This is a genomic window from Amycolatopsis thermoflava N1165 (assembly GCF_000473265.1).
Taxonomy (GTDB): Bacteria; Actinomycetota; Actinomycetes; order Mycobacteriales; family Pseudonocardiaceae; genus Amycolatopsis_E; species Amycolatopsis_E thermoflava.
The window spans coordinates 7463983-7573646 of sequence record NZ_KI421511.1 but is presented as its reverse complement, the minus strand read 5'-3'; the positions used below and the strand labels follow the sequence as shown (position 1 = coordinate 7573646).

Sequence of the window (109664 nt, the reverse complement as noted above, 5' to 3'; positions counted from 1 at the left end):
AGCATGGCGCGGGACTTCCACCCCATCAGCCGCATGAGATCGCCCTCGTTGCCGCCGTTGGCGAGCCAGGTGTGGGCGAACAGGTGACGGAAGAGGTGCGGATTGAAGTTCTTGATCTCCGCCTGCTCGGCGCGGCGTTCGAGCATCTGCCGGATGCCCGATGTGGTGAGTGGCCCCTTGTCGCCGAGCCAGAGCGCGGTGTGTCGCTCCGCGCCCGGACGCTTCCTCCGGGCACGCATGTAGCGTCGCAGCGCTTCGGAGGTCTTGGCGCCAAACGGAAGCGTGAGGGTGCCGCCACCCTTCAACACGACTTCCACGGTGTCGTAGTCAAAGTTGACGTCGTCGAGGTTGATACCGGCCATTCCCGACACACGCACGCCAGTGTCGGCGAACAGTCGGATGATCGCGGTGTCGCGCAGCTCGACGAAGGTACGCCCCTTGCAGGTTGCCAGCAGCGCGCGCACGTCGTCGTCGGGCCGGACCGGGATCTTGGGCAGCGGCGCGCTCGGCGGGCTCATCTTGTCGAACGGGTTGCGCGTGATTTCCTCTTCGCGCTCCAGCCATGCCCAGAACTGCTGGGCGCTGCGGTACTGCGCATTGGCGTAGGTCGCCTTGACCTGCTCGCCCTCGCGGTTGTTCCGGCGCGTGTTTCGCTCCAGCAGGGCAACGAAGTACCGCTCCAGCACCGGTTTGCCCACCGGCTCGTCGGGCGCGTTGTCCTCCAGCCAGGCGAACAGGTAGCGGAGGTGGCGCAGGTAGAGGTCCACCGTCGTGGCGGCCTTCTTCCCGGCCTTCAGGTGGGTCTCGAAGTCGGGCACCAGCTCGCGCAACTCGTCGAGCGTGAGCCCGTCATCGGCGACGGTCGAGGTGGTCATGACGCGGGATGCTACCCCGTCACTCTCTTGCTCTGGTAGCGCTGTGGCTGTACCCTCAACCACGTTTCCCCAGGTAGTGCCCCCGGCAGGACTCGAACCTGCGACCTAGAGATTAGAAGGCTCTTGCTCTATCCGGCTGAGCTACGAGGGCCTGGCGCCGACGACCACAGGCCGTCCTGACCTGCAGTTTAGTCACCGTCACTTCCCCTATCGCCGGACGGCGGGGGAACGTTTCAGCCTCTGCCGATGAACGGCATCTTCGTCGCTGTGACGGTCATGAACTGCACGTTCGCGGTGAGCGGGAGCCCTGCCATGTACCGCACGGCTTCCGCGACGTGTCTCACGTCGAAGGTGGGTTCGGGCAGCTCACGGCCGTCCGCCTGGCGTGCGCCCTTGGCGATTCCCGCCGTCATCTCCGTCGCCGCGTTCCCGATGTCGATTTGGCCACACGCGATGTCGTACGGACGGCCGTCCAGCGACAGCGACTTCGTCAGCCCGGTGATGGCGTGCTTCGTCGCGGTGTAGGCGGCGCTGCCGGGGCGCGGGGCGTGCGCCGAGATGGAGCCGTTGTTGATGATGCGGCCACCGCGCGGGTCCTGGCGCTTCATGATCCGGAACGCCTCCCGCGCGCACAGGAACGCGCCGGTCAGGTTCACCGCCACCGTCTGCTGCCACGCCTCGACCGGGATCTCGTCCGGGTCGCCCGCGGGGCCGAAGGTGCCCGCGTTGTTGAACAACACGTCCACCCGGCCCCAGCGGTCCGCGACCGCCTCGAACAGGGCGCTGACCTGGGCGGGGTCGGCGACGTCGGCCGGGTGCACAAGGGCGTCCGGCGCACCCGCGGCCGTCTCCGAGAGCGCGTCGGCTCTGCGGCCGGCCAGCGCGACGCGGTAGCCGGCGCCCAGCAGCGCCTGCGCCACATGCCGTCCGATGCCCGAACCGGCGCCCGTCACGACGGCGACCCCACCCATGCGCACCTCCCGCTCGACCCCGGCCCCGCGACCGGCCCGCTAGACAGTCAACACGACCTTGCCACGTCCGTGCCCGGTCTCGATCTCCCGGTGCGCGTCGGCCGCCTCGTCCAGGCGGTACGTCCGGCGCACCAGGAAGCTCAGCTCGCCCCGGTCGTACAGGCGGGCGAGCTCGGCCAGCCGGTCCGCCGACCGCTGCCCGCGCACCAGCTGCACCCCGAGCGACTCCGCCCGATCGTGGTCCACCAGGGTCACCACGCGACGCCGCTCCTTCACCAGAGCGAGTGAAAGATCAAGCGCGGCACCACCCGCGCCGTCCAGGACCGCGTGCACCCCGCCGGGTGAAAGCGCTCGCAACCGGTCCTCCAGGCCGTCGCCGTAGAGGACCGGAGTCGCGCCGAGCGAGCGCACGTAGTCCTGGTTCGCCTCGCTCGCGGTGCCGATCACGGACGCACCCCACAGCCGCGCGAGCTGGACCGCCGCCGTGCCGACCGAGCCCGCCGCGGCGTGCACCAGGACCGTGTCCCCCGGCCCGACGCCGAGCTGCCGCAACGCCAGGTACGCCGTCTGCGTCCCGGCGGTGAACCCGCCCGCGACGGTCCACGGCATGCCCGCCGGCTTGGCGGTGACCTGGTCCTGCCCCACCACCACGTACTCGGCGTAGCAGCCCAGCACGTTGAAGCCGAGCACCTCGTCGCCGACCGACCACGCGGCCCCGTCCCCGGCCTGGTCCACCACGCCGGCGAACTCGTTGCCGGGTATCCGCGGCCACGTCAGCCCCGTCGCGTACGGCGGCTCCCAGCCGGCCCGGACCGCCGCGTCGAACGGCTGCACACCCGCCGCCCGCACGCGAACCCGGACCTGTCCCGGACCCGCCTGCGGGTCCGGGACATCCATGGCGCGCAGAACCTCCGGGCCACCTGGCTCGGTGAACGCCGCTGCCTTCATGAGGTGCCTCCTCGATCTCGACCTGCGAGATCAACGGTGACACCTCCAGTTAACTGGAGGTCAACCTCAGAAGTTGATCATGTGACCGGCGAGACCGTGGATGGCCTCCTTGACCGCCTCGCCGAGGGTCGGGTGCGCGTGCACGTTGCGGGCCACCTCGTGCACCGTCAGGTCCCACTGCTGCGCCAGCGTCAGCTCGGGCAGCAGCTCGGTGACGTCCGGGCCGATCAGGTGCGCGCCGAGCAGCTCGCCGTACTTGGCGTCGGACAGGATCTTCACGAAGCCGCCCGCGTCGGCGAGGCCGTGGGCCTTGCCGTTGGCGGTGAACGGGAACTTGGCGACCTGCACGTCGTAGCCCTGCTCGCGCGCCTGCGCCTCGGTCAGGCCGAAGCTCGCGACCTGCGGCTGGCAGTACGTCGCGCGCGGGATCATCGTGTAGTCGAGCTCCATGGTCTCCGCGCCGCCGATCGTCTCGGCCGCCACGATGCCCATCGACTCGGCCGCGTGGGCCAGCATCAGCTTGGCGGTGACGTCGCCGATCGCGAAGATGTGCGGCACGTTCGTGCGGCAGCGGCCGTCGACGGCGATGGCGCCGCGCTCGGTCAGCTCGACGCCGGTGTTCTCCAGCCCGTAGCCCTCGACGCGCGGCTGGAAGCCGATCGCCTGCAGGACCTTGTCGGCCTCCAGGGTCTGCTGGTTGCCGCCGCTGGACACGGTGACCTTGACCTTGGCGCCGCTGTCGTCGATGCTCTCGACCTTCGTGCCGGTCAGGACCTTGATGCCGAGCTTCTTGTAGCGCTTGGCCAGCTCCTTGGACACGTCGGCGTCCTCGAGCGGCACCATGCGGTCCAGGAACTCGACGATCGTCACGTCGACGCCGTAGTTGTGCATGACGTAGGCGAACTCGACGCCGATCGCGCCCGCGCCCGCGATGATGATGCTGCCCGGCAGGTCGCGGGAGAGGATCTGCTCCTCGTAGGTCACCACGCGCTCGGACAGCTGGGTGCCCGGCAGCAGCTTGGTGGTGGCGCCGGCGGCGATGATGCAGTGGTCGAAGGTGACGGTCTCGACGCCGTTCTCACCGGTGACCTCGATGGTGTGCGCGTCGGTGAACTTGCCGCGCCCGGTGAACTCCTGGATGTTGTTCTTCTTCATCAGGAAGTGCACGCCCTTGACCCGGCCGTCGGCGACCGAGCGGCTGCGGTCGAACGCGGCGCCGTAGTCGAAGGTGATCGGCCCGTCCGAGCTGATCCCGAAGGTCTTGGCCTCCTTGGTGACCAGGTGGGCGAGCTCCGCGTTGCGCAGCAGCGCCTTCGACGGGATGCACCCGACGTTCAGGCACACGCCGCCCCAGTACTTCTCCTCGACGATCGCCGTCTTCAGGCCGAGCTGCGAAGCCCGGATCGCCGCGACATACCCGCCGGGCCCGGCACCCAGCACCACAACGTCGAAATGCGCACTCATACCCGCCACCCTATGCCCTCGCGGGCGAGCCGGTCGTGGGTGCTCGGACCCACGACCGGCCCCTGATCAGGCGCGCTCGAGGACCACGACGGGGATCTCGCGGTCCGTCTTCTTCTGGTACTCGTCGTAGTCCGGCCACACCTTCGCCATCTTCGCCCAGAGCGTCTCGCGCTCCGCGCCGGTGGCTGTGCGGGCCTTCGCGGTGAACTTGTCGGCCTTGACCTGCACCTTGACCTCGGGATTGGCCTGCAGGTTGAGGTACCAGCCGGGGTGCTGGGGAGCGCCGCCCTTGGAGGCGACGATCACGTAGGCGCCCTCGTGCTCCTGGTAGATCAGGGCGAACTTGCGCTCCTGGCCGGACTTGCGGCCGGTGGTCGTCAGGATCAGGATCGGGGCGCCCTTCTCCCAGTCGTGACCGACTTCACCATTGGTCTCCTCGTACCGGCGGACGTGTTCGTCACCGAAGAGCATGCGGGGTCCTTTCGTCGTGCAGATGTGTCTTGGCAACCGCAACGCGGCGGGGCGCGCACGTATTTCCGCGATCACCCTCGGTCATCCCCACTCGCTCGGGTGGTCCTGACCAGGCAAAAGCCGGAAACCGACCTAGAATTCGGCCCAACGCCGACCGCGGGAGGAATGATGAGCGACCGGCCGCACGTGACGCTCGAGGACGTGGCGAGGACCGCCGAGGTCTCGCTCGCGACAGCGTCCCGTGCGCTCAACGGCACGACCAGAGTGCGCGACGACCTGCGGGAGCGGGTGCTGTCGGCCGCCGCGGAGCTGGCGTACACGCCGAACGCGCACGCGCAGGCGCTCGCCGGCGGGTCGCGCCGGACGGTGGGGGTGATCTGCCACGACATCAGCGACCCGTACTTCGCGGCGATCACCCGTGGGGTGATGCGGGTGGCCGACAGCCACGGGCTGCTCGTGATGCTCGCCGGCACGTTCGCCGACCCGGACCGGGAGCTGGCGTGCGTGTCGACGCTGCGGGCGCAGCGGGCGTCGGCGATCCTGCTGACCGGTTCGGCGTTCGAGGACCGGGCGTGGGAGCGGCGGATGGCGGCCGAGCTGGAGCCGTACCGGCGCGGCGGCGGGCGGGTGGCCGTCGTGACGCGGCACCGGTCGCTCAAGGCGGACACCATCGCTCCCGACAACCGAGGTGGTGCGCGGGCCCTGGTGGAGGCGATGCACCGGCTGGGCCACCGGCGGTTCGCGGTGGTGACCGGGCCGACGCGCCTGACCACAGTGGCCGATCGGGTGGCCGGGTTCCGGGAGGGGCTGGCCAGGCTGGGGATCGAACTGTCCGAACGGGACGTGTTCGCCGGTTCGTTCGACCGGGACGGCGGTTACGAGGCGACGGAGGCCCTGCTGGCGGCCAAGCACAAGGCGACGTGCGTGCTGACGGCGTCGGACGTGATGGCCGTGGGGGCGGTGAGCGCGCTGCGCGCCGCGGGGTTGTCGGTGCCGGAGGACGTGTCGGTCACGGGGTTCGACGACGTGCCGCTGGTGCGGGATTTCGGGCTGACCACGGTGGGGTTGCCGCTGGAGCGCATCGGGGCGGAGGCGCTGGAGCTGGCCCTCGACGACGGTGGCGGTGCTGGTGGTGGCGGGGCGCGGGCGCGCGTTCGGCGGGTTTCGGGTGAGGTGCTGCTGCGCGGGAGCACGGCGAAGCCCCGCCGCCGGCGACGGGGTTGACCTCTGCATGGCTCGGCTCTCCTAACTGGGTTGGCCACTGCACGGCTCGGCCCTGCTGGTGGGATTGACCACTGCATGGCTCAGCCCTTCGGGTGGTCACAGCGGGCGGCGAGGGAGCAGGTGGTGGCCGCGCGAGGGTGGCAGATGGTGACGGCACGAAAGAACCGGTGGTAGCCGCACGAGAGGGACGGTCGCGAAGGCACGAGGGGACCAACCACTCACCGTCCCGCGAGGGGACCAACCGCGGCCACACGGCAGGACCGCTCGCAGCGGCTCGAAGTGACCACTCACCGCAGCTCGGGCTGGTCAGCCAGCACCGCGGGACAGGCCAGCAGCCGCCGCACAACCGGGCCAGTCGACGCCACACGACACGCCCAGGCACCACCCGCTCGGCAAGGCCAACCGTCGCCGCACAACAACGCCAGTCGACACCGCACAACCGGGCCAGTCGACGCCACACGACACGCCCAGGCACCACCCGCTCGGCAGGGCCAACCGTCGCCGCCCAACAACGCCGGTCGACACCGCACAACCGGGCCAGTCGACGCCACACGACACGCCCAGGCACCACCCGCTCGGCAAGGCCAACCGTCGCCGCCCAACAACGCCAGTCGACACCGCACAACCGGGCCAGTCGACGCCGCAGGAACGGGCTCGCCAGCGCTGCCTGACTAGGCCGGTCGACACCGCACGACAAGGCCAGTGGCGATCGTGCGAAAGGACCAACCACGGTCCGACCAGGGCCCGATCGCAGCGTCCAACCGAGACACCCAGCGTCCACCCGAGTCGAGCAACCGCATCCACCCGCGACGCCCAGGGCATTCCCCACGACGCCCACCCGCATCCAGCCGAGTCGCCGAACCCCGCCGCCGGCGACGGGGTTGACCTCCGCGTGGCTCGGGTCTCCGGGTGGTCACGGTGGCGGCAAGAGCCGGCGGCAACCCGCGAAGGCTCCGCCGACGTCCAACCCGGACAGCCGACCGAGCCCCTCAATAGCAGCTCGACACCACCGGCAGGCACACGTACGTGTCACCCCAGTGCCCCTGCCCCGTGATGTTCGTGGCGTAGCGGACCAGCGGCGCGAGCCGGGCGACGCCCGCTGCCAGTGCCTCCTGGTTCCGCTGCAGCATCCCGGTCAGCTGGTCGAGCGAGGCCAACACCGGGCGCAGCGCGGCATCGTTGTCCGCCACCAGGCCCTGCACCTGCCGGGACAACGACCGCGCCCCCGTCAGGAGCGCCGAGATGGCCGACGCCCTGGCCGCCACTTCGGCCAGCACCAGGTTCCCGTCCGCCATCAACCGCACCACCTGGGCGTCGCGGTCGGCCAAGGTTCGCGACAGCGCCGCCGTGTTCCCCAGCAGCCGCGACAACTCCGCATCCCGCGAAGCGATCGTTGTTGACAGCTGGGACAGGCCGTCCAGTGCGCCGCGCACGGAGGAGCCGCCTGGCAGCGCCGCCGACAGCGCGTCGAACGACCGGGCCAGCCGGTCCGTGTCCAGCCCGCCGACGGTCTTCGACAGGTCCCGGAACGCGTCCAGCACGTCGTACGGCGCGATCGTCCGCGAGCGCGGGATCACCTCGTCGAGTGGTTGCGAACCCTGTGGATCCAGCGCGAGGTACTTCTGCCCCAGCAACGTCTTGATCTTGATCGCCGCCGTCGTGCGGTCGCCCAGCCAGGTGTCCGACACCTTGAACCGGACCCGCACCGACGCACCGTCCAGGCCGACGTCCACCACCTTGCCGACCTTCACGCCGGCCACCCGCACCTCGTCGTCCACGGCGAGGCCGCCCGCTTCGCTGAACTCCGCCTCGTACGACACGCCCGCGCCGATCAGCGGCAACGAATCCGCGTGCACCGCCGCGACGAACGCCAACGCCAGCACCACGAGACCGGCAATTCCGATACCGGCAGGATCCCGATCACGCATTTCCGGCCCCTTCCGCCGGGTTACGCTCTTAACACGTGCCTCCGATCGAATGACGTATTCGCCGACATGTCGGAAAAGAACAACTCCCCTGGGTGACCCGTGCCAGCATGTCGCCCATGACGGACTCCCAGCCCCGGTGGCGGAGACTCGAACCGGACGCGCGCAGGGAGCAGATCTTCACCTGCGCCGCCCGGCTGTTCGGCGAGCGCCCGTACGCCGAGGTGTCCACATCGGACATCGCAGCGGCAGCGGGCGTCGCCCGCGGGCTGATCAACCACTACTTCGGCACCAAGCGTGAGCTCTACCTGGCGGTGCTGCGCCGCGCGGTGACGATCCCGACCACGGCGATGGACATCGTCACCGACGGGCCGATCGAAGAAAAAGCACGCGTCGCGGTCGACTGGTTCCTCACCCTCGTCACCAAGCAGGGCAAGACCTGGCTCGTCGCCACCGCACCCGAGGGCCTCGGCAGCGATCCGGAGGTCGAGGCGATCCTCGTCGAGGCCGAACGCCGCTCGGCCGCGCGCGTGCTGGACGCGCTGGGCGTGAAGGTCGACGCCGCGAACGCCGAGGTCTGCAACGCGCTCGTCCGCGCCTACGGCGGCATGGTCAAGGCCGCCGGCCGCGAGTGGCTGCTGCGCAGCGAACTCGACCGCGACCAGGTCCACACGCTGCTGTCCCGCTCGCTGGTGACGCTGATCGAGGACGTGTTCCCCGCCGTCACCGATAGGTGAGCAGGCGGGCGGCCCGGCCCTCGAAGTGCGCGTGCTCGTTGAACGACACGAGCGTGACCCCGCCGCGCCCGGTCACCAGCTTCGTGATCCCGCAGTTCACGGTGACCCGGTTGAGCTGCAGCAACCCCATCGCGGGGTCGCCGAGCAGATGCCCGGCGAGCGTGCCGATCACCCCGCCGCTGGTGAAGACCACCGCGCTCTCGCCCTTGCGCAGCACCGCGACCAGGTCGGCCAGCGCGCCGCGCACCCGCTCGGCGAACTGCGGCCAGGTCTCCGCGCACGGCCCGTCGTCACCGGCCCGCACCCACGCGGCCAGTGAGGCGTCCAGCACTTCCTGGTACCCGCGCGGGTCGTTCGCGTCCTGCAGTGCGCCGCCGCCGTGCCGGGCGACGATGTCGACGTGGTCGTACTCGTTCCAGCGCGGATCCTCCTTGGCCGTGGCGCCCGCCCCCAGCCAGTCCAGGACGATCTCCGCGGTGGCGCGCTGACGGGCCATCGACCCGGTCCGGCCCTCGGTGAAGCGGATCTTGCGCCGCAGCAGCTCGGCGCCGACCACGGCGCCCTGCTCGATCCCGGTGCTGGACAGCTGGTCGTAGTCGGCCGCGCCGAAGGAGGCCTGACCGTGCCGGATCAGGTGGATGGCGCCCATCGGCCGTCCTTTCGCTCGCCGTCCCCCGCCCGCAGCCTAGCCAGCGGTGTTCAGGAGACGGTTGGGCGTGCCCGAGGTTGCACCGCTGATCTTGCCCGGGGTGGCTGAGGCGATCAGGGCGTCGGCGACCTGCGCGGGTGTGGCGTCCGGGTGTCCGGCCAGGTAGAGGGCGGCGGCGCCGGCCACGTGCGGGGTGGCCATCGAGGTGCCGCTGATCGTGTTGGTGGCGGTGTCGCCGGTGCCCCACGACGACGTGATGCTCACGCCCGGCGCGTAGAGGTCGACGACGCTGCCGTAGTTGGAGAAGCTCGCCTGCCGGTCGGTCCGGTCGCTGGCCGCGACGGTGATCGCCTCGGTGACGCGTGCCGGGGAGTCGTTGCCGGCGTCGGCGCCCTCGTTGCCCGCGGCGATCGCGAAGGTGACGCCCTTGGCGATCGCGCCGCGGACGGCGTCGTCGAGGACGGTGTCGGCGCTGCCGCCCAGGCTCATGTTGGCCACGGACGGGCCGCTCGCGTTCTGCGCCACCCAGTCGATCCCGGCGACGACCTGGTCGGTGGTGCCGCTGCCCTGTGCGTCGAGCACGCGCACCGGGACGATCCGCACGCCCTTGGCGACGCCGTACTCGGCGCCGCCGATGGTGCCCGCGACGTGGGTGCCGTGGCCGTGCTCGTCGGTGGCGTCGTCGTCGTTGTCGATGAAGTCCTTGCCGCCCGTGACGCGGCCGCCGAAGGTCTCGTGGCTCGCCCGCACGCCGGTGTCGATCACGTAGGCGGTGACGTTGTCCGCCGCGGTGTCGTAGCGGTAGGACGAGTCGAGCGGGAGGTTCGCCTGGTCGATGCGGTCCAGGCCCCAGGACGGCGGGTTCTGCTGCACGTCGGCGATGCGCAGGACGTGGTTCTGCACGACGTAGGCGACGTCGGGGTTGGCGGCGAGGCGCTTGGCCTCGGTTTCGCCTGCGCTGACGGCGAAGCCCTTCAGCGCGGCGCTGAAGGTCCGGGTGGCCGAGCCGCCGTAGCGGCTGGTCAGGTCATCGGCCCGGGAGGTGGCGCCCGGTTTGAGGACCACCAGGTAGCTGTCCGCGACCGAGCCGGGGGTGCCCGCCTCGAGGATCCGTCCTTCCCTGGCTTGGGCGGGCCCGGCCCAGACCGTCGTGACGACGACTGCCGCCGCGAGTAGGGACCACATCGCGCGCTTCCGCATGAGCCGCCGTCTCCTCTCCCCGACCGGGTGGTGCGATCTCATGCAATCCCGGGGGCCAGAGCGGGGGCAATGATTCACAGTTACCAGTACTCACCCGATAGGGTCATTCGTTAACCACCCAATGGGATGACGCCCTGATCATCATTCTCGGACGAGTAGAGGTCACACACTGCTACCATCAGCGGTGGCGAAGTCGATTTCCAGGTGGTAGCAGGTGTCCACGTCCGAGCGCGCGGTGCCGAGCCCGTTCGCCAGCAAACTCCGGTCCGCGATCGCCCGCAGTGGGCTGAGTCTCGATCGCATCCAGGCCCGCTTGCAGGCCAGCGGCGTGCCGATCAGCGTCACGGCCCTGAGCTACTGGCAGTCCGGCAAGCGGCAGCCCGAGCGGCAGAGCTCGATCTCGGCGGTGCGGGTGCTCGAGGACGTCCTCGGCCTGCAGCGCGGCGAGCTGCTGTCCCTGCTCCCGCCGCCGCGTCCGCGCGGGCTGCCGTCCCGCAGGCAGGCGGACGGTGTCGTGAAGTTCCCGATGGAGGCGCTGCGGATCCTGCTGGAGCGGGTCGGCGCGCCGCACGCGCTGGAGCAGCAGCACCGGCTGAACCTGGTCAACCTGCACGACCGGTGCGAGATCGCGGCCGGGGGTCGCCAGCGGTCGCTGACCACGCGCTCGGTGTTCCAGGCCACCGCCGACCGGCAGGACCGCTGGATCCTGGTGTACGACCACGGCGGCGCGCCCGCGCCCACGCTGCACCAGCTGCGCAACTGCCGCAGCGGACGGGTCGAGATCGACCCGGAGCACGGCCTGACCGTCGCGGAACTGCTGTTCGACCGCCCGATCCACCGGGGCGAGACCTGCCTGATCGAGTACACGCTCACCAACAGCGGGCCGCCGTACCCGGACTGCGAGAACACCTACTACCGCGAGTTCCGCCGCCCCATCCGCGAGTACCTCCTGGAGATCCGCTTCGACGAGGCCGAGGCGCTGCGCAAGTGCTGGCAGTACGCGCGCCGGGGCTCGGCGGAGACCGAGGAGCGGCGGGAGCTGCACCTGGACACGGCCGGCGGGGTGCACGCCGTGGCGCTCGACTACGGGCCAGGGGTGTTCGGCATCTCCTGGGAGTGACCGGGCCGGCCCCGGCTGGATCTCACCCGCCACGGACGAAGAGCCGCACGGGGTGGACGCGCGACGGTGGGACCCCACGAGCCGGGAGGTCTGCCATGAGCGCGCCGGAAGCCACCACCACCGCGACCGGACTCGACGAGATGGGTCCCGTCGACTATCTGGTGATCGAGATGCCCGCGGACCGGATGACCGGGCGCGGACTCGACCTGCTCCTCGACCTGGTCGACCGCGGGATCATCCGCGTGATCGACCTGGAGATCGTCAGCACGGGGCCGGACGGGAGCATCGCCCGGCTCGCGCTCGACGACCTCGACGGCGAGCCGTCCGTGGAGCTGTCGGTGTTCGCCGGCGCGCGGTCCGGCCTGCTGGACGACGAGGACGTCGAGGCCGCAGGCGGGGTCCTCGAACCGGGCACGGTGGGGGTGGTCCTGCTGTACGAAAACCTGTGGGCCGCGCCGCTCGCACGGGAGCTGCGGCGCAACGGCGCGCAGCTGGTCGCAGGCGGGCGCGTCCCGGTGCAGGCGCTACTCGCCGCCCTCGACGCCGCCGAAGCCTGATCCACCACCGAGGACTACAGGAGGTCCACCATGCCCGGTCTGCTGCGGGGGATCGCCCGCACCGCCATCGTCGCCGGCACTGCCAAGGGTGTCGCGAACCGCGTCACGCGCAGGCAGGAAGGCCGGTGGGCTCGGCAGGACGCGGAGCGCGCCGCGGAGACGGCACCACCCGCGCCCAGCCAAACCGACGTGCTGTCCCAGCTGCGCGAGCTGGGACAGCTGCGTGACCAGGGGGTGCTCACCGAGGCGGAGTTCCAGTCGCAGAAGGCTCGCCTGCTCGGCTGATCAGACGCTGCCGAGGCGCCTGCTGTGCCAGTGGTCGGCGATCTTGACCACGACCAGCGCCAGCATCGACAGCACCGTCAGCGGGATCGCCTTCAGCAACGCGAACACGATCATCGCCAGCGACGACGCCGCGGTGAGGCCGACCAGCGCGACCCGCCACACGCGCGCCCCGCCCCGCGCGGTCCGGCGGAGGAACCGCCTGCCCCCGGGGCGGGCGGGTGGCGGGCGGTCCTGGGGTTCGACCGCGGCCAGGAACGACCCGTCGAGCACGACCTTCCGCCGTTCCGGCGACGGCACCTGCCGCGGATCTTCGCGGCGCGGTTGTACGGTGGGCACGTTGATGCCTTCCTCTCCGGGAGGGACGGTCGACGCCGCGCGGCTCCCTGTGGCAGCAGGGGGCCGCGCTCCATGTCGCGGCAGGGCGCGACCTCACTCATCGTGCAGAAACGAGTCGCCACCGTCACGAGATCGTCGGGTTTGAGCGCCCACCGGCCGGTCAGCGTCGCCGAACGGCCCGTCTCGGTAGCCCGACGGCACTCGTTCAGGTGAAGGCCGCGAGGACAGCGGCGCCCGCCGCGAGCACGGCGAGCAGGATCAGGGCCGTGCTGTACCCGCCGACCCGCTCGGCGAGCACGATCGCCCCGCCCGGCGCGATGGCCGTCGCCGCGGTGATCGGGGCGGTGAACATCCCGTTGAGCGCCCCGAAGCGGGCCGTCGTCCACCGGTCGGCGACGGCCGTGGCCTGCACGAGCGTGTAGGCGCCGCGGGCCATCCCGAGCACCACCGCGACCGCCAGCAACGCGCCCGCGGGCCCGGGCAGCAGAGCCAGCAGGACCAGCGCGGCGCAGCTCGCGGCGAGGACGCCGACCGTGCGGGACGCGGGCGCGCTGGTGCGCGGCACGGCGGCGAAGACGAGCCGCCCGAGGACCTGCCCGGCGCCGACGAGCCCCAGCGCGACCGACGCGACCGCGTGGCTCAGACCACGCTCGACGAACAGCGGCACGACCACGATCGCGGAGGCGTACAACCCGAGAGCGGCCAGGGTCATCGCGGTCTGCAGCAACCGGAACCGGGCGGAGCGGGTCACCTGCCGCACCGGGGTGGCGGCCGGTCGCGTGCGGTGGTCCGGCCAGGCCGGCGTGAGCAGCAGCCAGTGCACGGGCAGGTTGACGAGCAGGAAGACCGCGGCGTAGACGAGGTAGCTCGCGCGCCAGCCGACCTGGTCGACCAGCAGCGCGGTGAGCGGCGCGAACACGGTGCTCGCCAGGCCGCCGACGAGCGTCACGACGGTCAGCGGACGCGCGCGGCGCTCGCCGTACCAGCAGGTGATCGCCGCGAACACCGGCGGGTACAGCTGCATCGCCTGTGCGACGCCGACGACCACCCAGGCGAGGAAGAACAGCGGCCTGCTCGGTGCCGTGGCGACCAGCACGAGCGCCACCGCCGCGAGCGCCGACCCCGCGGTCATCACCGGCCGCGGGCCGTACCGGTCGAGCAGGCGGCCGACCGGGATACCAGCGACCGCCGCGACCAGCAGGCCGGCCGAGAAGGCGAGCGTGATCGTGCCCGGTGTCCACCCGGTGGTGCCCGCGATCTGCGCGGTGGCCACCGGGAGCGCGTAGTACAGCGCGCCCCAGCTGACCACCTGGGTCCCGCACATCCCGATCAGGGCTCGGCGGAGGCGGATCTCCTCCACGGCGCGTCAGCTCAGTTTGTTGCGGAGGACCTTCCCGGTGGCGTTGCGTGGCAGCTCCGGCACGAACTCGACGTCGCGCGGCACCTTGTAGCGGGCGAGGTTGCCCTTGACGTAGTCGCGGACGGCGTCGGCGTCGAGCTTGGAGTCCTTCTTCGTGACCACGATCGCCTTGAGGCGCTGGCCGAAGTCGGCGTCCGGCACGCCGATCACGGCGGCTTCGAGCACGTCCGGGTGCTCCACGAGCAGGTTCTCCACCTCGACCGGGAACACGTTCTCGCCGCCGGAGACGATCATCTCGTCGTCGCGGCCGTCGATGAACAGCAGGCCGTCCTCGTCGAAGTGGCCGACGTCGCCGGTGGAGAGCAGGCCGTCGATGATCTCCTTGTGGCGGCCGTCGGTGTAGCCCTCGAAGGACAGGCCGCTGCCGACGAAGACACGCCCGGTGACGTGCGGCTCGGTGATGCGGTTGCCCTGCTCGTCGTACAGCTGGACCTTGCAGGTCACCGGCGGGCGGCCGACGGTGCCGGGGGCCTTGCGCCAGTCCTCGGGGGTGGCGACGGTGGCGACCGCGACCTCGGTGGACCCGTACAGGTTGTAGATCACGTCGCCGAACGCCTCGGTGGCGCGGTTGCCGAGGTCGGGGGACAACGCGGAGCCCGCGACGAAGATGATCCGCAGCGACGACGTGTCGTACTTGCCGAGGACGTCCGGCCCGAGGTCGACGATGCGCTGCAGCATGGTCGGGACGAGGACCAGCGCGGTGCACCCGTGGTCGGCGACGCCCTTCAGGGTGGCTTCGGGGTCGAACCGGCGGCGCAGCACGACCTTGCAGCCGAGCGCGAACGACAGGATGAACTGCGAGATGCCGGTGCCGTGGAAGATGGGCGCGCCGAGGAACGTGGCCTCGCCGGCGCGCAGCGGGATGCGGTCGAGGAACTGGACGGTGGCCAGCACGGAGGTCCGTTCGCGCGGCGCGCCCTTCGGGGTGCCGGTGGTGCCGCTGGTGAGCAGGACGAACCCGCCACGCTGGGGCGGCGCCGGCAGGGGGCGGTCGTCGGTGCTGGCGATCAGCTCGTCGAGGACGGGGATGCGGTCCGCCGGGTCGGGTTCGTCCACCCAGGCCAGGTAGCGGTCGACGGTGTCCGGGATGCCGGACAGGAGGTCGGTGAACTCCTGGTCGTAGACGAGCACCTGCACCTTCTCCCGCGCCGCGACGTCGGTGAGCTGCGGTTTCGCGAAGCCGGTGTTCATCAACAGCAGGCGCGCGCCGACCTTGCCCGCCGCGATCATGACCGTGACCAGGCCGCGGTGGTCCCGGCACAGCGCCGCGATGACGGTGCCCGGGCGGACGCCGCGTTCTTCCCAGGCGCGGGCCAGCGCGTTGGAGCGCAGGTCGAGCTCGCGGAAGGTGAGCGGCCCCAGCTCGTCGACCAGCCCGATGGCGTTCGGATCGCGCCGGGCGGACGTCTGCGCCGCGGCGGCGAACGGACCCACCTTGCGGGTCGCGATCACGCTGCGCAGGCCCTCGTCCAGCCGGGGAAACGGGACGAGCCCGGCGCGCCACATGACCTCCAGGCCGCGGGCGGTCTCCGCCACCTTGCCGGGGAGCACGGACAAGCGGGGCGGAATACGCATGGACAGCACCTCCATTGGGCCGACCGTACTGGGAGTATGTGTGGTTACTGGACAGTAGCCGAAAGACGAGGGGGCGCGCCAGCGGTCGGGGTGAGTGGGGCGAAGGGGACAAATCGGGCGAGGTTGGGGTGGGGGGTGGTTGGGTGGTGGAGCGGTGCGCGGGGCGGAGCGCGGAGCGCGGGGCGCGGTGCGCGGGGCGGAGCGGAGCCGGCGCGGCGGAGCGGAGCGGGCGCGGCGGAGCGGAGCGGGCGCGGCGGAGCGGAGCGGGCGCGGCGGAGCGGAGCGGGGGCGCGGCAGCGCGGCCCGCGGGGGCGCGGCAGCGCGGGAGCGGCAACGCCGAGCGGGTGCCGCGGAGCTCGGTAGCGCGGAGCGAGTGAGCGCGGGGAGCGGCGCGAGTGAGCGCGGCGCGGGGCGGAGCGCGGAGCGAGTGAGCGCGCGGGCAGCGCGCGAGCGCGCAGCGGGCGCGCTGGCACCGGCGTCGGGCACGGGTAGCGGGCAGCGCGTAGAGGCACCGAGGGTGCGACAACGCGAGGGTGCGGCAGGGCAAGGGTGCCGCAGCGCGCGGTAAACGTACGGGGTGCATCAGCGCCGGGCGGCGCGGCAGCCGAAGCGCGGCCTCCGGCGAGCGCGCGCGGCGAGCGCGCGGAGCGCGCAGCGCATGCCCTGAACCCCAACCAAGCTGGGTGGTCATCCCGGAGCCTGCCCGTCCGGCGAGGACATCCCTTGATCTCTGCACCGCCGCCCGGACACGGCGACGCGCGCCGAAACTGTCGTACCCCCAGCGCACAATGAACAGGTGCAGGTCATCGTCACGCGGGAGGAGGACGGCGGCTTCCTCGTATCCACCCCGCACCAGCAACAGCGCCTGCCCGGGCACCACCTGGCGGAACACCTCGAAACACTGGAGCGCACCGAAGCCCCGCGCTGGGTCTTCCCCTCGGTCCCGCAGCTCTACCCCCTCCTGCTGCGCTCGAACCTCCGCCTGCGGCGCTGCCACGACCTCGCCCTCACCGAAGGTCTCCTGCTCGCGGCAGAAGGCAAAGCCGGCCAGCCCAAGGCGCTGCCGGCCGCGTGGGCCCGGCTCCACGGTCAGGAACCCCCACCGGACGCGCCCAGCCACGCGGACTCCCAGCCCGCTCTCTTCGAGACCCGCGGCTCCGGCCTCCCGCCCGGAACCAGCGTCGCCGAGGCGGCTGCCGCCGTGCTCGAGAACCAGGAGCGCCGCATGAGGCACGTCGAGCACCCGGAGCGCTTCCGGTTGCTCGTCGCCGCCGAATCGGCCAGCGCGCTCGTCGCCGAGGAGATGCGGGCCGACGGGTTGCCGTGGCGCGCCGACGTGCACGACGCGCTCCTGACCGAACTGCTCGGGCCCCGCGTGCCTGCCGGTCAGCGGCCCAAGAAACTGGTCGAGCTGGCGGCGCGCATCACCGAGGCCTTCGGCGGCAAACGGGTGAACCCGGACAGCCCGCAGACCATCGTGCGCGCGTTCGGCCGCGAGGGCATCTCCATCCCGTCCGCCAGGGCGCACGTCCTGCGCGACGTCGACCACCCGGCCGTCCCCCTGCTCATCGAGTACCGCGAACTCTCCCGCCTGCACTCCGCGAACGGCTGGGTGTGGCTGGACGAATGGGTCGCCGACGGGCGGTTCCGGCCCGAGTGGGTCGTCGGGGGCGTGGTGTCCGGCCGGTGGGCCAGCAGCGGCGGCGGCGCGCTCCAGATCCCCAAGACCCTGCGCGTGTGCGTGCAAGCCGACCCCGGCTGGAAACTCGTGGTGGCCGACGCCGCCCAGCTCGAACCCCGCGTGCTGGCCGCCCTGTCCGGCGACCGCCGCCTTGCCGAAGCCTCCGCCTCCACCGACCTGTACGCCCGCCTGTCCGAAGCCATGTTCGCCGGCACGATGACCCCCGAAGCCGGACGGCCCCGCGCGAAGATCGCCATGCTGTCCGCGATGTACGGCGGCACGGCCGGCGAAGCCGCGTCGCTGCTCGCCCTGCTGCGGCAACGCTTCCCGGACGCGGTGTCCTATGTGGAGCGTGCCGCGCAGGCCGGGGAACGTGGCGAGCGCGTCCGCTCCCGGCTCGGGCGCGTCTCCCCCGCGCCGAGCGAAGCGTGGCGCGCCCTCACCGGCGGCGCGAACGAGGACGAGACCCGCGCCCGCCAGGCGGCCCGCAACTGGGGCCGCTTCACCCGCAACTTCGTCGTGCAGGCCAGCGCGGCCGACTTCACCGCGGTGCTGCTCGCCACCCTGCGCCGCAAGCTGCCCGAGCCCGCCCACCTGGTGTTCTTCCAGCACGACGAGGTCATCGTGCACTCGCCCGAGGAACTCGCACCCGCCGTCGAAGCCGCGATCGGCGAGTCCGTGCCCGAGGCCGCCGCGCTCACGTTCGGCGCCGCCTGCCCCGTGCACTTCCCCATGCAACCGGTCACCGTCGACACCTACGCCGACGCCAAATAGCTAAGCGGCGGCCTTGTCCAGCGCCCGGATCACCCGCTTCAACGACACCGGGTGCGCCGTGCCGAGGGTCTGCGCGAAGAAACTCACCCGCAGCTCCTCGATCATCCACCGCACCTCGAGCAGCTCCGGCCCCGGCGACACACCCGGCGGGAGCGCGGCGACCGCCGCCTCGTACTCGCCCGTCACCCACTCGACGTCACGCAGCAGTTCGACGTCCTTCGCGCCAGTCGACGGCAGCTTCTCCACCCGCCGCCCGATCCCGCGCAGGTACCGCACCAGGTGCGGCAGCCGGTCGAACCCGGTCGCGGTGACAAACCCGGGGTACACCAGCCGCGACAGCTGCTGCCGCATGTCCGCCAGCGACTCCGCAGGCCCGCGCGCGCCCTCCAGGGCGACCTCGGCCTCGTTAGCGGCCTTCAGGATCTTCTCGACCTCGGTGAGCACGTCCAGCACCGTCGGATTCAGCGCACCGCGCACCTTCTCCAGCAGCACCGCGAACCCGGCCTCGTCCCACACCGGGCCGCCGTTGTCGGCCATCAGCTTGTCCACCGCGCAGTCGACGCAGTCCTCCAGCAGCGCCGCGACACTGCCGTGCGGGTTGCGGCTCAGCGTCAGCTTCGCCTGGTTGGTCAACGCCCTGTTGATGAACTTCATCGGCGAGGGCATGTTGAGCCGCAACAACTTCCGCGTGCCCTGCCACATCCGCTGCCGCTGCTGCACCGGCGTGTCCAGCATGCGCACGGCCACCGTGTCGCCCTCGTCGACCAGCGCCGGGTACGCCTTCACCTGGTGCCCGCGCCGCTTCCCGGCGAACACCCGCGGCAGCTCACCGAACGCGGGCGTGGTCAGGCCGGACCGCTCGATGCTGTCCGCGGCCGCCGAGATCGTCGCCCGCACCTCGCCGCTCAGCTCCTCCTTGAGGACGGCCAGGTCCTTGCCCTCGGCGAGCTTGCGGCGCTTGTCGTTGACCACCCGGAACGTCATCCGCAGGTGGTGCGGCACCGCGTCGAGCTGCCACGCGTCCGGCGGCACCGCGACCCCGCGCAGGGCCTCCAGTTCGCGGGCCAGCACGTCGAGCAGCGGGCCGTCCTCGGGACCGACCCGGGCGAGGACCGCGGCAGCGGTGTCCGGGGCGGGCACGAAGTTGCGCCGCAACTGCTTCGGCAGCGACTTGATCAGCGCCGTGACCAGCTCCTCGCGCAACCCGGGCACCTGCCAGTCGAACCCGTCGGGCGTGACCTGGTTGAGCACCGCGACCGGGATGTGCACGGTGACGCCGTCGGCGTCCGCGCCCGGCTCGAACTGGTAGGTCAGCGGGAACCGCAGCGAGCCCTGCGTCCAGGTGTCCGGGTAGTCCGATTCGGACACCTGCTGCGCGGCCTCGTTGAGCAGCATGGCCTTTTCGAAGTTCAGCAGGTCCGGCTGGGCGCCGCGGACCTTCTTCCACCAGCTGTCGAAGTGCCGCGCGGACACGACCTCCGCGGGGACCCGCCGGTCGTAGAACTCGAACAGGGTTTCGTCGTCCACCAGCAGGTCGCGGCGCCGGGCCCGGTTCTCCAGGTCCTCGACCTCGTCCAGCAGCGCGCGGTTCTCCTTGAAGAACTTGTGGCCGGTGTCCCAGTCGCCCTCCACGAGCGCGTGGCGGATGAACAGCTCACGCGAGGTTTCCGGGTCGATGCGCCCGTAGTCCACCTTGCGGCCGACGACCAGCGGCACCCCGTACAGTGTCACCCGCTCCGATGCCACCACCGCGCCGCGCTTGCGTTCCCAGTGCGGCTCCGAGTAGGTGCGCTTGACGACGTGCTGCGCCAGCGGCTCGATCCACTCCGGCTCGATGCGCGCGTTGACCCGGCCCCACAGCTTCGACGTCTCGACCAGCTCCGCCGACATCACCCAGCGCGGCTGCTTCTTGAACAGCGCCGAGCCGGGGAAGATCGCGAACCGGGTGCCGCGCGCGCCGAGGTAGTCGCCCTTCTCCGGGTCCTTGAGGCCGATGTGCGACAGCAGCCCGGCGATCAGCGCGGTGTGCACGCGCTGCGCGTCCGCGGGCTCGGAGATCAGCGTGACGCCCAGCGGCTTGGCGAGCTGCCGCAGCTGGCTGTAGATGTCCTGCCACTCCCGCACGCGCAGGTAGTTCAGGTATTCCGCCTTGCAGCGCTTGCGGAACTGGCTGTTGGACAGCGTCTTCTGCAGCTCCCGCAGGTACTCCCACAGGTTCAGGTAGGCCACGAAGTCCGAGGACTTGTCGGCGAACCGGGCGTGCTGCTGGGCCGCGGCCTCCTGCTTGTCCGCGGGCCGCTCGCGTGGGTCCTGGATGGACAGCGCGGCGGCGATGATCATGACCTCGCGGACGCAGCCGGTGCGCGCGCCCTCCAGCACCATCCGGCCCAGCCGCGGGTCGACGGGCAGCTGCGCGAGCTGACGGCCGATCTCGGTGAGCCGGCGCTCCTTCGTGGACTCCTCCAGCGCGCCGAGTTCCTGCAGCAGCTGGACACCGGCGGTGATCTGGCGGCGGTCCGGCGGGTCGACGAACGGGAACGCGGCCAGGTCGCCGAGGCCGAGCGAGGTCATCTGCAGGATGACCGACGCGAGGTTGGTGCGCAGGATCTCCGGGTCGGTGAACTCCGGCCGGGACAGGAAATCCTCTTCGCTGTAGAGCCGGATGCAGATACCGTCGGAGGTGCGGCCGCAGCGGCCCTTGCGCTGGTTGGCCGAGGCCTGCGAGACCGGCTCGATCGGCAGCCGCTGCACCTTGGTGCGGTGGCTGTAGCGGGAGATGCGCGCGGTGCCCGGGTCGATGACGTACTTGATGCCGGGCACGGTCAGCGACGTCTCGGCGACGTTGGTGGCGAGCACGATCCGGCGGCCGGTGTGGCGGCTGAACACGCGGTGCTGGTCCGCCGCGGACAGGCGCGCATACAGCGGCAGCACCTCGGTATTGCGCAGGTCCATCTTGTTCAGCGCGTCGGCGGTGTCGCGGATCTCCCGCTCGCCGGAGAGGAACACGAGGATGTCGCCGGGGCCTTCGGCGCACAGCTCCTCGACCGCGTCGGCGATGGCGGTGACCTGGTCGCGGTCCTCGGACGCCGGGTCGTCCGGGTCGACGATCGGGCGGTAGCGGACCTCGACCGGGTAGGTGCGGCCGGAGACCTCCACGATCGGCGCGTCGCCGAAGTGCTTGGAGAACCGCTCCGGGTCGATGGTCGCCGAGGTGATGATCACCTTGAGGTCGGGGCGCTTCGGCAGGAGCTGCTTGAGGTAGCCGAGGATGAAGTCGATGTTGAGGCTGCGTTCGTGGGCCTCGTCGATGATGAGCGTGTCGTAGCGGCGCAGCATCCGGTCGCTCTGGATCTCGGCGAGCAGGATGCCGTCGGTCATCAGCTTGACCATGGTGTCGTCGCCGCTGGAGTCGGTGAAGCGCACCTTGTAGCCGACCGTGCTGCCCAGCTCGGTCTTCAGCTCCTCGGCGATGCGCTCGGCGACCGTGCGCGCGGCCAGGCGGCGGGGCTGGGTGTGCCCGATCTGGCCGCGCACGCCCAGGCCGAGTTCGAGGCAGATCTTCGGCAGCTGCGTGGTCTTGCCCGACCCGGTCTCGCCCGCGACGATCACCACCTGGTGGTCGCGGATCGCGGCGGCGATGTCGTCCTTGCGCTGGGAGACCGGCAGCTCGTCCGGGTAGCGGATCTCCGGCGCGCGGCGGCGCTGCACGCGGGCCTCGGCGGCGTCGATGTCGGCGGCGATCTCCCGCGCGACGCGGTCCTTGTCGCGTGCCCGGCGGGCGCCGTCGAGCCGGCGGCGCAACCGGTGCTCGTCGCGCAGCATCAAGCCGGGCAGCCGGGCCCGGAGGTCTTCGAGGGGGGATCGCGTAGACATACGGCTTCCAGGATAGCTCCGCGCGATCCGGCTAGCCTGCGAATATGTCCGCACCGCACGTGGAGTGGCTGGACGAGCTGGGCCTGGGCGGGTTGCCGCGGCGGCAGCTGTCCGGCGGGTACCGGGGAGCCGTGTGGTCGCTGGACGACCGGTACGTGCTCAAAGTGGGCGGACGGCCCGCGGTCGAGGCCGCGGTGGCCCGGCTGGTGCCCGGGATCGCGCCCGAGGTGATCGCCGTCACGGAGGACGCGTCGGTGAGCGCGTTCGTGCCGGGCACCGGTGTCGAGGTCCTGCTGGCGGAGCTTCCCGGCACCGAAGCCCGCGAGGTGGGGCTCGCGGCCGGGCGGGCCCTCGCCCGGATCGGCGAGGTGCGGTTGGTGCGGCCGGGCTGGTTCCTCGACGGCTCGTTGCGGCTGGGCGAGATGCCGGGAGACCTGGCCGGGTTCGTGACCGCCTGCCTGGCACGGCGGCACCCTGGCTGGCCGCTCACCGACGCGGACCTGCGCGGGCTCCTGGCGCGGGCGCGGGAATGGGCACCGCTGGTGCCGCACGGCGAAGCGCGCCTGGTGCACTCCGACTTCAACCCGAAGAACCTGATCGCCGCCCGCGACGGCAACGGCTGGCGGGTGACCGTGCTGGACTGGGAGTTCGCGCACAGCGGCAGCCCGCTCACCGATCTGGGCAACGTCCTGCGCTTCGGCGACACCCCGTTCACGGACGGCGTGCTGGAGGGCTTCGGGCCGTGCCCCGCGGGCTGGCGGGAGGCCGCCCGAGCGCTGGACCTGTTCGCGCTCGCGGACTTCCTCACCCGCCCGCCCCGGGAACCGCTGGCGTCGCGGCTGCTCGGTGTGCTCAGGACCGCTGCAGCGACTCCGGGCCCAGCTCCCCGACCGAACGGTGCCCGGTCAGCCCCAGGGTGAGGTCGAGGTCCGCGAGCAGGCTGCGCAGCACGTGCCGCACGCCGTCCTCGCCCGCGTGGCCCAGCCCGTACACCCAGGGCCGCCCGACGAGAACCGCCTTCGCGCCCAGCGCCAGCGCCTTCAGGATGTCCGCGCCGGTCCGCACACCGGAGTCGAACAGCACCTCGATGCGGTCTCCGACGGCGCTCGCGATCGGCGGCAGCGCCTCCAGCGAGCCGATCGCGCCGTCGACCTGCCGTCCGCCGTGGTTGGACACCACGATGCCGTCCATCCCGGCGTCGACCGCGCGCCGCGCGTCGTCGGGGTGCTGGATGCCCTTGAGCACGATGGGGCCGTCCCAGTGCTCGCGCAGGAACGGCAGCTGGTTCCAGCTGTGGTCGGTGCCGGTGAACAGCGACACCCACCGCAGGATCGCCGACGGCATGTCGTCCTCCGGCGCCTTCTCCAGCAGCGCGCGGAAGGCCGGGTCGGACAGCGGCGTGGCCAGGCCCTCGCCCTTGAGGAAGGGCAGGTAGGCGGAGTCGAGGTCCCGCGGGCGCCAGGCCAGCGTCCAGGTGTCGAGCGTGACGACGAGCGTGGTGTAGCCGGCCTTCTTCGCGCGGGTCAGGATGCTCGCGGTGACATCCGAGTCGGACGGCCAGTACAGCTGGAACCAGCGCGGGCCGTCGCCGGAGGCTTCGGCGACCTCCTCGATCGTGTGCGACGCCGCGGTGGACAGGATCATCGGCAGGCCCAGCGCCGCCGCGGCCCGCGCCGTCGCCGGCTCGGCGTCCGGGTGCACGATCGACTGCACCCCGACCGGTGCGAGCAGCACCGGCGCCGGCAGCTCGGACCCGAGCACCGTGGCCGACGTGGTGCGCGCGGTGGCGTCGGTCAGCATGCGCGGCACCAGCTTCCAGCGGTCGAACGCCGCGCGGTTGGCGTCCATCGTCGCGCCCGAGCCCGCGCCGCCCGCCACGTAGCCGTAGGCCTCCGGGGTCATCACCTCGCGGGCCGACTCGACCAGCCGCACCGGATCCGTGGTGAACGGCGGCTTCGTCCCGCCGAGTCCGTGCAGGTAGATCTCGTTCTGGTAGCCACCGAACCGCTCGGCCACGCGCACCTCCTCGTCGACACGCCGGAGACCGCAGCGTACCGCCGGTACTTGATCACTTAACCTCACCGACGTGAAGGCGCGGGTGTGGGTGCCGCTGGTGGTGGCGGTCGTGGTGGCGGTTCTGGTGGTGGTGTGGCGGCCGGGTCTGGTGCCGCCGTCGAAGGCGAATCCGGCGACGGATCCAGGCGTGGCGCGGCAGCAGCTCGCCGAGCTGCAGGTCAAGCCGCGGGGCACGCTGAACGGCTATTCGCGGGAGAAGTACCCGCACTGGGACACCGTCGAGGGCGCCTGCAACACCCGCGAGGAGGTGCTCAAGCGCTCGGGCACGAACGTCGTCGTCGGCAAGGACTGCTCGCCCACCTCGGGCACCTGGGTCAGCCCCTACGACGGCGCGACCTGGACCAAGGCGTCCGATGTGGACATCGATCACATGGTGCCGCTCGCGCAGAGCTGGGTCAGCGGCGCGTCGGCGTGGACGCAGGACCGGCGCGAGGCCTTCGCGAACGACCTGGTGCGCCCGCAGTTGTGGGCGGTCACCGACAACGTCAACCAGTCGAAGAGCGACAAGGCGCCGGACGAGTGGCGGCCGCCGCTGGAGTCGTTCTGGTGCACCTACGCCACCGACTGGATCGAGGTCAAGCACTACTACCAGCTGAGCGTCACCACCGCGGAGCAGGCGGCGCTGACCGACATGCTGAACCGCTGTTGACCTTCGAGCCACTGGAAGCCACAGAATCGACGGCATGCTGACCATCAGCGCCTTCGCGCGGCTGGCCGGGCTCACCCCGAGCGCGTTGCGCTTCTACGACGACTGCGGCGTGCTCACGCCCGCGCGCGTGGACGAGGCCACCGGCTACCGCTACTACCGCGAGGACCAGGTCGAGCGGGCCGTGCGGCTGCGTGAACTGCGGGCGGCGGGCCTGCCACTGGCGCAGGTGACGACCGTGCTCGACGGACCGTCGACCGAGGCGCGGGCGGTGCTGGAGGCGCACCGGCGGCGGCTGCGGGAGGACTTCCGGGCCGCGTCGGCGGCGGTCGGGCGTCTGCTGCCGGGCCCGGTGCGGGTCGCCGGCCTCGACCTGGCGAGCGCGATCCGGCAGGTCGCCCCCGCCGCGGGCGCGCCGCTGGACTTCGTGCTGATCGAGGCCGACGGCGACGAGGTCCGCGTCGTCGCCACCGACCGCTACCGGCTCGCGTTGCGTGTACTGCAGCCCGTGCACGGCGGCACCGGCCGGTTCGTCGTGTCCGCCGGCGAGCTGGCCGCGCTCGGCCCGCGGCTGGCACGGCAGGACGAGGTCACCCTCGACGGCACGACGCTGCCGCTGCTGGACCAGGACTTCCCGGACTACCGCGCGGTGCTCGACGCGCTGCCCGTGCCGGCGCAGCGGGTCGTCGTGGACCGCGTCGCGCTCCGGGACGCGCTCCCCGCCGACGGCCCGGCCGAGCTGGTGCTCGGACCGGACCGGCTGGCCGTCGGCGGCACGGTGCTGCCCGCCGTCTGCGGTGACGAGCTGCGTATCGGCTTCGACCCCGCCGTCCTGGGCGCGGCGCTGGAGTCGGGCGTCGGGCCCGACGTGCTGCTGGAGTTCGCCGGGCCACTGCAGGTCGCCCGCGTCCGCTCGGCCGACCAGGGCTCGTTCACGACACTGGTGATGCCCGTCGCGCTCCGAACAGCCGCGCCAGGTTCGCCGACCGCAGCACCGCCAGCGGGCCGATGATCGCGAGCAGCAGCACGTAACCCGCCACGAACGGCGCGACGCGGGAGTCCAGCCCGGCCGCCGCCGCGAGCGTGGCCAGCACCAGCGAGAACTCGCCGCGGGTGAGCACGGTGAGCCCGATGTTCAGCCCGGCCTGGCCGTCGAACGAGTGCAGCTTCGCCGCGATCGCGCCCGCCGCGAGGTTCAACGCGAGCGTCAGCGCCACGGCGATCAGCACCGGCACCACGACCGTGCCGACCGCGCCCGGGTCGATGCTGAGCCCGAAGATGAAGAAGAACAACGCGCCGAACGCGTCCCGCAGCGGCAGGACCAGCTTGTGGATGCGGGGCGCGACCTTCGAGCCGCCGAGCATCATGCCGACCATGAACGCGCCGATCGCGTCGGAGACGCCCAGCTCCTCGGCGACCGCGGCGCCCAGCACGGCGACACCGACGAAGCACACGGTCAGCAGTTCGTCGTCGGCCGAGCCGAACAGCTTCGACACCAGCCGCCCGCCCCAGCGGGCCAGCGCGGCGAGCGCCAGCAGGAAGCCGAGCGCCTTGCCGAAGTCGGCGAGCGCGGGCCAGAACGAGTCGGCGCCGGAGAGCACCGGCTGCAGCAGCGCCAGGTACAGCGCGAGGAACAGGTCCTCGATCACGATGATGCCCATGATCAGGCGTGATTCCGGGTGCCGCGTGCGGCCGGTCTCGACGAGCAGTTTGGTCACGATCGCCGAGGACGAGATCCCGATCGCGCCCGCGATCACCAGCGCCTCGCTGGAGCCCCAGCCGAGCAGGAACCCGAACGCGAGCCCGCCGCCGATGTTGAGCGCGAGGTAGACCAGACCGGACACGGCCAGCTTGCGGCCGCCCTTGGCGAGGTCGTCGAGGGAGAACTCCAGGCCCAGGTAGAAGAGCAGGAACACCAGGCCGAGCCCGGCGAGCACGCTCAGCTCGCCCGGATCGTGCACCAGCGACAGTCCGGGGGTGTTGGGGCCGAAGATGAACCCGGCCAGCATGAACAGGGGGATCGTGGGCAGCCCGATGCGGGCGCCGGCTCTGGCCAGCACGCCTGCGGCGAGGAAGGCGCCGCCGACAGCGAGCAGGGCGTGTCCGGTTTGCATGTGGTGAAGTCCCTCCAGGGCATGGCGAAGCGCACCGCGGGTCGGCGCGGTGTGCGGATGGGGTCCGGGGCGTTACCTGGAGGGCGGCGCGCGAGCGCCGAGAGCGGTGCCCTGTTCGCGGGCGGGTGCGGGAGCGTCGGGCGAGGGCCGGACTTCCGCGTGGCCGAGCGGTGGTTCGACGCCGACGACCGGCGGTAGGTCCGCGACCGGCAGCGGGGTGGCCGTGACGTGCGGCAACGGCTCCGCCGCGAGGGCGGCGATACCGTCCGGCGCGGGCGGGTGCGGGTGGCTCTCCGGCGTCGTCGGCGTGACGAGGCTGAGCAGCAGCAGGGCCAGGACGAGCAGGCCGCGGACGGACCGGTGCCGGGATTCCGTTCCCAGCTTCCGCCCCACGGCACTCCCCTCGACATCGGTCCGGTTTGTCCAGTATACCAGACAGTTGAGTCCATTATGGACTGATCGGGTTCGGGTGTGCCGCACCACAGCGGGGAATGCGAACGCGATCTCCGGTGTTCGGTGTTGCCGGGTGGATCTGGTCGAGTGGAGGCGGAGTGAGCACGACAGCGGTCCCGGCAACGGCGACGACCAGACGGACACCCGGCACCCTGCGGTACGCGCTGATCCTCGGCGGGCTGTCGGCGTTCGCGCCGCTCTCGATCGACATGTACCTGCCCGCGCTCCCCCGGATGGCCGACGACCTGCACAGCTCGGCGCCGACGCTGCAGCTGACGCTGACCGCGTTCATCATCGCGCTGGCGCTGGGGCAGCTGATCGCCGGGCCGCTGTCGGACTCGCTGGGCCGCCGCCGTCCGCTGCTGGCCGGGCTCGTGCTGTACGCCGTCGCGTCGGTCCTGTGCGCGGTGAGCCCGACGGCGGAACTGCTGATCGCGGGCCGGTCGGTGCAGGCGCTCGGCGCGGCGGCCGGGATGGTGATCGCGCGGGCGAGCGTGCGCGACCTGTTCGCAGGCACCGCGATGACGAAGTTCTTCTCGATGTTGATGCTGGTCAGCGGGCTGGCCCCGATTCTGGCGCCGGTGATCGGCGGGCAGGTGCTGCGGCTGACGTCGTGGCGCGGGGTGTTCGTGGTGCTGGCCGTGTTCGGCGCGGTGCTGCTGGTGGCCGCGGCGCTGGCGATGCCCGAGACGTTGCCTGCCGACCGCCGCCGCCCGGCCCGGATCGGCTCGACGCTGCGCGGGTACGGCGTGCTGCTGCGGGACCGTTCGTTCGTCGGGTACGCGCTGTCGGCCGGGCTGATGTTCGCCGGGCTGTTCGCCTACATCTCGGCGTCGTCGTTCGTGCTGCAGGACGTGTACGGGCTGAGCCCGCAGGAGTACAGCCTGGTGTTCGGCGCGAACGGGCTGGGGATCGTGATCGCCGGGCAGGTCAACGGGCGGATCGTGGGCCGGGTGCGGGAGCGGACGCTGCTGACGGTCGGCCTCTCCGCCTCGGCGGTCGGCGGTGCCGGCGTGCTGGCGGCGGCGCTGGCCGGGCTGCCGCTGGGGGTGCTGCTGGCGCCGCTGCTGGTGATGGTGTCGAGCATCGGGCTGGTCATGCCGAACGCGTCGTCGCTGGCGCTGGCCGAGCACCCGCACAACGCCGGTGCGGCGTCCGCGCTGCTCGGGGTGATGCAGTTCGTGGTCGGCGGGTTGGCGACGCCGCTGGTGAGCATCGGCGGCGAGGCCAGCGCGGTGCCGATGGGCGTCGTGATGGCCGCGTTCGCCGTGGTGGCTCTCCTGGTTTTCGCGACGCTGACCCGGCAGCGGACCCGCTAGGGTCCGGCGATGCCCCACGTCTCACCCCGCACCCCGGCCTGGGCGGCGCGCCCCGCGCTGTTCCTCGTCGGCGTGCTGTTCGTCCCCCTCGGCGGGAGCCTCGTGCTCGACGGGCACGGCTTCGGGTTCGTGTTCGCGGCGATGGGCCTGCTGTTCCTGGTGACGTGGTGGTTCTTGCAGCCGGAGCAGCCCACCGCGCGGGCGCGGCGCCGGCAGCGGTGGGCGTGCTCGCTGAGCCTGGTGACCGCGGCGCTGGTGGTCACCGCGGCCGTGATGTTCCTCGGCACCGGCGCGCACCGGCCCACCTTCGCCGAACTGGCGCCCTCGATCGGCGTCGGCGTCCTCGCCGTCGCCGCGCTGGTCGCGCGCGTGGTGGTCGGCGTCAGCGGGCGACGGTCTTGACGATCCCGCCGTTGTCCGGGAAGTCGACCCCGCCACCGCACTCGAGCTTCGTGCCGTTCTTGAAATAGACGGTGATGGCGCCCTTGCACTCGAACGCCTTGAACGCGACCCAGGTGCGGGTGCCGGGCCGCAGGCACAGCGCGTCCTTGCCGAAGCGGCGGATGTAGCCGGAGTAGCCCTGGCCGCAGGTGGTGATGATGTCCGAGCCCGTCACGGGGGCCGGCGTGGCCGAGGCCGGCACGGGCAGGGCGGCCGCGGTCGCGGCGACGGCCGCGATCAGGAGGGTGCGCATGTCGTGGCCTTTCAGTAGCAGCGGGCGGAGGAGATCGCGTAGGTGTAGTTGTTCGACAGGTTCGACGTGACGTCGAAGGCGATCTCGTAGCCGATCGGCGGCTCGCCGAACACGTCGGTCCTGACGGTGTGCTCCTTGCCTGGCGCGATGACGCCCTTCCAGAGCTGCTTCTTACGCGTGACGTCGCGGATCACCAGCGCGAGGCCGCGGTAGTCGTGGTTGTGGACCTTGATGTGGATGACCTGGTCGGCGGCCACCCCGGCGGTGGTGGTGCGGCCGCCCATCAGCGAACCGCCCGCGCACACCTTCTCCGCCGCCGACGCCTGCGGCGCCACGAGCAGCGGGAGTGCCGCGGCGAGGGGCAGCGCGGCGGCGAGTGTCCTGATCGATTTCCGCATCCGGGATCTCCTTCGTCGGTGGACTGGCGCCGACGCTAGAGAGGTCTGGACCACCAGTGGAAGGCTCGTGACGGCCACACCGCGTCCGGTGGCCAAATCCGGACGTCCACGCAGGTCACGGCTTTGACCACCGGCGCGGGTAGCCGAATCAGCCCGCCACCCGGACGAAGAAGTACGCCGCGCGGGTGCCCGGCAGGAGCAGCCGGCCCGCGCTGTCGGTCATCTTGAAGTACACCTGGCAGTAGCCGGGCTCGTCCGGCGCGCGCACCTCGACCGACACGCGCGCGGACCGGCCGGGCGGCGTGTCCGGGACGGGCACCACCGCGGGTGTCTGGCAGCCGTCGCCGGGGCCGAAGCCGCCCTCGCGGCGCAGCGAGCGGTCGACCCACGGCACGGTCCCGGTGTTGCGGAACTCCCACGTCTTGACGAACCGCGCCCCGGTCGGCACCACGGTCCCGTCCGGGACGGTCACGTCGCCGGCGAACTCGGACTCGTCACCGGGGACCAGCGGCGACAGGGCGGCCGGAGCGGGCGCCGCGGGCTCCGGGTCGCGCAGCAGTGCGGCCCCGGCGACCACGCCGATCGCCAGCACGGCGGTCGCCACGGCCGCGACGACCACCGGACGCCTCCAGCGGCGCGGGGCGGGCGCCGGGTTCGCGACGCCGTCGCGGACCCGTTCCCAGTCGGCGCGCCAGCGGGCCCGGACCTCCTCCTCGTGCTCGCCGAGCACCCCGACGGCCAGCACGCGCACGAACTCCCAGGTGGTGTCCCATGACGGCAACCGCTGCCCCCGCGCGGCCGCCGAGAGGGCGGACTTCGACGCGAGCGCGCCGAGTTCGGTGCGCATGCGGTCGTAGGAGGGATCGCCCGCCGACCGCTTGAGGGCCCACAACCGGTGCGCGAACGCGGCCACCGGACCGCCCGCCGGGTCCGGACAGCTGGCGACGCGGCCCCGCCTGGCTGCTTCGTCGATCACGAGGACCGAGGGTATTTGGCGGGCACGCGCCCCGGCTGCACGCGAGGCGCAGGTTCAGCCGAGCAGGTGGCTTCCGCTCAGGTGCGCCAGCAGCTCGTCGCGGGGCGGACCGGGCGGCTTCGGCGGTCCGAGCGCGGCCAGGATCGCCGCGATGCGGTCGTGCAGGGCGGCGTCCTCGTCGAACGCCGCGACGCGGTCCAGCAACCCGATCCGCCGGACCGTCCGGCGCAGCACCCCATCGTCGTGCGGCGCGGCGGCCAGCGCGCCGGCGAACGAGAACAGCGGGTAGTGGCTGTCGGGACGCGTGGGGTCCACCGGTTCGCCCCGCCACCGCGCGGACCGGCCCGCGTCGATGCCGCACGCGAGCGCGTGCCGCTCACGGGACTCCGGGCCCGCCTTCGCGCGGAAGCACTCCGCGACGTCGCCGGGCGCCTCCGCGGCCGCGTCGGCCAGGGCGCGTGCGTGTGCGAGGGCGAACGACAACCCGTACGCGAAGGCGGGATCGGTGTGGCAGAAGGCGTCCCCGACCGCGAGGAGCGCTGCCGACCGGGTGTGGTCGACGTTGCGCAGGCCGCCCATCGGCATGACCCCGGTGATCGGCTCGGCGAAGTCCGGCGAGGTCATCACGTCCAGCGGCGTGATCCGGGCGCAGACCGCCTGCCAGACCTGCTCGAAGCGGAGCACGCGCAGGTCGCGGTCCTCGCTCGGGACCAGGATGATCACGGCGAACGTGCGGTTGTCGCCGCGGAAGGTGTTGAACCCCAGGTAGCCCAGGTCGCCGCGCGGGTTCAGCAGCGGCGCGTCCACGTATCCGGCGCCGGGCCGCAGCCGGAAGTACCGGCAGTAGTAGACGGCGCCGCAGTCGGTCGGCTCCCCCGCGGCCTCCGGCCAGCCCGGCGGCCGCCGGTAGCGGCCGAGCGCGTCCACGACCACGTCGCCGGGCACCGGCTGCCCGTCGGCCACCACCGAGCCGTCCTCGGACAGCCCGTCGACGTGCACGCCACCCCGCAGGTCGACGGCCGGTTCCGCGGCCACCGCACGACGCAGCGCCCACTCGATGAGGGGGCGGCGCGCCCACAGGTAGACCAGGTCCTCATCGCCCGGTTCACGGGGCCCGTGCAGCTTCTCCGTGAGGTCCTGTTCGCTCGCGCCGGCCTCCGCGAGCGAGGTGAGGACGTCCGGGGCGTGCTCGTCGAGCAGCTTCCGGCCACGGGGCAGGAAGGCGTGGGGCTGGAAGTAGTGCGGGATGCCGCGGCGCTCCAGCGCGAAGGCGCTTTCCGGCGGCGCGGCGGGATCCGGCGCGTCGCGCTCCAGGACGACCGCGTCGTGCCCCGCCCTGGCCACCGCCAGCGCTGACGCGAGTCCGGCCACGCCGCCGCCCGCCACGACGAACCGCATCGTCCGACGTTAGTTCTCCGCGGTGTCGCGGACAACGCGTTCCTCACCCGGGCGGCAGGCGGAACCAAGATCGCGTCCGCCACGTCCGACCCGCGCACAACCGACCTGGGAGGCAACGAATGCTGAAGAGAAGCGTGGCCGCACTGGCGGGCCTGGCGATCGCCGCGGGCTCGGTGCTGGTCACCGCACCCGCCGCGAACGCCACCCCGTCCTGCCGGGTGGGCGTGGTCAAGGAGACGGTGAAGATCCGCTCGGGCGCCGGCACGAGCTACACCGCGCTGGGGCAGGTGAGCAAGGGGGCGGAGATCTGCACCTGGGGCACCACCTCGGGCGGGAGCTACAGCGCGTGCGGCAGCTCCTCGTCCACGTGGGTGATCGTCCACTACAGCGGGCGGAACGCCTACATCGCGCGCACCTGCGTCAGCCTCTGACCTGCGGAGGCCGCCCGCACCGGGCGGCCTCACCCGGGCGCGGCCAGATCCCCTGGGGCAGGTGGTCCACCAGCCGGCAAGCCATCCCCTCACGCAGCGGTTCCGCCAGCCAACAAGACCTGCCGCACAAGCCGACCAACCGACCGCCACACGAGCCCTCACCCGAGCGCGACCAGATCCCCTCACACAGCTGCTCGACCAGCCGGCAATTGCCGCACAAGCCGACCAACCAACCGCCACACGAGCCCTCACCCAAGCGCGACCAGATCCGCCTCACGCAGCCGCTCCGCCGCCACACGGGCCTTCACCCGAGCAAGCCCGGTCCCCCTCACGCAGCTGCTCCACCAGCCCACGAGCTTCGCCGGACAAGCCGACCAACCGGCCGCCACGCGAGCCTTCACCCGAGCGCAGCCAGGTCCCCCTCACGCAGCTGCTCCGCCGTCACCGTCGCGTCGCCGTCCACCAGTGCTTTCAGCGCGTCGCCGTCGTCCCACATGTTCACGTTCATCGCGGCCGTCACCCGGCCGTCGCGCAGCCAGAAGGCGGTGAACTCGCGTTCGCCCAGGTCGCCGCGGACCACCAGTTCGTCCCGCTCCGGGTCGGCGATGCCGCGGTACTCGCAGCCGAGGTCGTACTGGTCCGTGAAGAAGTACGGGGTGCGCGTGTACTGCTCCTGCCCACCGGCCAGGTTCGCCGCCACGTGGGTGCCCTGGTTCTTCGCGTTCGCCCAGTGCTCGACGCGGATCCGGCGCCCGTACCGCGGGTGCCACTGCGCTGCGATGTCCCCCGCCGCGTACACGTCCGGCGCCGCCGTGCGCAGGGACGCGTCGACGGCCACCCCGCCCTCGTCGGCCAGGTCCAGCCCGGCCGCGTGCGCCAGGTCCACCCGCGGCTTCGCGCCGACGGCGACCAGCACCACGTCCGCGGGCAGCTCGCTCCCGTCGGCCAGCCGCACCCCGGCCACGCCGCCCGGCCCGCCGGTCACCTCCGTGATGCCGCTGCCCAGCCGCCACCGCACGCCGTGCTCGGTGTGCAGGTCGGCGAACACCTTGCTGATCTCCGGCCCCAGCACCCACAGCGGCCCCGGCAGCACGTCGACCATCGTCACGTCCGCGCCGTGGTGGCGCGCCGCCGCCGCGGCCTCCGTCCCGATCCAGCCCGTGCCGATCACCACCACGCGCGGCGACCCGGTGAACGCCGAGCGCAGGGCGAGCGCGTCGTCGAGGGTGCGCAGCGTGTACACGCCCGGCAGGTCCACCCCGCGCACCGGCAGCGTCCGCGGCTGCGACCCGGTCGCCAGCAGCAGCCGGTCGTAGGGGTGCCGTCCGCCGCGGGCGTCCAGCACCACCCGCGCGCCCAGTTCCACCCGCGTCGCGCTGGTGCCGGAGCGCAGGTCGATGCCGTGCTGCGCGTAGAAGTCCGCGTCCCGCACCCAGTCGGGCTCGTCGCCCTGGCCGAGCAGGACCTTCTTCGACAGCGGCGGCAGCTCGTAGGGCGGGTGCGCCTCCGCGCCGAGGACCACCACCTCGCCGTCGTAGCCGTTCTCCCGCAGGGCCGCCGCGGCCGACGCGCCCGCGAGGCCGGCGCCGACGATCACGATCCGCCTGGGCTCGGACATGGGCCACTCCTCATCCGTGTGATCTGTGCCACCTGACGCTACTGCGGACATTTTTTCCGCGCCACCGCGTCACGCCCGCCCCGCTCGGCCGTCCCACTGTCACCTGCAAGACCACCGAAGGAAGGCGACGGACGTGGCGGCTCGAGACGAATGGTCGATCAGCTGCCGGGACCTGGCCGGCAGGCGACGCGACCTGACTGTGTTCGTGAGCAGCGGGCGTGTGGTCCTGGTGGCGCCGCCGGGCGAAGCCGCGGTGCTCGAACCGCTCGACGTCGGCAGGCTGCGCGCCGCGCTGCGCGACGCCGTCGTCGTGGTCGGCGAGCGGTCCCAGTAGTCACTCCAGATCCGCGACGGCCGCGGCGACGTCGACCGGCGGCACCGGCTGCGCGCGCTCGCACACCGTGAAGGCGGCGGCGCAGAAGTCGTCGACGCGTTCGACCAGACCACCCCGGTCGGCTCCGATCTGCTGCAGCGTCACCTGCAGGTCGGTGCTGAACATGATCGGGTCGAGCACGTGCCAGCGGTAGAACCCGACGTACTTCGGGATCGGCCCGCGGCCGGGCACCTCCAGCGGCACGCCCGCGTACAGCCCGGCGTGCGGGCCCATCCCCCACGCCGAGCCGACGTAGTCCTCCAGCCCGGTCCCGCAGATCGTGGGGAACTCGCGGTCGCCGTCGCGGTAGACCTTCACCTCGCCCTCGCCGTACCACTGGCCGCCGTCGATCGGCCGCACCCCGCCGACCCAGCCGAGGAACCGGCCCGGTCCGCGCAGCCCCTCGGTCACCACGAAGTCCCGCTTCGACACCGTCGGGTTCTCCCGGCGGAAACCCACGTGCAGCCGCCCGGACGCGGATTCGCCGAGCGTGTAGTCGATCTGGAAGTACAGGACGATCGGGTCGGGGTTGCCGTTGACCAGGTCGACGTGGATGCGCTCGCCGAAGGCCATCGGCACGTAGCTGTTGAAACCGCGGGCCTCCGGCATGCTGGTCAGCGCGCTGGAGTAGGCGACGGGGCGGCCGTGCGGGGAGCCGAAGAAGTCCAGGCACGGCACCGACACGCTGGGGTAGGACAGGCCGCCGTAGCGGACTTCGAGGGTGACGGCGCGCATGCGGGCCGGCCGGTCGGGCGGGAACGTCATCCAGATGTGCCGGATGGTCCCCGGCCCGGCGAGATCGGCGAGGGTGACGCGCTCGCCGCCTTCGATCACCCGGCTGGGCGCGCCCTTGCGGCCGCCTCCGGCGCGGCCGCCGGCGCCGCGCTCCCCGGTGGGGTTCTCGAACGTGACCGCCCGCGAGTCGAGCACGGGCGTGACGCGAGTCAGATCCGTGACGTCGAACACCCTGTCAAGGTAGGCATGATCCGTACCGTTCGCCAGACTTGTAGGTTAGCCTAACCTCTATGGCCCAGACCGTGGATCTTGTCGCCGAGCCGACCACCAGCACCCGGCTGCACGGTGACGGCCTGACGTTGGGGTACGACGGCCGGGTCGTCGCCGAGGGCCTTTCGGTCACCATCCCGGACCAGTCGTTCACCGTCATCGTCGGGCCGAACGCGTGCGGCAAGTCCACACTCCTGCGGGCCCTGAGCAGGCTGCTCAAGCCGCGGCAGGGCATGGTCTACCTGGACGGCGAGGTCATCACGTCGCTGCCGGCCAAGCAGGTCGCGCGCAAGCTGGGTCTGCTCCCGCAGAGCTCGATCGCGCCGGACGGCATCACGGTCGCCGACCTGGTGTCCCGCGGCCGGTACCCACACCAGCGGCTGCTGCGCCAGTGGTCGCGCGAGGACGCCGAGGTGGTCGAGCGGTCGATGGCCGCGACCGGCGTGTCGGAACTGGCCGACCGCATGGTCGACGAGCTGTCCGGCGGGCAGCGGCAGCGCGTGTGGCTGGCGATGGCGCTCGCGCAGGAGACCGAGCTGCTCCTGCTGGACGAGCCGACCACGTTCCTGGACATCGCGCACCAGATGGACATCCTCGACCTGTGCGCGAAGCTGCACGCCGAGCAGGGCCGCACGCTGGTCGCGGTGCTGCACGACCTCAACCACGCGGCCCGCTACGCCACGCACCTGATCGCCATGCGCGGCGGCGAGGTACTCGCGACCGGCACGCCGGAGGAAGTCGTCACCGCCGAGCGCGTCGAGGAGATCTTCGACCTGCCGTGCTCGGTCATCCCCGACCCGGAGACCGGAACCCCGTTGGTCATCCCGAAGGCGCGCCGGTAGTTTCGGCTCTTGTGAGCCAGGACGTGTGGAGCGCGGTCGACGACTACGTCGACCGGACGCTCATCCCAGCCGACCAGGTGCTCGACGACGCGCGTGCGGCTGCGGCCGACGCCGGGCTGCCCCCGATCGCGGTGTCCCCGGCGCAGGGCAAGCTGCTGCACCTGCTGGCGCGGATGCACGGCGCCCGCTCGATCCTGGAGATCGGCACCCTCGGCGCGTACAGCACGATCTGGCTCGCGCGGGCGCTGCCGCCGGACGGCAGGCTGGTCACGCTGGAGGCGGACCGCAAGCACGCGCAGGTGGCGGAGAACAACCTGGACGCGGCCGGGTTCGGCGAGCTCGTCGAGGTCAAGGTCGGCAAGGCGCTGGACACGCTGCCCTCCGTCGAGGGCCCGTTCGACCTGATCTTCATCGACGCGGACAAGCCGAACAACCCGGAGTACTTCCGCTGGGCGCTGCGGTTGTCCCGGCCGGGCTCGGTGATCATCGTCGACAACGTGGTGCGGAACGGCGCGCTCGCCGACGCGGACAGCACGGACCCCGCGATCGTCGCGACCCGCGAGATGCACGAGCTGATCGCCGTCGAGCCGCGGGTCGAGGCCACCGTGGTGCAGACCGTCGGACAGAAGGGCTACGACGGGTTCACGCTCGCGCTGGTGACGGAGTGATCGACAAGGTCGCCTGGCTCCGGGTGGAGTCCGGCCGCGTGCTCGCGGCGCGCTCGCACGGCAAGTCGGCGTGGTACCTGCCCGGCGGCAAGCGCGAGCCCGGTGAGAGCGACGTGGCGACGCTGGTGCGCGAGGTCGCCGAGGAGCTGTCGGTGTCGATCGACCCGGCGACCGCGGTGCACACCGCGACGATCGAGGCGCCCGCCGACGGGCAGGCGCAGCTGCTGCGGATGACCTGCTACACCGCGGACTACCAGGGCACGATCACGCCGTCCGCCGAGATCGCGGAGGTGGCCTGGCTCGGTTACGCCGACCGCCACCGCGGCTCCCGGGCGTTCCAGCAGGTGTTCGAGGAGCTGCGCCGCCGCGGGGACCTCACCGCGTAGACAGCTCCGGCGACATCACCTCGCGCCAGATGTCCGACGGCAGGGTGGCGCCGGTCAGGGGCACGCCCTTCCAGTCCGCGCGCGGGCGTTCCTCGTCGCCGCCGACCCACACCAGGGTGGCCATCGACGTGCTCGCGCCTGCCATCCACGCGTCGGACGTGCCGTACTCGCCCGGCACGCCGCCGGCCGGCAGGGCGGCCTCGCGCGGCAGCGCGGGCACCGGCGTGGTGTCTTGGCGCCACACCACCTCGTCGCCGCGCCGCAGCTCGGCCACGAAGTGCGGCGCCACCCGCATCCCGCCGCTCGCGAAGGTCGCGAACACGCCGGCCAGGTCCAGCGGTCGCAACCGGTACGTGCCCTCGGCGATGCTCGACGCGATCCGCACCCCGTCGGGCGCGGTCAGGGTCCGGGCGCCGTCGAGGAATTCCGGAACGCCGGCGTCGTAGGCAGCCTGCCGGATCTTCGGACCGGTCACCACGGGCGGGTCGTCGGCGCGGGCGCGGAACTCGGCCAGCTGCACGACCGGCCGGAACGCCGAACCCGGGCGCCGCGGGGTGACGGCGTAGTCCGTCACGCCCCAGTTCCCGCCCGCGTACGCGGCGACCCCGCCGTCGCGCGGGCGCACGGACACCACGGCCGCCCGCAGCTCCGCGGGTTCGCCCGCGAGCCGGTCCCGCACCGCGCGCTCGGCGCGGCCCTGCGCGTCGCGGTCGAGCGTGGTGCGCACCGTCAGTCCCTCGCGGCGCAGCCGTTCCAACGGCCACCCCCGCGTCTCCAGCTCGGTGAGCACCTGCTGGCGGATGTGGTAGTCGCTGTAGGAGGTCCGCCCGGCCCGCGTCTCGTCCGGGTCGAGGACCTGCGGGTACGCCATGCCGGACCGGTCGGCCGGCGAGACGTAGCCGCGCTCGGCCAGCTTGTCCGCGGCGTACGTCCAGCGCCGCGCGGCCTGCTCGGGCCCGACCGTCGCCGGGTCGTGCCCGTAGGGCGCCTGCAGCATCCCGGCCAGGAACGCGGCCTCGCTCCACGAGATGTCCGCCAGCTGCTTGCCGAAGTACGCCTGCGCCGCGGCGGCCGGGCCGTGCGTGTTGCGGCCGAAGGAGATGATGTTGACGTAGCTTTCGAAGATCTGTTCCTTGCTCTGCCGGTCGGTGATCTTCGTGGCGAGCACCAGCTTGCGCGGGATCCGGTCGTACGGGGTGAAGGTGCGGTCGCCGTCCGGCGGCACGACCCGCATCAGCTCGGTGCCGTCGGCGTACTCGACCACCACGGTCTTGTCGAGCTCGGCCAGCACCTCCTGCGGGCTGCGCACGTCCCACACCAGGTAGCCGATCGCGAACGCGATCGCCGGCACCCCGATGACGAGCCCGGCCAGCACGTACGGGACCCGCCGGACCCGTCGCCACACCCGCCTGCGGTTGTTTTTCACACACCACAAACGCGGTCAGGAAGTTACTTCGTTGCGTCCCGCTGGTAGAACGGCAACGCGACGACCTCGACCGGCTCGATCCGGCCGCGGATGTCGACCGACAGCTGCGTGCCCGGCTCGCTCAGCGCGACCGGCACGTAGGCCATCGCCACCGGGTGGCCCAGCGTCGGCGACAAGGCGCCGCTGGTCACCTCGCCCACCGGCTCCTCGCCGGAGAGCACGCGGTACCCGTGCCGCGGCGCGCGCCGCCCGGTGCCACGCAGCCCGACCAGCACCTCGGACGGCTCCTGCCGCCCTGCCAGCGCCGCCTTGCCGACGAAGTCGGGCTTGTCCAGCTTGACCACACGGCCCAGGTTCGCCTCGAACGGCGACCGCTGCCGGGACAACTCGTTGCCGTACAACGGCATGCCCGCCTCCAGGCGCAGCGTGTCGCGGCAGGCGAGCCCGGCGGGCACCAGCCCGTGCGGCTGACCGGCCTCGGTGAGGATGTGCCACACCGACGCCGCTTCGTCCGCGGGGACGTACAGCTCGAAGCCGTCCTCGCCGGTGTAGCCGGTGCGCGCCAGCAGCACCTCGTGGCCCTTCACCGTGGCGGGCATGCTCGCGTAGTACTTCAGGTCGGCCAGGTCGGCGTCGGTGACCGCACCGACCACGTCCACCGCCTTCGGGCCCTGGACCGCGATCAACGCGAACTCCGCCGACCGGTCGGTGACCCGCGCGTCGAAGCGGGACGCGCGCTCGGTCAGCTCGGCGGCGACCGCCGGCGCGTTGCCCGCGTTGGCGACCACGAGGTACTTCTCGTCCTCGAGCCGGTACACCACGAGGTCGTCGATCACCCCGCCGTCGGCGTCGCAGATCATCGTGTAGCGGGCGCGGCCCGGCTTGACCGCGGACAGCCTGCCGACGAACGCGTGGTCGAGCGCGTCGGGGGCCTGCGGGCCGGTCACCTCGATCTCGCCCATGTGGGAGAGGTCGAACAGCCCGGCCGCCTCGCGCACCGCGCGGTGCTCGGCCAGCTCGCTGCCGTACCGCACCGGCATTTCCCAGCCCGCGAAGTCGGTGAACAGCGCGCCCAGTCCCTTGTGGACGGAATACAGTGCGGTGCGCATGGTCAGCTCCCGTAGGCTTCGATGGACGGGCACGAGCAGACGAGGTTGCGGTCGCCGTGGGCGCCGTCGATGCGCCGGACCGGGGACCAGTACTTGTTCTTCGGCGACATCCCGCCCGGGTAGACCGCGGTCTTGCGGTCGTACGGCAGGTCCCAGTCACCGGTGAGCATCTCCGCGGTGTGCGGCGCGTTGCGCAGCGGGCTCTGCTCGATGGCCCACCGGCCCTCGGCGACCTCCTCGATCTCCCGCCGGATGGCGATCATCGCGTCGCAGAACCGGTCCAGCTCGGCGACGTCCTCGCTCTCGGTCGGCTCGACCATCAGCGTCCCGGCGACCGGGAACGACATCGTCGGCGCGTGGAAGCCGTAGTCCACCAGGCGCTTGGCGACGTCGTCGACCGTCACGCCGGTGCGCTTGGTCAGCGCGCGCAGGTCGAGGATGCACTCGTGCGCCACCCGCCCGTTGCGCCCGGTGTAGAGCACCGGGTAGTGCGGGGACAGCCGCGCGGCGACGTAGTTCGCGGCGAGCACGGCGACCTTGGTGGCGCTGGTCAGCCCGGCCCCGCCCATCATCCGGATGTAGGCCCACGAGATCGGCAGGATCGACGCCGAGCCGAACGGCGCCGCCGAGATCGGGCCGACGCCGGTGTCCGGGCCCGCGCCGTCGGACAGCGGGTGGTTGGGCAGGTACGGCGCGAGGTGCGCGCGCACCGCGACCGGGCCGACGCCGGGGCCGCCACCGCCGTGCGGGATGCAGAACGTCTTGTGCAGGTTCAGGTGCGACACGTCGCCACCGAACTCGCCCGGCTTCGCCAGGCCCAGCAGCGCGTTGAGGTTCGCGCCGTCGACGTAGACCTGCCCGCCGGCTTCGTGCACGATGCGTGCGATCTCGCCGATGCCCTCCTCGTACACGCCGTGCGTGGACGGGTAGGTGACCATGATCGCGGACAGCGCGTCGCGGTGCTGCTCCGCCTTGGCACGCAGGTCGTCCAGGTCGACGTCGCCGTTGTCGTTGCAGGCCACCACGACCACGCGCATCCCGGCGAGCACGGCGGAGGCGGCGTTGGTGCCGTGCGCCGACGACGGGATCAGGCACACGTCGCGCTCCGGCTGCCCGTTGGCGCGGTGGTAGGCGCGGATGGCGAGCAGCCCGGCCAGCTCACCCTGGCTGCCGGCGTTGGGCTGCAGGGACACCTCGTCGTAGCCGGTGACCTCGGCGAGCCAGCCGCAGAGCTGGTCGATCAGCTCGCGGTAGCCCGCCGCGTCCTCGGCGGGCGCGAACGGGTGCAGGCCCGCGAACTCCGGCCAGCTGATCGGCTCCATCTCGGCGGTCGCGTTGAGCTTCATCGTGCACGAGCCGAGCGGGATCATGCCGCGGTCCAGCGCGTAGTCCTGATCGGACAGACGGCGCAGGTACCGCAGCATCGCGGTCTCCGAACGGTGGGTGTGGAACACCTCGTGCGTCAGGAACTCGCTGGTGCGGGCCAGCCCGGCGGGCAGCGCGGTGGCGCCGTCGGCGATGCCCGGCTCCGCGCCGAACGCCCGCAGCACGCGGTCCACGATGTCCACAGTGGTCACTTCGTCACAGGCGACCCGCACGTGGTCGTCGTCCACGCGGCCGAGGTTCACGCCCGACTCGCGCGCCGCGGCGACCACGGCGGCGGCCCGGCCCGGCACCCGCGCGAGCACGGTGTCGAAGAAGCTCTCGTGCACGACCTCCACGCCCGCGGACCGCAGCGCCCCGGCCAGCCCGGCGGCCAGGCCGTGAACGCGCTGCGCGATCTCCTTGAGGCCCTCCGGACCGTGGTAGACGGCGTACATCGCGGCCAGCACGGCGGGCAGCACCTGCGCGGTGCAGATGTTCGAGGTCGCCTTCTCGCGGCGGATGTGCTGCTCGCGGGTCTGCAGCGCAAGCCGGTACGCGGTGTTGCCGTCCGCGTCGACCGACACGCCGACCAGGCGGCCGGGCAGCGACCGCTCCAGGCCCTTGCGCACGGCGAGGTACCCGGCGTGCGGGCCCCCGTAGCCGAGCGGCACGCCGAAGCGCTGGGTGGTGCCTGCCGCGATGTCGGCGCCGAACTCGCCCGGCGCGGTGACCAGCGTCAGCGCCAGCAGGTCCGCGGCCACGGTGTAGAGCGCGCCGGCGTCCTTGGCGACCTTGCCGATCGCCTCGTAGAAGCCCTTGCCGCGCAGCACGCCGGACGCGCCCGGGTACTGCACGACGACGCCGAAGAAGTCCTCCGGCAGCCCGGTGCCCAGGTCCCGCACGTCGACCTCGATGCCGATCGCCTCGGCCCGCGTCCGCACCACCGCGATGGTCTGCGGCAGGCACTCGGCGTCCAGCACGACGCGCGACGACTTCGCCTTCGACGCGCGTCGCATGAGCAGGACGGCCTCGGCGACCGCGGTGGACTCGTCGAGGAGGGAGGCGTTGGCGATGTCCAGGCCGGCCAGGTTCGACACCATCGTCTGGAAGTTGAGCAGCGCCTCCAGCCGCCCCTGCGAGATCTCCGGCTGGTACGGCGTGTACGCGGTGTACCAGGCCGGGTTCTCCAGCACGTTGCGGCGGATGACCGGCGGGGTGACGGTGTCGCTGAAGCCGAGGCCGATCATCTGGGTCATCGGGCGGTTCTTCGCCGCCAGCGCCCGCAGCTCGGCGGTCGCCTCCTGCTCGGAGGCCGGGGGCAGGTCGAGCGCGCCCGCGGTGCGGATCGACGCCGGGACGGCGGCCTCGACCAGCGCGTCCAGGCTCCCGAACCCGCACTCGGCGAGCATCTTGGCCTGTTCGTGCTCGGAAGGTCCGATGTGGCGATCGGCGAAGGACATCGGGAGCTCCTCATCTACGGGTGCGGGAACTCCCCCTCTGTCATCGGCACCTGAGAGTTTCACCGCGCTCGCGGCTTTCACCTTGGGTGAGGCGCGATGCGCGCGCCTGCTTTCCAGAGTGGCCTGGCGCGGAGCGGTAACTGGTACCTGAGAGATTGGCGGGGAAGTTGCTCCTTCGGCGCCCCAGGGCTGACCTGGGGACTCTCCCGCTCCGGCTCGTGACGGCCTGCTGTTCAGTTGTCCGGCTTCAGTCTACAGCGGGGTAACGTACGCGCCCGAGATACCGCCGTCCACCAGGAACTGCGACGCCGTGATGAACGACGCATCGTCGCTGGCCAGGAAGGCCACGGCGGCGGCGATCTCCTCCGGCTCGGCGAAGCGGCCCAGCGGCACGTGCACCAGGCGGCGCGCGGCCCGCTCCGGGTCCTTGGCGAACAGCTCGCGCAGCAGCGGCGTGTTCACCGGTCCGGGGCACAGCGCGTTGACCCGGATGCCCTCGCGGGCGAACTGGACGCCCAGCTCGCGGGTCATCGCCAGCACGCCGCCCTTGGACGCGGTGTAGGAGATCTGCGAGGTCGCGGCGCCCATCACCGCCACGAAGGACGCGGTGTTGACGATCGAGCCCTTGCCCTGCCGCTGCATGTGCGGGATGGCGTGCTTGCAGCACAGGTAGATCGAGGTCAGGTTGACCTGCTGGACCTTCTGCCAGGCGTCGATGCCGGTGGTGAGGATCGAGTCGTCCTCCGGCGGGGAGATGCCGGCGTTGTTGAACGCCACGTCGAGGGAGCCGAACCGGTCGACCGTCGTGGCGAAGAGGGCCTCGACCTGCTCCTCGCTGGTCACGTCGGTGGGGACGAACTCGCCACCGACCTCCGCGGCCGCCTTCTTGCCCGCGTCGGCGTCGATGTCGGCGACCACCACCTTCGCGCCCTCGCTCGCCAGGCGGCGGGCGGTCGCCAGGCCGATCCCGCTGCCGCCGCCGGTGATCACGACGACCCGGCCGTCGAACCGCTGCATCCATGCCTCCGTGCTGATGAAGACGTTCTTGACGTCGGTGAACGCGTGCAGGGCGTCGGGCCCCAGCTCGCGGCCCAGACCGGACTGCTTGAAGCCGCCGAAGGGCGTCCAGTACCGCACCGACGAGTGCGAGTTGACCGACAGGTTGCCCGCCTCGACCGCGCGGGACACGCGCAGGGCCCGGCCCACGTCGCGGGTCCAGATCGAGCCGGACAGCCCGAAGGTGGTGTCGTTGGCGATGCGCACCGCGTCCGCCTCGTCACGGAACGGCACCACCGCGACGACCGGGCCGAAGACCTCCTCGGTCAGCAGGCGTTCGCCCGGCTTCGTCACGACCGTGGGCGGGAACCAGAAGCCCGGACCGTCGGGGGCGCTGCCGCGGATGGCGACCTCGGCGTCGTCGAGGTAGGAGGCGACCTTTTCGCGGTGCTCGGCGGAGATCAGCGGGCCCATCTCGGACTTCTCGTCGCCGGGGTCGCCGACGACGAGGTTCCGCACGGCGGGCTCCAGCAGCTCCAGGAACCGGTCGTGGACGCTGCGTTCGACGAGGATGCGGGAGCGAGCGCAGCAGTCCTGGCCCGCGTTGTCGAACACGCCGTAGGGCGCGGTCGCGGCGGCCTTCTCCAGGTCGGCGTCGGCGAAGACGATGTTCGCGCTCTTGCCGCCCAGCTCCAGCGTCAGGCGCTTGACCTGCTCGGCGCAGCCGGCCATGACCTGCTTGCCGACCGCGGTGGACCCGGTGAAGACGACCTTGCGCACGTCCGGGTGCGTGACGAACCGCTGCCCGACGACGGGGCCGGCACCGGGCACGACCTGGAAGACGCCTTCCGGGATCCCGGCCTCGCGGGCCAGCTCGGCGAGGCGGAGCGCGGTGAGCGGGGTCAGCTCGGCCGGTTTGAGCACGACGGTGTTGCCGGCGGCGAGGGCGGGCGCGAGTCCCCAGCCCGCGATCGGCATCGGGAAGTTCCACGGCACGATCAGGCCGACCACGCCCAGCGGCTCGTGGAAGGTCACGTCCAGCCCGCCCGCGACGGGGATCTGCTGCCCGAGCAGGCGTTCCGGCGCGCCGGCGTAGTAGTGCAGCACGTCGCGGACGTTGCCGGCCTCCCAGCGGGCGTTGCCGATGGTGTGACCGGAGTTGCGCACCTCCAGGCGCGCGAGGTTCTCCAGGTCGCCGTCGACGGCCTCCGCGAACCGGCGCAGCAGGCGGGCGCGGTCGCCGGGGGCGGTGTCCCGCCACGCGGGGAACGCCCTGCGAGCCTGCGCGATGGCCGCGTCGGCTTCCTCTTCGGTGGCCAGCGGGACGTCGGTGATGACGTCCTCGGTGGCCGGGTCGATCACCTGCACGCCGCCTCCACCAACGCCGCGAACAACCGGGTCTCCTGCGTGTCCTCTTCCGGGTGCCACTGCACGCCGACCACGAACCCCGCGCCCGGCAGCTCGACGGCTTCGATCGTGCCGTCCGCGGCGTGGCCCACGGCCCGCAGGCGGTCACCGAGCCGGTCGACGGCCTGGTGGTGGTAGCACTGGCACTTCGCATCCGCGCCGAGGATGCCCGCGATCCGGCTGCCTTCGGCGAGGGTGACGTGTGTCGGGCCGTAGACGCCCGGCGACGGCTGGTGCCCGGAGTGGCCGACGCGGTCCGGCAGGTGCTGGATCAGGCTGCCGCCGAGGGCGACGTTGAGGACCTGCATGCCGCGGCACACGCCGAGCACCGGCAGGCCGCGGTCGAGGGCGGCCCGCGCGAGGGCGAACTCGGCGGCGTCGCGTTCGGGACGGGTGACGGTCTTGTCCTCGGGATCTTGGCCGTAGCGGTGGGGTTCGACGTCGGCTCCGCCCGTCAGGACGAGGGCGTCCACAGCGGACAGTGCTTGGGTGCCCCCTGTCGGGAGCAGGACCGGGATACCACCGGCGTTGCTTGTCGCGTCCACATAGGAACGTGGGAGGAGTGCGGCGTCGGTGTGCCAGACGCCCCAGCTCGCCTTTTCCGTGTAGGTGGTCAGACCGATGATGGGCTTAGAGGCGTTCGAACCCACGCTGGCGCTCCCAGTCGGTGACGGCGGCATCGAAGGCGGCGAGCTCGACCCTGGCCGCGTTGAGGTAGTGCTCGACGACGTCCTCGCCGAACGCCTCGCGCGCGACCTTGCTGTCGGCCAGCAGCTCCGCCGCCTCCCGCAGCGTAGTCGGCACGGTCGGCTTGCCCGAGTGGTAGGCGTTGCCGGTGAACTCGTCCTCCAGCGGCAGCTCGTTCTCGATGCCGTGCAGGCCGGCGGCGATGATCGCGGCGACGGCGAGGTAGGGGTTGACGTCGCCGCCCGGCACCCGGTTCTCCACCCGCAGCGACTCGCCGTGGCCGACGACGCGCAGCGCGCAGGTGCGGTTGTCGGTGCCCCAGGCGACGGCGGTCGGCGCGAAACTGCCGGGGACGAAACGCTTGTAGGAGTTGATGTTCGGCGCGAGGAAGTAGGTCAGTTCACGCAGGCAGGCCAGCTGCCCGGCGATGAAGTGCCGCATCAGCGCGGGGTCCTGCGCGAACACCGGGGCGCCGTCCGTGCCGCGCAGGCTGAGGTGGATGTGGCAGGAGTTGCCCTCGCGCTCGTTGTACTTGGCCATGAAGGTGAGGCTGCGGTTCTCCTGCGCGGCGATCTCCTTCGCGCCGGTCTTGTAGATGCTGTGGTTGTCGCAGGTGCGCAGGGCCTCGTCGAAGCGAAACGCGATTTCGTGCTGGCCGGGGTTGCACTCGCCCTTGGCGGACTCGACGTACATGCCCGCGCCGGCCATGTCGTTGCGGATGCGGCGCAGCAACGGCTCCAGCCTGGCGGTGCCGAGCATCGAATAGTCCACATTGTACTGGTTGGCGGGTGTCAGGTCGCGGTAGCCGCCGCGCCAGGCCTGCTCGTAGGTGTCGTCGAAGACGATGAACTCCAGCTCGGTGCCGACGAACGCGGCGAGGTTGCGCTGGGCGAGCCGGTCGAGCTGGCGGCGCAGGACCTGCCGGGGCGAGGCGGTGACCTCGCCGCCCTCGACGCGCTCGACGTCGCACAGCACGAGGGCGGTCCCGTCGTGCCAGGGCACGCGGCGCAGCGTGGACAGGTCCGGGCGGAGGACGAAGTCGCCGTAACCGCTTTCCCAGCTCGAGATCGCGTAGCCGTCGACGGTGTTCATGTCCACGTCGACGGCGAGGAGGTAGTTGCAGGCTTCGGTGGCGTGGGTGACGACCTCGTTGAGGAAGTACGCGGCCGAGCAGCGTTTGCCCTGGAGGCGGCCCTGCATGTCGGTCATCGCGACGAGCACGGTGTCCACGGCGCCCTCCTCGGCCAGTTCGCGGAGCTGGTCGAGGGTGAGCATGCCCTTGTTCATGTGACAACCCTTGGGGTGGGCGTGGGATGCTGTCAAGCGGATCTTCGGCGGGCCACTGGGAGGGTGAGCGATGGCTGACGTGGTCGACGTGTGGATGCAGCAGCCGAATCAGCGGTTCATGGACCAGCCGTGGCTGGAGACGCTGGTGCGGTGGACGAACATGTCCCGCAGGACGCCCCAGCTGAGGGCGACGCTCGACGCGATGGACGAGGCCGGGGTGCGGGTCGGGCTGCTGTCGGCCTGGCACGGGCCGGGTGGCGCGCTGATCACGAACGACGAGGTGGCGGAGCTGGTGGCGGCGCACCCGGACCGGTTCGCGGGGGTCGCAACGGTGGACCTGACGGACCCGGTGCGGGCGGTGCGGGAGGTCAGGAGGTGCGTGCGGAACGGTTTCGTCGGCGTGCGGGTGGTGCCGTGGCTGTGGAACCTGCCACCGAACGACCGCCGCTACTACCCGGTTTACGTGGCCTGCGTGGAGGAGGACGTGCCGTTCTGCACGCAGATCGGCCACACCGGCCCGCGGTGCCCGTCCGAGCCGGGGCGGCCGATCCCGTACCTGGACGAGGTGCTGCTGGACTTCCCGGAGCTGGTCGTGGTGGGCGGCCACGTGGGCTACCCGTGGATGGCGGAGGTCCTGTCCCTGGCGACGAAGTACCCGAACTTCCACGTGGACACGTCGGCCTACGCGGTGCACCGGCTGCCCGCCGAGCTGGTCGAGTTCATGCGCGACCGCGGCCGGACGCGCGTCATGTTCGGCAGCAACTACCCGATGCTCACCCCGGCACAGGCCCTGAAGCAGCTGCCCGCGTTGGAGCTGGGGGTTTCCGCACGGGAGGCTTTTCTGGGTGGCAACGCGCGGAGGGTCTTCGCACTGCCGAACTGACGGCGGCGCGCTTCTCGGCGGCCCGGCGCTTCCGGCGACTGGGTCCTTCCGGCGGCCCGGGCTTTCGGCGGCTGGGCGCTTCCGGCGGCCCGGCGCTTCCGGCGGCAGGGTCCTTTCGGCGGCCCCGCGCTTTCGGCGGCCCGGCGCTTTCGGCGGCTGGGCGCTTTCGGCGGCTGGGCGCTTACGGCGGCTGGACCGGCGCCCTGCGCGGCCTGGGCTTCCGGCGGCAGGGGCCTTCGGCGGCTGGGCGCTTACGGCGACCCGGCGCCCTGCGCGGCCTGGGCTTCCGGTGCCGGACCAGCGGCGCCGCCACCACCCCCGATGCACCCCGCAGCTCCACTCCGCACCGCCACGGCTCGCCCACAGCGCCCCCTCGGCCCCACAGCTCCCCTTGAGCCCCCGGGCGCGTCCAGCTACCCCCATCCCGGCCCCACCCCGAAGCCACCCCTGTGCGCCTACGCCGGTCCCAGAGGCCCGCGGCGCGCCGCCACCCCCTCGGCCCACGGCTTCGCCCCCAACCAACTGCGCCGCCGCCCCCAGGCGCGCTCACCCACCCCATCCCCACTCCGGTGCCCACCCGGAATTAGCCGTATCGCGGCCACCCCCGTGCGCCCACGCCGGTCCTGCGGGCCCGCGCCGTGCGGCCACTACTCCCCCGGTAGTCACCCCAGGCGAGTCGCTCAGCTCGCTGCGGCCACCTCGGGTGCGGCCAGCAGCTGCCGGATCTCGCGGACTGCTGCGCGGCCCGCTCGGTTCGCGCCGATCGTGCTCGCGGACGGGCCGTAGCCGACCAGGTGCAGGCGGGGTTCGGCGGCCGCGCGGGTGCCTTCCATGCGGATGCCGCCGCCGGGTTCGCGCAGGTGCAGTGGCGCGAGGTGGTCCAGCGCGGCGCGGAAACCGGTCGCCCAGAGGATCGCGTCGACGTGCTGCTCGGTGCCGTCCGGCCACACAACGCCTGTCGGCGTCAGGTGGTCGAACATCGGCTTCCGGTCGAGGATCCCGCGGGCCTCGGCTTCGCGCACCTGCGGCGTGCGCATCAGGCCGGTCACGCTCACCACGCTCCCCGGGGGCAGCCCGGCCCGCACGCGGCGCTCGACCTGCGCCACGGCTTCGCGGCCCAGCTCGGGGCTGAATTCGACGTCCTTGAACACCGGCGGGCGCCGGGTGACCCAGGTGGTGCCGCTCGCGAACTCGGCGATCTCGATGAGCAGCTGCACGGCCGACGTGCCGCCCCCGACGACCAGGACGTGCTGCCCGCGGAACTCCTCCGCGCCGCGGTAGTCGGCGGTGTGCAACTGGCGGCCGGTGAACGTCTCCTGGCCGGGGTAGTGCGGCCAGAACGGGCGCGTCCAGGTGCCGGTCGCGTTGATCACGGCGCGGGCGGCCCAGCTGTCGCCACCGGCGCTCTCGACGAGGAGCCGCTCACCCACGTCCCGGACGGCGACCACCTCGACCGGGCGCCGCACCGGCAGCTCGAAGGCGCGCTCGTAGCGCGCGAAGTACTCCGCGACGACTTCCGACGCCTTCCGGTGCTCGTCCTGCTCGTCGAACGCCATGCCAGGCAGGTCGTGGAACTTGTGGACCTTGTCCAGCCGCAACGAGGGCCACCGATGCTGCCACGCCCCGCCCGGCGCGGAATCCCGATCGAGGACGACGAACTCCAGGCCGGACCGCCGGAGGAAGTAGGCGGCCGACAGGCCGGCCTGCCCCGCTCCGATCACCACGACATCGGTTTCGGTACGCACAAGAGGTACAACATCGCCCGCGGCGACCCACTTCCCCGCCGTGGCGCTCGGCACGTCGGGGTGAGGCGGGTCGGTGCGGGCGCGGCGGGCGGAGGCGGCGGCGCGCCGCGGCGCTGGGTGGGACGGCCGGGCGCCTGGCTGAAAGTGCGGGCGCGGCGGTGGGCGGGAGGACCGGCGCGGGGTGGAGGGCGCGGGGCGCACGACCGCACCATGCGGAGTGGGCAGAACTCCGCGGAGCGGCACCCCGGCGCGGAGCGGCGCGATGGCCAGCCCCCGGCGCGGAGCGGCGCGATGGCCAGCCCCCGGCGCGGAGCGGCGCGATGGCCAGCCCCCGGCGCGGGGCGGCGCGACAGGCAGCACCCGGCGCGCAGCGGGGCGACAGGTAACGCCCGGCCCTGAGCGATGGGCAGCGCCCGGCGCGGGGCGGCACGCTGGTCGCGATGCAGCGGGCGCGAGACCGGGTGATGCCACGCTTGGGCAGGCCTGTGCGCGAGCGGCCGCGTGGGCGCACCGTGGGGTGCGCGAACGGGCCGCGTACCAGCACGGTGGGGAGGCGCGCGAGCAGGCCGCCTGCCAGCGCGGTGCGAGTGCGCGCGAGCGGGCCGCGTGTCTCCGCAATGGGGACATGCGCGGGCGGGCCGCGAGCCAGCACGGCAGGGTTGCGCGCCAGCAGGCCGCGTGCCAGCCCGGTGGGGTGCGGCGAACCCGGGGGGCCGCGGCGATGCCCGGTGGTCGGGTGGGGGTGCGCCGAGCAGGTGGGCGCCCGCTCGGCGCTGGGCCTCAGCGGCGGCGGATCAGGCGGACAATGGCCACGATGCCGAGTACCGCGGCGACTCCGGCGAGCACCGGGGCCAGGCGCTTGCCGATGGAGCTGCCCGCGTACTCGAAGAGGTCGATCGCCTCGGCTTCCTGGGGCTGGGGCTTCACCGTCTCCAGCTTGGGCTTCTCCGGGGCCGGTTCGGTGGTCACCCCGGACTCGGCCGGCTTCTCCTCGGCGGGGGCCGCTGGGGTCTCCGCCGCGCCGAGGCGGTCGGCCAGGTTCGTCGCGAACTGGTCCAGGATCTTGCCGCCGACCTCCGAGATCATGCCCCGGCCGAACTGGGCCGGGCGCCCGGTCACGTTCAGGTCCGTCGCCACGGAACCCTTCGTCCCGCCGTTCTCCTCGGACAGCGTGACCGTGACGGTCGCCGCCGCGGTGCCTGCTCCTCGCGAGTCCTTGCCGGAGGCCTTGATCACGATCTTGCGGGCCTGCTCGTCGGTCTCCAGGAACTCGCCGGAGCCCTTGTACAGCAGGGAGATCGGCCCCAGCTTCACCTTGACCGTGCCGGTGAACGTCTCGCCCTCGACCTTCGTCAGGGTCGCACCCGGCATGCAGGGGGCAACGCGTTCCGGGTCGGTGACCGCCTTCCACACCTCGGCGGGCGGGGCCGGAACGGTGAATTCATGGTCGAGCCGCACGGGCCGACCTCCCTTCTCCAGAAAGCTTCAAGTCCCTCGCAGTCACCTTAGTGCCGGAAACGGCATGTGCGTGACTTCGCGGGACCCGGATCGGCGCGCCCCGCATGGGGGAACGGTGGTCGGATGATCACGTTGCTGCGTTCGGAGCCCGGGGCCCACGGGCGGGAGCACCACGCCGGCACGGCCAGCGCTCACCGATGAGAGCACTGCGCTCGCCCGGCCGGTGCCCGCGGCCGCCCACGTGCTGGGCGGCCGCGGGGGCCGGGGCTACACCGCGGCCAGGGCTGCCGAGACCGCGCGGCCCGTCAGCACCTTGGCCAGCTCCTGCCGGTACTCCACGTCCGCGTTGCCGTCCGCCGTGGGGCTGGTGCCCTCGGCGGCGTGGGCGGCCGCGGCGCGGATCGTGTCGTCGGACGCGGACTGGCCCACCAGGGCCTGCTCGACCGCGGTGGCCCGCACCGGCACCGACGCCATGTTCGTCAGCGCCACACGGGCCTCGGCGATCGTGTCGCCGTCGGTGCGGACCGTGGCCGCCACCGCGACCATCGACCACGCCTGGGCGACCCGGTTGAACTTCTCGTAGTGCGCCTTCCACCCGGTGTGCTTCGGCACGCGGATCTCGACCAGGATCTCGCCCGGCTCGAGCGCCGTGGTGAAGAAGTCCTGGAAGAACTCCGCCGCAGGCACCGTCCGCCTGCCGCTGCTGCTCGCGATCACCATCTCGGCGTCCAACGCCAGCGCGGGGGCCAGCAGGTCGCCTGCCGGGTCCGCGTGCGCGATCGAACCGCCGAACGTGCCGCGGTGCCGCACCTGCGGGTCGGCCACCGTGTCGGTCGCCTTGGCCAGCAGTGCGGCGTGCTCGGCGACCAGCTGGTCGCGCTGCACGTCGTAGTGCGTGGTCATGGCGCCGATGACGATCGCGTCGCCGTCGTCGCGGACACCCCGCAGCTCGGTGATCTTGCCGAGGTCGATGAGCGTCGTGGGCGCGGCAAGCCGCATCCGCAGCACCGGCAGGAGGCTCTGCCCGCCGGCCAGCACCTTGGCGTCCTCACCGGCCGCGGCCAGTGCCTGCACCGCCTCGTCCACAGTGGACGGCGCGACGTAGTCGAAGGCAGCGGGGATCACTGCGCACCTCCCGAAGCGTCGATGGAACCCAGTCCGCCGCCGGCCTCCGCACCGACGCCGCCGGCATCGGTGCGGCCGCGGTGGATCGCCGACCACACCCGCATGGGCGAGCACGGCATCTCGATGTCGTTGACCCCGAACTGCCGCACGGCGTCCACGACCGCGTTGACCACCGCGGGGGTGGAGGCGATCGTGCCCGCCTCGCCGACGCCCTTGACGCCCAGCGGGTTCGACGTCGCCGCCGTCTCGGTGCGGTCGGTGACGAACGACGGCAGGTCGGCGGCCGAGGGCAGCAGGTAGTCGGCGAACGTGCCGGTGGTCAGCGTGCCGCTCTCGTCGAACACCGCCTCCTCGTACAGGGCCTGCGCGATGCCCTGGGCGAGACCGCCGTGCACCTGCCCCTCCACGATCAGGGGGTTGACCACCTTGCCCACGTCGTCCACGCACACGTACGAGCGCAACCGCACCCGGCCGGTCTCGGTGTCCACCTCGGCGGCGCACAGGTGCGTGCCGTGCGGGAACGAGAAGTTCTCCGGGTCGAACACGGCCTCGGAGTCCAGCGTGGGCTCCATGCCCTCGGGCAGGTTGTGCGCGGCGAACGTCGCGAACGCGACGTCCTGGATCGTCGTCGACGTGTCGGTGCCGCGGACGGTGAACTTGCCGCCCTCGAACTCCAGGTCGTCCGGCGAGCACTCCAGCAGGTGCGCGGCGATCGTGCGGGCCTTGTCGACGACCTTCTCGGCGGCCTTGACCACCGCGATGCCGCCGACGGCCAGCGACCGCGACCCGTAGGTGTCCATGCCCTTGTGCGAGGACTGCGTGTCGCCGTGGATGACCTCGATGTCCTCGAACGCGACGCCGAGCCGGTCGGCCACGATCTGGCTCCACGCCGTCTCGTGCCCCTGCCCGTGGGCGGAGGCGCCCGTGACGACCTCGACCTTGCCGGTGGGCAGCACGCGGATCGCCGCGTGCTCCCAGCCGCCCGCCCCGTAGTCCAGCGACCCGAGCACCCGCGACGGCGCCAGCCCGCACATCTCGGTGAACGTCGAGATGCCGATGCCCAGCTGCACCGGATCCTTGCGCTCGCGGCGTTCCTGCTGCTCCCGGCGCAGGCCCTCGTAGTCGAACAGCTCCTTGGCGCGCTCGGTGGCGGCCTCGTAGTTGCCCGAGTCGTAGGTCAGCCCGCAGACCGTGGTGAACGGGAACTCCTCGTGCTTGATCCAGTTCTTCTCGCGCAGCTCCAGCGGGTCCATGCCCAGCTCGGCGGCCAGCTCGTCCATCATCCGCTCGATCGCGAACGTGGCCTCCGGCCGCCCGGCGCCGCGGTAGGCGTCGGTGAGCGTGGTGTTGGTGAACACGTTCGTGCAGGCGAAGTGGTAGGCCGGGATCTTGTAGATCGCGTTGAACATGAACGCGCCCAGGATCGGCACGCCGGGCCCGACGAGCCCGTTGTAGGCGCCCATGTCGGCGAGCAGTTCGACCTTGAGGCCCGTGATCGTGCCGTCGCGGTTCGCGCTGATCGAGATGTCCTGGATCTGGTCGCGGCCGTGGTGCGCGGTCTGCATGCACTCCGAGCGGGTCTCGGTCCACTTGACCGGCTTGCCGAGCTTCTGCGCGATGAGGACCGCCATGGTCTCCTCGGGCAGCACGGCGATCTTGCCGCCGAACCCGCCGCCGACGTCCGGCGCGATGACACGCAGCTTGTGCTCGGGAATGCCGAGCGTCAGCGCCGTCATCGTCTTGAGGATGTGCGGCACCTGGGTGGCCGACCACATGGTGATCTGGGTGCCGGTCGGGTCGACCACGACCGAGCGCGGCTCCATGAACGCGGGCACCAGGCGCTGCTGGCGGAACCGCCGCTTGAGCACGACCTCGCCGCCGGCCAGGGCTTCCTCGACGTTGCCGCCGGTGCCCGCCTCGGCCGAGTCGAAGACCCATGTCGCCTGCTTGTTGGTGCCCAGCTCGTCGTGCACCAGCGGCGCGTCGTCGGCGATCGCGTTCTCCAGGCCGAGGACCACCGGCAGTTCCTCGTAGTCCACGTCGATGGCCTCGAGCGCGTCGGCGGCCTCGGCCTTGCTGCGGGCCACGACCACCGCGACGCCCTCACCGGCGAAGTTGACCTGGTCGGCGGCCAGCACGGGCCGCCGCGGCTGCTTCATGTCCGGCGTGATCGGCCACGCGCACGGCATGCCGATCGCGTTGTCCGGGTCGAGGTCGCGGGCCGTGTAGACGGCGACGACGCCCGGCATGTCCCGTGCCGCGGCCGTGTCGATGGAACTTATCCGGGCATGGGCGAACGGGCTGCGCAGGATCGCCACGTGCAGCATCCCGGGCAGCGTGATGTTGTCGGTCCAGCGGGTGCGGCCGGTGATGAGCCGCGCGTCCTCCTTGCGGGTGCGCGCCTTGCCGACCTCGGGTTCGATCGTCGACGTCATGTCACTCGCCCCCGCCCGCGAACGCGCTGGGCGCGCGGGAGACGTCACCGGAGACGCGCTCGGCCTCCGGCCCCGCGCCCGGGCTCATCCGCTGCGCCGCGTCCCGCACGGCGCGAACGATGTTCTGGTAACCGGTGCAGCGGCACAGGTTGCCCTCGAGCCCCTCGCGGACGGCGTGCTCGTCCGGGTTCGGGTTGTCGGCGAGCAGGTCGATCGACTGCATGATCATGCCCGGCGTGCAGAACCCGCACTGCAGGGCGTGGTTGTCGTGGAACGCTTCCTGCACGGGGTGGAGCTTGCCGTCGCGGGCCAGGCCCTCGATGGTCGTCACCTCGGCACCGTCGGCCTGCACGGCGAGTACCGAGCAGGACTTCACGCTCTGGCCGTTGAGGTGCACGGTGCAGGCACCGCAGTTGCTGGTGTCGCACCCGATGACGGTGCCGACTTTCCCGAGCGTCTCCCTCAGGTAGTGAACGAGCAACGTGCGGGGTTCGACCTCGTCGGTGTAACTGGTTCCGTCCACGTTGACGGTGATTCGCATGAGGCCTCCAGTGGTGGGAGCTGGGTGATCGGCTTCACAAGCGAGCGTGCTACTTCCGTGCCGTTCGGACAAGTCCTGGTTGGGTGACACTTCACCCCGGCTCCCGCAGCTGCACGGAAAAACCCGGCTCCACCACCGCAACCGCGGAATCGGCTCGTACGAAGTGACCAGTCGCAGGCCTGCGAAAGGGCCAGTCGTAGCCGCACGACAGGGTCAGCCGTGGATGCGCCCGGACAACTCGGTGAGCCGCTTCCCGCCACCGCCCCACCGCAGCGCGATGATCTCCGCGGCGATCGACACCGCGGTCTCCTCCGGTGTGCGGGCGCCGAGGTCGAGCCCGATCGGAGAGGCCAATCGCGACAGTTCCGCCTCTGTCAATCCCGCCTCCCGCAAGCGGGCGAGGCGGTCGTCGTGCGTGCGCCGCGACCCCATCGCCCCGATGTAGCCGACGTCCAGCCGCAACGCGACCTCCAGCAGCGGCACGTCGAACTTCGGGTCATGGGTGAGCACCGCGATCACGGTCCGCCGGTCGATGCGGCCCGCCTCCGCCTCGGCCTTGAGGTAGCGGTGCGGCCAGTCCACGACGACGTCGTCGGCGTCCGGGAACCGCGACGCGGTGGCGAAAACCGGACGCGCATCGCACACCGTGACCTGGTAACCGAGGTAGGAGCCCATGCGCGCCATCGCGGCCGCGAAGTCGATCGCGCCGAACACCAGCATCCGCGGCTGCGGTTCGAAGGAGTTGACGAACACCGCCATGCCCTCGCCGCGCCGCTCGCCCTCAAGGCCGTAGTGCAGCGTTCCGGTGCGCCCGTTGGCGAGCAGGCCGCGCGCGTCGTCGGCAACCGCGTCGTCGATCCGGTCGGTGCCGAGCGTCCCCGCGGTCCGGTCCGGCCACACGACCATGTGCCGACCGCGCCGCTCCGGGTCCTCGTGCTCGATCACGGTGACCACGGCGACCGGCTCCCCGCGGTGCACCGAGTCGACGACGTCGCCCAGCTCGGGCAGGGTCTCCCTGTCGATCCGCTCGACGTAGATGTCGATGATCCCGCCGCAGGTCAGGCCCACCGCGAACGCGTCGTCGTCGCTGACGCCGTAGCGCTGCAGCACCGGCTCGCGGTCGGCGACGACCTGTTGCGCCAGCTCGTACACCGCGCCCTCGACGCAGCCGCCGGACACGCTGCCGACCGCCGTCCCGTCCTCGGTGACCAGCATCGCGGCGCCCGGCGCACGGGGCGCCGAGGAGAAGGTCGCCACGACCGTGCCGACGCCGACGGCTTCGCCCTCGCGCCAGCGCTTGTACAACTCGTCGAGCACATCATGCATCGCGGATCTCCAGCAGCAGTCGTTCCAGGGTGGCCAGGCTGTGGCCGGCCAGCAAGCGGTCGACGTGCGGGAGCGCGGCCGCGATGCCGGACTGCACCGGAGCGTAGCCTTCGCGTCCCGCGTGCGGGTTCACCCAGAACACCGCGTGCGCCAGGCGGCGCATCCGGGCCATCTGCTCGCCGAGGAGACTGGGGTCGCCGCGCTCCCAGCCGTCGGAGAACACCGTGACGACGGCACGGCGCGCGAGGCCGCGCTGCCCCCACCGATCCAGGAAGATCCGCAGCGTCTCGCCGAGCCGGGTGCCGCCGGCGAAGTCGGGCACCGCGGTGCCTGCGGCGAGCATCGCGCGTTCCGGGTCGCGCTGCCGCAGCTGCCGGGACACCCTGGTCAGCCGGGTGCCGAGGGTGAACACCTCGACGGCGGCAGGCGCACGGCGCACCACGACGTGCGCGAACCGCAGCAGCGAGTCGGCGTACGGGCTCATCGACCCGGACACGTCGAGCAGCAGCACCACCCGGCGCGGGCGGGTCGACCGGTTCCGGTGCGCGAGCCGGACCGGTTCGCCGCCGCCGGCCAGCATCGCGCGCAGCGTCCGGCCCGGGTCGAGCGAGCCGCGGCGCGCCGGCCTGCTGCGCAGGGACTTCCGCATCGGCGGTTGCGGCCGCAGCACCGCCATCAGCTCCCGCAGGTGCTCGCGTTCGGCCTTGCTCAGCTCCGCGAGATCCCGTTCGCGCAGCACTTCGGCGTCGGTCGCCGCGACCCGCAGCTGCTCGTCGTCCGCCCCGGCCTCGCCCTCGCCCGCCGGCTGCGACACCAGTGCGGCGATGCGGGACCGCTGCTCGCGGCGGACGGTGGCCGGCCGCGGTTCCGGTGGCGCGGCGGCGAACCACTGCGCGAACGCGTCGTCGTAGCGGATCAGGTCGTCCGGGTCCGAGCACAGCGTCAGCCTGCCCGCCCAGTACAGCTGGTCCGCCTCGCCGACGTCGAGCCGCTCGACGGCGTCGAGGTAGGCCTGCACCCGCTGCGGCCCGCAGGCGACGCCGGCTTCGCGCAGCGCGGTGGCGAAGCCGACGAATCCGGCCAGGGGGTCCTGGGTGCTCACCTGTTCATTGTTACGCGAAAATCCGATGTGAGGGGGTCCGCGTGCCGAACCAGGTCGCGAACGCCTTCTCCAGACCGGCCGTGCCGCCGTCCCCGGCCGCCCACGCGACGTGACCGTCGGGCCTGATCAGAGCCTTGAGACCAGGCCGCCCGACGACTTCGCCCGGCGCCACGCGGACCCGCTCGTCGTCGATCCGCGCGCCGATCAGCACGGCCCGGCCGTCGCGGCAGTGGTCGGCGAGACGGCTGCCGTCGGTGAACTCGAAGTCCGGTGCGCTCTTGCCCGCCAGCTCGTGATCGCTGTCGACCGGGTACCGGTGCAGCACCCCGGACAGCTTCTTCGCCAGGTACGTCGCCCCGTCGCCGGTGGTGAGCAGGTCAGTGAGCACCGAGCGCAGGGCCTTGGCGTGCCGATCGGGCCGCATCGCCGCGATCTGCGCGCGCGTCCACTCCAGCACCCACTCGCCGATCGGGTGCCGTTCCACCAGGTAGGTGTCGAGCAGCCCGTCCGGCGCGTCGCCGCGGACGGTCGCGGCGAGTTTCCAGCCGAGGTTGACCGCGTCGCCGATGCCGAGGTTGAGGCCCTGCCCGCCGAACGGCGAGTGGACGTGCGCCGCGTCGCCGGCGAGCAGCACCCGGCCCTTGCGGTAGGTGGTGGCCTGGCGGGCGTTGTCGGTGAACCGCGTGGCGCTGCGGATCGACCTGACCGTGACGTCCACTCCGGACACGCGCCGGATGCTGTCCTGCAGCTCGGCGACCGTGACCGGCGAGGTGCGGTCCGCGGGCGGGCCGTCGAACTCGACGGTCAGGATCCGCCCCGGCAGCGGGCCGTGCACGTAGACGCCGGTGCCGGTGCGGCGCCAGCCCAGCCCGAGCGCCTCGGTGCCGTCCAGGTCGGCCAGCGCCTGACGCCCGGTGATCTCCGGATCGGTGCCGGGGAAATCGAACCCGGCCAGCTTGCGCACCAGGCTGCGGCCACCGTCGCAGCCGACGAGCCAGCCCGCGCGGACCCGCTCGCCGCCGACGAAGACCGTCACACCGTCGTCGTCCGCCTCGAATCCGGTGACCTCGGCGCCCCGGCGCACGACCGCCCCCAGGCCGGTCGCGTGCTCCTCCAGCACCTTCTCCACCGTCTGCTGGCCCACCAGCTGCAGGTTGGCGGCCGGGCCCGCGTCCCGGAACGCGGGATCGGCGAAGTCGACCAGGTCGAGGCCGACCATGATCCCGGCGAAGTGCCCGGCGATCGGCGGCGGCGCCGACTTCGCCCGCGACAGCATCGCTTTCACCTGCGCCATGCCCTGCCGCGTCTCGTGCTCGAGCCGCTCCAGCAGGCCGCGCCGGTAGAGCGCCTCACCCGTCGCGAGGTTGATCGAGCCCGCCTTGAGGGTCGGATCGATCTCGGTCCGCCGCTCCACGACCAGCACGTCGAGCCCGCCGAGCCGCAACTCGCCCGCCAGCATCAGGCCGGTCGGTCCGCCCCCGGAGATCACCACGTCGAAGTCCATGCACCCATCGTGCCACAAACTTTTACCGGGTCAATGTTTTTGTTCGGTATAGGATTCCGGCGTGGGACTGCGCGAAGAGAAGAAGCAGGCCACGCGACGGCACATCTCCGACGTCGCGACCGGCCTGTTCGCCGTCAAAGGCTTCGACAACGTGACCGTCGCCGAGGTCGCGGAGGCCGCCGGCGTCTCCAAAATGACCGTGTTCAACTACTTCCCACGCAAGGAGGACCTGTTCCTCGACCGGCACGCCGACCGGCTCCGCGAACTGGAGCGGGTCGTCCGGGAGCGGCCCGCCGGACAGGACGTGGTGACGGCGCTGCGGCGGTACCACCACGAACTGGTGCGGCAACGCCATCCGCTGTCCGGGACGCGGCCGGGGACGGCGGGCTTCCTGTCGATCCTGCGCGCCAGTCCCGCGCTGGTCACGCGCACCTACGAGCAGTCCCGCGAGATCGCCGCGATGCTGGCGGACGTGCTGACCGAGGAGACCGGCGACCCGGTGGAAGCGCGGCTGACGGCGAACCTGCTGACCGCCGCGATCGACTCGATCTACGAGCGGGCGACCAGCCGCCTGCTGGACGGCGACGACCCCGACGACGTGCACCGGGACCAGCCCGCGGTGATCGACCGGGCCTTCGACCTGCTGCAGCACGGCCTCGACGGGGCGAAGCCGCCGCGATCACGTCGCGGGAGCGCAGCGGGATCAGCCGGGTGATGAGCCCACCCTCGTCGCGGAAACCGTTGCGGGACAAGAATTTCTCCCGCACCGGCGAGTCGGGCCACACCGGCCACCCCGCCCTCGATACGGTCGCCGCGTGACCCATCTCGACATGACCCGCGCCGCCTACGACACCGTGGCGGTCGACTACGCGAAACTCCTCGAAGGCCTCCTGGAGCAGACTCCGGAGGACCTGGCGATGTTGCGGCTCTTCGCCGACTACGTGCGCCGGGACGGCGGGCAGGTGGCGGACATCGGGTGCGGCACGGGGCGGGTTACGACGTACCTGGATTCACTGGGGGTTCCGGTGTTCGGCATCGACCTGTCGCCTGGCATGCTGGCGGAGGCGCGGCGGCGCTACCCGCACCTGCGGTTCGAGGTCGGCTCCATGTCCGACCTGGCATTGGAGGACGCCAGCCTGGGCGGGATCCTCGCGTTCTACTCGATCATCCACACGCCGCCGGAGCTGCTGCCGGAGGTGTTCGCGGAGTTCGCGCGGGTCCTCGCGCCGGGCGGGCACCTGATGGTGGCGTTCCAGGTCGGCGACGAGCGCAAGCGCCTCGAACAGGCTTACGGGCACACGGTTTCCTACGACGCGTACCGCCTGCCGCCGGACCGCATCACGGAACTGCTGGCGGACGCCGGGCTCCCGGTGACCGCGCGGCTGATCCGCGAGCCCGCGTTCGAGTACGAGACGACTCCGCAGGCGTACCTGCTCGCGCACCGCCCGCGCTGAGGGCCTCCTTCATCGACACCAGGGTGGGCCCGGCTCACCACCAGCCCTGGCCGCGTCCCCGGCCGTGATGACGTCCAGGACGTTCTGCTGCGCATCGTGGTCGGGGCCGCCGGGCCGAAGCCGCAGCATGTCGATCATCGCTTGTCGGACGCCCGGCTCACGCAGGCGCCGGTGTGGGGCGCGGTCGACCTGCGGGACGGCAACCAGGCTCTCGCCGAGCGACTACGACTTGGTCCGCCTCATCGCGGAAACCGGCCTGGCGCCGGAGGACGTCACGGTCGTGGTGTTCGCCCCGGCGCGGCGCGACCTCATCGAGCGTGATCCTGTCGATGCACCCGCACGGCGACCGCGGCACCGGGATCGCCTGCGCGGAGCTGACCCTCCTCGCCGGGGCGCGGCGCGTCGAAGGCTGCATCTTCGGCAACGGCGAGCGCACCGGGAACGTCGACATCGCCACGCTCGCGCTGAACCTGCGAACTCCCAGTCCGGCAAGGGCGGTATCGCGCACCTGCTGAGCACCGGTTACGGCGTCGAACTCCCGCGGCGGCTGCAGATCGACTTCGCCCGGCACGTCCAGCGGCACACCGACCGGACCGGTGGGGAGGTGACAGCGAAGGAACTGTGGGAGCTGCTGCAGGAGATGTACCTGGACGCGCCCGACGGCGTCCGGCGAGATGCCGACGTTCGTGGAACGCCCTCGCCCGGGTCGGCTATGCCAGCACCGTGTCGAGTTTGGCCCGGACGCGGTCGAGGTCCTCGGAGTACTTGAGCACCGCGCCGAGGGTCCGGGCTGCGATCTCCGCGTCGAGTTCGGTGCGGTTGAGCGCCAGCAGCGCCTGCGCCCAGTCCAGCGACTCGGCGATGCCCGGCGGTTTCAGCAGCTCCAGCTCACGCAGCCGGCGGACGGCCGCGGCCACCTGCGTCGCGAGCCGTTCGCCGACCCCGGGCAGCCTACGGCGCAGGATGGCGACCTCGCGGGCCAGGTCGGGGTGCTCCAGCCAGTGGTAGAGGCAGCGTCGCTTCAGCGCGTCGTGCACCTCGCGGGTCCGGTTGGAGGTCAGCAGCACCAGCGGCGGCTGCACGGCGCGGATCTCGCCGAACTCCGGGATCGTCACGGCGTTCTCGTCGAGCAGTTGCAGCAGGAACGCCTCGAACTCGTCGTCGGCGCGGTCGATCTCGTCGACCAGCAGCACACACGGCGACTCCTTCAGCGCCCGCAGCAACGGCCGGGCCAGCAGGAACCGCTCGGTGAACAGCGACTGCTCCGCGGCTTCGACGTCCAGGTGCTCGCGGCCGGCTTCCAGCGCGCGCAGGTGCAGCAGCTGGCGCGGGAAGTCCCATTCGTACAGCGCCTGCGCCGCGTCGATGCCCTCGTGGCACTGCAACCGCACCAGCGGCAGGCCGAGCGCTTCCGACAGCGACACGGCCAGCGAGGTCTTCCCCGTGCCGGGTTCGCCTTCGCAGAACAGCGGGCGCTGCATGCGCAACGCCAGGAACGCGGCGGTGGCGACGCCCTCGTCGGCGAGGTAGCCGACCCGGTCCAGCTCCGTCGCCAGCTCTTCGGGTGAGTTGACCTTCACCCCTCCACCCTAAGGGGTTCGCCCGTCGTTGACAGCCACTCCGCCCGCAATTATCTTTGCTTGCAAATCTACTTTGGGAGTTGAGATGCCTCATCTGACCGTGCACGTCCTGGAGAGCGACCTGGCCGGACGTGAGACCGAGCTGATCGAAGGCCTGACCGAGGCGATCGTCGCCGTGTACGGCGAGTGGGCGCGGGAGATCGCGGTCGTGCGGCTGGTCGGGGTGCCGTCGAACCGGTGGGGCATCGGGGGCAAGCCGGCGTCCGCGCCCGCGCCGTCGGTGATCTTCGGCATCCGGGAAGCGGCGTTCGAGCGCCCGGACGCGGACGCCATCGTGGCCCGGCTGGTGGCCGGGGTGACCGACGCGATCGTGGCGGTGTTCGGGGAGCGCGTGCGAGCCGGGCTGACTGTGGAGCTGGTGGGGACACCGGCTGGGCGGACGGGTGTCGGCGGGGTGGTCGCCGCCTAGCGGGGCGGGTCCGGGGCCGGCATCCGGCGAAGTGCACCTGCGGCATGGCGCCGCTCAGCGGGGCAGGTCCGCCGGGGGTCCTCATGCAACCAAGGGGGACCGTCGAACTCGGCGGCACACCCGCCGGGCCGGCCAGCCTCCACGGAGTCGACGCCGCCTAGCGGACCGGGTCCGCTGAGGTATCCGCCTCCGGCCAAGGGCGGCCACCGGACTCCACGGGACACCCGGCGGGCGGCCTGGTATCGGCGGGGGGTCGCCGCCTAGTGGGCAGGTCCGAGGTCCAGCAGGAAGCATCTGCGGGCCGGAATCCCGGCGAAGGGCGCCTGCCGGTGAACCGGCGTGGCCCGGAGTTGTCGCCGCCTGGCGGGGCAGGTCCGCGGGGGCATCCACGTCCGGCCATGGGTGACCACCGACCTCCACTGGACACCCGCCGGGCGGACCGGTGTCAGCCGGTGGTCGCCGCTTAGCGGGGCGGGTTCGGGGCCGGAATCCCGGCGAAGTGCGGCTGCCGGCGGACCAGCCTCCGCGGCGCCGGCGCCGCCTAGCGTCGGAGGTCCGCTGGGGTGTCCACGTCCTGGCCGCCGCCCAGGTCGGCGCACTCCACCAGCCGCAGGTCGGTGCGGCCGCGGAGCCAGTCGCGGGCTCCGCGGTCGCCCGAAGCGCTCTCCGCGACCTCGTCCCACCAGCGGCGCCCGAACAGCACCGGATGCCCCGGCACGCCGTCGTACGCGGCGCGCGCGACCACCTCCACCGATGCCAGCGCCCGCAGCCGCGACACGATGCGGGCGTCCACTCCGGGCAGGTCGACCAGGTGCACCAGCACGGCCGACGCTTCCGGCAACGCGCGCAGCCCGGCCCGCAGCGACGCGCCCATCCCGCTGGCCCAGTCGGGCGACTCAACGGCCCACGACGGATCCGGCAGCAACGCCCGCACCTCGTCGGCCTGCGCGCCCACCACCACCCGCACCGGCGCGCAGCCACCGTCGGTCAGCACGCGCAAAGCCCGGCGCAGCAACGGTTCCCCGTCCAGTTCGACCAGCGCCTTCGGACGCCCCATCCGCCGCCCGGCGCCGGCCGCCAGCAGCAACCCGGCGCACTCAGCCACGGCGCGCCTGCGCGGGTGCGACGGCCAGGTCGTCCTCGATGCGCTTCGCGGCGGCCAGCAGCGGCGGCACCATCTCCTCGATCACCGTCTCCCGCGGGGTGCGGCTGGCGTGAGTGGACACGTTCACCGCCGCCACGACGCGGCCCTGCCGGTCCCGGATCGGCGCCGCGACCGACCGCAGCCCCTCCTCCAGCTCCTGGTCGACCAGCGCCCAGCCCTGCTGCCGGACCGCCGCCAGCTCGGCCCGCAACGCGGCGGGCGAGGTGAGCGTGTGCGAGGTCAGGCGCTGCAACTCGGCCTGCTCCAGGTACCGGGCGAACCCCTCATCGTCGAGCCCGGCGAGCAGCACGTGCCCCATCGAGGTGGCGTAGGCGGGGAACCGGGTGCCGACGTTGATGCTCACCGTCATGATCCGGGACACCGCGACCCGCGCGACGTAGACGATGTCGGCGCCCTCCAGTACGGACACCGAACTCGACTCGCGCACCTCCGCGGACAACCGCTCCAGGTGCGGCTGCGCGACCTCGGGCAGGGTCATGCTGGACAGGAACGCGTAGCCGAGTTCCAGCACGCGCGCGGTCAGCGAGAAGTACTTCCCGTCCGTGCGCACGTACCCGAGGTCCACGAGCGTGAGCAGGAACCGCCGGGCCGCGGCGCGGGTCAGGCCGGTCGAGCGCGCCACGTCGGACAGCGTCAGCTCGGGCGCCCCGGCGCCGAACGCGCGGATCACGGCCAGGCCGCGTTCCAGCGACTGGACGTGGTGCGCGCCGCGCTCGGTTGATTCCATACCGGACAACTTAGTGGGCGCGCGGCTGGGCGGTGGGCTCTCCCATCTCGGCCAGTGTCTTCTGCGCGATGGCGAATGCCTCGTTGGCCGCAGGCACCCCCGCGTACACGCCGGCGTGCAGCAGCACCTCGCCGATCTCGTCGGCGGTCAGCCCGTTGCCGACGGCGGCGCGGACGTGCATCGCGATCTCGCCGTGGCAGTGCAGCGCGGTGAGCACGGCCAGCGTGATGCAGCTGCGGGTCTTGCGGTCCAGGCCCTCGCGCGTCCAGATCGAGCCCCAGGCGGCGCGGGTGATGTAGTCCTGGAACTTCTGCGTGAACTCGGTCGCGTTGGCGGTGGCGCGGTCGACGTGCGCGTCGCCCAGCACCTCACGCCGGACCTTCATGCCCGCGTCGTACAGCTCGTCGCTCATCGCGCCCCCTTCAGGTGCTCCAGGAGCAGTTCGGTGAACTTGCCTGCCTGCTGGTAGCTGCCCAGGTGGGCCGCGTGGTCGATCACCTCGAACTTCGCACCGGGGATGCCGTCGGCGATGACCTGCCCGTGCGAGGGCGGCAGCGCGGCGTCGTCGGCTCCCGAGATCACCAGGGTCGGGGCGGTGATCGTGCCCAGCCCGGCGGTCAGGTCGAGCCCGGCGATGGCCTCGCAGCACGACGCGTAGCCCTCGGCCGGGGTGGTCGCTGTCATCTGCCGCAGCTCCTCGGCCAGTTCCGGGTTCGCCGAGATCCAGTCCGGTGTGAACCAGCGGCCGATGCTGCCCTCGGCGATCGTCGCCATGCCCTCGGCGCGCACCTGCTTCGCCCGCCCGGTCCACATGTCGACGTTGCCGGGGTTGACCGAGGTGAATGTCAGTGCCAGCGACCGGATTCGCGACGGCGCGTGCTGCCCGAGCCAGGCGCCGGTCATCCCGCCCAGCGACAGCCCGACGAAGTGCGCGGACTCGACGCCGAGCGTGTCCAGCAGCTCGACGACGTCACGGCCGAGGTCGGCGATCGAGTACGGCCCTGGCGGCACCGGCGACTGCCCGTGGCCCCGGGTGTCGTACCGGACGACGCGGAAACCGTTGTCCGTCAACGGCTTCACCTGCGGCTCCCACATGCGCAGGTTACTGCCGATGGAATTGCTCAGGACGACGACGTCACCATCGCCCGCGGTCTCGTAGTGGACCTTCACGAAGTCCCCTTTCGCTTCTCCAGCACCCGTTCGACGAAGTCACGCGCGCTCCCCAGGTAACCGGCCGGGTCCAGCAGCTCGCCGATGCGCTCGCGGGACAGGTGCTTGCCCACCAAGGCGTCCTCGGCCAGCAGGTCGGCCAGCTCACCCTCACCGGCCAGCGCGCGGCGAGTGCACGCGCTCACGGCGTCGTGTGCTTCGAGCCGCCCGGTCTCCGCCGCGAGCGCGGTCGTGACCCGCTCGGACAGCAGCGCGCCACGCGTGAGGTCGACGTTCGCGCGCATCCGGTCCGCGTCCACTTGGAGCCGGTCGAGGCTCGTGCGCAGCCAGTGCACGGCGGATCCGGTGCTGCGCAGCAGTTCCGTCAGCGGCCGCCACTCGGCGTGCCACGAACCGGCGGCGCGCTGGTGCTCCTGCGCCATCGCGCCGAGCAGGGTCGCGACCAGCCCGGGCGCCTGCTGCGCGGCCGCCGCGGCCGCCACCGCGGCGACCGGGTTCCGCTTGTGCGGCATGGTGGACGAGCCGCCGCTGCCCTCGGCGACCTCGGCGATCTCACCGACCTCGGTCTGCGCCAGCAGCACCAGCGACCGCGACGCACCGGCGACCACACCCGACAACGAACCGAGCGCACCGGCGAGTTCCGCGATGCGCGTCCGCTCGGTGTGCCACGGCATTGCCGGCTCCGCAAGCCCGAGCCTGCGTGCGAAGGCCGCCAGCACGGCCGGCCCCTGCTCACCGAGCGACGCCAATGTGCCGGTGGCCCCGCCGAGCTGCACAGCGAACCGCTGCGCCCGCAACCGGTCCGCGGCCGCGTCCAGCCCGGACAACCAGCCGGCGAGCTGGAACCCGAACGTCACCGGCAGCGCCTGCTGCAGCAACGTCCGTCCCGCTTGGACAGTGCCGGCGTGCTCCCGCGCCAGCTCGGCGAGCCGGTCCGCGCACGCCTCCACCTCGCCGAGCAGCACGTCCACCGCACGCGCGGACACCAGCATCGCCGCGGTGTCCACGATGTCCTGGCTGGTCGCGCCGAGGTGCACCACCCGGCCCGCCTCGCCGCCGACCTGCGCGGTCAGCTCCCGCACGAGCGGCGCGGCGGGATTGCCGACGCCGACCGACTTCGCACCGATCGCGGCGGCGTCGAACTGCCCGTCACGAGCCACGGCGGCGATCCGGTCGGCGTGCTCGCGCGGGATCACGCCCGCGTCCGCCTCCGCCTCCGCCAGCGCCGCTTCCGCGTCGAGCAGGCCCCGCAGCCAGGCGGCGTCGGAGACCTCGTCGCGGACCGGCCCGGCGGCGAGCATCGGGTCGAACAGGTCAGACATCGAAGAACACTGTCTCAGCCCCACCCTGGAGACGCACGTCGAAGCGGTACCCGTCGTCGGTCTTGGCGGCGATCAGTGTGCCGCGCCGGTCCTCCGGCACCGAGTTCAATACCGCGTCGGCGGCGTTGGCCTCGGTGTTCTCCGGGAAGTAGATGCGCGTGACGACCCGGTTCAGCAGCCCGCGCGCGAACACCGACACGTCGATGTGCGGGGCCTGCGTCGCGCCGTTCTCGCCCGGGATCGCGCCGGGCAGCAGGGTCAGGATCTCGTAGCTGCCGTCCGGCTTGGTCGGGCAGCGGCCGAACCCGCGGAAGCCGGGAACGCGGCCGCGCGGGTCGTCCGGGTGGTCGAAGCGGCCCTGCGGATCGGCCTGCCAGGTCTCGATCATCGCGTCCGGGACCGGGTTGCCCTCGCCGTCGGTGACGGTGCCGCGGATCCACACCGCGCCCTCGGTGCCCTCGGGCACCACCGTCGGGCCGTCCTCCCAGGGCAGGCCGATCGCGAGGTAGGGGCCGACGGTCTGCGAAGGGGTCGTCATTCGTCTTCCTCTTCCTCGTTCTCGAACACCGACTGCTCGCGGCCGCGCACCACGATGTCGAACTCGAAGGCCAGCGCCCAGTGGTCGGTCGTGCGGCTGTAGTCGAACCGCGAGATCATCCGCTGCCGCGCCTTCTCGTCCGGGATCGAGTTGAAGATCGGGTCCTGGAAGAACAGCGGGTCGTCCGGGAAGTACATCTGCGTCACCAGGCGCTGCGTGAACGCCTGGCCGAACACCGAGAAGTGGATGTGCGCGGGCCGCCAAGCGTTGTCGTGGTTCTTCCACGGGTACGCGCCCGGCTTGATGGTGGTGAACTCGTACCGGCCCGCCGAGTCGGTGATGGTGCGGCCGACGCCGTCGAAGTTCGGGTCCAGCGGCGCGGGCCAGTTGTCGCCGATGTGCCGGTAGCGGCCGCCCGCGTTGGCCTGCCAGATCTCGATCAGCGAGTTCGGGATGCCCCGGCCGTCACCGTCGAGCAGGCGACCGTGCACCAGGATCCGCTGCCCCTGCGGCTCTTCCGCGTGCTGGCGGGTCAGGTCGTTGTCGAACTCACCGAGGCGGCCGGGACCGAGCAGCGGGCCGGTCACCTCGGTGAGCATCTGCGGCAGCAGAACGAGCGGCTGCTTCGGGTGCCGCAGGGCCGTCGACCGGTAGCCCGGTGAGTCCAGCGGTGGGTGCGTGCCCTCCGGGTCCCGCCGGTAGCGCGGCAGGATCAGCTTGTTACTCGTCGGTGCTGCCATAGCACGTTTTCCTTTCTCCTCACGCTTCCAGCACGACCGCGAGCCCCTGGCCCACGCCGATGCAGATCGCGGCCAGCCCGTAGCCACCGCCGCGGCGGCGCAGCTCGTAGGCCAGCGACGCGAGAATGCGGCCGCCGGAGGCGCCCAGCGGGTGCCCGATCGCGATCGCGCCGCCGTTGACGTTCACGATCGACGGGTCGAGCTTGGGCCAGTCGGCGAAGCAGGACAGGCACTGCGCGGCGAACGCCTCGTTCAGCTCGACCGCGGCCAGCTGCTCCCAGCCGATCCCGGCGCGCTCCAGCGCGATCTCCGCCGCCCGCACCGGGCCGATGCCGAACACGTCCGGGTCGACGCCCGCCGCGCCGCGCCCGGCGATGCGGGCCAGCGGCGTCTTGCCGAGCCGGTCGGCCGCGGCCTGGTCGCCCAGCAGGACGGCGGACGCGCCGTCGTTGAGCGGCGAGGCGTTGCCCGCGGTGATGGTGCCGTTCTTGCGGAACGCCGGCTTGAGCTTGCCCAGCTTCTCCAGCGTCGAGTCGGCGCGGATGCCCTCGTCGCGGGTCAGGTCGGTGCCGGGGACGGGCACGACGTGGTGGTCGTAGAAGCCCGCGTCCCACGCCTTCGCCGCGTTCTGGTGACTGCGCAGCGCGAACTCGTCCTGCGCCTCGCGGCTGATGCCGTACTTCTCGGCCAGCCGCTCGGTGCTCTCACCCAGCGAGATCGTCCACTGCTCGGGCATCTCCGGGTTGACCATGCGCCAGCCGAGGGTGCTCGAATGCAGGGTCTGCGCCGCCGGGGAGTACGCCTTCTCCGGTTTGAGCAGGATCATCGGCGCGCGGGTCATCGACTCCACGCCGCCCGCGACAACCAGCGACGCGTCGCCGGTCGCGATGGTGCGGCTGGCCTGCATGACCGCGTCCAGGCCGGAGCCGCAGAGCCGGTTCACGGTGGTGCCGGGCACCGAGGTCGGCCAGCCCGCGAGCAGCGCGGCCATGCGCGCCACGTTGCGGTTGTCCTCGCCCGCCTGGTTGGCGTCGCCGAGCACGACCTCGTCCACCGTGGCGGGGTCGAGGTCGTTGCGGGACGCCAGCTCACGCAGCACGTGCGCGGCGAGGTCGTCGGGACGGATTCCCGCCAGGGCGCCGCCGTAGCGGCCGAACGGGGTCCGGATGGCATCGAGAACGTATGCCTCGGTCATCACTTGGCCGCCTTCAGTTCACGCAGGGCCGTGAGTTCGGCCTCGGTCGGGGGCGGCGTGGTCTCCAGCTCCGGCGCGACCTTCAGGTCCCAGCCGGTCGCGTCCTTGACCTGCTCCACCGTGACGCCCTCGTGGATCTGGGTCAGTACCAGCTCGGCGGTCTCCGGGTCCGGGCGCATCACGCCGAGGTCGGTGATCACCAGGGTCGGGCCGGCGCCGGGCAGGCCCAGCTTCTCCCGCTCGCCCTTGCCGCGGCCGTGCCCGAAGGAGGTGATGAAGTCGACCTGCTCGACGAAGCTGCGCTTGCTCTGCCGCACCACGACGTAGACCTCGTGGCAGTTCGCGGCGATCTCCGGCGCGCCACCGGCGCCCGGCAGGCGGACCTTCGGGTCGGCGTAGTCGGCGCCGATGACCGTGGTGTTGATGTTGCCGAACTTGTCCAGCTGGGCCGCGCCGAGGAAGCCGACGTCGATCCGCCCGGGCTGCAGCCAGTAGTTGAACACCTCCGGCACGCTGATGACCGCGTCGGCGGTGTCGGCGAGGATGCCGTCGCCGATCGACGCGGGCAGCCGGGTGGGCTTCGAGCCGAGCGTGCCGGACTCGTAGATGAGCACCAGGTCCTCGGCGTGGGTGCGGCGCGCCAGGTTGGCCGCGGTGGAGGGCAGCCCGATGCCGACGAACACCCGCTGACCGCCGGTCAGGGCGCGGGCCGCGGCGACCGACATCATCTCGTCGGACGTGTACGTCCGTTCGACCGTCGTTGTCACTGGGCCACCTCCACGCCGAACACCTTCTCGTCCACCCAGCGCTGGAACGAGTCCCTCTCCCGCCCAATGGAATCCCAATAGGCGTAATACTCGTTGTCGCGTTCCGAGTACCCGGCCGCGTAGGACGGATGCGCACCGTTCGGGACCTCGGCGACCGCCGTGACGGCCCAGGTCGGCAGGATGACCTGGCCGGGCACCGGGGTCAGCTCGTCGACGATCTCCTCGACCGTGACCAGGCTGCGCTTGGCGGCCAGCACGGCCTCCTTCTGCACGCCTACCAGGCCCCACATCTGCACGTTGCCCGCCCGGTCGGCCCGCTGCGCGTGGATGATCGACACGTCCGGGTTGATCGCGGGCACCGCGGCCAGTTCCTCGCCGGTGAACGGGCAGGTGATCGTCTTGATCGTGTCCGTGTGCTTGGGCAGGTCCGTGCCGCGGTAGCCGCGCAGCACCGCGAACGGCAGCCCGGACGCGCCGGCGACGTAGCGGTTGGCCATGCCGGCGTGGCTGTGCTCCTCGATCTCCAGCGGCACCGGCCAGGAGTTCTGCACGGCATCGCGGAAGCGGTGCAGCGACCCGACGCCCGGGTTGCCACCCCAGGAGAAGATCAGCTTCTTCGCGCACCCGGCGCCGATGAGCTGGTCGTAGACGATGTCGGGCGTCATCCGGACCAGCGTGAGGTCCCTGCGCCGCTGGCGGATGATCTCCTGCCCCGCCGCGTGCGGGATCAGATGGGTGAATCCTTCGAGGGCGACCGTGTCCCCGTCGTGCACCAGCTGGGCGACGGCGTCACGGAGCGACGTTATCTCGGCCATTGAGCTGCTTCCGTTCGCATTCCGCACACAAGTTCTACATATGAACATAGCTGGCCGACCGGAGCCACGCAAGGAAGGGTGGACGCATGAGCGGACCCGAAATCGATCCGGTGACGGCCGAGAGCGAGCAACAGGACGCCGACATCGGCGGCGAGCACACCGAGCCCACCTACCGCGACCAGGACCCCGAGGTCGGCACCGACGAGGCCGAGCCGGAGGGCGAGGGCGGCCCCGGGGGCATGGACCCCGAATAGCGCGAGCGGCCGCCGATCCTGCGAAGCTGGAGCCCATGCGAATCGTGGTGACGCGGCGGGTTCCGGAAGCAGCGATGGTGGTGCTCCGCGAGGCGGGCGAGGTCTGGGTGTCCGGCGAGGACCGGCCGCTCAGCCCCGACATGCTGCGCGAAGCGGTGCGCGGCGCGGACGCGGTGGTGTGCATGCTGCACGACCGCGTCGACGGCGCGGTGGCGGACGCGGCCGGGCCGCAGCTGAAGGTCGTGGCCAACGTCGCGGTCGGCTACGACAACATCGACGTGCCCGCGCTGGCCGAGCGGGGCGTGACCGTCACCAACACGCCGGGGGTGCTGACCGACGCCACCGCGGACCTCGCGTTCGGGCTGCTGCTCGCGGTGACGCGGCGCATCGGCGAGGGCGAACGGCTGCTGCGGTCCCGCACGCCCTGGTCGTTCCACCTCGGGTTCATGCTCGGCTCCGGCCTGCAGGGCAAGACGCTCGGCATCGTCGGGCTCGGCCAGATCGGGCAGGCGATGGCCCACCGGGCCCGCGCGTTCGGCATGCGGATCGTCTACAGCGGACGGTCCCGCGCGAAGCCGGACGTGGAGTCGGCGCTGCACGCGGAGCACCTGTCGTTCCTGGAGCTGCTGCGGACCGCCGACGTGGTGTCGCTGCACTGCCCGCTGACGCCGGAGACGCGGCACCTGATCGACGCCGAGGCGCTGGGCGCGATGAAGCACAGCGCGTTCCTGATCAACACCACCCGCGGACCGGTCGTGGACGAGGCCGCGCTGGCCGACGCGCTGCTGCGCCGGGAGATCGCCGGCGCCGGGCTGGACGTGTTCGAAAAGGAACCGGAGGTCGAGCCGCGGCTGCTGGAGATGGACAACGTGGTGGTGACACCGCACCTGGGCTCCGCGACGGTCGAGACGCGGACCGAGATGGCCCTGCTCGCGGCGCGCAACGTCGCGGCGGTGCTGGCGGGCGATGGCGCCGTTAATGAGGTGCGCCCGGACGGTGACCGCTCCTAGTCTGCGCAGCGTGCGACTGAGTGGACAGGTCCTGATCCTCGACGCCGACGACACGTTGTGGGAGAACAACGTGATCTTCGAGCGGGTCATCGACGACTACCTCGACTGGATCGCGCACCCCACGCTGGAGCGCGCCGCGGTGCGGGAGATCCTCGACGACATCGAGCGGGCGAACGCGGTGTCGCACGGCTACGGGACCAAGGTGTTCCTGCACAGTCTTGGCGAGTGCTTCGAGAAGCTGCGCGAGCGTCCGGCGACCGCGGCCGAGCGCGCCCGCATCGAGGAGCTGGCGTCGGCGCTGATCAACCACGAGGTCGAGCTGATCCCAGGCGTCGCCGAGACGCTCGGCGAGCTGGGTTCGCGGCACGAGCTGATGCTGCTGACCAAGGGCGACCGCGAGGAGCAACAGCGCAAGATCGACGCCTCCGGCGTGGCCCACCACTTCCGGGAGGTGCACATCGTGCCGGAGAAGCACGTCGAGGTGTACCGCGGCCTGGCGTCGGCGCGCATGCTCGTACCGGAGTCGACCTGGATGATCGGCAACTCGCCGAAGTCGGACATCCGCCCCGCCCGCGCGGCCGGCATGAACGCGGTGTTCATCCCGAACGCGCACACCTGGGTGCTGGAACACGACGAGCTGGACGACGCCGACGAGCGCGTGCTGACGCTGGGCTCGTTCCGGGAGCTCGTGCGCCACTTCTGAGAAGTCCCGCGCCGCGCATGGTCGCGCGGCCCCCGGAACGCGCTGAGGGAGGGCGCCGCAGCGGCGCCCTCCCTCAGCGGAAGTCCGTTGTTCTACAGGCCCGGCTGCTGCGCGTCCGGCTGCGGCAGGACGGCGAAGTTCAGCTGCCCCTGCTCGTCCTGCTGGACGTCCAGCACCTTGTCGTCCAGGAAGATCGCGGCCTGCGGCTCCAGGAACACCTTCGCGCCCCCGTCCGCACCCACGACCTGGTCCCCGTCCTCCGGAGCCGGTGCCACGGACAGCGCCAGCTGCGCGCCGCTGTCCTGCTGGGCCTGCACGGCGAAGCGCAGGCCACCACTGTCGGTCTGGCCCTCCTGTGCCGTCAGGGCGCTGATGGCCTCGGCGGCGGCATCGGTCAAAGCGAGCATCGTGTCAGTCCCTTCGCGTCACGTGCACTCGTACCTCCGACCGTAGGGGCACCCCAGCGCGAGCGCTGTCCTGCACCGGCCGTCATCGCCGCTCACCCTGGGTTTCACCAGGTCAGCGCCAATGTGACCGATTTCACACGGGGTCTTCGTCCGGCGGCGTGCGGATGGCGTCCGGCACCGAGCCGGGCGGGTTGTCCGCCTTCTGGTCGACCGCGTCGCCGAGGTTCTGCCCCGCATCGGCGACGTCGAGGCCGTCGCGGGTTTCGGTCTCGTCGGCGGGGACGTCCTCCGGCTGGACGTCCGGCCGCTCCTGGGCCAGCCGCCCGTCGAGACTCTCGCCCTCGCGCTCCTCGTTCGGGGTCGTGCCGAACCGGTCGGAGGCCATGTACCGCTCCGGCGGCTCGACGCCCTCCTCGAGCGGGTCGACGCGCAACCGGTCCTCGTCGAGGTCCTCCGCGCTGTTCAACGCGGCCGGGTCGCTCTCCACCGCGTCCGGCACGGGATGGCCATGAGCCTCACTCATCGGTCCTCCTCACCTGCTGTCCTAGCGGTGGCGATACCCGAGTGGCGGAACAGGCAAACCCGAGATCAAGCTCACGTGGTTGTACAGTACAAACAATTGCTGAGCGTAGGTAAGTTTTGGGTATGACCGCAACGTGGATCAGCGGGCCGGTGACGCGGCAGGCTCCCGCCGCACACCGTCCGGCCGAACACCACCCGGTCGCCTGGTACGTCGTCGCCGGAGTGCTGACGACGGGTCTGCAGGAACTCCTCTTCCTCGGCGCCCGCCCGCTGCTGGGCGCCGTGACCGCGAACGTGCTCGCCATCGCGCTGACCACCCTCGCGAACACCGAGTTCCAGCGCCGCGTGACGTTCGCCGGCCATTCCACGTCACCCGTTCGGCTGCACCTGCAGTCCGCGGGGACATTCGCCTTCTACGCGGGCTACGGATCGCTCGTGCTGCTTTCGCTGCACCTGTTCACCGCGAATCCGTCGGCCACCCTCCAGGCGGTCGCACTCGCGGTGGCGAGCGGCCTTGGCGGCGTCGTCCGCTTCGCGGTACTGCGTTGGTGGGTCTTCGCACGCCCATGACCTGGGTGTTGTCACATAGCCAAGAAGTGTGTCACTTTTGCGCTTGATTGTTCGCGAGTGCTCGGTTCACACACCTGGAGAACTCGATCGAGCGGGCTCTTGCTGCGAATGGGGTATGTCTAGTTGAAATCTGGACTGCCGGGCGGTCACCACATACGATTACGCACAGTTTCATCGGGAACGGGTCGGCAGGGACCTAGAGGGAGTACCCGTTCACCGAGAGTAACAAGAAACGCGGGCCCCCGACGGCGACCGGTCGACGGGTCATCGTTGTTGTCGTTGGGGAGCCGACCATGCGAACGAGTGTCCCGCCTGTCACTGCCGGAAGAGCCGAGCCCGAGGCGCCGGGGCTGACACCCCAGGCCTTTCCTCGGGCATCACAGCGGCTCACGAAGGAAGAGCTCGACCCGGTCGTCCGCGAAGCCGCCACCGGTGAACGCGGAGCCGTGGACCGCTTGATCCAGATGATCACCCCGGTCGCCGTCCGGTACTGCCGGGCCCGGCTGGGCGGACGCGATCTGTCCTACCTCTCGGCGGACGACGTCGCGCAGGAGGTCTGCCTGGCCGTCCTGCACGCGCTGCCGCAGTACCAGGACCGGGGCGGATCGTTCCTCTACCTGGTGCACGCCATCGCGTCCAACAAGGTCGCCGACGCCTACCGCCTGGTCTCGCGGGACCGGTCGGACCCGGTCGCCGAGCTGCCGGAACGCCCGCTGGCCGACAACGAGCCGGAGAAACACGCGCTCGACGTCGACCTCGGCGACCGGATGACCAAGCTGCTGGCCACCCTCCCGCAGCTGCAGCAGGAGATCCTGACGCTGCGGATCGCGGTCGGCCTGTCGGCGAACGAGACGGCCGAGGCGCTGGGCATCTCGGCGGGCAACGTCCGCGTCACGCAGCACCGCGCCCTCGGCAAGCTGCGCGCCATGATCACCCGCGACGGCGACCTGCTCGACTAGCTTGAGTTTTAACCTGTTCGGCGTGGTCGAGGCGTGCTCGACTTGTATTTCTTGGATGTTGTTGAGGTGATGACGTGCACGTCATGGCGGGTGGCTGGGCGGTCGTTGCGACGGCCGGTTGGCCGCCCTGGGCCGGCGCGTGTTGGTTTCGGTGCACTCGCGGGACAGCCGGCCTGTGCGCGTAGGTGCCGAAACCCGCGACGTACTCGAGCTGGGGTGAGCCGGCCCGGTGGTGCGGGTTTCTCCCAGGGGCGCCGTAGATCTGCGGCCAGCCGGCGGGCCAGTCGGAGTTGGGTGTAGGCGGCCAGCATCAGCCAGCCCCACCGATCGGCCTGCTCGGGAGTGCGCAGCTTCGGGCGGGTCCAACCGAGTGTCTGTTTGAACAGTCGGAACGTGTGCTCGATGTCGAATCTGCGCAGGAACGCCTGCCAGAGCAGATCGACCATCTCAATGTCCAGATCGACGCGGGAATACCATAACCACACCGGTTTCGGGATCGCCCCGGACGGTAACCGGTCCACCTGCAAACGCACCACGGTGCCCTCCAGAATCGGCAGGTGTCCGACATGCGTGGTCCAGGCGGTGCGGTGTGTCAGCCGGGGATGCAGCCGGTTCCAGGCCCGGACGATGGCCGGACCGTAGAGACGGGTGTCGGCGTCGATAGCGACATCGGGTTGACCCCAGGTGGCCGGATCACCGAAGACGAACTCGCTGCCGTGACGGCGCGGTCGGCCCACCGTGTGCGGTGTGTGGGGCGGGGCCGAGCGGCGCAGGACCCGGTCTGAGCGCATCCGCACCAGCACCGCCACGGGCAGGTCGGCTAACTGGAAGGCCAAGCGTGGTCCGTCGTAGCCGGCGTCGGCCACGATCAGGATCTCGCGATCCCCGGGCTGCCAGTGCCCGTGGGTGATCAGTCCGGTGACCACCCGGCGGAGTTGGTGTGCGGTGACCGTGGCGGCATCGACCCCGGGTGCCAGGCGTTGGATGTCCACGGGCGCGGTCCAGGAGCTACGGCCGCTTTCCAGCGCGACCACGACCGAGTAAGGCCAGCCGGGAATCGCCAGGTGCTGGTTACGGTTGCGGCCGTAGGCGTGGCACATGACCCGTTCTGGCGCGGTGTGCGCCTCGGGCCGCAACCAGCAGGTGATGTCCACGGCCAGCACCAGCCGGCCGTCGGCCGCTTGCGGCAGCGGTCCGGCCAGGATCGCGTCGCGGAGCCGATCGACATCGATCCGGCCGTGAGCCAGACCCGCATACAGCCCACCATGACCGCGGCGATGCTCCGCGAGCAGAGACAACTCCGGCAGCGACCGCACCGGTCCCTCGGCACACAACACCGCCTCGGCCAGCTCGAACAACGCGTCCGCCCGGCGGGTCAGGCACCGATAGAACTCGTGCCGGAAACGGACAAGGTCCCCGGACGCGCCACCCGCATCCGGATCGTGCACACTGATCAACTGAAGCCCTTGGTGTGATCGTCTTTCTGTCGCAAGAAGAATGATCAACCAAGGGCTTCATCCATGATCAACTGGGTCCTCGCCACCACCCCAAACGTTAAAACTCAAGCTAGGTTCTGTTTCATAAGCGGCGGAGCCGCTTGCGGTGGCCGTCACCTGGCGCCGCCGCGGGTTCTGAAATGCGCCCCTAGCCGTAGGCCTCGTTCAGGGCGGGCAGGAGTTCGCGCGACGCGAACTCGAAGAACCCGTCCTGGTGGTCGCCGCCGATCTGGACCAGCGCCAGATCCGTGAAGCCCGCGTCGGCGAAGGCCTGCGCGCTCTTCACGATCGGTTCGACGTCCGGGCCGCACGGGATGGCCTGGGCGACCTCGTCGGGCGTGACGAACTGGGTCGCGCCGGCGAACCCGGACGTGCCGGGCAGCTCGGCGTTGACCTTCCAGCCGCCGCCGAACCAGCGGAACTGCTCGTGCGCCCGCTGCTTGGCCGCCCCCGGATCGGGGTCCCAGCACACCGGCAGCTGCGCGTACTTGCGCGATGAGTCCTGCCCCAGCTGGGCGCGCTCCTCGTCCCAGGCGTGCACCAGCTCCGGCTTCGGCTCGGTGGCGATCAGCGCGTCGGCCACCGGGGCGAAGCGCCTCACCGACTGCTTGCCGGACACGGCCACACCGATCGGCGTGCGCCGCTCCGGCAGGTCCCACAGCTTCGCCGAGTCGACGCGGTAGTGCTGACCCGAGTAGTTGACGTACCCGCCGTCGAACAGGTCGCCGATGATCGCGAGCGCCTCGTTCAGCATCTCGTGCCGCACGTTCACCGGCGGCCACCCACGGCCGACGACGTGCTCGTTCAAGTTCTCCCCAGCACCCAGCCCGAGCGTGAACCGGTCGCCCGACAGCAGGGAGACGGTCGCCGCCTTCTGCGCCACCACCGCCGGGTGGTACCGCATGAGCGGACAGGTCACGAAGCTCAGCAGCTCGACGCGTTCGGTCACCTGGGTGACCGCGCCCAGCACGCTCCACGCGTACGGGGCATGCCCTTGTTCGTCGAGCCAGGGCGAGTAATGGTCACTGCACACCTCGAACGCGAACCCCGCCTGCTCGGCGGCCGCCGCGTGCCGGACCAGCTCCCTCGGCCCGGCCTGTTCGGTCATCAGGGTGTAGCCGAAACGCACTCCTGCTCCTTCTCAGCACCGGCCAGCAGCTGCTTGCGCCGCGAGATCATCGCGCGCCGCTCGGTCTCGTCGAGCCCACCCCAGACGCCGAAGGGCTCTTCGGCGGTGAGCGCGTGGTGCCGGCATTCGACGATCACCGGGCAGGACATGCAGATCTGCTTCGCCCGCGCGACCCGGTCCGCCCGCGCGAAACCCCGTTCGCCGTCCGGGTGGAAGAACACCGAGCTGTCCAAGTTCCGGCAGTTGCCGTGCCTCTGCCACTCCCACGTTTCGGCAACAGGCACCGGGAGCCGTGACGTGTCCGCCATCTCGACCTCACCTCCGCGACCATCTCAGTTGCGCGCAGGACTACCCCGGTTTTTCGGCCACTACACCTGCCGGCCGAGCGCCAGCCGCTTCTCGAACCAGTGATCGGCGTACAAGCGTTGTTCAGGGGCTTCGATCTCGCGGTAGCCGTGTTTGGCGTAGAGCCCACGAGCCTCCACCAGATCGTGCCGCGTGTCCAGCCTCATCCGCTCGCAACCCAGTGCCTGAGCTGCGCTTTCGGCCGCGCGGAGCAGTTGGTCACCACCTCCCCGGCCGCGCGATCCGGGAAGGACGAACATCCGGGTCAGCTCGGCGGTCGTGACGTCGAGCACGCGGATGCCGACGCAGCCCGTCACCTCATCGTGCGACCGCGCGAGCAGGAAGAGGCCCGTCGGCGGCACGAGGTCGTCGCTCGGGTCGTCGGCCATCGCGGTGTCCAGTTCGGCCACCGTCGCCGGGCGGCCGTAGTAGCGGCTCGCGACGTCGTCGAAGTAGGCGCGCAGGATCGCTTGCGCGGCGGGGTCCCTCACGGGTACCGGGTTGATCGTCCACACGGGTCCATCGTGACGGGACGGTCCAGCGGATTTTCAGAGATCGGTGGCCCGCTGGTGCCGGGCCTCGTACAGGCCGACCTCCCCACCGCCGGGCAGCCGCAGCCGGGTGAGCAGGCCCCAGCCCGCGTCGGTGACCGGCTCGGTGAACTCGACGCCCCGCGCGGTCAGCTCCCGGACCGTCCCTTCCACGTCGTCGCACAGGAAGTACAGCTCGTGCGCCTGCGCGGCGTCCGTGGGGTGGACCGCGATCTCGGCGGGGGGCAGTTTGACGATGAGCCAGCCGCCGCCCGCGTCGACGTGCGGCTGCCCGAGCACGTCGCGCAGGAAGGCGCGGTCAGCCTCCGCGTCGTGGCTGTACAGGATCACGTGAGCGCCATTGATCATCCATCGAGCCTAGGCAGCCGTTAGGGTGGCGCGCATGGCTTACGACGTGGTCCTGTTCGGCGCGACCGGCTTCACCGGCCGGCTCACCGCGGAGTACTTGGCCCGGCACGCCCCCGACGACTGCCGGTGGGCGCTCGCCGGCCGCAGCCGCGCCAAGCTGGAGGGCGTGCGCGACGGCCTCGGGCCGAAGTTCGCCCAGCTGCCGCTCCTCTACGCCGACGTCACCGACCCGGCGTCGCTGAAAGCGGTTGCCGGGTCGGCGAAGGTCGTGATCACCACGGTCGGCCCCTACGTGCAGTACGGCGAGCCGCTGGTGGCCGCGTGCGCCGAGGCCGGCACCGACTACGTGGACCTGTGCGGCGAGCCCGAGTTCACCGACCTGATGTACGTCCGCCACCACGCCCGCGCCGCCGAAACCGGGGCCCGCATCGTGCACGCGTGCGGCTTCGACTCGATCCCGCACGACCTCGGCGTCTACTACACGGTCAAGCAGCTGCCGGACGACGTGCCCATCCGGGTGCGCGGCCAGGTGCGCGTCGGCGCGACGTTCTCCGGCGGCACCTACGCCTCCGCGCTCGGCGCCGCGTCCCGGCTGCTGCCGATGGCCCAGGCCGCGCGGGAACGACGGAAGATGCAGCACCGGCCCGAGGGCCGCCGCGTGCGCGCGGTGACCGGCACCCCGCGGCGCGACGGCGAGACCGGCCACTGGCTGGTGCCGCTGCCGACCATCGACCCGCAGATCGTCGTCGGCTCGGCACGGGAGCTGCCCGAGTACGGGCCGGACTTCACCTACAGCCACTACGCGGCGGTCAAGCACCTGCCGGTGCTGGCGGGTGGGCTCGCCGGTCTGGGGGCCGCGGTCGCGCTCGTGCAGCTGCCGCCGGTGCGCAAGGCACTGGGCAACCTGCGCAAGCCCGGCGAGGGCCCGAGCGAGCAGCGGCGCGCGAAGTCCTGGTTCAAGGTCCGGTTCGTCGCCGACGGCGGCGGCAAGCGGGTGGTCACCGAGGTCTCCGGCGGCGACCCCGGCTACGACGAGACGGCGAAGATGCTCGCCGAGTCCGCGCTCTGCCTGGCGCACGACGACCTGCCGTCCCGCGCCGGGCAGCTCTCCCCGGCCGCCGCGATGGGCGACGCGCTGCTGACCCGGCTGAAGAACGCGGGTCTGGCGTTCCGCACGCTGCCGTCCTGAACCACCCGGACGGGGGATAGTCAAAACCGAAACCCCGACCAGGCTTAAACACAGTTCAAGTCGAGCCTTACAGTGATCGCATGGCTCGACTGACGCGCGCTGAAAGTCAGGCGCACACGCGCCGCCGCCTGCTGGCCACGGCCACGGAGCTGTTCCTGCGCGAGGGTTACACCGGCACCTCGCTGGAGCGGGTGGCCGAGGAGGCGGGGTTCTCGAAGGGCGCCGTCTACTCCAACTTCCGCAACAAAGACGAGCTGTGCCTGGCCGTCCTGGAAGGGGTGCGCGCGGAGAAGGCGGCGTCGGTGGACGCGACACTGGCAGGCACCGACAGCCTCGACGAGCTCCTGGCGGCGTTCGCGGTGTGGGCCGCGGGCACCGGCGGCGACCAGGAGTGGATCCGGCTGGAGGCGGAGTACCTGCTCAACTGCCGCCGCGACCCGGAACTCCTCGGGCGGCTGGCGAAGAGCAACGCCGAGATCGCCGACCTGGTGACCGGCCTGCTGAACACCAACGCGCGGCGCCTGGGCGTGCGGCTGCCGATGGACGCCCGGCAGGCGGCGTACGCGTTGTTCAGCATCACGCTCGGGCTGGGCCTGCTGCGCTCCGTGGACCCGGCCATCGGGGTGGATTCGTTCACCTCGATCGTGCGGCTGCTGGCGCAGCCGGCGGAGGTGAAGGTGCCGGAGGCGCGCTCGGCGACTGCGGACGCCGACTCGAACCTGGAGTGACCACCGGTTGAGCCCGCGGGGCGGCGAGGTTGGCTGCGCCCCCGCGAAGCTGGGAGCGGCATCCGCCCGCCCGCCGGGCCAGGCGCGCCGCGACGAGCAGCGCCGAGCCGAGAACCGGGCCGGGGCGCCGTCTCGCCCGCCAAGCGGTGCGCGCTGCCGCCAGCAGCACCGGGGGCGCCAGCAGCGCCGCGACCGCGGCGGCACTGCACCAACGGCGCCCCGCGGCGCGGGAGCGAGCACTGCCAGCAGCGCCAGGACACCAGCGGCAGCGCCGGGATCACCGGGACCGCAGCGGCACGCCCCCCCACGCAGCGGGAGCGAGCACTGCCAGCAGCGCCAGGGCACCAGCAGCACCGAGATCGCCGGGACCGCAGTGGCCCGGCCCCACCAAGCGAGAGCGACCACCACCAGCGCCAGGACACCAGCAGCACCCGGATCACCGCGACCGCAGCTACACAGCCCCGGGAAGCGGGGAGCGAACACTGCCTGCCCGCCGGCGGCGGGCAACGCGACTGCCAGCAGCGCCGGCGCACCAGCGTGCACCGAGATCGCCAGGACACCAGCAGCACCCGGATCGCCGGGGCACCAGCAGCGCCGGGATCACCGGGACCGCGGCGGCACGGCTCCGCGAGACCGGATCAGCGGGGCGGCAGCGCGTGCAGCTTCACCTGCTCCAACCGCCCCGCGCGCACCCGTGCCGTCAGGTACGTGTGTTCCGGCTGGCGGCGCCGGTCTGTCGGTGAACCGGGGTTGAGCAGGCGCAGCCCGTTGGGCGCCACCGTATCCCACGGGATGTGGCTGTGCCCGAACACCAGCACGTCGGCATCCGGGTAGTCCCGCGCGCACCGCGCCTCCCGGCCCTTCGCCGGGCCCGTCTCGTGCACCACCGCCAGCCGCAGGCCGTCCAACTCCGCCCTGGCCACCTCGGGCAGTCTCGCGCGCAGCTCCGGGCCGTCGTTGTTGCCGTACACGCCGATCAGCCGCCTGCTGCGCTTCTCCAGCTCGTCCAGCAGCGCGACCTCCACCCAGTCGCCCGCGTGCACCACGACGTCGGCGCGCGCGACCTCTTGCCACAGCTGTTCCGGCAGATCACGCGCCCGCTTCGGCAGGTGGGTGTCGGACATGACGAGGACCCGCATGGTCACCGGTGTATCACGCTGGGCCACCCGGAGCAGGGCGCCGATCCCCCCGCCCGTAACCTTCATCCGGGTTGTCCGGATCAGGAGGGGTGAGCCTTGACGCAGGAACCCGCGTGGCCCACGTCCGACGACGAGCGGACCGAGGTCATGGCCCCGGTCACCGACGTGCTGCCGAAGGTGACGCAGGAGCAACCGCGGAAGAAGAAGTCCGCCAAGCGCGCCGCGATCATCGCCGGCTCGGTGCTCGGTGTGCTGGCCGCGCTCTACGCCGTCGACCTGCTGGTGAGCCAGGGCAACGTGCCCCGCGGCGTCACCGTCGCCGGGGTCGAGGTCGGCGGTCTCAAGCGCACGGCGGCCGAGGACAAGCTGCGGGAGGAGATCGAGCCGCGGCTGACGCAGACGATCCCGGTGCGCGCCGGTGACGCCACCGCCGCGATCGACCCGTCCACCGCGGGCCTCACGCTCGACTGGCCGTCCACTTTGGACCAAGCTGGCGATCAGCCGCTCAACCCGTTCACCCGCATCGCGTCGTTCTTCAGCGACCGCGAGGTCGGCGTGGTCACCCACGCGGACGAGGGCAAGCTCGCCGCCGCCATCGAGGAGCTGCGCGCCCGCACGGACCGCCTCCCCGTCGAGGGCACGATCCGGTTCGAGCAGGCCCAGCCGGTCGCGGTGCCCCCGCAGCCCGGCCAGCAGCTTGACGCCGACGCCGCCAAGAACGAGGTGCTGCGCCACTGGGCGACCGGCCAGACGCTGTCCCTGCCGGTGACGACCACGCCGGTCCAGGTCTCGGCCGAGGCCGTGCAGGCCACGTTGGACGGGTTCGCCAGGCCCGCCGTGTCCGCGCCGCTGGTCATCCGCGGCGAGGGCGCCACCGCGACGCTCGCCCCGGCGGCCGTGGCCGCCGCACTGTCGTTCGAGCCGGGCGACGGCGGCACCCTGGTGCCGAAGGTCGACCACAACAAGATCGTCGAGGCGGCCGGCCCGCAGCTCAAGTCCTCCGAGAAGGAGGGCAAGGACGCCCAGATCGTGTTCGAGGGCGGTCGTCCCACGGTGCAGCCGTCGGTGGACGGCAAGGGCGTCGACTGGAACCCGACGCTGCAGCCGCTGTTCGACGTGCTCAAGGCGCCGGGCACGCACGAGCTGGTCGCGAAGTACCACACGACCCCGGCGAAGGTGACCACCGAGCAGGCCAACCAGCTCGGTATCACCGAGGTCATCGGCGAGTTCACCACCGGCGGGTTCGCCGCCGACTCGGGCGTGAACATCCGGACCGTCGCGCAGAAGGTGAACGGCGCGATCGTGAAGCCGGGCGAGACGTTCAGCCTCAACGGGTTCACCGGGCCGCGCGGCAAGGCACAGGGCTACGTCGAGGCCGGCGTGATCGAGAACGGCGCCCCGGCCCGCGAGGTCGGCGGCGGTATCTCGCAGTTCGCCACCACGCTGTACAACGCGGCCTACTTCGCGGGGCTGAAGGACGCCGGGCACAAGGAGCACAGCTACTACATCAGCCGCTACCCCGCCGCGCGGGAGGCGACGGTGTTCCAGAGCGCAGGCGGCAGCAGCGTGATCGACCTGAAGTTCACCAACGACTCCGACACCGGCGTGGCGATCCAGACGATCTGGACGCCGTCGTCGATCACCGTGAAGCTGTGGGGCACCAAGCGGTACACCGTCGAGTCGATCCCGGGGCCGAAGTCGAACTTCGTCCCGCCGCAGGAGAAGCCGGGCCCGGCGGAGAACTGCCACCCCTCCAACGGGGCACAGGGCTTCACCACCAGCGACACCCGGGTGCTGCGCGACGCGAAGACCGGCCGCGAGGTCAAGCGTGAGACGCGCACCGTCCACTACAACCCGCAGCCGAAGATCGTCTGCCCCTGACGGGGGCGTGAAAACGGGGCCGCACCGATCCGGTGCGGCCCCGTTTCGCGTCGGTCAGGAGCCGCGCTTGATCTCGTCGAGCCGCACCTGAACGCCGTCCAGCACGCGGTCCACCGCGTAGTCGAACAGCTCGGCGAAGTAGTCGCGGTTCTTCTCCGGGTCGGCGAGGCGCTCGTGGACCGATTCGCTGAGGGTGGCCAAGCCGGACAGGTCCGGGTCCGCCGTCGGCTCGCCCCACCCGCCGGAGATCTGGGCCTTCACCTCGCTGGCCTTGCGCTGGTCGTCCTCCAGCGAGATGAACAGGCAGGCCTGGCTCACCAGCAGGCGGCACACCATGGTGGCCTCGTCCTGCTCGAACCCGGCGCCCAGGAGTGTCCTCATCGCACGGTCCACAGTGGGCCCGCCCGCCTCGACCGAGGGGCCGTTGAGCGCGACCCGGCGCGCCACCCCGGGGTAGCGCATGAACACCAGCCGCAGGTTGGTGAGGAACTGGCGCCACCAGGCCCGCCACTCCATCTCGGCGGGCGGCAGCTCGTACATGGCTATGACGCGGTCGACGACCGCGGTCACGACCGTGTCCCGGTCGCCGACGTGGTGGTAGATCACCGCCGGGTAGGCGTCGACCGCGCCGGCGAGCTGGCGCAGCGTCCACGACTCCACCCCGTGCCTGGCGGTCAGCTCGAGCGCCGCGTCGATGATGCGATCCGGGGTGACCGCGGGCAACCCCGCCGCGTCACGGGAGCGCGGACGGCCGGGCACGGGAGCAGACTTCGCCATGGCGTAACAGTAGCTCCCTCGTGTTGGCGCGCCAGTCAACACCGCCGTGAATCGTGACGAAAACGGCTCGCCAAGGCGGACCGGGCCTGGGAGGCTGGACGAGCAAGCGCGTGACACCCAGGAGGTCGTATGTCCGAGAACAGTTCACCAGGCGAATCGGAAGACGACGTCAAGCGCAGGTTCCGCGAGGCCCTCGAACGCAAGCAGGCGAACGCCCAGTCGTCCGGCAAGCACGACAGCGGGGGTGGCAAGGGCGGCCACGTCCACGGACACGGCCCGGCGGCCAGCAAGCGCACCTTCCGCCGCAAGAGCGGCTGACCGGACGGCGTGGGTGCCCGCGCCGGCACCCACGCCACCCCGGGTCAGAGCGTGAAGGTCCGCAGGTGGTCGAGCACGACGAACCGCGAGGCCGGGGACGTCGCCGCCACCGCGGACCGCAGCGCGTCCAGGCCGCCCCAGTCGCGCGCCGGTTCGGTCAGCGGGTGGTCGAAGTCGTCCCAGTGCGTGGGGATCACGTAGGGCGGTTGCCCGAGCACGCGCAGCAGGCGGCCGACGTAGTCGGCGATCTTGCCGCCGCCGGCGGGAAGCAGCACCACATCGGGGCGCAGACCGGCCAGTTCCGACTCGACGTAGTTCGATCCGCCGAAGTCGATCACGCTGCCGCCCCGGGCGGAGGTCACGTGGTACGCGAGCGTTCCACCCTCCACAAGGTCCTGAATATATTTCGGTTTGGGCAGGTTGCCGAGTCCGAGGCCCGGCCGCGTCCCCGGGAACGGCACCGCCGCCCGCGCCCCGGCGGCCGAGTGCAGCGAGCGCAGGATGCGGATCGTGTAGCCGTCGAAGGTGAGGAACTCGCCGCCGCTCGCGACCGCGAGCTGGTCCTCGGGGGCGCCGAGCGCGGCCATCAGGTTCAGGTGCGTTTCCGTCCCGTACACGGTCGCCCCGGTTTTCCGCGCCAGGTAAGGGACATCGGTCAGGTGGTCGTAGTGGCCGTGGGTCACCAGGATGTGGTCGGCCCGCAGCTCGCCGCTGTCCACGTAGCGGTCGATGAGGACGGTGTCCACCGACAGCCGGGTCTTCGGGTCCGCCCCCGCGGGCGAGTAGGTGCCGGTGTGGAAGCGGGTCAGCCACGGGTCGATCAGGACCGTCTTCGTGGTCTTGCCGTCGGCACTGGGCATCCGGATCTCCCAGCTGTTGTTGCCCCACCAGCGCAACGTGAGTCCCCCACCGGTCGCGGCACGGGCGGCCGCGGGCGCCACGCCGGCGAGGACGGCGGCGGCCCCCAGGCCCGCCCCGAACACCCCGCGCCTGCTCAGTCGATCAGTCATGGCGCCAGCCCAGCACGGAACTGGTACGGCTGTCCAAGACCAGTCCTGGCCTGCCGTGATACGCCCCCGGATATCGTCACAGCGTGGACCCCCTGCGCGCGTTGCGCTACTTCGTCGCGGTCGCCGAAGAACTCCACTTCGGACGCGCCGCGGAGCGGCTCGGCATCGCCCAGCCGCCCCTGAGCCAGCGCATCCGCAGGCTCGAAACCGACCTCGGCGCGCGGCTGTTCGAACGCGACAGCCGTCGCGTCGAGCTGACCGAGGCCGGGCAGATCCTGCTCACCGAATCACGGGACCTGCTGGCCCGGTGGGAGCGGATGCGCACGCTGGTCGGGAAGGCGCACCGCGGCGAGATCGACGCGCTGCGGGTCGGCGTGCCGCCGGAACTGGCCGGGCGGGTGCTGGCCGACCTGCTGACCGAGTTCGGTCGCGCGTGCCCGGACGTGCGGCTGGACCTGCAGGAGCTGACGACGACCGAGCAGGTGCGGCTGCTGGCCGACCGCGAGCTGGACGCCGGCCTGCTGCAGCACCCGGTGGACGTCTCGGGGCTGGAGCTGGGTCCGGCGGTGCAGACGCCGCTGGGGGTCGTCCTGCCGCGGGATTCGCCGCTGGCGGCCCGGTCCGAGCTGGCGCTGGGCGACCTGGCCGGGCACGGGCTGGTGCTGTTCCCGCGGGCCGCCGCGCCCGGGCTGTACGACGCGACGCTGCGCACGTGCTGGGAGCAGGGGTTCCGCCCGTCGCACGTGCGGCACGCGCGGAACCCGGAGTTCGTGCTGGGGCTCGTGTTGTCCGGGCAGGGCGTGGCGTTCGACCAGGGTCTGGTGGCGCGCAAGGAGCCGCGCGTGGTGTGGCGGCCGCTGGCGGCGGGATCGCTGTCGTGGCGGATGTCGGTCGCCTGGCCCGCGGTGAACCCGCACCCGGAGGCCGCGCGGCTGGCGGAGGTCGTCGCGGACGTGCTGGCGCGCGACGGGGTGACCACGCTCGCGCCGGTTCAGGACCCGGTGCAGCGGCCGTGGAGCGTGGTGTTCGGGCGGTCGTGAACGATCTCCTCGATCGCGGCCTTCGCGGCCTCGCCGATGGCGTGGTCGACGTCCGGCAGGCGCGATTCGAGCGTCGGCGCCTTCGTGAACACCGCGACGGCGTAGCGCTGGCCCCCGGGGTACTCGGCGACGCCGATCTCGTTGCGCACCGCGAGCAGGGAGCCGGTCTTGCCCCACACCCGGACCTGGGGCGGGAACGCGGCGGTGAGGCGGTGCCAGTTGACCTGCTGGCCCATCAGCTGCCGGACCCAGTGGCACGCCTCCGGCGGGCCCGCGGTGTCGCCGGCGATCGCGGCGAGCAGCGTGGTCATGTCGCGCGGGGTGCTCGCCGAGGTCCGGAGCGGGTCGAGTGCGCGGGTGGCGAAGACCTCCTCGGCGGACAGGGCCGGGAAGCGGCGGGCGAAATCGGCGGCGTCGCGGGCGCCGATGTCCTCGGCCATGGTGGCGACGACGTCCCGCGGCGAACCGATCACCCGGGTGTCCGCCAGCCCCAACTCGCGCAGCAGTGAGCGCACGTTGTCCAGGCCGACGCGGTCGAAGAGCAGGTCGGCAGCGGTGTTGTCGCTGACCGAGAGCGCGAAGAACGCCGCGTCCCGCAGGCTCATCTCGACGTCGTCGGCGCAGCCCGCGGTGCCGGTGCCGCCGAGCCGGTCGGCCGCGGTGACCCGCAGGCGGTCGGCCGGGTCGAGCTGACCGGCGGCGACCTGTCGGGCCAGTTCGAGGACGAGCGGAACCTTGACGACGGAGGCGAGCACGACCGGCTCGTCCGGGTGGTGACCGGTTTCGCCGTCGCAGTCGAGGCAGCGGGCGTGCAGCCAACCCCGCACGCCCGCCGCTTCGAAGATCTTCCCTGGTGTCACACGGTAAGGATGGACCGCAGCCTGCCGACCTCCGACATGCGGCGCTCCGCGAGGCGGTCGGCGGCCGTCGCCGGCGGCACGCCCTCGGCCTTGGCCAGCTCGAACACCGCCTTCGTCGTCTCGAAGATGCCTGCCGCCTTGCGCTTGGCCCGCTCGAAGTCGAAGCCGTGCAGCTCGTCGCTCACCTGGATCACCCCGCCCGCGTTGACCAGGTAGTCCGGCGCGTACAGCACGCCCCGGTCCTCCAGCGACTTCTCGATCCCGGGGTGGGCGAGCTGGTTGTTCGCGGCGCCGCACACGATCTCGGCGCCCAGCTCGGGCACCGTGGTGTCGTTGAGCGCGCCACCGAGCGCGCACGGCGCGAACACGTCGAGCGGCATCCGCAGCAGCGTGGCGTTGTCCTCGACGACCTCGACCGCCGGGTGGGCGGCCTTCACGCGCTCGACCGCCGCCTGCGACACGTCGGTGACCGACACGCGGGCGCCGGCCTCGACGAGGTGCCCGACGAGGATGTGCCCGACCTTGCCGACGCCGGAGACACCGACGTGCCGCCCGGCCAGGTCGGCGCTGCCCCACCGGAACTCGGCGGCGGCGCGCATGCCCTGGAACACGCCGAACGCGGTCAGCACCGAGGAGTCGCCCGCGCCGCCGTCGTCGCGGGAGCGGCCGGTCACGAAGCGGGTTTCGCGGGCGATGACGTCCATGTCGGCGACGTAGGTGCCCACGTCGCAGGCGGTGTAGTACCGCCCGCCGAGCGACTGGACGAACCGGCCGTAGGCACGCAGCAGCGCCTCGGTCTTGGTGGTCGCCGGGTCGCCGATGATGACGGCCTTGCCACCGCCGAGGTCGAGCCCGGCGAGGGCGTTCTTGTAGGCCATGCCCTTGGACAGCGCGAGGACGTCGTCGAGCGCGTCGCTTTCGCGGCTGTAGGGGTAGAAGCGCGTGCCGCCGAGGGCGGGGCCGAGCGCGGTCGAGTAGACGGCGATGATCGCCTTCAGGCCGGTCGCCTGGTCCTGGCAGAACACGACCTGTTCGTGACCGCTTTCGCGGCCGAACACTCCATCCGTCACGGTGGTGACTCCTCATCTGCGACCCGTCCGGCGACGTTCGTGGCGCCGCGGAGGGGTACCGGTTGTGGGTGGAGCTCCCGGGAAGGTCGTTCCCGTCGGCTCCTGAGGAGAAACTTAGCGTTCTTCGGGCGAAAAGCCATGGGAAGATCGGACGATGCACGTGCGCACCGGTGGTCCGGACGGACCAACCCTGCTCGCCCTGCACGGCCTCGGCGCGACCGGGGCGGTGTGGAACGACCTGGTCGAGCGGTGGCCGGGCCGCTGGATCGTGCCCGACCTGCCCGGCCACGGCCGGTCGGAACCGCTCCCCCGGTATTCGTTCGGGGCGCTGGCCGCCGCGGTGGCCGAGGTCGTGCCGCCCGGCACGACGGTCGCGGTGCTCGGGCACTCCCTCGGCGGGGTGGTGGCCCTCACCCTGGCGAGCGGTTGGTTCGGGGTGCGGGTGAGCGGGGCTTGCGGACTCGGCATGAAGGTGCGCTGGAGCGACGAGGAGCTGGCGCGGGCCGCAGACCAGGCCACGCGCCCGGCGAAGGTGTTCGGCTCCCGCGAGGAGGCCGCCGCGCGCTGGCTGAAGGTGTCCGGCCTGCACGGCCTGGTGCCCGCCGACTCGCCGATCGTGGACAGCGGGCTGGTCGAGGGGTGGCGGCTGGCGCTGGACCAGGCCGCGTTCGGGGTGGGTGCCCCGGACCTGGACGGCTTGCTGGCCGCCGCGCGGGCGCCGGTGATCCTCGCGGCGGGTGAGCACGACCCGATGTGCCCGGCCGAGCACCTGCCGGACGGCGCGGTGATCCTGCCCGGGCTGGGGCACAACGCGCACGTCGAGGACCCGGCGGCCCTGGACCCGCTGCTCGCGCGCCTGCGCGACGCTTGACCGCGACAGGTCGGCACGCACCGCCCACAGGCCCGGGAACAGCGGCCGGCGCTGGACCAGGCCGCGTTCGGGGTGGGTGCCCCGGACCTGGACGGACTGCTGGCCACGGCGCGGGCGCCGGTGATCCTCGCGGCGGGTGAGCACGACCCGATGTGCCGGGCCGAGCACCTGCCGGACGGCGCGGTGATCCTGCCCGGGCTGGGGCACAACGCGCACGTCGAGGACCCCGCCGCGCTGGACCCGCTGCTGTCGCGTCTACGCGGCGCTTGACTGCCCTGTACCGGCAACTCGCCACGCCGAACAGCCAACCCGCCGCGCCCGGCGAGTTCCCCGGTGCCGCGCCGGGCTGGTCGTTCGCGGCGGCTACAGGTCGGCGCGCACCGCCCACAGGTCCGGGAACAGCGGCTGGAAGAGCGTCCCCCGCAGGTACTTCGCGCCCGACGAGCCGCCCGTGCCCGCCTTGTCGCCGATCGTGCGTTCCACCATCTTCACGTGCCGGTACCGCCACTCCTGCACGCCCTCGTCCAGGTCGACCAGGTGCTCGGCCACCGTCGCCGGGCCGCCGTCGTCCGTGTAGACCCCCAGCAGCAACTTCCGGCGGTCGCCGTTGACGTCGTAGCCGTGCACGGATAGGAACGTCAGGAACGAGTCGTACAGCGACGGGCGCGCCATCGCCGCCGCGATCCGCTCCCGCGCCGGGCTGTCCTCGGGATAGTGCGCGACCATCCCCGGGTCGCGACGGCCCAGCACCGCCTCCAGCTCCCGGAACTGCGCCGACTGGAACCCGCTCGCCGCGTCCAGCCGGGTGCGGAAACTGGTGAACTGGCTCGGCGTCATCGTCTCCAGCACGTCGATCTGCGCGACCACGACCTTGAGGATCGTCAGCACCCGCCGCAGGGTGCGGATCGCGTGCGCGGTGTCGCCGGCCTCGAGCCTGGCCTGCAGGTGCGCCAGCTCGTGCAGCATCTGCTTGAACCACAGCTCGTACACCTGGTGGATCACGATGAACAGCAGCTCGTCGTGTTCCTCCGATCGCGGGTGCTGCGCGGCCAGCAGGTCGTCCAGCGCCAGGTACGACGTGTAGGTCAGGGACGCGTGCTCGCCGGAGGTCACGGCAGGCCCGCCAGCGAGTCGGCGAGCGCGGACTCGGGCAGCTCGTTGTCGGTCATCTGCCCGGACAGGAACGCGGCGTAGGCGGGCAGGTCGAGGTGTGCGTGCCCGCACAACGCGGTCAGGATCGCCTTCTCCTCCCCGGTCTCCGTGCAGCGCTGGGCCTCGGCGATGCACGCCGCCAGCGCGTGCGTCGGCTCCGGCGCGGGGATGATGCCCTCGCTGCGCGCGAACCGCACCCCGGCCGCGAAGCACTCCTGCTGCCCGACCGCGAGCGCCTCGATCAGGCCCAGCTCGTAGATGTGCGACAGCAGCGGCGACATCCCGTGGTAGCGCAGGCCACCGGCGTGGATCGGGTCCGGGATGAAGTCGTGGCCCAGCGTGTGCATCTTCAGCAGCGGCGTCAGCCCGGCGGTGTCGCCGAAGTCGTAGGCGTAGCGGCCGCGGGTCAGCGACGGGCACGCGGCCGGCTCGACCGCCCGGATCACCGGGTCGATCCGCCCGGCCAGCTTCTCCCGCAGGAACGGGAACGCCAGCCCGCCGAAGTTGGACCCGCCGCCGGTGCAGCCGACGATCACGTCCGGCGTGTCCCCGGCCTGCGCGAACTGCAGCAGAGCCTCCTCGCCGATCACGGTCTGGTGCAGCAGGACGTGGTTGAGCACGCTGCCCAAGGCGTACCGGGTGTCCGGGTCGGCGGCCGCCTGCTCGACGGCCTCGCTGATCGCGATGCCAAGGCTGCCGGTCGAGTCCGGGTCGGACTCCAGCACGGCGCGCCCGGCCGCGGTCTCCTTCGACGGGCTCGGGTGCACCGTGGCGCCGAAGGTCTCCATCATGATCTTGCGGTAGGGCTTCTGGTCGTAGGAGGCCCGCACCTGCCAGACCTCGCACTCCAGCCCGAAGGTCGCCGACGCGAACGCCAGCGCGCTGCCCCACTGCCCGGCGCCGGTCTCGGTGGTCAGCCGCCGGATGCCCTCCGCCGCGTTGTAGAACGCCTGCGGCACGGCGGTGTTCGGTTTGTGCGAGCCGACCGGGCTGACGCCTTCGTACTTGTAGTAGATGCGGGCCGGCGTGCCGAGCGCCTTCTCCAGGCGCCGCGCCCGGTACAGCGGCGAGGGCCGCCACAGCCGGTAGACGTCCAGCACCTCGCCGGGGATGTCGACAAAGCGATCTTGAGTGACCTCCTGGGCGATGATCGCCTGCGGGAACAGCGGCGCGAGGTCCTCCGGCCCGACCGGCTCCCGCGTGCCGGGGTGCAGCGGCGGTGGCGGCGGCTCGGGCAGGTCGGGGATCACGTTGTACCAGGTCGTGGGCAGGTCCGACTCGTCGAGCAGGTACTTCGTGCGACCGGTCATCGGATGCACCTCCCTCGTGGCGGCTCCCCCAGCTTGGCTCGCGATGGCGTTCAATGGAAGACGTGCGCAGGACCATCGACTGGGTGAACGGTGCCGTCGAGATCATCGACCAGGTAGCCCTGCCGGGCGAGTACCGGACGGTGCGGCTGACCACCGTGGACGAGCTGATCGACGCGATCCGCAGGCTGGCCGTGCGCGGCGCGCCCGCCCTCGGCGGCGCCGGGGCGCTGGGCACCGCGCTGGCGGCCTTCGCCCACGACGACCCGGCGGCGGTGCGCGCGGACGCGGAGCGGCTGGCCGGCGCCCGTCCCACCGCGGTCAACCTGAGCTGGGGCGTGTCCCGCGCGCTGGCCCGGCTCGGCGACGGTCCCGACGCCGTCCTCGCCGAGGCGCTCGCCCTGCTCGACGAGGACGAGCGGCTCAACCGGGAGGCCTCCGCCCGCGCCGCCGAGCTCATCCTGGAGAAGTGCCCGCGCCGCCCGTTGCGCCTGCTCACGCACTGCAACGCCGGACGGCTGGCGACTGTCGGCTGGGGTACCGCGCTCGGCGTGGTGTGGCACCTGCAGGCCGCCGGGCACCTGGAGTACGTGCTCGCCGACGAAACCCGCCCGCTGCTGCAGGGCGCGCGGCTGACGGCGTGGGAACTCGCCGAGGCTGGCGTGCCGCACCGGGTGCTGCCGGACGCCGCGGCGGCCGCCGCGATGGCGCGCGGGATGGTCGACTGCGTCGTGGTGGGCGCGGACCGGATCGCGGTCAACGGCGATGTGGCGAACAAGATCGGCACCTACGGCCTGGCGATCGCCGCCGCGCGGCACGGGCTGCCGTTCGTCGTCGTCGCGCCGTCGTCCACAGTGGACCAGGACCTGGCATCGGGTGAATCCATCGTCATCGAAGAACGGTCGCCGGAGGAAATCACCACCATTTCCGGCATTCCGGTCGCACCGCCCGGGACGAACGTCTTCAACCCGGCGTTCGACGTGACTCCGGCGGAGCTGATCACCGCCGTGGTAACCGAAAAGGGCCCGATGGCACCCTGAATTCCGTTTGCCGGATTCCCTACTTTATTCGGTAACCTGGTAACGAATTCGTGGACGCGCTGGCTTTTCCCGGGCGCGGTTCTAATGTCTGCGCAATGCGAAGAGCATTGACTGTTGTCGCGTCGCTGGCGCTGGCGGGTGGTGTGCTCGTGCCGGGCACCGCCGCCGCCCAGGGGCGCGCGGTGATCCCGCTGTCCCACCCGCTGTGGGCGACCCCGCAGGCCAAGGTCGCCGACTCCGCCCCGTCCACGAAGCTCAGCTTCCGGGTGTACCTGACCATGCGCGACCAGGCCGGCGCGGACGCCACCGCCCGCGCCGTGTCCGACCCGTCCAGCCCGTCGTTCCGCCGGTACCTGACGCCGGACCAGGTGCGCGACCGGTTCGCCGCGACCGACGCGACGCTCGGCGCGGTGCGGAACTGGTTGTCCGGCAGCGGGTTCAGCGTCGGCGACGTCCCCGCCAACCGGGCCTACGTCGAGGCGACCGGCACCACCGGCCAGGTCGAGCAGGCGTTCGGCGTGGACCTGGCGCGCTACCGCGTGGACGGGCAGGTGCTGCGGGCCGCGGACCGCGAACTGTCGGTGCCGGCCGCGCTGGCCGGGGACGTGCTCGGCGTGATCGGCGTCGACCAGGCCGGCGCGCTGATGAAGCCGGACACCACGGACGGATCGCCCGCGGACGTGCCGCCGTCGGACGGTTTCCGCAACGCGCCGCCGTGCAGCGCCTACTACGGCGAGAAGATCGACACCACGGACCCGGCGTACCAGGGGCAGCAGCGGCCGTACGCGCCGTGCGGCTACACGCCCGCGCAGCTGCGGTCGGCCTACGGGCTGGACGGGGTGCGGGCGGACGGCAGCGGCACCACCGTGGCCATTGTGGACGCTTTCGCCTCGCCCACGCTGTACGCCGACGCCGCCGAGTACGCCAGGCGGAACGATCCGGCGCACCCGCTGCGGCGGTCCCAGTTCGCGGAGAAGGTCTTCCCCGCCAACGTCGACCAGGAGCCGCCGGACCAGTGCGACGCGGCAGGCTGGTACGGCGAGCAGACGCTGGACGTCGAGGCCGTGCACGCGATGGCGCCCGGTGCGAAGATCCTGTACGTCGGCGGGTCCGACTGCCAGGACGCCTCGCTCGACGAGGCCCTGAACTGGATCGTCGCCGGGCACGAGGCCGACATCATCTCCAACTCCTACGGCGACGCGGGCGAGGACATCCCGGCCGCCGAGGTGCGGGTGTGGACGCAGATCGCGCAGCAGGCGGCGTTGGAGGGCATCGGCGTCTACTTCTCCTCCGGCGACAACGGTGACGAGGCGGCGCGGCTGGGCAGCCCGTCGGCGGACTTCCCGGCGTCGGACGCGTGGGTGACCGCGGTCGGCGGGACGAGCCTCGCGGTCGGCAAGGACGGCCGGACGTTGTTCGAAACCGGTTGGGAGACCGGCAAGAGCACCCTGACCGGCGGGACGTACGGCCCCGCCGCGTACACGTCCGGTTCCGGCGGCGGCACCAGCGTGCTGTTCGACGAGCCGTTCTACCAGCGGGGTGTCGTGCCGGACGCGCTCGCGGCGCAGAACCAGCACGGCAAGGCGAAGGGCCGCGTGGTGCCCGACATCTCCGCGGTGGGCGACCCGAACACCGGTTTCCTGGTCGGGCAGACGCAGACCTTCCCCGACGGCGTGTACTACGACCAGTACCGGATCGGCGGCACCAGCCTGTCGTCGCCGCTGCTGGCCGGGATCATGGCGGTGTCGGACAGCCTGACCGGGTTCCACCACGGATTCGTCAACCCGGTGATCTACCGGGCGGGCGGCACGCCGGCGATCAAGGACGTGCGCCACGTGGACGGCGCGGTGATGCGGGTCGACTACGCCAACTCGGTGGACGCGAGCGGCGGCCTGATCACCTCGGCGCGTGAACTGGACTGGCCGGGCCTGACCATCCACACGACGCCCGGGTACGACAACGTGACCGGGCTGGGCGTGCCGAACGGCCTGGCGTTCCTGGTCCTGCCCTAGCGGCGCCCGCGGCGGCCACCGAAAACCGGTGGCCGCCGCGGTTATCTTCGCTGCGTGGGACTACCAAGGGCGGAGACCGAAGAGCAGTTCGAGGCACTGAGCCCCCAGGACCTGGCCACCGGCGCCGAAGCGCTGACCCAGTAGCTCGGGCCGCGCGGCAAGCCCTAGCCATACCCATGCCGACCACCGAAAACCGGTGGCCGCCGCGGATATCTTCGCTGCGTGGGACTACCAACGGCGGTGACCGAAGAGCAGTTCGAGGCACTGAACCCCCAGGACCGGGCCACCGGCGCCGCTGACCCAGTAGCTCGGGCCGCCCGGCAAGCCCTAGCCGCACACGTGGCGGCCACCGAAAACCGGTGGCCGCCGCGGATATCTTCGCTGCGTGGGACTACCAACGGCTGAGACCGAAGAGCAGTTCGAGGCACTGAACCCCCAGGACCTGGCCACCGGAGTCGAGGCGCTGGCCCGGCGGCTCGGGCTGCGCGGTGACGTGAGCCGGTTCGTCACGGGTTCGCTGCCGGTCTACGCGTGTGGCGACGAGCTGGTCCTCAAGCTGTACCCGCCCGTCTACCCTGCCGACTTCGCCACCGAGAGCCGGGTGCTGCGGGTGGTCGACGGCCGCTTGCCGGTCGCGACGCCGCGCGTCCTGGACGCCGGCGAGGTGGACGGTTGGCGGTACCTGCTGATGACCCGCCTGCCCGGCGTGCCGCTCGGCGAGGTGCCGGCCGCCGAGCAGATCCGGCTGGCGCCCGCGCTCGGCGAAGCCCTAGCGGCGCTGCACGACCTGGACGCGCCGGATCTGGGTCCGTCCAGCTGGGCCGGGTTCGTCACCGAGCAGGCGGCGTCGGCGGTGACGCGGCAACCGGCGCTCGACGACGTGTGGGCCCGGCAGATACCGTCCTTTCTGGACTCGGTCGTCCTGGGATCGCCGTCGCCGGTGCTGCTGCACACCGAGGTGATGGCCGAGCACGTGCTGGCCGTCCCCGACGGCAGCGGGTGGCGGCTGTCCGGGTTGTTCGACTTCGAGCCCGCCATGCGCGGTGCGCCCGAGTACGAGTTCGCCGCGATCGGGATCTTCGTGACCCGCGGCTCGCCCGAGTACCTGCGTGCCCTCCTGGACGGGTACGGGCTCGCCCCGGACGACGAGTTCCCCGCACGCTGCCTCGCCTACCTGCTGCTGCACCGCTACTCGAACCTCGCCTCCTACTTCAAGCACCTCCCGGCACCGGCGGAGCCGACGCTGGAGGCGCTGGCTCACACCTGGTGGCCGGTCAGCGGTGCGCCTCCAATAACCGGTGCGACAACCCACTGAACTCGGCCGCATGCGTCACCGGCGGGGTGTGCGCCACGCCGTCGAGGACCTCGACCGGCTTGGCGGCCGGCAGCGCGGCGGCGAGGGCGGCCCCGGCCTCCGGCGGGATCGGCAGGTCCGTGGTCGAAACAGGTCAACCCGCGGAAGTCCGGGCGGACCGGCTGCCGGCGCACCCGCCCGCGCAGCACGCCAGTCTCCGGGAAGCGCCGCAGCTCGACGATCCCGCCCCGCGACGTCGTCAAGTTCTACCGCCGCCTCACCGGCACCACCCCGCGCGCCACCTGACTACAGCAGCCCGGCCTCGGACGCCTTCCCGATCGCCTCGACACGGTTGCGCGCCCCCAGCTTGTGCAGCGCGGACTGCAGGTACGTCTTCACCGTGTTCCGCGTCAGCCCGGTCGTCTCCGCGATCTCCGGGTTCGTCTGGCCCTGCGCGGCCAGCCGCAGAACCTCGTACTCCCGCCGGGTCAGGCCGCTGCGCGCCAGCGCGTCCGAGCGCGACGAGTGGTCCGGCATGATCCGCGGGTCGACCACGCGCTCCCCGCGCAGCACCCGCCGCAGCGCGGACACCAGATCGGTGCCCGCCACGTCCTTCAGCAGGCATCCGTTGGCACCCGCGTCGAGCGCGGCCAGCAGCCCCTGGTGGTCGCCGTGCGCGGTGAACACCACGATGCGCCCCGCGGGGTGCACCTGGCGCAGCCCGGCGATCACCTCCGGCGCCAGCATGTCCGGCAGCCGCAGGTCGAGCAGGATCAGGTCGGGCCGCAGCTCGCCGACCCGCAGCAACGCGACCCGCCCGGACTCCGCGCTGCCGATCAGCTTCAGCGACGGCTCGGCCCGCAGCAGCAGGGTGACCCCGTCGCGGACCACGGGGTGGTCGTCGACCACCAGCACCGTGGCCGTCATGGCACTTCGGGCACCCAGGCCCGCAGCGTGCAGCCGCCGTCCTCGTCGCGGACCAGGCTCACCCGCCCGCCCAGCCGCGCGGCCCGCTCCGCCAGCGAGCGCAGGCCCATCCCGGTGCCGGGCGAATCCTCGGCGTCCTCGCCGGTGCCGTCGTCGGCGACCACGACCTGCACACCGCCCCCGCTCGGCCCGAGGCTCACCACGACCGAGCAGGCACGCGCGTGCTTCTCGACGTTGAGCAGCCCCTCCCGCACCGCGCACACCAGCAGTGCCGTGCGCTCGGCGTCCAGTGGCCGCACGGGCGCGAGCTGCACGAACCGGGCAGGCAGCCCGCAGCGCGCCTCGAACGAGCGGCAGTGCTCGGCCAGCTCGACCGGCAGCGCCCGTTCCGGTGTGGACTCCGACAGCGACAGCAACGACTCCCGCAGCGCCCGCGACGCCGCCGACACGTCGCCTTCCAGGCGGCACAACCGGCCCTCCAGCACCGGGTCGCCCGCCACGTCCTGGTGCAGGTTCCGCACCTGCACGCCGATCGAGAACAGCAGCGCCCCGACCGAATCGTGCAGCGCGCTCTGCATCCGGCGTCGCTCGGCGGAGATCGCGTCTGCGCGGTCGGACTCGGCGACTCCGGCCAGTTTGAGCGCGAACGCGGCCTGGTCGGCGATGCCCTCCAGCCGCCGCACCGCGTCGTCGCCGAAGTCGGCGGGCTCGCGCATCGCGGCGTAGGCGATGGCCAGCGTCTCCGGTTTGCCGCGCACCCGGCTGATGATCGGGACGGTCAGCAACGCGGCGAGCCCCTCGCCCGCGACCTGCGCGTCGAACTGGTGCGTGATCGTCGGCGCCCGCAGGTAGTCCGACACCTTCACCGGTTTGCCGGACGCCAGTACCCGGCCGCCGACGCCCTGGCCGGTGGGCACCACGAGGTTCTGGATCGCGTCGGTCCGGTTGCCCGCCATCCACCGGATGACGGCGGTGCCGGGCCGCTCCAGCTCACCCACGAACGCGGCGTGCACGCCCAGTGACTCCCGGATGAGGTGCGCGGTGCCCTGCAGGGCTATCACCCGGTCGAGGGTCCCGAGCAGACCTTCGCGCTCGCGCAGCAGTTCGTCGAGCACGTTGCTGTGCTCGACGGCACGATCCGCGGCGACGCGCTGCTCTGCGGTCACGCGCCAACGATCGCACATCGGATCCGATCCGGACATCCCCTCCTGGAGAGGGCACGGTTGGGCAAAAGTCCGGCATACCTCTCCAAGTGGGGGTGTCGGACCGGCGAGGGCCGATCAAGGATTGCCGCCACCGAGAGTGACGCCCGTCACGCGATCGGAGGAGGTGTGCGCCCCCGGTGTTGAACGTCCGAGACCTGCACGTCCGCTACGGCCGTTCGGTCGCCGCACTCCACGGCGTCGACCTGGCGGTACCCGACGACGGGGTCCTCGCCGTACTGGGCAGCAACGGCGCGGGCAAGTCCACGCTGCTCCGGACGATCTCCGGCACGCTCAAGCTGCACCGCGGCGTCGTCACGCGCGGTGAGGTCCGGCTGGGCGAAACGCGGATCGACCGGCTCGACCCGGCGGCCATCGTCCGCCTCGGCGTGGTCGGCGTACCGGAGGGCCGCCAGATCTTCACCCGCATGTCCGTCGACGAGAACCTGCGCGCCGGTGGCATCGCCGTCTCGCCGGAGCGGCGGACCAAGGCCCGCAAACGCGTGCACGAGCTGTTTCCCGTGCTGGGCGAGCGTGCCCGGCAGCGCGCCGGGCTGCTCTCCGGCGGCGAGCAGCAGATGCTCGCGATCGGGCGGGCGCTGATGTCCACGCCGCAGGTGCTGCTGCTCGACGAGCCGTCGCTCGGCCTGGCGCCCAAGGTGGTCGACCAGATCAGCGGCATCATCCGCGAGATCCACGCCCAGGGCACCTCGGTCGTGCTGGTCGAGCAGAACGCGGTGATGGCGCTGAACGTCGCCGACCACGCCGTGGTGCTGGAGGTCGGCACCGTCGCGCTCGCCGGACGCTCCGACGAGCTGTCCCGCAGCGAGGACGTCCAGCGCCTGTACCTGGGCGGGCACGCGGACACCCAGGTCGCGGAGGCGGCCGCCGAGCCGCGCAAGCACTTCCTGTCGAGGTGGGGCGGATGATCCCGGAACTGCGCGTCGAGCACCTCACGCTCCGCTTCGGCGGGCTGACCGCGCTGGACGACGTCTCCTTCACCGTGGCGCCCGGTTCGCTGCACGCCCTCATCGGGCCCAACGGCGCCGGGAAGTCCAGCTGCTTCAACGTGATCAGCGGCCTCTACCGCGCCAGCGAGGGCCGCGTGCTGCTCGGCGACAAGGAGCTGACCGGCATGCGGCCGCACAAGATGGCGAAGCTCGGCATCGGCCGCGCCTTCCAGAACGCGGCGCTCTCGCCGGGCTCGACCGTGCTGGACAACGTGATGCTCGGCAGGCACGCCCTCACCCGCGGCGGGTTCCTGGAGTGCGCCCTGCGCGCGCCGTGGACGGTGCGGGCCGAGCGCAAGCACACCGAACGGGCCAAGGAGATCTGCGACTTCCTCGGCATCGGCAGGCTGCTGCACACGCCGGTCGCCGCGCTGCCCTACGGCGAGGTCAAGCGCGTGGACATCGCCCGCGCGCTGGCCGTGGAACCGGTGCTGCTCCTGCTGGACGAGCCGGCCGCGGGGATGAACGCGGCGGAGACCGCCGACCTGGCGGCCACGATCCACGACGTGCGTGACGAGCTGGGCATCTCGATCCTGCTGGTCGAGCACGACATGGGCCTGGTGATGGGCATCGCGGACCGGGTCACGGTGCTCGACTTCGGCCGCTGCATCGCCGACGGCCCGCCTGCCGAGGTGCAGCGGAACCCGGAAGTGATCAAGGCGTACCTGGGAACGGAGGCCGCGTAGATGGAGACGTTCCTGCAACTGGTGGTGAACGGCCTCGGCAAGGGCGCGGTGTACGCGCTCCTCGCGCTGGGGTTCGTGATCATCTTCAAGGCCACCGAGGTGATCAACTTCGCGCACGGCTCGCTGGTGCTGTTCGGCGGCTACCTGGTCGTGGTGACCAGGGAGTCGCTGGGCTGGGTCGGCGCCTCGCTGGTCGGCATCGCCGGCGCCGGCCTGCTCGCGGTGGTCATCGAGCGGCTCCTGCTGTCCCGCTCGAAGCTGGCCGATCCGCACAGCCTGGCGCTGCTCACGATCGGCGTGGACGTGATCGTCGTCGAGGAGCTCGTGCGGCGCCTCGGCGTCGGCATCCCGTTCCTCGGCGAGGCGTGGGACGCGAAACCGATCCAGGTCGGCGGCATCACGTTGTTCCGCACGCACCTCGTCGCGATGCTCGTCGCCGCGGTCCTGATCACCGCGTTCTACCTCGCGTTCAAGTTCTCCAACTGGGGCGTCGCGATGCGGGCCCAGGCGGAGAACCGGGAGGCGGCCGCGCTGATGGGCATCCGCAGTCGCGGGGTCACCATGACGGCCTGGCTGGTCGCCGGCCTGCTCGCCGGGGTCGCCGTGCTGTTCCTGGCCACGCAGGACTTCTCCGGCGCGGGCCTGTCCCGCGGCACGCACGCGATCGCGCTGGCCGCGTTCCCCGCCGCCATCCTCGGCGGGCTGGACTCGACGGTGGGCGCCGTCGTGGGCGGGCTGGTGGTCGGCCTGGTCGAGGCGCTGTCCGCGCAGTACATCTCGTTCGACTTCTCCAAGAGCGCGGTGTTCCTGGTGATGCTGCTGGTCCTGGTGATCCGGCCGTCCGGGCTGTTCGGAACGAGGGAGATCACCCGTGTCTGAACTCGCGACGCGGGCGACGGTCACCTCGGCGTCCGCGAAGGCCCCGGCGAAGCCCGTGCGCTGGCTGCGGCTGGCGGCGTGGCTGGCGTTGCTCGCCCTGCTGCTGGTGCTGCCGCTGTACCTCGGCTCGGAGTGGCTCAAGGCGGGCCAGTGGATGATGACCGGCGCGGTCGGCTCGATCGGGCTGACCATGCTGGTGGGCCAGGCCGGTCAGTTGTCGCTGGCGCACGCGTTCTTCCTGCTCATGGGTGGCACCACCTACACCGTGCTGGCCAGCGGCACCGAGGACGGCCGGGTCATCGGCTTCGAGCTGAACCCGCTGTTCTCGATGGTCGCGGCGATCGTCGTGACCGCCCTGCTCGGCTTGGCGTTCGCGCCGGTGTCCGGACGGCTGCGCGGCATCTACCTCGGGGTAGCGTCGCTGTCGCTGGTGTTCATCGGGCTCTACTTCGGGCAGTCGGCGGACCGGCTGACCGGCGGCACGTCCACCGGCCGCACCCCGGCGCCGTTCGAGCTGTTCGGGATCACCTTCGACAACTCCGGCGGGCTCGTGGTGCTCGGCGTGCCGTTCCGGCAGGCCGAGAAGATGTGGTACCTCTACCTGGCCCTGACGGTGATCGCGTTCGTGCTGGCACGCGGCGCGGTGAACAGCCGGGTCGGCCGGTCCTGGCGCGCGGTGCGCGACCACGAAGCCTCCGCGGCCGCGATGGGTGTCAGCGTCGCCCGCGCGAAGGCCGGCGCGTTCGCCGTGTCCTCCGCCTACGCCGGGCTGGCCGGCGTGATGACCGTGCTGTGGTTCGACATCCTCAAGCCGGACGAGAACGAGTTCGGCACCTACGGGATCAACGTCTCCATCGCCTACCTGGCGATGGTCATCATCGGCGGCCTCGGCTCGATCGGGGGCGCGCTGGTCGGCGCGCTCATCGTGTTCGGCCTGCCGCAGGTGTTGTCGCTCTACTCGACGCAGCTGGGGATCTTCACCGGGAGCGGCGAGGGCGCGTTCACCCCGATCCTCGTCAGCACCTTCGTCTACGGCGCCGCGATCATCCTCGTCGTGCTCTTCGAGCCGGGCGGGCTCGCGGCGATCGGGCGCCGGATCACCGGCGGCCTGCACAGGGAACGGAAGAAGGAAGGAACGTCCCGATGAAGCGACGGCTTTCCCTGGTCCTCGCGGCGATGCTGGTCATCGCCGCGTGCGGCACCAAGGCGGGCGATCAGGGATCGTCCGGTTCGGACGCCTCCGGCGTCAAGACCGATCTCGGCGTCACCGCCAACGAGCTCACCCTCGGCGTCATGACCGACATGACGGGCCCGTTCAAGAACCTCTCGATCGGCATCACGCACGGCAACCAGTTGTGGGTCAACGACTTCAACGCGGCGGGCGGTGTGTGCGGGCGGCAGGTCAAACTGGAGGTCGTCGACCACGCCTACAAGGCCGACACCGCGAAGACCCTGTACCCGCAGCTGGAGCCGAAGGTGCTCGGCTTCGTGCAGGTCGTCGGGTCGCCGATCATGGCGGCGCTGAAGCAGAACATCAAGTCCGACAAGGTGACCACGACCCCGGCGTCCTGGTCGTCGGAGCTGCTGGACAACCCGTACGTGATGATCGTCGGCACCACCTACGACGTCGAGATGATCGACGGCATGTCCTACCTGCAGGAACAGGGCATGATCAAGGACGGCGACACGGTCGGGCACATCTACATCGACGGCGAGTACGGCGCGAACGGCCTGCGCGGCTCCCGCTACTACGCGCAGAAGCACGGCTTGAACCTGCGCGAGGTCAAGATCACCTCGTCGGACAACGACCTGACCAACATCGTCACCGGCCTGCGTGGCGAGGGCGTCAAGGCGATCATGCTGACCACCACGCCCGCGCAGACCGGTTCGGTGGCCGCGGCGAACAAGGCGCTCGGGCTGAACGTGCCGCTGCTGGGCAACAACCCGACGTTCGACCCGGTGCTGCTGAACAGCCCCGCCGCGAACGCGCTGGACCGGCTGTACGTCGTCGCGAGCAGCGTGCCGGTGGCCGCGGACGTGCCCAAGGCGAAGGAAGTGCTGTCGAAGTACAAGGCCGCGAAGTTCCCGGAGCCGCCGAACGCCGGTGTCCCGTACGGCTACGCGGTGGCCGAGGTGTGGGGTTCGGTGCTGAAGAAGGCCTGCGACAACAAGGACCTGACCCGCGACGGCATCCTCACCGCGCTGCAGCAGACGACCTCGGCCGACACCGGTGATCTGGTCGCGGCGCTGGACTTCTCGAAGCCCGGTGCGCCGCCGACCCGCGAGGTCTACGTGGCGCAGCCCGACGCGAGCGTCGAGGGCGGCATCAAGTACGTGAAGCCGCTGTTCGAGGCCCCGGACGCCAAGGATTACGTGGCGCCGCACCAGAAGTGAGCGCGCCTGGTGGCCCGCCCCCGTCGGCGGGCCACCAGGTCAGTGCACCGCGGCCGTGCGGACCACGCGGTTGCCCGCGACCGTGGTGACCCCAAGCGCGATCACCGCGCCGAGCACGATGCTCAGCAGGTACGGCCCGGCGGCGAACGCGGCCGCCGGGCTGCCGGTCTTGACGACGGCGAACGGGATGACGCACACCAGCGCGCCGATCCCGGCCGCGATCACGCTGACGAGCGTCGCGGCGACGATCTCGCGCAGCAGCATCCCGCGGGTCTGCCCGGAGGTCGACCCGATCAGCGACATGGTCGTGAACTCCTCCTGCCGCCTGCCCAGCGCCGCCACCAGGTTGTTGGTCAGCGCGATCGCCATGAACACCGCGATCAGGACCACCACCAGGTAGTTGATCGACGCCAGGACCTGCGCGGTGCTGCCCTCGGCCGAGTGCCGGTTCTCGATGCCCTGCATGCTGAGCGTCCCGGCGGACACACCGACGAGCAGCGTCAGGAAGGTGACCGCGGGCCGCACCCGTTCCGGCGCCGCGGACAGGTTCACGGCCGCCAGGTGCCCGGCCGCGCCGCTGGGCGAGGCGACCTTCAGGACCCGGTTCACCAGGACGACCAGTTCCGGCGCCAGCACCGCGAGCCCGATCGCGACGAGCACGGTGGCGGGACCGGTCATCGCGGTGGTCGCGATGTCGTCCGCATCCATGGCGAGGACGGCCGAGGACGACCCGATCCCCGCGACCAGCAGCACGGCCGCGAGGACGCGGCGCGGCGACCGGCGGGACCGCTTGCGCACCGCCGGTGCGGGCCCGTCCACCGGACTCCGCCCGGCGATCTTGCGGCTGCCGATCCACGCCGCCGCGATGCTCGCGAGCAGCACGACGACGACCCCGGCGACCGGCAGCGCCAGGCCCGGCGAGTAGGCCGAGGATTCGGCGATGAGCCCCGACGACCGGACCGCGGCCAGCACGATCCAGCCGAGCAGGTAACCCAGCAGCAGACCGGGCAGCGCGGCGACCGCCGAGACCGCGAGCGTCTCCGCCGAGACCATGACCTGGATCTGCCGTGGCGTCGCCCCGATCAGGCGCAGCCCGCCGATCTCCCCGGCGCGGCCGCCGAGCGTCACGCCGATCGTGGACACCATCGCGAAGACGACGATCGCCACCACCCAGCCGCCCATGATCATCGGGAACTGGGTCAGGAACGACCGGTCCGCCTCGGCCGTGCCGTCCGCGAGCCCGGTGGCGAGCAGGGTGGTCATCGTCGACACCAGCGCCATCCCGATCAGCGCGATCAAGCCGGTGGCGATCGCCGCGCCGCGGTGGTGGCGGAACAGCCGCAGGGCGAGGCTCACCACGTCAGTTCACCCCCATCGCGGCGGCCCGCTCGGCCGACTCGACCAGGGTCGCCATGCGGTTGGCGACCGCGGCCGCCGCCGGGCGGGCCATCTGGTCGACGATCAGGCCGTCGGCCAGGAACAGCACCCGGTCCGAAAAGGACGCCGCGACCGGGTCGTGCGTCACCATGATGATCGTCTGGCCCTGGTCGGCGAGCCCGCGCAGCAGGCTCAGGACCTCGCGGGCGCTGCGGATGTCCAGCGCGCCCGTCGGCTCGTCGGCGAAGACGACCTCGGGGTCGGTGATCAGGGCCCGCGCCACCGCGACGCGCTGCTTCTGACCGCCGGAGAGCTGGTCCGGCCGGTGGCCGCCGCGGTTGCCCAGCCCGACGCGCTCGAGCAGCGCGGCGGTCCGGCGCGGGTCGGGCTTGCGCCCATCCAGCCGCAGCGGCAGTTCGACGTTCTCCTTCGCGGTCAGCGCCGGCAGCAGGTTGAACGCCTGGAACACGAAGCCGACGCGCCGCCGGCGCAGCTCGGCCAGCTTGGTCTCGTCGAGCCCGGCGAGGCTCACGCCGTCGAGCTCGGCCGTGCCCGCGGTCGGCGTCCGCAGCCCGGCCGCGCAGTGCAGCAACGTGGTCTTGCCCGAGCCCGACGGGCCCATGATCGCCGTGAACGAGCCCCTCGGCACGTCCAGGTCGATGCCGCGCAGCGCGTCGACCGGCCCCGCTTCCCCTTCGAATCTGCAGCGCAAGCCCCGGATGCGCACAGCAGGAGTCCCCATGTCAGATCCCTTCCTCAACCCTTGAACGTTCGTTTTAAACGAACGTTTATATGATACGGTAGCACACATGGGACACCGGGAGAACTTGCTGATCGCGGCACGGGACTGCCTCCTCCGCGCCGGCTACGCGCGCACCACCGCGCGTGACCTGGCCGCCGCTTCCGGCGCGAACCTGGCGTCGATCAACTACCACTTCGGGTCGAAGGAGGGCCTGCTCACGCGAGCGCTGAACGACCTGAACGCCGAGTGGGGCGAGCTGCTGTTCCAGGCGCTCGGCGAGGGCGACACGAACGAGGCGCGCTGGGGCCGGATCATCGAGTCGATCCAGGCGAACCGGCAGCTGTGGTTCGTGAACTTCGAGGGTGTCGCCTACCTGCAGCACGACGAGAAGATCCGCGAGATGAACGCGCGGGGCCAGCAGGCCGCGCGCACGGCGCTCGCGCAGGCGTTCGCCGGGCTCGGGCCGGACGCGGACCCGGACCGGGTGCGGATCGCCGGCTCGCACTACTACTCGCTGCTGGTCGGGGTCGCGTTGCAGTGGCTCACCGATCCGGGCAACGCGCCGACCGCGGCGGAGATCGTCGCGGCGGACCAGGGGGCGCGGGTCTGACGCGTGCCGCCCAGCGGGACGCGATGGTTGCGATCGGCGGGGGCGGCCACGAGAGTTCAGGCCATGGATGCGACAGCGGTGCGGGAGGCGGCCGACCTCCTGCTGCAGGCCTACGCGGCGGGCAAGCCCATCGCGCCCCTGATCGAGACCTACCCGGGCGCGACCGTCGAGGACGCCTACCGGATCCAGCTCGACCAGGTGCGCGTGTGGACCGAGGGCGGCGACGAGATCAAGGGCCACAAGGTGGGCCTGGCCTCGGCCGCGATGCAGCGTCAGATGGGCGTCGACCAGCCCGACTACGGGCACCTCACCGGCACCATGTTCCACCTCGAGCACCAGCCGATCCCGGTCGACAGCTTCCTGCAGCCGCGGATCGAGCCGGAGATCGCGTTCGTGCTCGGGCGGAAGCTGTCCGGGCCCGGCGTGACGGTGGCCGACGCGGTGCGTGCCGTGGACTTCGTGGTGCCCGCGCTGGAGATCGTGGACTCCCGCATCGAGGACTGGCGCATTTCGATCGTCGACACCATCGCCGACAACGCGTCCTCGGGCGGGGTGGTGCTGGGCAGCAGGCCGACCGCACTGTCCTCGGTGGACCTGCGCCTGGCCGGCTGCACGCTGCACTCGGGCGGTGAGCTGGTGGCGACCGGGGCGGGCGGCGCGGTGCTCGGGTCGCCGCTGAACGCGCTGGTGTGGCTGGCGAACACCGTCGGCCCGCTGGGCATCGACCTGGAGCCGGGGCACGTGGTGCTGCCCGGGTCGATGACGAAGGCGATCCCGTTGCGCCCCGGTGACACGGTGGTCTCGACGGTGGCGGGGCTGGGCAGTGTGACGGCTGTGTTCGGGTCGAAGGAGGACGCGTGAGCGGGTGGAGCATCGCCGAGGCGGCGCGGGTGCTGCTGGCGGCGGAGGACGCGGGAACGGCGCGCGGCCCGATCACCGAGGAGTGGCCCGGCCTGGACGTGCGCACCGCGTACGCGGTGCAGGACGAGGCGTTGCGGTTGCGGCTCGCGCGCGGCGAAAAACTCATCGGGCTCAAACTGGGCCTGACGTCGAAGGCGAAGCAGGAGCGCATGGGCGTGGACCGCCCGGTGATGGCCTGGCTGACCGACGCCATGGTGCTGCCTGCCGCGGACCCGGTGCCGAAGCTGATCCACCCGCGGGCCGAGCCGGAGATCGTGTTCGTGCTGGGCTCGCGCCTGGCGGGCCCCGGCGTGACGGCGGCCACCGCGATGGCGGCGGTGGACCGGGTGTACGGCGGGATCGAGGTCATCGACTCGCGGTACGCCGACTTCCGGTTCGCCGCACCGGACACCATCGCCGACAACGCCTCGTCGAGCGTGTTCCGGGTCGGCTCGGTGGGGGTCGCGCCCACCGGGCTGGACCTGACGCTGGAGGCGTGCCTGCTGGAGGCCGACGGAGCGATCGTGGACAGCGCGACCGGCGCGGCCGTGCTCGGTCACCCCGGCGAGGCGCTCGCACTGGCCGCCAACGCACTGGCGGAACGGGGCCTGGCGCTGGAGGCCGGATGGATCGTGCTGACCGGCGGCCTCACCGACGCCGTACCCGTTTCGCCGGGCACCCGGGTGGCGGCACACTTCACCAGCCTGGGTTCGGTGACGCTCGCGGGCTGACTCACTCGGGCTCGGGATGGCCCAGCTTCGTCAGCCACACCCGGAACAACCGGTGCAGCGACTCGGCCCCCACCAGCTCACCGGGCGGCTCGAACTCCTTGGGGTAGATGAGGAACCCGCGCTCCTGCTCCCCGCCGAGCCCGCCGTGCGAGCCGACGTGGATCTCGAACGGCGAGGCCTCCCCGGTTTCCGGGTCCCACCGGCTGTTGATCATGATGTCGGCGCAGTGCGGGAAGGTGTCCACGCGGCGGATCAGGTCCGGGGCGTGCTCCCCGTACAGCGCCAGCGGGTCCTCCCCGAGCACCTCGCCCGAAGCCAGCCGGTGGACGCCGTCACGGCCGAGCACGACCGGGCCGTGGACGTCGCTGCGCACCAGCATGAACCCGATGCCCGGGTGGTCGACGAGCGCGGGCAGCAGCTCCGGGTACTCACGCTCGATCGTCTCCAGCGAGACCCGGCCGTCGTGCTCGGTGAACGACACCATCCCGACGTGGCCGGACACCACGACGACCACGCCGGGCGCCACGCGAGTCACTTCGTGCCGCTCGTCCTCCCGTGGCCGGTGCTCGATGCGCCGCGCCCCGGTCACCCGCTCCTGCAGGCGGGTGGCGACCGGGCCGCCGGACACCGCTTCCGGGGCCGGCCCGCCGCACAGCCGCCCGACCAGCTCCTCCAGTGACTCGCCGAACCGGTGCGCGAACGCCCACCCCTGCGTCTGGCCGTGATCGGACAGCACCACCAGGTGGTAGGGCCGCGGCCCGAGCCGGGAAGCCCGGTGCAGCCGCCCGATCTGCTGGTCGATCGCCCGCAGCACGGCGAGCGTGTCGAACCGTTCGATGCCGGAGTGGTGGGCGACCTCGTCGTAGCCGAGGAAGTCCGCGTAGACCACGGGGCGGCCGTTGAGCATGTCCTCCAGCACCGCGGACACCACGACGTCCCGGGAG

At 72.0% G+C, this 109664-nt stretch carries 107 protein-coding genes, 1 tRNA gene, 3 pseudogenes and 1 riboswitch (2 of these 112 only partly in view); of the genes and pseudogenes, 44 read left to right on the top strand and 67 right to left on the bottom strand.

Translation table 11 applies throughout. The annotated features are described in order from the left end of the window. From AMYTH_RS0137565 to AMYTH_RS0137540, 6 genes are all read right to left on the bottom strand, one after another. Nucleotides 1-875: the 5' portion of a tyrosine-type recombinase/integrase gene (locus AMYTH_RS0137565; RefSeq protein WP_027934544.1), read on the bottom strand. The gene continues 79 nt to the left of window position 1, outside the view; only the first 875 of its 954 coding nucleotides appear in the window; it begins with the start codon at nucleotides 873-875; the stop codon falls past the left edge of the window. A gap of 77 nt (nucleotides 876-952) precedes the next feature. Continuing rightward, nucleotides 953-1026: transfer RNA gene (locus tag AMYTH_RS0137560), tRNA-Arg, on the bottom strand. An 82-nt stretch (nucleotides 1027-1108) separates the two neighbouring features. Next, a complete protein-coding gene (locus AMYTH_RS0137555; protein ID WP_027934543.1) occupies nucleotides 1109-1846 on the bottom strand; it encodes an SDR family oxidoreductase in 738 nt (245 codons plus the stop codon). A 39-nt stretch (nucleotides 1847-1885) separates the two neighbouring features. Then, nucleotides 1886-2794 carry an NADP-dependent oxidoreductase gene (locus AMYTH_RS0137550; protein WP_027934542.1) on the bottom strand — a complete coding sequence of 303 codons (909 nt, stop codon included), beginning with the start codon at nucleotides 2792-2794 and terminating at the stop codon, nucleotides 1886-1888. A gap of 66 nt (nucleotides 2795-2860) precedes the next feature. Further along, nucleotides 2861-4258 (bottom strand): dihydrolipoyl dehydrogenase, encoded by a 1398-nt coding sequence (gene lpdA, locus AMYTH_RS0137545; RefSeq protein ID WP_017984268.1) that lies wholly within the window; start codon nucleotides 4256-4258, stop codon nucleotides 2861-2863. 66 nt (nucleotides 4259-4324) lie between these two features. Then, entirely contained in the window at nucleotides 4325-4729 is a 405-nt protein-coding gene (locus AMYTH_RS0137540) for a nitroreductase family deazaflavin-dependent oxidoreductase (protein ID WP_027934541.1), read from the bottom strand. Between the two features lie 168 nt (nucleotides 4730-4897). On the opposite strand from AMYTH_RS0137540, the gene AMYTH_RS0137535 reads away from it, so the two are divergent. Continuing rightward, nucleotides 4898-5953, top strand: a complete 1056-nt coding sequence (locus AMYTH_RS0137535) for a LacI family DNA-binding transcriptional regulator (RefSeq protein ID WP_027934540.1) — start codon at nucleotides 4898-4900, stop codon at nucleotides 5951-5953. Between the two features lie 989 nt (nucleotides 5954-6942). Here AMYTH_RS0137535 and AMYTH_RS0137530 read toward each other — a convergent pair. Beyond that, nucleotides 6943-7881 (bottom strand): MCE family protein, encoded by a 939-nt coding sequence (locus tag AMYTH_RS0137530; RefSeq protein WP_037322989.1) that lies wholly within the window; start codon nucleotides 7879-7881, stop codon nucleotides 6943-6945. Between the two features lie 116 nt (nucleotides 7882-7997). Between AMYTH_RS0137530 and AMYTH_RS0137525 the strand changes: the two genes are divergently transcribed. Continuing rightward, nucleotides 7998-8615 (top strand): TetR/AcrR family transcriptional regulator, encoded by a 618-nt coding sequence (locus AMYTH_RS0137525; RefSeq protein WP_037324274.1) that lies wholly within the window; start codon nucleotides 7998-8000, stop codon nucleotides 8613-8615. On the opposite strand, the gene AMYTH_RS0137520 is transcribed toward AMYTH_RS0137525, so the two are convergent. Both AMYTH_RS0137520 and AMYTH_RS0137515 read right to left on the bottom strand, forming a co-directional pair. Further along, complete coding sequence (locus tag AMYTH_RS0137520; protein ID WP_027934537.1) at nucleotides 8602-9264, bottom strand: histidine phosphatase family protein; 663 nt, start codon at nucleotides 9262-9264, stop codon at nucleotides 8602-8604. The two genes, AMYTH_RS0137525 and AMYTH_RS0137520, sit on opposite strands and share 14 nt — an antisense overlap. Before the next feature lie 36 nt (nucleotides 9265-9300). Then, the gene (locus tag AMYTH_RS0137515) at nucleotides 9301-10464 is read right to left on the bottom strand and encodes a S8 family peptidase (protein WP_027934536.1); all 1164 of its coding nucleotides are present in this window, start codon (nucleotides 10462-10464) and stop codon (nucleotides 9301-9303) included. 214 nt (nucleotides 10465-10678) lie between these two features. On the opposite strand from AMYTH_RS0137515, the gene AMYTH_RS0137510 reads away from it, so the two are divergent. From AMYTH_RS0137510 to AMYTH_RS0137500, 3 genes are all read left to right on the top strand, one after another. After that, nucleotides 10679-11584, top strand: a complete 906-nt coding sequence (locus AMYTH_RS0137510) for a hypothetical protein (protein ID WP_027934535.1) — start codon at nucleotides 10679-10681, stop codon at nucleotides 11582-11584. Between the two features lie 95 nt (nucleotides 11585-11679). Further along, nucleotides 11680-12141, top strand: coding sequence for a DUF6325 family protein (locus AMYTH_RS0137505; protein ID WP_208722402.1), 462 nt, complete (start codon nucleotides 11680-11682; stop codon nucleotides 12139-12141). Between the two features lie 30 nt (nucleotides 12142-12171). Then, nucleotides 12172-12426, top strand: coding sequence for an SHOCT domain-containing protein (locus AMYTH_RS0137500; RefSeq protein WP_027934533.1), 255 nt, complete (start codon nucleotides 12172-12174; stop codon nucleotides 12424-12426). Here the strand turns inward: AMYTH_RS0137500 and AMYTH_RS0137495 are convergent, their stop codons facing one another. The 3 genes from AMYTH_RS0137495 to AMYTH_RS0137485 all read right to left on the bottom strand — a co-directional run bounded on the left by AMYTH_RS0137495 (nucleotide 12427) and on the right by AMYTH_RS0137485 (nucleotide 15757). Further along, complete coding sequence (locus AMYTH_RS0137495; RefSeq protein ID WP_027934532.1) at nucleotides 12427-12762, bottom strand: hypothetical protein; 336 nt, start codon at nucleotides 12760-12762, stop codon at nucleotides 12427-12429. Between the two features lie 205 nt (nucleotides 12763-12967). Further along, nucleotides 12968-14122, bottom strand: coding sequence for an MFS transporter (locus tag AMYTH_RS0137490; RefSeq protein WP_027934531.1), 1155 nt, complete (start codon nucleotides 14120-14122; stop codon nucleotides 12968-12970). A 6-nt stretch (nucleotides 14123-14128) separates the two neighbouring features. Next, on the bottom strand, nucleotides 14129-15757 hold the full coding sequence (locus tag AMYTH_RS0137485; RefSeq protein ID WP_027934530.1) for an acyl-CoA synthetase: 1629 nt from the start codon (nucleotides 15755-15757) through the stop codon (nucleotides 14129-14131). Nucleotides 15758-16553: 796 nt separating this feature from the next. Here AMYTH_RS0137485 and AMYTH_RS0137480 point away from each other — a divergent pair. Continuing rightward, nucleotides 16554-18212: a bifunctional 3'-5' exonuclease/DNA polymerase gene (locus AMYTH_RS0137480; RefSeq protein WP_027934529.1), complete on the top strand. Its 1659-nt coding sequence runs from the start codon at nucleotides 16554-16556 to the stop codon at nucleotides 18210-18212. Here AMYTH_RS0137480 and hrpA read toward each other — a convergent pair whose 3' ends face one another. Then, nucleotides 18213-22085 (bottom strand): ATP-dependent RNA helicase HrpA, encoded by a 3873-nt coding sequence (hrpA, locus tag AMYTH_RS0137475; RefSeq protein ID WP_084022757.1) that lies wholly within the window; start codon nucleotides 22083-22085, stop codon nucleotides 18213-18215. Between the two features lie 44 nt (nucleotides 22086-22129). On the opposite strand from hrpA, the gene AMYTH_RS0137470 reads away from it, so the two are divergent. Next, nucleotides 22130-23005 (top strand): phosphotransferase family protein, encoded by an 876-nt coding sequence (locus tag AMYTH_RS0137470; protein WP_027934527.1) that lies wholly within the window; start codon nucleotides 22130-22132, stop codon nucleotides 23003-23005. Here the strand turns inward: AMYTH_RS0137470 and AMYTH_RS0137465 are convergent. Continuing rightward, entirely contained in the window at nucleotides 22938-24101 is a 1164-nt protein-coding gene (locus AMYTH_RS0137465) for a lactate 2-monooxygenase (protein WP_027934526.1), read from the bottom strand. The two genes, AMYTH_RS0137470 and AMYTH_RS0137465, sit on opposite strands and share 68 nt — an antisense overlap. A gap of 70 nt (nucleotides 24102-24171) precedes the next feature. Between AMYTH_RS0137465 and AMYTH_RS0137460 the strand changes: the two genes are divergently transcribed. Together AMYTH_RS0137460 and AMYTH_RS0137455 are read left to right on the top strand one after the other, a co-directional pair. Continuing rightward, on the top strand, nucleotides 24172-24810 hold the full coding sequence (locus AMYTH_RS0137460; RefSeq protein WP_027934525.1) for an HNH endonuclease family protein: 639 nt from the start codon (nucleotides 24172-24174) through the stop codon (nucleotides 24808-24810). Nucleotides 24811-24844: 34 nt separating this feature from the next. Next, on the top strand, nucleotides 24845-25819 hold the full coding sequence (locus AMYTH_RS0137455) for a MerR family transcriptional regulator (protein WP_027934524.1): 975 nt from the start codon (nucleotides 24845-24847) through the stop codon (nucleotides 25817-25819). On the opposite strand, the gene AMYTH_RS0137450 is transcribed toward AMYTH_RS0137455, so the two are convergent. Both AMYTH_RS0137450 and AMYTH_RS0137445 read right to left on the bottom strand, forming a co-directional pair. After that, the gene (locus AMYTH_RS0137450) at nucleotides 25740-26921 is read right to left on the bottom strand and encodes a cation:proton antiporter (RefSeq protein ID WP_027934523.1); all 1182 of its coding nucleotides are present in this window, start codon (nucleotides 26919-26921) and stop codon (nucleotides 25740-25742) included. The genes AMYTH_RS0137455 and AMYTH_RS0137450 overlap by 80 nt on opposite strands. 72 nt (nucleotides 26922-26993) lie before the next feature. Then, nucleotides 26994-27314: a hypothetical protein gene (locus tag AMYTH_RS0137445; RefSeq protein WP_027934522.1), complete on the bottom strand. Its 321-nt coding sequence runs from the start codon at nucleotides 27312-27314 to the stop codon at nucleotides 26994-26996. 158 nt (nucleotides 27315-27472) lie between these two features. Here AMYTH_RS0137445 and AMYTH_RS0137440 point away from each other — a divergent pair, with 158 nt between their 5' ends. Continuing rightward, complete coding sequence (locus AMYTH_RS0137440; RefSeq protein ID WP_027934521.1) at nucleotides 27473-28693, top strand: Bcr/CflA family multidrug efflux MFS transporter; 1221 nt, start codon at nucleotides 27473-27475, stop codon at nucleotides 28691-28693. 9 nt (nucleotides 28694-28702) lie between these two features. Next, nucleotides 28703-29095 carry a hypothetical protein gene (locus AMYTH_RS0137435; protein WP_027934520.1) on the top strand — a complete coding sequence of 131 codons (393 nt, stop codon included), beginning with the start codon at nucleotides 28703-28705 and terminating at the stop codon, nucleotides 29093-29095. On the opposite strand, the gene AMYTH_RS0137430 is transcribed toward AMYTH_RS0137435, so the two are convergent. The 4 genes from AMYTH_RS0137430 to AMYTH_RS0137415 form a co-directional block, all read right to left on the bottom strand. Further along, nucleotides 29076-29387 (bottom strand): hypothetical protein, encoded by a 312-nt coding sequence (locus tag AMYTH_RS0137430; RefSeq protein WP_027934519.1) that lies wholly within the window; start codon nucleotides 29385-29387, stop codon nucleotides 29076-29078. The two genes, AMYTH_RS0137435 and AMYTH_RS0137430, sit on opposite strands and share 20 nt — an antisense overlap. 11 nt (nucleotides 29388-29398) lie before the next feature. Then, on the bottom strand, nucleotides 29399-29785 hold the full coding sequence (locus AMYTH_RS0137425; RefSeq protein WP_027934518.1) for a hypothetical protein: 387 nt from the start codon (nucleotides 29783-29785) through the stop codon (nucleotides 29399-29401). 148 nt (nucleotides 29786-29933) lie between these two features. Continuing rightward, nucleotides 29934-30761 (bottom strand): NBR1-Ig-like domain-containing protein, encoded by an 828-nt coding sequence (locus AMYTH_RS0137420; protein WP_228685127.1) that lies wholly within the window; start codon nucleotides 30759-30761, stop codon nucleotides 29934-29936. Nucleotides 30762-30815: 54 nt separating this feature from the next. Beyond that, nucleotides 30816-32159: an FAD-dependent oxidoreductase gene (locus AMYTH_RS0137415; RefSeq protein ID WP_027934516.1), complete on the bottom strand. Its 1344-nt coding sequence runs from the start codon at nucleotides 32157-32159 to the stop codon at nucleotides 30816-30818. A gap of 119 nt (nucleotides 32160-32278) precedes the next feature. Here AMYTH_RS0137415 and AMYTH_RS0137410 point away from each other — a divergent pair, with 119 nt between their 5' ends. Continuing rightward, nucleotides 32279-32590, top strand: a complete 312-nt coding sequence (locus AMYTH_RS0137410; protein WP_157360721.1) for an SH3 domain-containing protein — start codon at nucleotides 32279-32281, stop codon at nucleotides 32588-32590. A 397-nt stretch (nucleotides 32591-32987) separates the two neighbouring features. On the opposite strand, the gene AMYTH_RS0137405 is transcribed toward AMYTH_RS0137410, so the two are convergent. After that, nucleotides 32988-34208, bottom strand: coding sequence for an NAD(P)/FAD-dependent oxidoreductase (locus AMYTH_RS0137405; protein ID WP_027934514.1), 1221 nt, complete (start codon nucleotides 34206-34208; stop codon nucleotides 32988-32990). 133 nt (nucleotides 34209-34341) lie between these two features. Here AMYTH_RS0137405 and AMYTH_RS0137400 point away from each other — a divergent pair, with 133 nt between their 5' ends. Then, entirely contained in the window at nucleotides 34342-34542 is a 201-nt protein-coding gene (locus AMYTH_RS0137400; protein WP_017984299.1) for a hypothetical protein, read from the top strand. On the opposite strand, the gene AMYTH_RS0137395 is transcribed toward AMYTH_RS0137400, so the two are convergent. Further along, entirely contained in the window at nucleotides 34543-35547 is a 1005-nt protein-coding gene (locus AMYTH_RS0137395) for a glycoside hydrolase family 172 protein (protein WP_027934513.1), read from the bottom strand. It lies immediately after the preceding gene. 59 nt (nucleotides 35548-35606) lie between these two features. Between AMYTH_RS0137395 and AMYTH_RS0137390 the strand changes: the two genes are divergently transcribed. From AMYTH_RS0137390 to AMYTH_RS0137380, 3 genes are read left to right on the top strand one after another with little or no spacing between them, the layout of a single operon-like run. Next, complete coding sequence (locus AMYTH_RS0137390; RefSeq protein ID WP_027934512.1) at nucleotides 35607-36428, top strand: ABC transporter ATP-binding protein; 822 nt, start codon at nucleotides 35607-35609, stop codon at nucleotides 36426-36428. An 11-nt stretch (nucleotides 36429-36439) separates the two neighbouring features. After that, nucleotides 36440-37096: an O-methyltransferase gene (locus AMYTH_RS0137385; RefSeq protein WP_027934511.1), complete on the top strand. Its 657-nt coding sequence runs from the start codon at nucleotides 36440-36442 to the stop codon at nucleotides 37094-37096. Continuing rightward, complete coding sequence (locus AMYTH_RS0137380) at nucleotides 37093-37482, top strand: NUDIX hydrolase (protein ID WP_027934510.1); 390 nt, start codon at nucleotides 37093-37095, stop codon at nucleotides 37480-37482. The genes AMYTH_RS0137385 and AMYTH_RS0137380 overlap by 4 nt, the downstream gene beginning before the upstream one ends. Here AMYTH_RS0137380 and AMYTH_RS0137375 read toward each other — a convergent pair. The 7 genes and pseudogenes from AMYTH_RS0137375 to AMYTH_RS0137350 form a co-directional block, all read right to left on the bottom strand. Then, nucleotides 37472-38887: a transglycosylase domain-containing protein gene (locus AMYTH_RS0137375; RefSeq protein ID WP_228685125.1), complete on the bottom strand. Its 1416-nt coding sequence runs from the start codon at nucleotides 38885-38887 to the stop codon at nucleotides 37472-37474. The two genes, AMYTH_RS0137380 and AMYTH_RS0137375, sit on opposite strands and share 11 nt — an antisense overlap. A gap of 44 nt (nucleotides 38888-38931) precedes the next feature. After that, nucleotides 38932-40017, bottom strand: coding sequence for a glycine cleavage system aminomethyltransferase GcvT (gene gcvT / locus AMYTH_RS0137370; RefSeq protein WP_410468327.1), 1086 nt, complete (start codon nucleotides 40015-40017; stop codon nucleotides 38932-38934). A 2-nt stretch (nucleotides 40018-40019) separates the two neighbouring features. Continuing rightward, on the bottom strand, nucleotides 40020-42842 hold the full coding sequence (gene gcvP, locus AMYTH_RS0137365) for an aminomethyl-transferring glycine dehydrogenase (RefSeq protein WP_027934507.1): 2823 nt from the start codon (nucleotides 42840-42842) through the stop codon (nucleotides 40020-40022). A gap of 124 nt (nucleotides 42843-42966) precedes the next feature. After that, nucleotides 42967-43061: riboswitch (glycine riboswitch) on the bottom strand. A 33-nt stretch (nucleotides 43062-43094) separates the two neighbouring features. Further along, nucleotides 43095-43859: a 3-oxoacyl-ACP reductase gene (locus AMYTH_RS50030; RefSeq protein ID WP_209440889.1), complete on the bottom strand. Its 765-nt coding sequence runs from the start codon at nucleotides 43857-43859 to the stop codon at nucleotides 43095-43097. A 6-nt stretch (nucleotides 43860-43865) separates the two neighbouring features. After that, nucleotides 43866-45206 (bottom strand): annotated as a pseudogene (locus AMYTH_RS50025) (aldehyde dehydrogenase family protein); the annotation flags it as partial. After that, nucleotides 45197-45895, bottom strand: a complete 699-nt coding sequence (locus AMYTH_RS0137355; protein WP_027934506.1) for a gamma-glutamyl-gamma-aminobutyrate hydrolase family protein — start codon at nucleotides 45893-45895, stop codon at nucleotides 45197-45199. The pseudogene AMYTH_RS50025 and the gene AMYTH_RS0137355, both read right to left, overlap by 10 nt. Beyond that, nucleotides 45876-47207: a glutamine synthetase family protein gene (locus AMYTH_RS0137350; RefSeq protein ID WP_027934505.1), complete on the bottom strand. Its 1332-nt coding sequence runs from the start codon at nucleotides 47205-47207 to the stop codon at nucleotides 45876-45878. Before AMYTH_RS0137350 ends, AMYTH_RS0137355 begins: the two co-directional genes overlap by 20 nt. Nucleotides 47208-47289: 82 nt before the next feature. Between AMYTH_RS0137350 and AMYTH_RS0137345 the strand changes: the two genes are divergently transcribed. Beyond that, nucleotides 47290-48102, top strand: coding sequence for an amidohydrolase family protein (locus AMYTH_RS0137345; RefSeq protein ID WP_027934504.1), 813 nt, complete (start codon nucleotides 47290-47292; stop codon nucleotides 48100-48102). A 680-nt stretch (nucleotides 48103-48782) separates the two neighbouring features. On the opposite strand, the gene AMYTH_RS0137340 is transcribed toward AMYTH_RS0137345, so the two are convergent. The 8 genes from AMYTH_RS0137340 to AMYTH_RS0137305 all read right to left on the bottom strand — a co-directional run bounded on the left by AMYTH_RS0137340 (nucleotide 48783) and on the right by AMYTH_RS0137305 (nucleotide 59338). Further along, the gene (locus tag AMYTH_RS0137340; protein ID WP_027934503.1) at nucleotides 48783-49847 is read right to left on the bottom strand and encodes an FAD-dependent oxidoreductase; all 1065 of its coding nucleotides are present in this window, start codon (nucleotides 49845-49847) and stop codon (nucleotides 48783-48785) included. A gap of 780 nt (nucleotides 49848-50627) precedes the next feature. After that, nucleotides 50628-51305 carry an SRPBCC family protein gene (locus AMYTH_RS0137335; protein ID WP_027934502.1) on the bottom strand — a complete coding sequence of 226 codons (678 nt, stop codon included), beginning with the start codon at nucleotides 51303-51305 and terminating at the stop codon, nucleotides 50628-50630. 267 nt (nucleotides 51306-51572) lie between these two features. Then, the gene (locus AMYTH_RS0137330; protein ID WP_027934501.1) at nucleotides 51573-52430 is read right to left on the bottom strand and encodes an FAD binding domain-containing protein; all 858 of its coding nucleotides are present in this window, start codon (nucleotides 52428-52430) and stop codon (nucleotides 51573-51575) included. Next, nucleotides 52427-54865: a xanthine dehydrogenase family protein molybdopterin-binding subunit gene (locus tag AMYTH_RS0137325; protein WP_027934500.1), complete on the bottom strand. Its 2439-nt coding sequence runs from the start codon at nucleotides 54863-54865 to the stop codon at nucleotides 52427-52429. Before AMYTH_RS0137325 ends, AMYTH_RS0137330 begins: the two co-directional genes overlap by 4 nt. Before the next feature lies 1 nt (nucleotide 54866). Beyond that, complete coding sequence (locus tag AMYTH_RS0137320) at nucleotides 54867-55406, bottom strand: (2Fe-2S)-binding protein (RefSeq protein WP_027934499.1); 540 nt, start codon at nucleotides 55404-55406, stop codon at nucleotides 54867-54869. A 213-nt stretch (nucleotides 55407-55619) separates the two neighbouring features. Beyond that, a complete protein-coding gene (locus AMYTH_RS0137315) occupies nucleotides 55620-56732 on the bottom strand; it encodes an XdhC family protein (protein WP_017984315.1) in 1113 nt (370 codons plus the stop codon). Continuing rightward, nucleotides 56725-57834: a vWA domain-containing protein gene (locus tag AMYTH_RS0137310; RefSeq protein WP_027934498.1), complete on the bottom strand. Its 1110-nt coding sequence runs from the start codon at nucleotides 57832-57834 to the stop codon at nucleotides 56725-56727. The genes AMYTH_RS0137315 and AMYTH_RS0137310 overlap by 8 nt, the downstream gene beginning before the upstream one ends. A gap of 10 nt (nucleotides 57835-57844) precedes the next feature. Then, complete coding sequence (locus AMYTH_RS0137305) at nucleotides 57845-59338, bottom strand: FAD-dependent monooxygenase (RefSeq protein WP_027934497.1); 1494 nt, start codon at nucleotides 59336-59338, stop codon at nucleotides 57845-57847. 61 nt (nucleotides 59339-59399) lie between these two features. Between AMYTH_RS0137305 and AMYTH_RS0137300 the strand changes: the two genes are divergently transcribed. From AMYTH_RS0137300 to AMYTH_RS51340, 3 genes and pseudogenes are all read left to right on the top strand, one after another. Next, a complete protein-coding gene (locus AMYTH_RS0137300) occupies nucleotides 59400-60053 on the top strand; it encodes a TetR/AcrR family transcriptional regulator (protein WP_027934496.1) in 654 nt (217 codons plus the stop codon). A gap of 115 nt (nucleotides 60054-60168) precedes the next feature. Next, the gene (locus tag AMYTH_RS0137295; protein ID WP_027934495.1) at nucleotides 60169-60792 is read left to right on the top strand and encodes a class I SAM-dependent DNA methyltransferase; all 624 of its coding nucleotides are present in this window, start codon (nucleotides 60169-60171) and stop codon (nucleotides 60790-60792) included. 314 nt (nucleotides 60793-61106) lie between these two features. Further along, nucleotides 61107-61265: pseudogene (locus AMYTH_RS51340) on the top strand (2-isopropylmalate synthase); the annotation flags it as partial. Nucleotides 61266-61502: 237 nt separating this feature from the next. Here the strand turns inward: AMYTH_RS51340 and AMYTH_RS0137285 are convergent. Further along, a complete protein-coding gene (locus AMYTH_RS0137285) occupies nucleotides 61503-62372 on the bottom strand; it encodes an AAA family ATPase (protein ID WP_027934493.1) in 870 nt (289 codons plus the stop codon). Between the two features lie 85 nt (nucleotides 62373-62457). Here AMYTH_RS0137285 and AMYTH_RS0137280 point away from each other — a divergent pair, with 85 nt between their 5' ends. Continuing rightward, a complete protein-coding gene (locus tag AMYTH_RS0137280; RefSeq protein ID WP_027934492.1) occupies nucleotides 62458-62841 on the top strand; it encodes a tautomerase family protein in 384 nt (127 codons plus the stop codon). A gap of 541 nt (nucleotides 62842-63382) precedes the next feature. On the opposite strand, the gene AMYTH_RS0137275 is transcribed toward AMYTH_RS0137280, so the two are convergent. The 10 genes from AMYTH_RS0137275 to AMYTH_RS0137230 are packed head-to-tail and all read right to left on the bottom strand — an operon-like array spanning nucleotide 63383 to nucleotide 71280. Beyond that, complete coding sequence (locus AMYTH_RS0137275; protein WP_027934491.1) at nucleotides 63383-63946, bottom strand: nucleotidyltransferase family protein; 564 nt, start codon at nucleotides 63944-63946, stop codon at nucleotides 63383-63385. Then, entirely contained in the window at nucleotides 63939-64733 is a 795-nt protein-coding gene (locus AMYTH_RS0137270) for an IclR family transcriptional regulator (RefSeq protein ID WP_037322978.1), read from the bottom strand. The genes AMYTH_RS0137275 and AMYTH_RS0137270 overlap by 8 nt, the downstream gene beginning before the upstream one ends. Before the next feature lie 10 nt (nucleotides 64734-64743). After that, nucleotides 64744-65145, bottom strand: a complete 402-nt coding sequence (gene pcaC / locus AMYTH_RS0137265; RefSeq protein ID WP_020421705.1) for a 4-carboxymuconolactone decarboxylase — start codon at nucleotides 65143-65145, stop codon at nucleotides 64744-64746. Then, nucleotides 65142-65903, bottom strand: coding sequence for a 3-oxoadipate enol-lactonase (gene pcaD / locus AMYTH_RS0137260; protein ID WP_027934489.1), 762 nt, complete (start codon nucleotides 65901-65903; stop codon nucleotides 65142-65144). Before pcaD ends, pcaC begins: the two co-directional genes overlap by 4 nt. Further along, complete coding sequence (gene pcaB, locus AMYTH_RS0137255) at nucleotides 65900-67225, bottom strand: 3-carboxy-cis,cis-muconate cycloisomerase (RefSeq protein ID WP_027934488.1); 1326 nt, start codon at nucleotides 67223-67225, stop codon at nucleotides 65900-65902. Before pcaB ends, pcaD begins: the two co-directional genes overlap by 4 nt. Beyond that, entirely contained in the window at nucleotides 67218-67763 is a 546-nt protein-coding gene (gene pcaG, locus AMYTH_RS0137250) for a protocatechuate 3,4-dioxygenase subunit alpha (protein ID WP_027934487.1), read from the bottom strand. The genes pcaB and pcaG overlap by 8 nt, the downstream gene beginning before the upstream one ends. Then, on the bottom strand, nucleotides 67760-68503 hold the full coding sequence (gene pcaH, locus AMYTH_RS0137245) for a protocatechuate 3,4-dioxygenase subunit beta (RefSeq protein ID WP_027934486.1): 744 nt from the start codon (nucleotides 68501-68503) through the stop codon (nucleotides 67760-67762). Before pcaH ends, pcaG begins: the two co-directional genes overlap by 4 nt. A 19-nt stretch (nucleotides 68504-68522) precedes the next feature. Then, nucleotides 68523-69698, bottom strand: coding sequence for a thiolase family protein (locus AMYTH_RS0137240; RefSeq protein WP_027934485.1), 1176 nt, complete (start codon nucleotides 69696-69698; stop codon nucleotides 68523-68525). After that, on the bottom strand, nucleotides 69698-70426 hold the full coding sequence (locus tag AMYTH_RS0137235; protein ID WP_051363136.1) for a CoA-transferase subunit beta: 729 nt from the start codon (nucleotides 70424-70426) through the stop codon (nucleotides 69698-69700). The genes AMYTH_RS0137240 and AMYTH_RS0137235 overlap by 1 nt, the downstream gene beginning before the upstream one ends. A 35-nt stretch (nucleotides 70427-70461) precedes the next feature. Beyond that, entirely contained in the window at nucleotides 70462-71280 is an 819-nt protein-coding gene (locus AMYTH_RS0137230) for a CoA transferase subunit A (protein ID WP_027934483.1), read from the bottom strand. 86 nt (nucleotides 71281-71366) lie between these two features. On the opposite strand from AMYTH_RS0137230, the gene AMYTH_RS49725 reads away from it, so the two are divergent. Genes AMYTH_RS49725 through AMYTH_RS0137215 form a run of 3 tightly spaced genes read left to right on the top strand, consistent with a single transcriptional unit; the run spans nucleotide 71367 to nucleotide 73247 of the window. Then, nucleotides 71367-71534 carry a hypothetical protein gene (locus AMYTH_RS49725; RefSeq protein WP_020421713.1) on the top strand — a complete coding sequence of 56 codons (168 nt, stop codon included), beginning with the start codon at nucleotides 71367-71369 and terminating at the stop codon, nucleotides 71532-71534. A gap of 35 nt (nucleotides 71535-71569) precedes the next feature. Next, nucleotides 71570-72544 (top strand): 2-hydroxyacid dehydrogenase, encoded by a 975-nt coding sequence (locus tag AMYTH_RS0137220; RefSeq protein ID WP_037322976.1) that lies wholly within the window; start codon nucleotides 71570-71572, stop codon nucleotides 72542-72544. A 10-nt stretch (nucleotides 72545-72554) separates the two neighbouring features. Continuing rightward, nucleotides 72555-73247 (top strand): HAD family hydrolase, encoded by a 693-nt coding sequence (locus AMYTH_RS0137215; protein ID WP_228685123.1) that lies wholly within the window; start codon nucleotides 72555-72557, stop codon nucleotides 73245-73247. A 92-nt stretch (nucleotides 73248-73339) separates the two neighbouring features. Here the strand turns inward: AMYTH_RS0137215 and AMYTH_RS0137210 are convergent, their stop codons facing one another. Together AMYTH_RS0137210 and AMYTH_RS0137205 are read right to left on the bottom strand one after the other, a co-directional pair. After that, complete coding sequence (locus tag AMYTH_RS0137210; protein ID WP_017984337.1) at nucleotides 73340-73654, bottom strand: HesB/IscA family protein; 315 nt, start codon at nucleotides 73652-73654, stop codon at nucleotides 73340-73342. A gap of 133 nt (nucleotides 73655-73787) precedes the next feature. After that, nucleotides 73788-74177, bottom strand: a complete 390-nt coding sequence (locus AMYTH_RS0137205; RefSeq protein ID WP_027934480.1) for a hypothetical protein — start codon at nucleotides 74175-74177, stop codon at nucleotides 73788-73790. A 122-nt stretch (nucleotides 74178-74299) separates the two neighbouring features. On the opposite strand from AMYTH_RS0137205, the gene AMYTH_RS0137200 reads away from it, so the two are divergent. Then, on the top strand, nucleotides 74300-74746 hold the full coding sequence (locus AMYTH_RS0137200; protein ID WP_027934479.1) for a GtrA family protein: 447 nt from the start codon (nucleotides 74300-74302) through the stop codon (nucleotides 74744-74746). Nucleotides 74747-75039: 293 nt separating this feature from the next. Then, nucleotides 75040-75705, top strand: coding sequence for an RNA polymerase sigma factor ShbA (gene shbA / locus AMYTH_RS46395; protein ID WP_026153409.1), 666 nt, complete (start codon nucleotides 75040-75042; stop codon nucleotides 75703-75705). 8 nt (nucleotides 75706-75713) lie between these two features. Here shbA and AMYTH_RS0137190 read toward each other — a convergent pair whose 3' ends face one another. From AMYTH_RS0137190 to AMYTH_RS0137170, 5 genes are all read right to left on the bottom strand, one after another. Further along, nucleotides 75714-77153, bottom strand: coding sequence for an NF041680 family putative transposase (locus AMYTH_RS0137190; protein WP_228685314.1), 1440 nt, complete (start codon nucleotides 77151-77153; stop codon nucleotides 75714-75716). A 196-nt stretch (nucleotides 77154-77349) separates the two neighbouring features. Further along, nucleotides 77350-78330, bottom strand: coding sequence for a TIGR03557 family F420-dependent LLM class oxidoreductase (locus AMYTH_RS0137185; RefSeq protein ID WP_027934478.1), 981 nt, complete (start codon nucleotides 78328-78330; stop codon nucleotides 77350-77352). Beyond that, on the bottom strand, nucleotides 78309-78638 hold the full coding sequence (locus AMYTH_RS0137180; RefSeq protein ID WP_027934477.1) for a WhiB family transcriptional regulator: 330 nt from the start codon (nucleotides 78636-78638) through the stop codon (nucleotides 78309-78311). The genes AMYTH_RS0137185 and AMYTH_RS0137180 overlap by 22 nt, the downstream gene beginning before the upstream one ends. Before the next feature lie 60 nt (nucleotides 78639-78698). Then, nucleotides 78699-79190, bottom strand: a complete 492-nt coding sequence (locus AMYTH_RS0137175) for a GNAT family N-acetyltransferase (RefSeq protein WP_027934476.1) — start codon at nucleotides 79188-79190, stop codon at nucleotides 78699-78701. Nucleotides 79191-79223: 33 nt separating this feature from the next. After that, entirely contained in the window at nucleotides 79224-79574 is a 351-nt protein-coding gene (locus AMYTH_RS0137170) for a VOC family protein (RefSeq protein ID WP_027934475.1), read from the bottom strand. Between the two features lie 34 nt (nucleotides 79575-79608). Between AMYTH_RS0137170 and AMYTH_RS0137165 the strand changes: the two genes are divergently transcribed. Beyond that, nucleotides 79609-80763, top strand: a complete 1155-nt coding sequence (locus AMYTH_RS0137165; RefSeq protein ID WP_037322975.1) for a saccharopine dehydrogenase family protein — start codon at nucleotides 79609-79611, stop codon at nucleotides 80761-80763. Between the two features lie 80 nt (nucleotides 80764-80843). Continuing rightward, entirely contained in the window at nucleotides 80844-81491 is a 648-nt protein-coding gene (locus AMYTH_RS0137160; RefSeq protein ID WP_027934473.1) for a TetR/AcrR family transcriptional regulator, read from the top strand. A 638-nt stretch (nucleotides 81492-82129) separates the two neighbouring features. Here AMYTH_RS0137160 and AMYTH_RS0137155 read toward each other — a convergent pair. Further along, a complete protein-coding gene (locus tag AMYTH_RS0137155; RefSeq protein WP_027934472.1) occupies nucleotides 82130-82630 on the bottom strand; it encodes a metallophosphoesterase family protein in 501 nt (166 codons plus the stop codon). Between the two features lie 96 nt (nucleotides 82631-82726). Between AMYTH_RS0137155 and AMYTH_RS0137150 the strand changes: the two genes are divergently transcribed. Then, nucleotides 82727-84511 (top strand): VanW family protein, encoded by a 1785-nt coding sequence (locus tag AMYTH_RS0137150; RefSeq protein WP_027934471.1) that lies wholly within the window; start codon nucleotides 82727-82729, stop codon nucleotides 84509-84511. Nucleotides 84512-84565: 54 nt separating this feature from the next. Here AMYTH_RS0137150 and AMYTH_RS0137145 read toward each other — a convergent pair whose 3' ends face one another. Then, entirely contained in the window at nucleotides 84566-85288 is a 723-nt protein-coding gene (locus tag AMYTH_RS0137145; protein ID WP_027934470.1) for a TetR/AcrR family transcriptional regulator, read from the bottom strand. Nucleotides 85289-85417: 129 nt separating this feature from the next. Here AMYTH_RS0137145 and AMYTH_RS0137140 point away from each other — a divergent pair, with 129 nt between their 5' ends. Continuing rightward, nucleotides 85418-85606 carry a DUF5302 domain-containing protein gene (locus tag AMYTH_RS0137140; RefSeq protein ID WP_027934469.1) on the top strand — a complete coding sequence of 63 codons (189 nt, stop codon included), beginning with the start codon at nucleotides 85418-85420 and terminating at the stop codon, nucleotides 85604-85606. A gap of 44 nt (nucleotides 85607-85650) precedes the next feature. Here the strand turns inward: AMYTH_RS0137140 and AMYTH_RS0137135 are convergent, their stop codons facing one another. Next, entirely contained in the window at nucleotides 85651-86616 is a 966-nt protein-coding gene (locus AMYTH_RS0137135; RefSeq protein WP_027934468.1) for an MBL fold metallo-hydrolase, read from the bottom strand. Nucleotides 86617-86699: 83 nt separating this feature from the next. On the opposite strand from AMYTH_RS0137135, the gene AMYTH_RS0137130 reads away from it, so the two are divergent. Beyond that, nucleotides 86700-87656, top strand: coding sequence for a LysR family transcriptional regulator (locus AMYTH_RS0137130; protein WP_027934467.1), 957 nt, complete (start codon nucleotides 86700-86702; stop codon nucleotides 87654-87656). Here the strand turns inward: AMYTH_RS0137130 and AMYTH_RS46390 are convergent. Beyond that, a complete protein-coding gene (locus AMYTH_RS46390; protein ID WP_037322973.1) occupies nucleotides 87608-88516 on the bottom strand; it encodes a serine hydrolase in 909 nt (302 codons plus the stop codon). The two genes, AMYTH_RS0137130 and AMYTH_RS46390, sit on opposite strands and share 49 nt — an antisense overlap. Further along, nucleotides 88513-89586, bottom strand: coding sequence for a Glu/Leu/Phe/Val family dehydrogenase (locus AMYTH_RS0137120; protein ID WP_027934466.1), 1074 nt, complete (start codon nucleotides 89584-89586; stop codon nucleotides 88513-88515). The genes AMYTH_RS46390 and AMYTH_RS0137120 overlap by 4 nt, the downstream gene beginning before the upstream one ends. 154 nt (nucleotides 89587-89740) lie before the next feature. Between AMYTH_RS0137120 and AMYTH_RS0137115 the strand changes: the two genes are divergently transcribed. Both AMYTH_RS0137115 and AMYTH_RS0137110 read left to right on the top strand, forming a co-directional pair. Further along, nucleotides 89741-90457 (top strand): alpha/beta fold hydrolase, encoded by a 717-nt coding sequence (locus AMYTH_RS0137115; RefSeq protein WP_027934465.1) that lies wholly within the window; start codon nucleotides 89741-89743, stop codon nucleotides 90455-90457. A gap of 42 nt (nucleotides 90458-90499) precedes the next feature. Then, nucleotides 90500-90727: pseudogene (locus AMYTH_RS0137110) on the top strand (alpha/beta fold hydrolase); the annotation flags it as partial. 93 nt (nucleotides 90728-90820) lie between these two features. Here the strand turns inward: AMYTH_RS0137110 and AMYTH_RS0137105 are convergent. Both AMYTH_RS0137105 and AMYTH_RS0137100 read right to left on the bottom strand, forming a co-directional pair. Further along, the gene (locus AMYTH_RS0137105) at nucleotides 90821-91570 is read right to left on the bottom strand and encodes a tryptophan 2,3-dioxygenase (RefSeq protein ID WP_027934463.1); all 750 of its coding nucleotides are present in this window, start codon (nucleotides 91568-91570) and stop codon (nucleotides 90821-90823) included. Continuing rightward, on the bottom strand, nucleotides 91567-92919 hold the full coding sequence (locus tag AMYTH_RS0137100) for a TrpB-like pyridoxal phosphate-dependent enzyme (protein WP_027934462.1): 1353 nt from the start codon (nucleotides 92917-92919) through the stop codon (nucleotides 91567-91569). Before AMYTH_RS0137100 ends, AMYTH_RS0137105 begins: the two co-directional genes overlap by 4 nt. 53 nt (nucleotides 92920-92972) lie before the next feature. On the opposite strand from AMYTH_RS0137100, the gene mtnA reads away from it, so the two are divergent. The 3 genes from mtnA to AMYTH_RS0137085 all read left to right on the top strand — a co-directional run bounded on the left by mtnA (nucleotide 92973) and on the right by AMYTH_RS0137085 (nucleotide 97283). Then, nucleotides 92973-93956 (top strand): S-methyl-5-thioribose-1-phosphate isomerase, encoded by a 984-nt coding sequence (mtnA, locus tag AMYTH_RS0137095; RefSeq protein WP_037322971.1) that lies wholly within the window; start codon nucleotides 92973-92975, stop codon nucleotides 93954-93956. Between the two features lie 95 nt (nucleotides 93957-94051). Then, nucleotides 94052-95968 carry a S53 family peptidase gene (locus AMYTH_RS0137090; protein ID WP_027934460.1) on the top strand — a complete coding sequence of 639 codons (1917 nt, stop codon included), beginning with the start codon at nucleotides 94052-94054 and terminating at the stop codon, nucleotides 95966-95968. A 385-nt stretch (nucleotides 95969-96353) separates the two neighbouring features. After that, entirely contained in the window at nucleotides 96354-97283 is a 930-nt protein-coding gene (locus AMYTH_RS0137085; protein WP_027934459.1) for a phosphotransferase family protein, read from the top strand. A gap of 285 nt (nucleotides 97284-97568) precedes the next feature. On the opposite strand, the gene AMYTH_RS0137080 is transcribed toward AMYTH_RS0137085, so the two are convergent. Beyond that, nucleotides 97569-98189: a response regulator gene (locus tag AMYTH_RS0137080; protein WP_020421741.1), complete on the bottom strand. Its 621-nt coding sequence runs from the start codon at nucleotides 98187-98189 to the stop codon at nucleotides 97569-97571. After that, the gene (locus AMYTH_RS0137075; RefSeq protein ID WP_378335457.1) at nucleotides 98186-99373 is read right to left on the bottom strand and encodes a GAF domain-containing sensor histidine kinase; all 1188 of its coding nucleotides are present in this window, start codon (nucleotides 99371-99373) and stop codon (nucleotides 98186-98188) included. Before AMYTH_RS0137075 ends, AMYTH_RS0137080 begins: the two co-directional genes overlap by 4 nt. Before the next feature lie 158 nt (nucleotides 99374-99531). Between AMYTH_RS0137075 and AMYTH_RS0137070 the strand changes: the two genes are divergently transcribed. The 5 genes from AMYTH_RS0137070 to AMYTH_RS0137050 are packed head-to-tail and all read left to right on the top strand — an operon-like array spanning nucleotide 99532 to nucleotide 104360. Continuing rightward, nucleotides 99532-100320 (top strand): ABC transporter ATP-binding protein, encoded by a 789-nt coding sequence (locus AMYTH_RS0137070; protein WP_027934458.1) that lies wholly within the window; start codon nucleotides 99532-99534, stop codon nucleotides 100318-100320. Continuing rightward, on the top strand, nucleotides 100317-101087 hold the full coding sequence (locus AMYTH_RS0137065; protein ID WP_037322969.1) for an ABC transporter ATP-binding protein: 771 nt from the start codon (nucleotides 100317-100319) through the stop codon (nucleotides 101085-101087). The genes AMYTH_RS0137070 and AMYTH_RS0137065 overlap by 4 nt, the downstream gene beginning before the upstream one ends. Further along, nucleotides 101088-101966: a branched-chain amino acid ABC transporter permease gene (locus tag AMYTH_RS0137060; protein WP_027934456.1), complete on the top strand. Its 879-nt coding sequence runs from the start codon at nucleotides 101088-101090 to the stop codon at nucleotides 101964-101966. Beyond that, complete coding sequence (locus tag AMYTH_RS0137055) at nucleotides 101959-103113, top strand: branched-chain amino acid ABC transporter permease (RefSeq protein ID WP_027934455.1); 1155 nt, start codon at nucleotides 101959-101961, stop codon at nucleotides 103111-103113. The genes AMYTH_RS0137060 and AMYTH_RS0137055 overlap by 8 nt, the downstream gene beginning before the upstream one ends. Then, nucleotides 103110-104360, top strand: a complete 1251-nt coding sequence (locus AMYTH_RS0137050; protein WP_017984363.1) for an ABC transporter substrate-binding protein — start codon at nucleotides 103110-103112, stop codon at nucleotides 104358-104360. The genes AMYTH_RS0137055 and AMYTH_RS0137050 overlap by 4 nt, the downstream gene beginning before the upstream one ends. 39 nt (nucleotides 104361-104399) lie before the next feature. On the opposite strand, the gene AMYTH_RS0137045 is transcribed toward AMYTH_RS0137050, so the two are convergent. Next, nucleotides 104400-105716, bottom strand: coding sequence for an FtsX-like permease family protein (locus tag AMYTH_RS0137045; RefSeq protein ID WP_228685121.1), 1317 nt, complete (start codon nucleotides 105714-105716; stop codon nucleotides 104400-104402). A gap of 4 nt (nucleotides 105717-105720) precedes the next feature. Then, complete coding sequence (locus AMYTH_RS0137040) at nucleotides 105721-106479, bottom strand: ABC transporter ATP-binding protein (protein ID WP_027934453.1); 759 nt, start codon at nucleotides 106477-106479, stop codon at nucleotides 105721-105723. 67 nt (nucleotides 106480-106546) lie between these two features. On the opposite strand from AMYTH_RS0137040, the gene AMYTH_RS0137035 reads away from it, so the two are divergent. The 3 genes from AMYTH_RS0137035 to AMYTH_RS0137025 all read left to right on the top strand — a co-directional run bounded on the left by AMYTH_RS0137035 (nucleotide 106547) and on the right by AMYTH_RS0137025 (nucleotide 108720). Continuing rightward, entirely contained in the window at nucleotides 106547-107089 is a 543-nt protein-coding gene (locus AMYTH_RS0137035; protein ID WP_027934452.1) for a TetR/AcrR family transcriptional regulator, read from the top strand. A 63-nt stretch (nucleotides 107090-107152) separates the two neighbouring features. Continuing rightward, the gene (locus AMYTH_RS0137030) at nucleotides 107153-107950 is read left to right on the top strand and encodes a 2-keto-4-pentenoate hydratase (RefSeq protein ID WP_027934451.1); all 798 of its coding nucleotides are present in this window, start codon (nucleotides 107153-107155) and stop codon (nucleotides 107948-107950) included. Then, complete coding sequence (locus tag AMYTH_RS0137025; protein WP_027934450.1) at nucleotides 107947-108720, top strand: 2-keto-4-pentenoate hydratase; 774 nt, start codon at nucleotides 107947-107949, stop codon at nucleotides 108718-108720. The genes AMYTH_RS0137030 and AMYTH_RS0137025 overlap by 4 nt, the downstream gene beginning before the upstream one ends. A 1-nt stretch (nucleotide 108721) precedes the next feature. Here the strand turns inward: AMYTH_RS0137025 and AMYTH_RS0137020 are convergent, their stop codons facing one another. Continuing rightward, nucleotides 108722-109664 carry the end of a phage holin family protein gene (locus AMYTH_RS0137020; protein WP_027934449.1) on the bottom strand. It continues 1064 nt past the right edge of the window, so only the last 943 of its 2007 coding nucleotides appear in the window; the start codon falls outside the window, past its right edge; it ends in the stop codon at nucleotides 108722-108724.

What these genes read in the sequence shown, in the direction of transcription:
- AMYTH_RS0137315 (WP_017984315.1), bottom strand. Translation starts at nt 56,732, where the DNA reads ATGCATGATGTGCTCGACGAGTTGTACAAGCGCTGGCGCGAGGGCGAA.
- AMYTH_RS0137485 (WP_027934530.1), bottom strand. Translation starts at nt 15,757, where the DNA reads ATGCGTATTCCGCCCCGCTTGTCCGTGCTCCCCGGCAAGGTGGCGGAG.
- AMYTH_RS0137230 (WP_027934483.1), bottom strand. Translation starts at nt 71,280, where the DNA reads ATGGCCGAGATAACGTCGCTCCGTGACGCCGTCGCCCAGCTGGTGCAC.
- AMYTH_RS0137115 (WP_027934465.1), top strand. Translation starts at nt 89,741, where the DNA reads ATGCACGTGCGCACCGGTGGTCCGGACGGACCAACCCTGCTCGCCCTG.
- gcvT (WP_410468327.1), bottom strand. Translation starts at nt 40,017, where the DNA reads ATGCGCACCGCACTGTATTCCGTCCACAAGGGACTGGGCGCGCTGTTC.
- AMYTH_RS0137280 (WP_027934492.1), top strand. Translation starts at nt 62,458, where the DNA reads ATGCCTCATCTGACCGTGCACGTCCTGGAGAGCGACCTGGCCGGACGT.
- pcaB (WP_027934488.1), bottom strand. Translation starts at nt 67,225, where the DNA reads ATGTCTGACCTGTTCGACCCGATGCTCGCCGCCGGGCCGGTCCGCGAC.
- AMYTH_RS0137415 (WP_027934516.1), bottom strand. Translation starts at nt 32,159, where the DNA reads ATGCGGTTCGTCGTGGCGGGCGGCGGCGTGGCCGGACTCGCGTCAGCG.
- gcvP (WP_027934507.1), bottom strand. Translation starts at nt 42,842, where the DNA reads ATGTCCTTCGCCGATCGCCACATCGGACCTTCCGAGCACGAACAGGCC.
- shbA (WP_026153409.1), top strand. Translation starts at nt 75,040, where the DNA reads ATGCGAACGAGTGTCCCGCCTGTCACTGCCGGAAGAGCCGAGCCCGAG.
- AMYTH_RS0137530 (WP_037322989.1), bottom strand. Translation starts at nt 7,881, where the DNA reads ATGCGTGATCGGGATCCTGCCGGTATCGGAATTGCCGGTCTCGTGGTG.
- AMYTH_RS0137295 (WP_027934495.1), top strand. Translation starts at nt 60,169, where the DNA reads ATGACCCGCGCCGCCTACGACACCGTGGCGGTCGACTACGCGAAACTC.
- mtnA (WP_037322971.1), top strand. Translation starts at nt 92,973, where the DNA reads ATGGAAGACGTGCGCAGGACCATCGACTGGGTGAACGGTGCCGTCGAG.
- AMYTH_RS0137235 (WP_051363136.1), bottom strand. Translation starts at nt 70,426, where the DNA reads ATGATGTCGGTCGCCGCGGCCCGCGCCCTGACCGGCGGTCAGCGGGTG.
- AMYTH_RS0137135 (WP_027934468.1), bottom strand. Translation starts at nt 86,616, where the DNA reads ATGACTGATCGACTGAGCAGGCGCGGGGTGTTCGGGGCGGGCCTGGGG.
- AMYTH_RS50030 (WP_209440889.1), bottom strand. Translation starts at nt 43,859, where the DNA reads ATGCAGCGGTTCGACGGCCGGGTCGTCGTGATCACCGGCGGCGGCAGC.
- AMYTH_RS0137240 (WP_027934485.1), bottom strand. Translation starts at nt 69,698, where the DNA reads ATGACCGAGGCATACGTTCTCGATGCCATCCGGACCCCGTTCGGCCGC.
- AMYTH_RS0137350 (WP_027934505.1), bottom strand. Translation starts at nt 47,207, where the DNA reads ATGCTCACCCTCGACCAGCTCCGCGAACTGGCCGAGGAGGGCGCCGTG.
- AMYTH_RS0137425 (WP_027934518.1), bottom strand. Translation starts at nt 29,785, where the DNA reads ATGCGGAAATCGATCAGGACACTCGCCGCCGCGCTGCCCCTCGCCGCG.
- pcaG (WP_027934487.1), bottom strand. Translation starts at nt 67,763, where the DNA reads ATGACGACCCCTTCGCAGACCGTCGGCCCCTACCTCGCGATCGGCCTG.
- AMYTH_RS0137500 (WP_027934533.1), top strand. Translation starts at nt 12,172, where the DNA reads ATGCCCGGTCTGCTGCGGGGGATCGCCCGCACCGCCATCGTCGCCGGC.
- AMYTH_RS0137390 (WP_027934512.1), top strand. Translation starts at nt 35,607, where the DNA reads ATGGCCCAGACCGTGGATCTTGTCGCCGAGCCGACCACCAGCACCCGG.
- AMYTH_RS0137090 (WP_027934460.1), top strand. Translation starts at nt 94,052, where the DNA reads ATGCGAAGAGCATTGACTGTTGTCGCGTCGCTGGCGCTGGCGGGTGGT.
- AMYTH_RS0137210 (WP_017984337.1), bottom strand. Translation starts at nt 73,654, where the DNA reads ATGCTCGCTTTGACCGATGCCGCCGCCGAGGCCATCAGCGCCCTGACG.
- AMYTH_RS0137320 (WP_027934499.1), bottom strand. Translation starts at nt 55,406, where the DNA reads ATGCGAATCACCGTCAACGTGGACGGAACCAGTTACACCGACGAGGTC.
- AMYTH_RS0137345 (WP_027934504.1), top strand. Translation starts at nt 47,290, where the DNA reads ATGGCTGACGTGGTCGACGTGTGGATGCAGCAGCCGAATCAGCGGTTC.
- AMYTH_RS0137525 (WP_037324274.1), top strand. Translation starts at nt 7,998, where the DNA reads ATGACGGACTCCCAGCCCCGGTGGCGGAGACTCGAACCGGACGCGCGC.
- AMYTH_RS0137140 (WP_027934469.1), top strand. Translation starts at nt 85,418, where the DNA reads ATGTCCGAGAACAGTTCACCAGGCGAATCGGAAGACGACGTCAAGCGC.
- AMYTH_RS0137405 (WP_027934514.1), bottom strand. Translation starts at nt 34,208, where the DNA reads ATGTCCGAGCCCAGGCGGATCGTGATCGTCGGCGCCGGCCTCGCGGGC.
- AMYTH_RS0137075 (WP_378335457.1), bottom strand. Translation starts at nt 99,373, where the DNA reads ATGTGCGATCGTTGGCGCGTGACCGCAGAGCAGCGCGTCGCCGCGGAT.
- pcaH (WP_027934486.1), bottom strand. Translation starts at nt 68,503, where the DNA reads ATGGCAGCACCGACGAGTAACAAGCTGATCCTGCCGCGCTACCGGCGG.
- AMYTH_RS0137540 (WP_027934541.1), bottom strand. Translation starts at nt 4,729, where the DNA reads ATGCTCTTCGGTGACGAACACGTCCGCCGGTACGAGGAGACCAATGGT.
- AMYTH_RS0137100 (WP_027934462.1), bottom strand. Translation starts at nt 92,919, where the DNA reads ATGACCGGTCGCACGAAGTACCTGCTCGACGAGTCGGACCTGCCCACG.
- AMYTH_RS0137535 (WP_027934540.1), top strand. Translation starts at nt 4,898, where the DNA reads ATGAGCGACCGGCCGCACGTGACGCTCGAGGACGTGGCGAGGACCGCC.
- AMYTH_RS0137515 (WP_027934536.1), bottom strand. Translation starts at nt 10,464, where the DNA reads ATGCGGAAGCGCGCGATGTGGTCCCTACTCGCGGCGGCAGTCGTCGTC.
- AMYTH_RS0137050 (WP_017984363.1), top strand. Translation starts at nt 103,110, where the DNA reads ATGAAGCGACGGCTTTCCCTGGTCCTCGCGGCGATGCTGGTCATCGCC.
- hrpA (WP_084022757.1), bottom strand. Translation starts at nt 22,085, where the DNA reads ATGTCTACGCGATCCCCCCTCGAAGACCTCCGGGCCCGGCTGCCCGGC.
- AMYTH_RS0137040 (WP_027934453.1), bottom strand. Translation starts at nt 106,479, where the DNA reads ATGGGGACTCCTGCTGTGCGCATCCGGGGCTTGCGCTGCAGATTCGAA.
- AMYTH_RS0137325 (WP_027934500.1), bottom strand. Translation starts at nt 54,865, where the DNA reads ATGACGTCGACGATCGAACCCGAGGTCGGCAAGGCGCGCACCCGCAAG.
- AMYTH_RS0137455 (WP_027934524.1), top strand. Translation starts at nt 24,845, where the DNA reads ATGCTGACCATCAGCGCCTTCGCGCGGCTGGCCGGGCTCACCCCGAGC.
- AMYTH_RS0137555 (WP_027934543.1), bottom strand. Translation starts at nt 1,846, where the DNA reads ATGGGTGGGGTCGCCGTCGTGACGGGCGCCGGTTCGGGCATCGGACGG.
- lpdA (WP_017984268.1), bottom strand. Translation starts at nt 4,258, where the DNA reads ATGAGTGCGCATTTCGACGTTGTGGTGCTGGGTGCCGGGCCCGGCGGG.
- AMYTH_RS49725 (WP_020421713.1), top strand. Translation starts at nt 71,367, where the DNA reads ATGAGCGGACCCGAAATCGATCCGGTGACGGCCGAGAGCGAGCAACAG.
- AMYTH_RS0137410 (WP_157360721.1), top strand. Translation starts at nt 32,279, where the DNA reads ATGCTGAAGAGAAGCGTGGCCGCACTGGCGGGCCTGGCGATCGCCGCG.
- AMYTH_RS0137520 (WP_027934537.1), bottom strand. Translation starts at nt 9,264, where the DNA reads ATGGGCGCCATCCACCTGATCCGGCACGGTCAGGCCTCCTTCGGCGCG.
- AMYTH_RS0137220 (WP_037322976.1), top strand. Translation starts at nt 71,570, where the DNA reads ATGCGAATCGTGGTGACGCGGCGGGTTCCGGAAGCAGCGATGGTGGTG.
- AMYTH_RS0137200 (WP_027934479.1), top strand. Translation starts at nt 74,300, where the DNA reads ATGACCGCAACGTGGATCAGCGGGCCGGTGACGCGGCAGGCTCCCGCC.
- AMYTH_RS0137170 (WP_027934475.1), bottom strand. Translation starts at nt 79,574, where the DNA reads ATGATCAATGGCGCTCACGTGATCCTGTACAGCCACGACGCGGAGGCT.
- AMYTH_RS0137205 (WP_027934480.1), bottom strand. Translation starts at nt 74,177, where the DNA reads ATGAGTGAGGCTCATGGCCATCCCGTGCCGGACGCGGTGGAGAGCGAC.
- AMYTH_RS0137470 (WP_027934527.1), top strand. Translation starts at nt 22,130, where the DNA reads ATGTCCGCACCGCACGTGGAGTGGCTGGACGAGCTGGGCCTGGGCGGG.
- AMYTH_RS0137165 (WP_037322975.1), top strand. Translation starts at nt 79,609, where the DNA reads ATGGCTTACGACGTGGTCCTGTTCGGCGCGACCGGCTTCACCGGCCGG.
- AMYTH_RS0137450 (WP_027934523.1), bottom strand. Translation starts at nt 26,921, where the DNA reads ATGCAAACCGGACACGCCCTGCTCGCTGTCGGCGGCGCCTTCCTCGCC.
- AMYTH_RS0137060 (WP_027934456.1), top strand. Translation starts at nt 101,088, where the DNA reads ATGGAGACGTTCCTGCAACTGGTGGTGAACGGCCTCGGCAAGGGCGCG.
- AMYTH_RS0137030 (WP_027934451.1), top strand. Translation starts at nt 107,153, where the DNA reads ATGGATGCGACAGCGGTGCGGGAGGCGGCCGACCTCCTGCTGCAGGCC.
- AMYTH_RS0137035 (WP_027934452.1), top strand. Translation starts at nt 106,547, where the DNA reads ATGGGACACCGGGAGAACTTGCTGATCGCGGCACGGGACTGCCTCCTC.
- AMYTH_RS0137180 (WP_027934477.1), bottom strand. Translation starts at nt 78,638, where the DNA reads ATGGCGGACACGTCACGGCTCCCGGTGCCTGTTGCCGAAACGTGGGAG.
- AMYTH_RS0137305 (WP_027934497.1), bottom strand. Translation starts at nt 59,338, where the DNA reads ATGGACTTCGACGTGGTGATCTCCGGGGGCGGACCGACCGGCCTGATG.
- AMYTH_RS0137065 (WP_037322969.1), top strand. Translation starts at nt 100,317, where the DNA reads ATGATCCCGGAACTGCGCGTCGAGCACCTCACGCTCCGCTTCGGCGGG.
- pcaC (WP_020421705.1), bottom strand. Translation starts at nt 65,145, where the DNA reads ATGAGCGACGAGCTGTACGACGCGGGCATGAAGGTCCGGCGTGAGGTG.
- AMYTH_RS0137435 (WP_027934520.1), top strand. Translation starts at nt 28,703, where the DNA reads ATGCCCCACGTCTCACCCCGCACCCCGGCCTGGGCGGCGCGCCCCGCG.
- AMYTH_RS0137160 (WP_027934473.1), top strand. Translation starts at nt 80,844, where the DNA reads ATGGCTCGACTGACGCGCGCTGAAAGTCAGGCGCACACGCGCCGCCGC.
- AMYTH_RS0137080 (WP_020421741.1), bottom strand. Translation starts at nt 98,189, where the DNA reads ATGACGGCCACGGTGCTGGTGGTCGACGACCACCCCGTGGTCCGCGAC.
- AMYTH_RS0137270 (WP_037322978.1), bottom strand. Translation starts at nt 64,733, where the DNA reads ATGGAATCAACCGAGCGCGGCGCGCACCACGTCCAGTCGCTGGAACGC.
- AMYTH_RS0137145 (WP_027934470.1), bottom strand. Translation starts at nt 85,288, where the DNA reads ATGGCGAAGTCTGCTCCCGTGCCCGGCCGTCCGCGCTCCCGTGACGCG.
- AMYTH_RS0137505 (WP_208722402.1), top strand. Translation starts at nt 11,680, where the DNA reads ATGAGCGCGCCGGAAGCCACCACCACCGCGACCGGACTCGACGAGATG.
- AMYTH_RS0137550 (WP_027934542.1), bottom strand. Translation starts at nt 2,794, where the DNA reads ATGAAGGCAGCGGCGTTCACCGAGCCAGGTGGCCCGGAGGTTCTGCGC.
- AMYTH_RS0137155 (WP_027934472.1), bottom strand. Translation starts at nt 82,630, where the DNA reads ATGCGGGTCCTCGTCATGTCCGACACCCACCTGCCGAAGCGGGCGCGT.
- AMYTH_RS0137430 (WP_027934519.1), bottom strand. Translation starts at nt 29,387, where the DNA reads ATGCGCACCCTCCTGATCGCGGCCGTCGCCGCGACCGCGGCCGCCCTG.